The sequence below is a fragment of the Pseudophaeobacter sp. A-200-2 genome (genome assembly GCF_041008815.1).
GTDB lineage: Bacteria > Pseudomonadota > Alphaproteobacteria > Rhodobacterales > Rhodobacteraceae > Phycobacter > Phycobacter gallaeciensis_A.
On record NZ_JAXGFU010000010.1, the window covers coordinates 54051 to 166425 of the forward strand.

Here is a 112375-nt window from a genome sequence, read left to right on the forward strand (position 1 = left end):
GCGCGGAACTTCCGTGTGCCGAGCGCCACAGCGCCGATCAGCACCGCCGCAAGGGCAAACCGCGCCGCATTGAGCGCCGCCGGGGCGATTTCATTGGCAACCATGACCCCGAGCGAGAAAGACCCCGCCACCAGAGCCGAAAACAAAAGCATGGCGATGTGGCCGCGCAGCGCCGGGGTCAGGCCACCCATTCTTTCGACCTTTCCTTCAGGAACTTCAGGAAGCTCTGCACCTTGTTGGTGCGGTGCAGGTCGACATGGGTGACCAGCCACAGGCTGCCTTCCCACTCCTTCAACGGCTCCATCATCGGCACCAGATTGCTGTGCCGGGCGGCTTCCCACAGGGACATGAAACCGATCCCGGCATCGGCCAGAATGGCCTCCTGCATCGCGACACCGTCCGTGCAGCGGAACATGATCGTCTCGGGCGTCGTGTGATCCCGCAGCCACCTGTTAAAGGGCGCCCGGCTGTCTGCGTTGTCGCTGCCGACGAAACGGTGGTTCGGCAGATCCTCGACACCTTTCAGCATGCCGTGCTTATCCACGTAACTTTGGGTGGCGAACAGCCCCACTCGCTGGCTCAGGAAGGGTTGTACCACGTTGTCGGGCTGATCGGGGGCATTGCCTGCCCGCAGCGCCACATGCGCCTCACCGTACTCCAGCCGAAACAGGCGCTCACCGGTCAGATAGCGGATGATCAATCCAGGATGCATCTGCTGGAACTCGGTCAGCACCGGCACCAGAAGATGCGACAGGGACGACAGAGAAGTCACCACCAGTTCACCCGTGACTTCATCCCCCTGCCCTTTGAGCCGCCCGGCCAGCTGGCTGAACTGATCATCCGTGGTCTGCGCCACCCGCAGCAGATCCTGCCCCGCTTCGGTCGGGGTATAGCCGCGCGCGTGACGCTGGAACAGTTTCACCCCCATCCGGGCTTCGATTGCGTCGATATGGCGGATGACCGTGGCGTGGTGGACCCCCAGAACCTCTGCCGCGCCGCTGACCGTTCCCATGCGAGCCACCTGATAGGCCGTACGCACCTCATCCCAGTTTTCCATTCCGGTCTCCGTCTGCAAATTACCCAGTTGCGCACGCACGCACACGAGCTGTGATTTATCAGCGATTGTGTTCAGTTTTGCAATCGTACATCTCAATAGCAGAGCTTCACTCGTGAACAGGAAAAAGACAATGACCAAGACCGTATTGCATATCGACTCCTCGGCCCGCCGCGAAGGTTCGGTGTCCCGTGACCTCAGCGCCAAGATCGTTGACCGCCTGGCAGCAGACACAGTTGTCCGCCGCGATCTGGCCACGCCGCTGCCGATGCTGAGCGAGGACTGGATCAATGCCAACTTCACCCCGGCCGATCAGCGCAGCGACGAGCAGAAACAGCTTCTGGCCCAGTCCGATGCCTTGGTGGAAGAACTGAAAGCCGCTGACACATTGGTCATCGGCGCGCCGATCTACAACTTTGCCGTTGCTTCCAGCCTCAAGGCCTGGATCGATCTGGTTGCCCGCGTCGGCGTGACCTTCAAATACACCGATCAAGGCCCGGTTGGCCTGCTGGAGGGCAAGCGCGCGATCATCGCCCTCGCCTCCGGCGGCACCGAAATCGGCTCCTCCATCGACTTTGCCTCCGGGTACCTGCGCTACATGCTGGGCTTCATGGGCATCACCGACGTCGAAATCGTGGCAGCTGACACGCTGGCCGTCGATGCGGATGCAGCCCTGGCGCGCGCCAACACCCAGATCGAGTCGCTGGCGGCCTGATCCCCGGCCCTTCTCGGGACACACAAAAAACAAAAGAGCCCTCGCATCGGGGGCTCTTTGCGTTTAAAATGCTGCCTGAATGGCAACAGGCCGGGCGATCAGGCCTCGATCTCTTTGATCATGTCGACGCGTGTTGCGTGGCGGCCACCTTCGAATTCGGCAGACAGAAAAGCGTCAGCGATCTCCAGCGCCAGACCTTCACCCACCACGCGGGCACCGATCGACAGGATATTGGCATCGTTGTGTTCGCGGATCATCCGGGCCGAAAACGGGTCAGAGCAAACGCCGCAGCGGATGCCTTTGACTTTGTTCGCGGCCATCATGATGCCCTGCCCGGTGCCACACAGGATGATGCCCAGGTCGCAATCGCCCGAAGCCACTTTCTGCGCCGCTGCTTCGCCGTGCTTGGGGTAATGGGTGCTTTCCGGCGAGGTCGGGCCGATGTCAACCACCTCCCAGCCCTGTGCCTCGATATGCTTGGCGATGGCCTGCCGCATGTCGATCGCGGCATGATCGCTGGAAAGAACGATACGTTTGGTGTCTGCCATGATGAAGGTGTTCCCTTGATGATGTTGCGGATCAGACGGCGGCTGTGCCTCAGATCCAGTTTACCGCAACCCCGATGCGGTCGAAGAATGCCAGAAGATCGCCGCGCGGCATGACCACGGTGCGGTCGTTGACCAGCGGATGCATGTTGATCACATCCACGTCCTGCGCGGCGCGATCCAGATAGAATGTCACATTCTTTTCGACGCCGGTGATCATCGCCAGCGGGCTGACAGCGCCGGGCCGGATGCCCAGATGCTCCATCAACCGGTCTGCCGATCCAAAGCTGAGCCCGGGCGCGCCGATCTCCTTGCCCAGTGCCTTGAGGTCAACCTCGCGGTCCTGCTCGACCGAGATCAGATAATTCCGCTTCTTGCGGTCACGCAAATAGAGGTTCTTGATCTTCAGCGCCGAGACACCCGGCTCGGCCATGTCGGCCTCGACCGTTTTGGCCTCTTCCACGGTCCGGAGCGGCACATGTTCATGCAGCCTGTAGGTCAGCCCCCAATCCTCCAGCCGCGCCAAGAGCGCGTCCGAGGAAACAGGCATGTCATCATGTTGATCGACTGTGGCGTCCACTTTCGCTTCCATAGGCTCGCATTCCGCTCTATCTGAACTGTCCAGTTGGCCCCTCTATTGCCGCAAATCGGCCGCAGGCACAATGCGGCCCCATCGCAGGCGCGCTCTGCACCGGTCTGCTCTGGTCCGCGCGGTTGACTCCTGCCCCCATCCGGCGTATCGACAGCCAACTTTCCGGAAGATCGCCCGAGTCTTCCGGTCCCCGTGAATTTGCCGGGGATCGCCCTCCACCAGCGTGTTACGCCCGTGGGGGCATTTGTGCATGGGCGTCATCGTCCCTACATACGGGGGCAGGAAACCGTAACCGGCTCAGGAGGCCGCAAGGCATGTTTGAAAATCTATCCGAACGCCTTTCCGGTGTTTTCGACCGGCTGACGAAACAGGGCGCCCTGTCCGAGGAAGACGTCAAGACCGCCCTGCGCGAGGTGCGCGTCGCGCTGCTGGAGGCGGACGTATCGCTGCCGGTCGCCCGCGAATTCGTCAAGAAGGTGCAAAACCAGGCCACCGGTCAGGCCGTGACCAAATCGGTCACCCCCGGCCAGCAGGTCGTCAAGATCGTGCACGATGCGCTGGTCGAGACTCTGCAGGGCGAAGGCGATCCCGGCGCGCTAAAAATCGACAACCCGCCCGCACCGATCCTGATGGTCGGTCTGCAGGGCTCGGGTAAGACCACCACCACCGGTAAGCTGGCCAAACGGCTGAAGGAAAAAGACGGCAAGAAGGTCCTGATGGCCTCGCTCGACGTCTATCGCCCGGCGGCGATGGATCAGCTGGCCGTTCTCGGCACCCAGATCGGCGTCGACACCCTGCCCATCGTACCGGGCCAGAAACCCGTCGACATCGCCAAGCGCGCCAAACAGCAGGCGGCGCTGGGTGGTTATGACGTCTATATGCTGGATACCGCCGGTCGCTTGCAGATCGACGAAGTCCTCATGCAGGAAGTCGAAGACGTGCGCGATGTCGTCTCGCCGCGTGAAACCCTGCTGGTTGTCGACGGTCTGACCGGTCAGGTCGCAGTCGAAGTCGCCGAGGAGTTCGACGCCAAGATCGGCATCTCCGGCGTGGTCCTCACGCGGATGGACGGCGACGGACGCGGCGGTGCGGCGCTTTCTATGCGCGCCGTCACCGGCAAGCCGATCCGCTTTGTCGGCCTGGGCGAAAAGATGGACGCCATCGAGACCTTTGAGCCGGACCGGATCGCGGGCCGGATTTTGGGCATGGGCGATATCGTTGCGCTAGTCGAAAAGGCCCAGGAAACCATCGAGGCCGAACAGGCCGAGCGTATGATGAAGCGCATGATGAAGGGTCATTTCAATATGAATGACCTGAAGATGCAGCTGGAACAGATGCTCCAGATGGGCGGCATGCAGGGCATGATGCAGATGATGCCCGGCATGGCAAAGATGGCCAAACAGGTCGAGGATTCCGGCATGGACGACAAGGTGCTGAAGCGCCAGATCGCCATGATCCAGTCGATGACCAAGAAAGAACGTGCCAACCCTGCCTTGTTGCAGGCCTCGCGCAAGAAACGCATCGCGGCCGGCTCCGGCATGGAGGTCTCCGACCTCAACAAGCTTCTGAAGATGCACCGCCAAATGGCGGATGTGATGAAGAAGATGGGCAAGATGGGCAAAGGCAAGATGCTGAAACAGGCCATGAAGGGCATGTTTGGCAAAGGCGGCGGTATGCCCGATATGGCAGGTGGTCTGCCCGGCGGCATGGATCCCAGCCAGATGGACCCCAAGGCGCTCGAAGCCGCAGCCAAGGCGATGGGCGGCAAGGGTGGCCTGCCCGGCGGTCTCTCCGGTTTTGGCAAGAAGAAGTAACAGCTCATGACCGTGACTATTCCTACCATCGAAACCGAACGCCTGATCCTGCGCGCGCCTGACATGTCGGATTTCGACGTGATGTGCGAATTCTACGCCTCCGAACGCGCCACCTACGTCGGTGGCCAGATGAAGCCCGAGCAGGTCTGGCGCCACCTCGCCTGCGAGATCGGTCACTGGCATATGCTGGGCTATGGCCGCTGGATGGTGGACGAGAAATCCACCGGCAAGGTTGCGGGCAACATTGGCCTCTGGAACCCGCACGGCTGGCCCGAGCCGGAAATCGGCTGGGACCTGTTCGAAGGTTTCGGCGGCAAGGGATACGCCACCGAGGCAGCCACCGCAGCGCGCTCTTTTGCTTATGACGTTCTGGGTTGGGACACCGTGATCAGCCTGGTGAACCCGGAAAACCACGCCTCGCGGGCGGTGGCGAAACGGCTTGGTGCGCGCCGCGATGGTGATTACACTCATCCGCGCCTTGGCACGCTGGAGCTTTGGCGTCACCTGTCCCCGGCAGAGGTCACCGACGGCGGCATGGAGGCGTATGCCTGATGCCAGCCTCCATCCCGACCATTGAAACCAAGCGTTTGATCCTCCGCGGCCCCGAGCCCGAGGATTATCCAAACTTTAAGGCGACATTTTCGTCTTATCGCGCGCGTTTCATGGGCGGGCCGCTGAACCCGTATGAATCCTGGATGCTTTATGCCGCTGAAATCGGCCACTGGCAGATCCGCGGCTTTGGCATGTGGATGATCCACGACAAGGTCACGGACGAGACCTACGGCATGGCGGGCGGCTGGAAACCCGCAGGCTGGCCCGAGCGTGAAATCGCCTGGATCATCTGGCCCGAAAAGGCTGGAAAAGGCTACGCGCTGGAGGCGACCAGCGCCGCGCGGAGATATTTCTACGACACCTTGGGCTGGAATGGGGCGGTCAGCTACATCGACCCCAAGAACCTCGATTCCATTCGCCTGGCCGAACGCCTTGGCGCCAAGAAGGACAATGACGCCGAGACCATCGACGGCAGCGACGCGGTCTACCGGCATCCGTCGCCCGAGGCGCTGAAGGGCAGCCAGATAGCCCATGGCATCGAGATGGAAATCAGCCACTACGCCGACCCGCTGTTCAAACCGAAAGGATGGGCCATTGACTGACATGAGCAATGATCCTGTTGCACGCGCCGCCGAAATCCTGAAAGGGCACCGCGAAAGCATCGACCGGCTGGACGCGATCCTTGTCTATACCCTCGGCGAACGCTTCAAGCACACCCAGGCAGTGGGCAAGCTGAAAGCTGAACACGACCTTCCCCCGTCCGATCCGGCCCGCGAGGCAAAGCAGATCGCACGGCTTGAAGACCTGGCAACTCAGGCGGACCTCGACCCTGAATTTGCCAAGGCGTTCCTGAACTTCATCATCGATGAGGTCATTCGCCACCACAAGAAACACCAAGAATAAGCGGGATCGAACCGAATACCGGAAATCCCGTTCAACGCCATCAAAGGAGAATGAAACCATGGCAATGAAAATTCGTCTGGCCCGCGGCGGCTCTAAAAAGCGTCCCTTCTACCGCATCGTGGCTGCTGACAGCCGCATGCCCCGTGACGGTCGCTTCATCGAGAAGCTCGGCACCTACAACCCGCTGCTGCCCAAAGACAGCGAAGAGCGCGTGAAAATGGACATGGAGCGTGTTCAGGCATGGCTCGACAAGGGCGCCCAGCCCACCGACCGTATCGCCCGGATGCTGGAAGCTGCCGGTGTGCGCGCCAAGACCGAGCGCAGCAACCCCAAGAAAGCTGTTCCCGGCAAGAAAGCGCAAGAGCGCGCAGAAGAGAAAGCCGCCAAGGCCGCCGAAGCTGCTGAAGCCGCTGAAGCACCCGCAGACGCGGAATAAGACCATGACGCTGCGAAAGACCCGTGATCAGGGCGCCTTCCCTGAGGGCTTTCGCAGCGAATTGGACCGGTTGATGCGGCTTCGGCGCGATGTGCGCCGTTTCCGCAGGGACCCTGTGGACGAGGCAGTGCTTGCGCGCTGCCTCTCTGCATTTCTGCTGGCGCCTTCGGTGGGGCTCAGCGAACCCTGGCGCATCCTGCGGATCGAAAGCGATACCGCCCGCGCCGCAGCTCTGAAGAATTTCGAAGCCGCCAACGCCGAAGCTTTGCAAGGCTACTCTGGCGCGCAGGCCAAACACTATGCCGGGCTGAAACTCTCAGGCATGCAGGAGGCCCCGGTGCAACTGGCGATCTATTGCGACGATGCCACCAGCAAGGGGCACGGTCTGGGCGCAGGCAGCATGCCGGAAATGCGGCGTTATTCCGTTGTCTGCGCCATCACCCTGTTCTGGCTGTCGCTGCGCGCCGAAGGGTTGGGCCTTGGCTGGGTCTCGGTGCTGGATCCCGAGCAGCTGAACCGCGATCTAAAGGCCCCGGAAGGTTGGCAGCTGATCGGCTATTTCTGCATTGGCCACCCCGAAGTCACCGAGGACGAGACCCCGGAACTGGAACAGCAAGGCTGGGAAAGCCGCCGGGACGGCCTGCCGGTCGAAACCCGCTGATCCGCAAGACGGCATCTGCCGACCTCTGGGAGGCGGCCAGCGAAACTTCGCCTTGTCATGAACACCCCAATGGCTCAGATAGGGTTGGATGAAACCGGTCTGCGATCAACAGTTACACAGGATACAGCCATGAGCGATCTGATTTGCATCGGCGCGGTGGCCGGCGCCTTCGGGGTACGGGGTGAAGTCCGCCTGAAAAGCTTTTGCGCCAATCCCGAGGACATCGAAACCTATGGCCCGCTCAGTTCTGAGGACGGCAGCCAGAGCTATACCGTGTCCCTAACATCGGTGGTCAAGAACGGCTTTGCCGCTCGGCTGGGCGGGGTGGAGACCAAGGAACAGGCCGATGCGTTGAAGGGGCTGCGCCTGTTTGCTCCGCGCGACCGTCTGCCGAGCCTACCCGATGATGAGTATTATCATGCCGACCTGATCGGTCTTGATGTCTATGATACCGGCGGCACCCTGCTGGGGCAGGTGAAATCGGTACAGAACCACGGCGCTGCCGATCTGTTGGAACTGCACGGCCCGGGGATGAAGAACACGGTTCTGCTGCCCTTTACCCTTGCGGCGGTCCCGACAGTGGATCTGGAACAGGGCCGGATCATCGCCGACCCGCCCGAAGGGCTGTTCTGAGCAACTGCAGCGCCTGCCAATCCTTACTGTTCAGTCGGTATGGTTTCTTTGAAACCAGTCAAAAACCGTCTCGACCCCACTCAGAAGGGTTATGTCCCGCTCCTGCAGCTCAGCCCCCGGTGCGGGTAGGCGCAGCCATGAGCGGTAGAGGCGATGCAGAAACAGGAACCGGAAAACCGGATCTTGCGTCACGGCCTGCCCGTAGCCTTGCTCAAAGGCGGCCCAGTCGCTGCACGCGACGCCGCCAAATCCAACCGCCTGCCCCTGCGCCCCGTCCCCTGTGGCCAAATGGTCAGGCAGGTTCGCCAGCCAGAGGTTGGCAATATCCGAATGCGGCAGGGAAAATCGGGCGTTGGAAAAATCGATGAACGAGACCAGATCCTCGGTGATCAGAATGTTCCTGAAATGCAGATCCCCATGCTGCAGCGCCGCCTGATAGGGCAGCCCTCGCGCCTCCCGCGCGAAGCGGTGCAGCATCGCACAGAGACCCAGAAACCTATTTGGCCTGCGGATCTGCAAATCGCCCGCCCGCACCTTGGCAGCCCGGCCCTGCACCCGCGCCAGATGCGGTTTTGGCCAAAACCGGCGCTGCTCCACTGCTCCGGCCGCATGCAACTGCGCCACGGCACCGCCAATCCGGCGCAGCAGAACCGCCCTATTGCCCAGACCGTGATCCGCAAAGGACAGCTCGCGATAAGCCGTTTCGCCGGGCGCAAACTCAAAAAGCGCGATGGGGCGCTCCGGATCCAGCCAGATCAAGTCCGGCACATTGACGCCCGGTACATCGCGCAGCGCCTGCGCCGCCGCGCGGTGGCGTTCGTGGTGGGCGCGCAAGGCCGCCAGGTTGCCCTCAGAAAAATCCGCCCGCAGCACGAAACGACGTTCGTCCGCCGTCCGGATCCCCAGAACCGCGCGGCTGTCCTGCCGGGACGAATTCACCTGCATCATACTGAAAGCGGCCCCATCCGGCGGCAGGCCGGTTTCTGCAGCGATCTGCGGCCAAAGCGCCATCGCACGCTGCTCCACCTCTGCCACGGATGGCTTCTGGTGGAAGGCAGGCAGCCGGTTCATCATTTCATCGGGCATGGCAGGGGCAAAGCTTTCTGTTGCGACCGGCCCAGTTTCAACTAAACAACGGGATATGAGCAACCCGACAAAATCCCATGGCCGCAAGGCGATCCGCCCAACGCTGAAACCGCGTGAACTGATGACTCCGACTCCGGATCTGGCCGGGGTGTGGAAGGTCAAGATCATGACCCTGTTCCCCACCGCCTTTCCCGGTGTGCTGGGCGAAAGCCTTACCGGCAAGGCCCTGCAGGAAGGGCTGTGGCAGATGGAGACCATCGACCTGCGCCAGTTCGGCGTCGGCAAGCATCGTAACGTGGATGACACCCCCGCAGGCGGCGGCGCCGGGATGGTGCTGCGCCCCGATGTGCTGGGCGAGGCGATCGACCATGCCATGGATGGGGTGCAGGGCAACTGGCCGCTGATCTACCTGTCGCCGCGCGGGCGGCGCATGGACCAGAAGATGATGCAGAACCTTGCGCGTTGCGACAGCATGACCCTGCTGTGCGGGCGGTTCGAAGGCGTCGATGAACGGGTGCTGGAACACTATGGCATTCAGGAAGTCAGCCTCGGCGATTTCGTGATGACCGGCGGTGAAATCGCAGCGCAGGCCCTGATCGACGCCACCGTGCGACTGATCCCCGGCGTCCTGGGCAACCAGGCCTCAACCGAGGAGGAAAGCTTTTCCTCCGGGCTGCTGGAACATCCGCAATACACTCGCCCCGCCGAATGGAAGGGCCGCGAGATCCCCGAGATCCTGATGTCCGGCCATCACGGCAAGATCGCCGAATGGCGTCACCAGATGAGTGAAGAAATCACCAAGGCGCGCCGCCCGGACCTGTGGGACGCCTATTGCGAGACCAAGAAGGACTGATCCGGGGACGGGACCTATACAGCCCCCGGCCCCGCCGCGTCAGGGCGCGGCGTTGTTCTTCTTGACGGTCAGGTCCGTCCCCTTGCGGAAGGTGATGTCCCCCTTGGACTGCTTGCGCTCGGTCTCCCAGCCCAGTTGCCCCGAGGAAATGCTATCGTCGGGATAATGCGTCTTCAGTTTCCAGGCGCCGCCGCCTGCGCTGCGCTCCAGCACCACCCGGCAATGGGGGATCATCTTCACCCCGCCATCGCGTTCAATGAACTTGACGTTCAGCGCCTTGAACAGCTGGTCCATGGTCTGCGCGCCGGTTTCGAATTTCTTCAGTTCGCTCTTCACTGTGGACACATCGACAGCGTCACCATCCCGCTCGACCGCGTAGCCCCAGCCAACCGAACTGGATGGCTTGCCCAAGAGCACGGTCAGATTCTTGAACTCGGTGGTGACCGCCGTGTGGTCCGAGGTGTTGCCCTCGGCCCAATGGGTGAAATCCTTGAGCTTGTTGGCCACGTCCAGCGCCGCCTCTACCGCTTCTTTTTCCAGAACCGGCGTGGCCCACATCGACCCTTTGCCGCCGCTGTACTGGGTCCTGTCGAACTTGTTGACGATATTCTGCGCGGTATTGTCGATGTCAGCGATCACGCGTTTGCCGTCCTCTTCGGTGTAGGTGACCTTGACCTGGTTCCAGGTTTCCGTCTGCGTCACACCTTTTTCCTGACGGCTGACGCCCGAAGTATTGCCATCCTGATCCGGGGTGACGCCATCCTGCGTTGAGGCGCGCATCGCCTGGCGCTCCATCCCGGTCTGTGCGCCGTGGCGACCGGTGCCATGTCCCTCGCCACCCTCTTCGGCCTTTAGCCGCTCCTCCTGCCAGGCCTGCGCCTCGGCCTGTTTCTTGATCAGCGCCTCGATCTGGGCCCGGGCCTGATCCACCGGTACGCTGTCGAGCATCTCATCCAGCGCCGAGATGCGTGATTTGATATTGCCCAGTGCGGTGACGAATGCCTTTTCCTTCTCCAGCTTCTCGCTTTTCATCTTTTCGATGTTTTCAAGCAGCTCGCTGCGCGAGGTCTCCAGCACCTGACGCGCCTTGTCGAGCCGATCTGAACTGGCATCGACCTGACGCTGCTTGGAGGCGATGTCCTTTGGCTTGGTCAGCCCCGACAGAGTGTCCTGCAGATCCTTCAACACGCCCGCCTCACGGGTCACGGCGGCCTCCAGTTTCTTCAACTTTTCCGCTTCGGATTTGATGCGCGAGGCGAGCACCTTGGCAGCCTGTCCTGCTTCGGATTTGTCAAAGTCAGAACTGCGTTTCTCGGCGCTCTGCTCCTCAGAGGCCAGCGCCTCCTTCACATAGCCGACCATTTCCTTGTCGAGCTGCTCCAACCGTTTCTGTCCGTCGGCCCATTCACCCTTTTTGAAATGCTCGACGACGGCTGCGAAATGCTGACGCAGCGCCTTGCGCTCGTCGTCCATGATCTTGCCTTTGACCTTGTCAAAGCGAGCCGTGGTTGCCTTCAGCCGGGTCTTGGCGTTGACCTCTTCGCGCGACGCCTCCGAGCCGCCGCCGATCAGGCCAATCAGCTCTTCCATCCGGGTGTTGAGTTTGCTCAAGATCGCGGCTGCCTTGTCCACCGCGCTGTCCTTCTGCTCCTCAATCTGGCCGAACAGGATGCGCAGCTCCTTGCGTTCCTCGTCGGTGATCTTGCCCTTGATCTTGTCAAACCGCGACACCACAGCCTGCAGCCGTTTTTCGAACTTACCATCGGCGCTGTCCGCCCCGCCAGCGTCCACATCCGCGTCCACGATCTTATAGGCGAACTGCGTGCCCTTCATGACCGGCTTCAGATTCTTTTCCAGAATCTTGCCCTTGACCGGGCTCAGCTTCAGGGTGCCATCCTCAACAAAACAGCGGCCGACGGCGTGCGTCTTGGCCTTGGCTTTCAGCTCTTTCAGCAACGGCGCGGCGGTCTCTCCGACCACCAGAATAGTCTGCGGCGCGCCATTGAGCGCCACCTGATCGTAGTAATGAAACTCGCTCAGGCTCGCGTCGAGCTTTTTGAGTTCCTTCTTCAGCTCCGCCTTGTAGCTTTGTTCACTATTGAAAATATCCAGCTTTTTGAAAGGCATGGTCACTCCTCCTACCCATGAGGCACATTTAAACAGCACGGCCAGAAAGAGCCGCCGCAACAACTTGATCTATCAATTCCCCCAAACGGTAGCCCCATAAGCCCCGGCGAGCAAAACAAAAGCGTTGCGAAGAAGTGGGGTTACGGCACAATTCCCTTGAAACATTGGCGCCACAGGCCTAAAAGCCGCTCGTCTGGTACCGGATTCGGTTCCGGGCGTTTTGCCTATGTGCGCATATCCTGCCTGACTTTCTTCGGTCATCTGACAGGGCGCGGATCGGCACTCAGGAACGATCGGTGTGATCTCTGGCGGGCTGCACAAGCGGGACCCGGTGAAGACCAAGAGCTCTCATATCCGCGCAAAACTTCGTGGAACAACCACGAGCAAAATAGGAGAAGATCAGATGGACCTGATCGCACAGCTGGAGGCGGAACAAGTTGCCGCCCTGGGGAAAGAGATCCCCGATTTCAAAGCCGGTGACACCATCCGCGTCGGCTACAAAGTGACCGAAGGCTCGCGTAGCCGTGTTCAGAACTACGAAGGCGTCTGCATCAGCCGCAAGAACGGTTCTGGCATCGCCGGTTCCTTCACCGTCCGCAAGATTTCGTTTGGCGAAGGCGTGGAGCGTGTGTTCCCGCTGCATTCGACCAACATCGACAGCATCACCGTCGTGCGCCGTGGCCGCGTGCGTCGTTCCAAGCTGTACTACCTGCGTTCGCGTCGCGGCAAATCCGCCCGTATCGCTGAAGACGCAAACTACAAAGCTAAAGCGTAAGGAGTGGTATCATGAAAGCCGACACCCATCCCGACTACCACTTCATCGACGTCAAAATGACCGATGGCACCATCATCAAGATGCGTTCCACCTGGGGCAAGGACGGCGACCAGCTGTCGCTGGACATCGACCCCTCCGTGCACCCCGCATGGACCGGCGGTTCGACCCGCCTGATGGACGCCGGTGGCCGCGTGTCCAAGTTCAAAAAGAAATACGAAGGTCTGGGCTTCTAAGACCAACTATCTGTTTCGAACGAAAACCGCTCCATTCGGGGCGGTTTTTTTATTTTTGGCGCAAGCACAAATGAGATAGAGGCCATGCATAGCCCGAGCGAAAATTGTAAAATCTTTTCAAATTGACAAGCTTTTTGGGGCACAGTTTTTCGAAATCGTGGATACACTGAAACGAAAGGCCGCAGCCAATGCTCTCCCAAGCCAGCCCTTCCCGCATCAAAAACCTCCCCGAGGCTTTGGCGGGGAATCGAGGGCATGGAACCCCCGTGAGCCAATCGGAAGTCACTGCGGCGGTTACTCTTTTCCGAGAAGGCAGGATCTCAGACGCCCTGTCCACAGCACAAGCTCTGGCGAAACGCTCCCCCGACTTGGTCCCATTGCTGGACTTGCAGGGCGCGTGCCTGAAGGCCCAAGGCGACCTCCTAGGCGCTCTGGATTTCTTCAAACGCAGTCTGGAGGCTGGAGGCAATCCCGCCATCGGGCATTTCAATATCGGCGCTATACTTCTTCAAATCAATTACCTTGATCTCGCAACCGAACACCTGAGCAAGGCCGTCGTCCTAGATCCGAAAAACCCGGCGGCGAGCAGAGCACTGGCCATGTCCCTGAACGAACAAGGCCACTATGCGGAAGCCGTGCATATCATCTCAGCTCTTATCGAGAACAATCCGGTTACCGATGAATTACTCAACGTACTGGGCCTATCACTACGCCGCCTTAACCGTCTGACAGAGGCGAAGGCCTGCTATAATTCGGTGACCCCGACCTCACCAGCTGGTGGAGAAGCCCAATATCAGCTTGGCCTCATTGCATTATCCGAAAACAAAAATGACACCGCAAAGCAGCATTTCCAGAACGCTCTGGACCTAAATCCCCGGCTGACGCCCGTGCACCGCAACATGTCCCTGGTGATCACCTATGACAAGGATCATCCCCACCTGAGAGACATGCAACAACTCCTCAACGAGGGCGACCTGCAGCCCAGCGCAGAAAGCGAACTGCGTTTTGCGCTCTACAAAGCTCTGAATGATACCAGGCAGTACGACGCCGCATTTGAGCATCTGGAACAGGGCAACAGCCTCAAGAAGCAAACGATCAGATATTCGATCGAGAAGGACGAAGGCATATTTGCGTACCTGAAGCATACCTTTGCTGAACCGGCACCGGTTGCCACATCTGAGCTCGGCTTTCGGCCAATTTTCATCGTCGGGCTGCCGCGCTCAGGCACAACGGTAACGGAACGCATCCTATGCGGCTGCGAAGGTGTGACAGGCGCTGGCGAATTGCAGTATTCCACAACTGCCATGTCCAAGCTGATGCAGCAGATGGCAACAAAGAAGCAAACGAAATTCACACAAGCCGACGCACAGGCCCTGCGAGACGCAGTTGGGCAGGCCATGCAGGGTCACGCCAATGGCGCACCTGTTGTAATCGACAAGATGCCGCTCAACTTTCGTTGGGTCGGCGGCCTTCTGGCAGCTTTCCCCGAGGCGCGGATCGTCTACACCACGCGCATGCCCCGCGATCAGCTCTGGTCTCTTTATCAGGTTTGCATGGCGGGTAGTGGCAATGGGTTCAGCTATGATCTCAGCGACATTGCCCAATATCAGGCTCTAACGCGGGACCTGATGCAACACTGGATGCGGCTGTTTCCGGACCAGATCCATCAACTGGACTATCACGCGCTCACGAAAGATCCCGAAGAGCACATCCGGCCATTGGTGGATTTCTGCGGGCTGGAATGGTCCGATGACTGCCTGCATCCAGAAAACCGTGAGAGCGCCATTCAAACGGCATCGTTGCAGCAGGCGCGACAGCCCATCTATCATCGCTCGACCCCGGATTGGTTGCCCTATGAGACACATCTTGCACCGGCATTCGAGCAGTTGAACCAATTGGCGCTTTAACTGCGCCGGAACGAAGTGTGCCAATTAACACATGGCATCCTGCGGCAGTGCATCAGTTGCACTGGTGCCCCCGCCTGATGCGGCAAAAAATCAGGCTCTAATTGGGGTAGTTCAACGCTTTTCATTGATTCGGGCACTGTCTATAGTCCGCAGAAAATCGCTCCCGCGGCGCGGGGAACCAAAGGGATCATTGAATGGCGCATATCATTGTCGTCGGCAACGAAAAGGGCGGTGCGGGGAAATCCACCGTCTCCATGCATGTGGCAACCGCTCTGGCACGGCTGGGGCACAAGGTGGCGGCGCTGGATCTGGATCTGCGGCAACGCTCGCTTGGTCGGTATCTGGAGAACCGCAAGGCCTTCATGACCCAGGCCGGGCTGGAACTGCCGATTGTCGATCTGCACGAATTGCCGGACATCGATCCCGACAGTCTGCAACCGGGCGAAAACATCTATGATCACCGCCTGTCCGCTGCCGTCTCCAGCCTGGAGCCGGACAATGATTTCATCCTGATCGACTGTCCCGGCTCGCACACCCGGCTGAGCCAGGTGGCGCATTCGCTGGCCGATACGCTGATCACGCCGCTGAACGACAGTTTCGTCGATTTCGACCTGCTGGCCCATACCGATGACAAGGGCGACAAGATCACCGGCCCGTCGGTCTATTCGGAAATGGTCTGGAATGCGCGCCAGTTGCGGGCGCAGGCCGGGCTGAAACCCATCGACTGGATCGTGATCCGCAACCGCGTGGGCACCCAGCGCATGGTCAACAAGGAAAAGATGGAGCGCGCCATCAACATGCTGTCCAAACGGATCGGCTTCCGCGTCGCCCCCGGTTTTTCAGAGCGGGTGATTTTCCGCGAACTCTTCCCGCGCGGCCTGACTCTGCTGGATCTCAAGGACGTGGGCGTCAAACAGCTGAACATCTCCAACATCGCGGCCCGGCAAGAGCTGCGGGACATGATGAAAGAGCTGAACCTGCCGGGCGTCGAGATCAATATCTGAGTCCTGCCCGGCTCGCTCCCCTCTTTGGCGCCGGATCAGTCCTTACCGAGGCTGATCCGGCGTCTCGTAGATGGTGAACAATTCGATCGGCTCGGCCACGCTGCGCAGCATGTAGCGGCCGAGAGATACCAGATCGTGCCCCGCCTCTGCCCCGGCGCGCTGCACCTCCTGTGACAGGATCACGCTTTGCCCGACCGAGTGGTGCAAGCCGGAAATCCGCGCCGTCTGGTTGACGATCGGCCCGATCACGGTGAAATCCAGTCGGTTTTCCGAACCGATATTGCCATAAAGAATGTCCCCGGCGTGCAGCGCCAGGGTGAACCCCGGCGCAGGCAGTCCTGCCTCGGCCCGCTCGATATTGCGCAGGCGGATCTTCTGACGCAGCTCACTCGCCGCATCCAAAGCCGCCTTGGCGTCCTTGCTGAGCGAACCGAGGTTAAACATCGTTAGCATCCCATCGCCCATGAACTTCAGGATATTGCCCCCGTGGGACTGGATCACGGTCACGGCAATGCCGAAATAATCGTTCAGCATGTCGATCACCTCGGGGCCCGGCACCTGCTCGGCGAGGCTGGTAAAGCCTTTGAGATCGAACAGGCAGATGACCGCGTTGATCCGGTCCGACGACCCGCGCTGGATTTCGCCAGACAGCACTCGCCGCCCGGCATCGCGCCCCAGATAGACCTGCAACAGATCCTTGGCCATCTGCTGGTTTGACATCGACTTCAGCGCCAGACCCAAATGCGGCGCGATACTGCGCAGCAAGGACAAATCGCGTTCGCTGAAACCATCCGGGTGATCGCTGCTCAGAGAGATCAACACCCCTTCGGAGGGCCTGCTGGGATCCAGCGGGACCTTTTCGTCGGAAAACCGCAGGCCAAAGGCGAAATAGTCGGTCACGCCCTGCGCCCGCAGATCCCCCAGCATTGGGAAACGGACGACATGCTGATCATTCAGATCCGAGCGGAATTCCTCCAGATCCTCAGCCAGAAGATGGAACAGCGGGCTTTGCAGCCAGGCATCGCGCGGCGCCTGCCGGTGCTCGTAGCGTTCCTGAGACATCCCGCCAGTGCGGGTCCAGCTGAACCCGATCCCGCCGAACTGCGGGTGAAAGGCTCTTTGCGCCAGATGAAACCGCCACAGGGGCATGCCGAGGGCGACCATCTGCTCGCAGAACGCCTGCAGGAAACCTTCGCGCTCATGGCTGCGCAGCCCTTGCTCGGTCAGCCAGGAGATCAAGGCGGGGGCTCGGCTGTCTGTCTGATCCACGGGAAAGGGTCCTCGGTTTGCGCGGGTGTTTTGCCAGTATCCGGCACTCTCTGTGTTCGGCAGTATCTGGGGTGCCGAAGTCCGAATGTCTATTCCTCGATTCCAGCCAACTGACGCAACATGCGCCGAAGGGTCTGTTCCTCTTCTGGGCTGAACCGGGCCGCAAGCTGCTTGTCATAGCTTGCCGCCTGCCCGCGCAGGTCGCGATAGGCCGCCTCCCCCGCCGGGGTCAGCTTCAGGTGCTCCGACCGCCGGTCCGCCGTATCCCTGTTGCGGGTGATGAAGCGGCGCTCGGTTAGCTTTGCCACCGCCCGGCTGATCTTGGTCTTGTGGATCTTGGCGCGCTGACCGATCTCCTTGGCCGTCATGGTGCCATAAGTGCCAAGGTGGAACAGTACCCGCCATTCGTTGCGCAGCATCCCATAACGGTTCTTGTAATAGGACTGAAAGGCAAGCGAGCTTTCCTCGGCCGCACGGTTCAGCAGGAACGGCAGGAAATCCTGCAAAGCGAAATCATCTTTTTCGGTCATTTGCCCCTCCAACCCTTGTTAGTTACAAAATCAACTATTACCCCGGCAAGCGGAAAAGGAGGAACGCGCCATGAATCGACCCACAAATCCCTATGAGATGGTCCAGGCCCCTTCGCTTGCTGGCCCGCACGAGGGCTATATGCCCGGCTTTGGCAACGACTATGAAACCGAGGCTCTGCCCGGCGCCCTGCCCCAGGGCATGAACAGCCCGCAGAAATGCAATTACGGTCTTTACGGCGAGCAGCTGAGCGGCACCGCTTTCACCGCCGAGCGTGTTGAGCGCACCTGGTGCTACCGCATCCGCCCTTCGGTGAAGCACTCGCACCGGTATGAAAAGATCGACCTGCCCTATTGGAAATCCGCGCCCTGCGTCGATCCCGATGTGACCTCGCTCGGTCAGTATCGCTGGGATCCGGTGGCCCACGGCGGCGAGCCGCTAACTTGGCTGACCGGCATGCGCACCATGACCACCGCAGGCGATGTGAACACCCAGGTCGGCATGGCCAGCCATGTCTATCTTATCACCGAATCCATGAAGGACAGCTATTTCTTCTCGGCTGACAGTGAGCTCCTGGTCGTCCCGCAGGAGGGCCGCCTGCGCTTCTGTACAGAACTCGGCATCATCGATCTGGAGCCGAAGGAAATCGCCATCCTGCCGCGCGGCCTGCTGTATCGGGTCGAAGTTCTGGAAGGCCCCGCACGCGGTTTCGTCTGCGAAAACTACGGTCAGAAGTTCGAACTGCCGGGCCGTGGCCCGATCGGCGCCAACTGCATGGCCAACCCGCGCGACTTCAAGGCGCCCGTGGCGGCGTTTGAGGACCGCGAGGTGCCCTCGACCGTGACCATAAAATGGTGTGGCCAGTTCCACGAGACCAAGATCGGCCATTCGCCGCTGGATGTGGTCGCCTGGCACGGCAACTATGCGCCGGTGAAGTACGATCTGCGCACCTATTGCCCGGTCGGCGCGGTCCTGTTCGATCACCCCGATCCCTCGATCTTCACCGTGCTGACCGCGCCTTCGGGCCAGCCGGGCACCGCGAATATCGACTTCGTGCTGTTCCGCGAACGCTGGATGGTGGCGGAAAACACCTTCCGCCCGCCCTGGTATCACAAGAACATCATGTCCGAGCTGATGGGCAATATCTATGGCCAGTATGACGCGAAACCCCAGGGCTTCATCCCCGGCGGCATGTCTTTGCACAACATGATGCTGCCGCATGGGCCGGACAAGAACGCATTCGAAGGCGCGTCGAACTCGAACCTCGGGCCGGAGAAGCTGGAAAACACCATGTCCTTCATGTTCGAAACCCGCTTCCCGCAGCACCTGACCGAATTCGCCGCCAAGGAAGCGCCGCTTCAGGACGATTACATCGACTGCTGGGCCGACATCGAAAAGAAATTCGACGGCACGCCGGGCCTGAAGTAAGCCTGTAGCCATAGCCGTTTTCAGCGCCGGGGTGATCCCGGCGCCCGCACATAACACTTGGGAGACACCATGCCCCTTTTGAAATCCTGGGTCGCCTCGGCCAATTCCGCCGACACGCCCTTTCCGCTGAACAACCTGCCCTATGGCGTTTTCTCCGTCGGTGAGGAAGATCCCCGCTGCGGCGTCGCCATTGGCGATATGATCCTCGACATGCAGGCCGCCGAAGAGGCGGGTCTCATCGACCTGACCGACTACGCCCTCTTCGAAGTGCCCTTCTGGAACGACCTGATGGAGGAAGGCCCCGCCGTCTGGGCCGCCCTGCGCGAGCGCCTGATGGCACTTCTCTCCGAAGGTGCTGCCGAACAGGCCAAGGTCGAGCCGCTCCTGGTGCCGATGAAGGACGCCGAGCTGCACATGCCGATGATGGTCAGCGAATACACCGATTTCTATGCAGGCAAGAACCACGCCGTCAACGTCGGCACCATGTTCCGCGGCCCGGAAAACGCCCTGCCGCCGAACTGGCTGCACATTCCGATCGGCTACAATGGCCGCGCGTCGTCCGTTGTGGTGTCCGGCACCGATGTGCGCCGCCCCTGGGGTCAGCTGAAAGGGCCGAATGACGACGCCCCCCGCTGGGCACCCTGCGCGCGCTTTGATATCGAACTGGAAATGGGCGCCATCGTCGGCACCCCCTCCGAAGGGCCGATCACCGTGGCCGAGGCCGACGCCAATATCTTTGGCTACGTGCTGCTGAATGACTGGTCCGCGCGTGATATCCAGGCCTGGGAATACCAGCCGCTTGGCCCCTTCCAGGCCAAGGCGACCGCTACCACCATCAGCCCCTGGATCGTGACAAAGACAGCCCTTGAACCCTTCCGCTGCGACACGCCCCCCCGCGAGGTCGAGCTTCTGGACCACATCAAGGACTGCGGGCCGATGCTTTATGACATCGACCTTGAGGTCACCATGGCGCCCGAAGGCAAACCAGCCACCACCATCGCGCGCACCAACTACAAAGAGATGTACTATTCCGCCGCGCAGCAGCTGGCGCATCACACCACCTCGGGCTGCCCGATGAATGCCGGTGATCTCTTGGGTTCTGGCACTATCTCGGGCGAGACCAAGGAAAGCCGCGGCTCGCTTCTGGAACTCAGCTGGGGCGGCAAGGAGCCTCTGACGCTGGAGACCGGCGACGAGCGTTCCTTCATCGTTGATGGCGACACGCTGACCCTGAAGGGTGCGGCCAAGGGCGACGGCTACATGATCGGCTTTGGTGACTGTGTGGGCAAAGTGCTGCCCGCGCTGGACGACCCTTACAAGCGCTGATCCGTGATATCCCTCGACCATATCCAGATTGCCATCCCCAAGGATGGAGAGATCAAGGCCCGCGCCTTTTGGTGTGAAGGCCTTGGTCTAGCCGAGATCGAAAAGCCCGAAGCGCTGAAAGCGCGCGGCGGCCTGTGGCTGTCACTGGCCGGATCCGAGCTGCATCTGGGCGTGGAAGAGGGTTTCACCCCCGCACGCAAGGCCCATCCGGGTTTTGCGGTAGACGACATCGACACGATCGCAGCGCGGATCGCGGCCACTGGCCAGTCGCCGCGCTGGGACGACACCATCAAGAACCGCCGCCGGTTCTTTGCCGAAGATCCCTTCGGCAACCGGCTTGAGTTTCTGCAAAAGGACTGAACACATGGCAAAGGCATTCGCGTCGCAAGGCGACATGACGGAAAAGAAGATCAGCTTCACCGAGGTGGGCGAAGGGCTTTACGCCTTCACCGCCGAGGGCGATCCGAACTCGGGCGTGATCATCGGCGATGATAGCGTGATGATCGTCGAGGCGCAGGCCACCCCGCGTCTGGCAAACAAGGTGATCGAATGCGTGCGCTCGGTCACCGACAAGCCGATCACCCATGTGGCGCTGACCCACTACCACGCGGTGCGGGTTCTGGGCGCCTCCGCCTTTGGCGCGCAGCAGATCATCATGGGCGACACCGCCCGCGCCATGGTCGTGGAACGCGGCCAGGAGGACTGGGACAGCGAGTTCCAGCGCTTCCCGCGCCTGTTCGAAGGCCACGAAAGCATTCCGGGCCTCACCTACCCCACCACCACGTTTTCCGACGATATGACCATCTATCTTGGCAACCGCCGGGTTGACCTGATGCACCTGGGCCGCGCCCACACCGCGGGCGACATCGTGATCCACGTGCCGGATCAGAACGTCATGTTCACTGGCGATATCGTGGAATACCACTCGGCCTGCTATTGCGGCGACGGTCACTTCAGCGACTGGGGCGACACGCTGGACGCCATCAAATCCTTTGACGTGGATGCCATCGCGCCGGGCCGTGGCGACGCGCTCGTCGGCAAGGAGATGGTCAACGCCGCCATCGAGAACACCCGTGATTTCGTCGAAAGCACCTACCGCCCCGCCGCCCGCGTGGCTGCCCGCAACGGCACCCTGAAAGAGGCCTGGGACGCGGTGCGCGAAGAGTGCGATCCCAAGTTCAAAGACTACGCGATCTACGAACACTGCCTGCCCTTCAACGTTGCCCGCGCCTATGACGAAGCCCGCGGTATCGACACCCCCCGCATCTGGACTGCCCAGCGCGATCTGGAAATGTGGGACGCCCTGCAGGGGTGAGCGGCGTTCCGCAATCGCTCCAGTGGAGCGATTGGGCCGCGAACGGGCGGTGCCCCGGGTTCCATCCAACCTGTGGGGCGGTTTGATCCAGATCGTACCGCCCCGCACAAAGACATGAGACGATGACAACAGCCTCCCGGCCAACCCCATGGCCGGGAACCGGAGAAGCTGTGCCAAGCGGCACCCTTTGGGAGGACACCAGATGAACAAGATCTTTGAAGTGCCCCTGTACCCGTATGAACGCCATGCGGATCAGGACGCCCCGGCGCCGGTGCGGCGCAAGGTGGTGATCATTGGCGCAGGCCCGGTCGGCCTTGCCGCAGCCATCGACCTGGCCCAGCAGGGCATCGAGGCGGTGATCCTGGATGACAACGACAAGGTCAGCTTCGGCTCCCGCGCGATCTGTTTCGCCAAACGCCCGCTGGAGATCCTTGACCGCCTTGGCTGCGGTCAGCCGATGGTGGACAAGGGCGTGCAGTGGAACATCGGCAAGGTCTTCTTCGATGATCGTCAGGTCTATGAATTCAACCTGCTGCCGGAGGAAGGCCACAAACGTCCGGCCTTCATCAACCTGCAACAGTATTACTTCGAAGAGTACCTGGTGAACCGGGTCAAGGAATTGCAGGCCGAAGGCGCCCCGATCGAGATCCGCGGCCGCAACAAGGTCTCCGCTATCGGCACCCACCCCGATCACGTGACGCTGGAAATCGACACGCCCGAAGGGTCTTACAATATCGAGGCAGACTGGCTGATCGCCTGCGATGGCGCCGGCTCTCCGACCCGGCAGATGCTGGGGCTCGATTTCGTGGGCCGCGTGTTCGAGGACAACTTCCTTATCGCCGATGTGGTGATGGAGGCCGACTTCCCCACCGAACGCTGGTTCTGGTTCGATCCGCCCTTCAACAAAGGCCAGTCGGCGCTGTTGCACAAACAGCCTGATGGCGTCTGGCGCATCGACCTGCAGCTGGGCTGGGACATCGACAAGGAGCGCGAGAAACGCCCCGAGAACGTCATTCCCCGCCTCAAGGAAATGCTGGGCGAGGATGTGAAATTCGAACTGGAATGGGTGTCGATCTACACCTTCCAGTGCCGCCGCATGGAAAACTTCCGCCATGGCCGCGTGTTGTTTGCGGGCGATGCGGCCCATCAGGTCTCTCCCTTCGGGGCGCGCGGTGCGAACTCGGGTCTGCAGGACACCGATAACCTGTGCTGGAAGCTGAAACTGGTGATGGAGGGCAAGGCCCCCGAAAGCCTGCTCGACAGCTACGATCAGGAACGGGTCTATGGCGCCGACGAGAATATCCTGAATTCCAGCCGCTCCACCGATTTCATCACCCCGAAATCGGAAATGTCGCGCGTGCTGCGTGATGCGGTTCTGGACCTCAGCGAACATTTCGAATTCGCCCGCCCGCTGGTGAACTCGGGCCGCTTGTCGGTGCCTTGCACCTATGACGGATCGCACCTGAATTCCGCCGATGCGCTGCCCAATGGGCCGGAGCGCACCCGCCCCGGATCGCCCTGCCCCGATGCGCCGCTTGGCGATGACTTCCTGCTGCCGAAACTGGCGGACAAGTTCACTCTGCTGACCATCGACGCCGAGGCCCCCGATATGATCGAGGAAGACGGTATCGAAGTCACCCGGCTGGCGCTGTCGGTCAAGGACGACCGCACCCTCGCCCTGAAGGAACGTTACCTCGGCGACAATGCCAGCGGCGTTTACCTGATCCGCCCGGATCAGCACGTGGCCGCCCGCCGCCCCTCCTATGACGACAACCAGTTCCGCGCCGCCATCCGCCGCGCCGTGGGCAAGGAGTAACACGGATGTCCGACCAACTGATCCTGACCCCGAACATCGACGGCGCAGACGATTTCTACGCCGATCTTCTGGCCGCACACGAAGGCCTTTCCAAGGCCGACAGCGACGCGCTCAATGCGCGGCTGGTGCTGGTCCTGTCCAACCACATTGGGAAACGCGCGATCCTGAAACAGGCGCTGGCTGCCGCCGCGCTTCAGCCTTCGGAGGAGAGCAAGTGAAAATCGAGAAAATCCACCACGTCGCCTATCGGTGCAAGGACGCCAAGGAAACGGTGGAGTGGTACAACAAGATGCTGAAGATGGACTTTGTCCTGGCCATTGCCGAGGATCACGTCCCGTCCACACATGAACCCGACCCTTACATGCATGTCTTCATGGATGCGGGCGACGGCAATGTCCTGGCGTTCTTCGAACTGCCCACCAAGCCCGAGATGGGCCGCGATCCGAACACCCCGGAATGGGTGCAGCACATCGCCTTCAAGGTGAAGGACCGCGACACGCTGATCGAATTCAAGGACCATCTTGAGGCCAACGGTGTCGAGGTGCTGGGTGTGACGGATCATTCGATCTTCCACTCGATCTATTTCTTCGACCCGAACGGCCACCGGGTGGAACTGGCCTGCCCAGATCCCAAGGAAGAGGCGCTGCTGGAAAAACTGGACGCCGTGAAATGGGAGATGCTGGAGGAATGGTCAAAGACCAAGAAGGCGCCCAAACACGCAGACTGGCTGCACGCCAAGGAACTGAGTAACGTCTGAACAACAGACCGAAACACAAAGACCGCATCCGGGGATCCCGGGTGCGGTTTCATATCAGGCAGGCACAAGAGGGAGAGACTGATGACGGATGTGGTGCTTTTTGATTACTGGCGGTCGTCGGCCAGCTACCGGCTGCGCATCGCGCTGAACCTTGCCGGGATCGAATACCAGTCCATCCCCGTCGATCTGGTAAAGGGAGAGCAGCGCAGCCCCGAACATCTCGCGCGCAACCCGCAGGGCTTTGTGCCGGTGCTGGAGATCGACGGGCTGCGGCTGACGCAATCCTTGGCGATCCTGGATTATCTGGACCAGACCCGCGAGTTGAACCTCCTCCCCAAAGCCCCGGCAGTGCGTGCCAAGGCACAGGCGCTGGCGCAATCCATCGCGGTGGACCTGCATCCGGTGTGCAACCTCGCCGTTGCCCGCCATGCCACGCAGCTCAGCGGCGGGCACGAGGATATGCCCAAGGCCTGGATGCAGCATTTCATCCGCCCCGGATTGCAGGCGTTCGAGGCGCTGCTGGCGGGGTTTGAACAGGCCCCCTATTGCACTGGTGATGCGCCGGGGCTGGCTGATATCTGCCTGATGCCGCAGATCTACAACGCCCGCCGCTGGGAAGCGGATATCTCGGACATGCCGCGCCTTCTGGCGGTTGAGGAAGCCTGCGCCCAGCATCCGGCCTTTGCTGCTGCCCATCCGGACGCGGTGCAACCCGGCGCTTGACCCCGCCCCGCCGCTTCCCCTTACTGGCAGCACTGACAGCGGGGAGCGCGGCATGAGCAAACATGGATATGACAGCGGGCGGCTGAACCTGCCCTTCGTCGGCATCTGCACCTTTGGGAAATATCCTTACGTGGAGGACTGGGACGCCATCGATGCGGATGCGGCCCTTCTGGGGGCGCCGTTCGATTTCGGTGCCCAGTGGCGGTCGGGCGCACGCATGGGGCCGCGCGCCATCCGAGAAGCCTCGACCCTGTTCAGCTTTGGTCATGCGGGCGCCTATGATTTCGAGGATGACGTCACCTATCTGGACCCGGCCAAGGTGACCATCGTAGACATTGGCGATGCGGATATCATCCATACCGATACCCTGCAGAGCCACGCCAATATCGAATACGGCGTGCGTAAGATCCTGAAGGCCGGTGCCCTGCCGGTGGTGCTGGGCGGCGATCACTCGGTGAATATCCCCTGCATCAACGCCTTTGACGATCAGGAGCCGATCCACGTGGTGCAGATCGACGCGCATCTCGACTTCGTCGACGAGCGTCACGGGGTACGCTATGGCCATGGCAACCCGATGCGCCGCGCCGCTGAAAAACCCTATGTCACCGGGCTGACCCAGATCGGCATCCGCAACGTCTCCTCCACCGCCAAGGACGGCTATGATGCCGCCCGCTCCATGGGGTCGGACATCCAGTCGGTCCGCCATGTACGCAAGATGGGCACCGAGGCACTGATCAATCGGATCCCGCAAGGTGAGCGGTACTATCTGACTGTGGATATCGACGCCTTCGACCCCTCAATCGCACCGGGCACCGGCACTCCCAGCCACGGCGGGTTTCTCTATTACGAGGTGTTGGAGATCATCGACGCGCTGGCGCAGCGGGGCGATATCGTCGGGCTTGATCTGGTGGAGGTGGCGCCGGATTATGATACCACCGGCTGCACATCCATTTTGGCAGCGCAACTGCTGATGAACACCATCGGGCGCATCCTGCACCACCGCGATTGAACCTGCCGCGGCGGCTTTATTCCGCCGCGCTTTTGAGGCTGGCCATCAGAGTGTGGAACTTCTCGCCCTGCACCGCGACGTGATCGCGCAGGGCGTTGGCAGCGGCTTCGCCGTCGCCCCGGACCAGCGCCTGCACCACGGCCTTGTGTTCATCCATGGACTGCGCCAGACGCCCGCGAAACCGCAGCTGCTGGCGGCGAAAGGGCTTCAGGCGTTTGTGCAACTTGCAGGCTTCCTGCTCCAGAAACCCATTGCCGGATTCGCGGTAGAGGATGCGGTGGAAACGCTCGTTCTCCACGTAATAGGCATCCGAATCCTGTGCATCGACCGCTGCCTGGCATTTGGCATTGGCATCGTTCAGCTCATCCAGCGCCTGATCCGAAATCCGCTTGGCTGCCAGCCGTCCGCAGACCGCTTCCAGCTCGGCCATGACTTCGAACATTTCCATCAGTTCGACCGGGCCGGGCTGACGTACAAAGGCGCCGCGTCGCGGGATCAGCTGTACCAGACCAGAAAGGGCAAGCCGCTGAAATGCCTCACGAAGCGGCGTGCGTGAAACGCCGAACTGTTCGGCCAGGCGCACCTCGTCCAAGCGGTCGCCATCCGCAAATGTGCCGTCAAAGATCAGCTCTTCCAGCTCTTCAGCGATACTATCTGCACGACGTTGCCCCATGGATTTTCAGTAGCACTCCGGTTTTGAAAATTCAACATGACTATTCTTGTATACAAAAATATTGACTTGAAAAACACCTGATGTTTACGTTCGGGCATCTCCAGCCATCAAAGGTTGGAATTTCTGGGAGGAAAAAATGAAAACCATGCTGAAAGCTGCGGTCGCTGCCGCGGCGCTCTTGTCGTCGGCCGCGCTGGCCAATGCCACCGAACTGCGCCTGTCGCACCAGTGGTCGAACAAGGACATCCGCCACAAGGTCGCGCAGATCGTCGCCGATGAGGTGGCCGCCGCCGATGTCGATCTGGACATCAAGATCTTCGGCTCCAAATCGCTGTTCAAACCGCGCGAGCAGTATAAACCGCTCAGCCGCGGCCAGCTGGACATGACCGTTCTACCGCTCAGCTATGCTGGCGGCCAGCAGCCCGCCTATAACCTGACGCTGATGCCCGGCCTGGTGAAGAACCACGACCACGCCGCGCGGCTCAGCAACTCGCCCTTCATGGAAGCGCTTGAGGCCAAGATGGCCGACGACGACGTGATGGTTCTGGTGCACGGCTATCTGGCCGGCGGTTTCGCAGGCAAGGACAAGTGCATCACCAAGCCCTCCGACATCGAAGGACTGCAGACCCGCGCGGCCGGCAAAGCCTTCGAACAGATGTTGGCGGGCGCCGGTGCCTCCATCGCCTCGATGGCGTCCTCGGAAATCTACAACGCCATGCAAACCGGCGTTCTGCAGGCTGCTAATACCTCGTCATCGTCCTTCGTGTCCTACCGGATCTACGAACAGGTCAGCTGCTACACCCCGGCGGGCGACGTAGCCCTGTGGTTCATGTACCAGCCTCTGTTGATGAACAAGAGCACCTTTGAGGGTCTGAGCGCAGCACAGCAAAACGCGCTGCTGGCCGCTGCCGAAAAGGCCGAAGCCTATTACCTGGAAGAAGCCAAGAAACAGGACGCCGCCTCGGCCAAGGTCTTTGCCGACGCCGGTGTGGAAATCGCCCAGATGAGCGCCGCTGACTTCGACGCATGGCGCAAGCTGGCCATGGAAACCTCCTACAAGAAATTCGTGGATGAGGTTTCGGACGGTCAGGCGCTTCTCGATTTGGCGCTCGCAGTCGAGTGATAACACCCGGCGGGGTGGCCTGAAGCTGCCCCGCCTTTTTTGAATATCTCAGAACTTCAGGAGGCGGGAATGGCAGGACAAAGCGCGGCCACGATCGCAAAAACCGGGAACAATCCGTTCCTGCGGGCCGTTGCGGGCCTGTCCACACTTGCCGGCTGGTGCGCGGCTGCCATGATCATGGCAGCGGTTGCGATTACCTGCCAGATGATCGTGATCCGGTTTGTGCTGAACGGATCCACCGTCTGGCAGACCGAGGCGGTGATCTATCTGGTCATCTCGGCCACCCTGATCGGCCTGCCCTATGTGCAGCGGCTGCGCGGCCATGTGAACGTCGATCTGATCCCGATTTCGTTGCCGCCGCGCGCGCGGTTTGGGCTGGCGGTTCTGACCTCACTCCTGTCGATCAGCATCATGGCGATAATGCTGTGGTACGGGTTCGAGTACTGGCATTTCGCCTGGGATCGCGGCTGGCGCTCGGACACCGTATGGGGCGTGCGCCTGTGGATCCCCTATCTGGCCATTCCCGTCGGGTTTGCGCTGTTTCTGCTGCAACTGATTGCTGACTTCGTGGCGCTTCTGACCGGCGCCGACAAACCCTTTGGCCTGGATCTCTGACCTATGGACCCACTTGTTCTTGGGGGCATTGTTGCCCTTTCCACCATCCTCGTGCTGTTTTCCGGCGTCTCGGTCGCCCTGGGGCTGCTGATCGTTTCGGCCGGTTTCCTGATGATCTTTGACGGGATGCGCAGCCTTGAGCTAATGCCGGAAATCCTGTTCGGCAAACTGGATAATTTCGCCCTGTTGTCGATCCCGATGTTCATCATCATGGGATCCTCTATCGCCTCGACCCGCGCCGGAGCGGATCTTTATGAGGCGCTGGAACGCTGGCTGACCCGCATTCCCGGCGGGCTGGTGATTTCGAACCTTGGCGCCTGCGCGCTGTTTGCTGCCATGTCGGGATCCTCGCCTGCAACCTGCGCTGCTATTGGAAAGATGGGCATCCCCGAGATGCGCAAACGCGGCTACCCGGATGGTGTGGCGGCAGGCTCCATCGCAGCCGGTGGCACGCTGGGTATCCTGATTCCGCCTTCAGTCACCATGATCGTCTATGGCATCGCCACCGAAACCTCGATCGGACGGCTGTTCCTTGCAGGGGTCATTCCCGGTTTCATGCTGGTAGGGCTCTTCATGGCCTGGTCGCTTTACTCCACCTGGCGGTCCGGCAACACCCAGCGCCTCAGCTCGGGTAGCTACACCTGGGCCGAGCGGTTCGAGATCCTGCCCCGCGTGGTGCCGTTCCTGCTGATCATCCTTGGCGTTCTTTATGCCATGTATGGCGGCATCGCGACGCCTTCGGAAACCGCCGCCGTCGGAGCGCTGTTGTGTCTGCTGATTGCGATGGTGATCTACAAGCTGTGGAACCCGCGCGATCTCTGGGTGGTGCTGCGCGACAGCACCAAGGAATCGGTGATGATTCTCTTCATCATCGCCGCCGCCGGCGTGTTTTCCTACATGCTCAGCTCCCTCTTTATCACCCAGTCGATTGCCGAATGGATCGGTACGCTGGATGTGAACCGCTGGGTGCTGATGGGGGCGGTCAACGTCTTCCTGCTGATCGCGGGTTTCTTCCTGCCGCCCGTCGCGGTGATCCTGATGGCGGCACCGATCCTGCTACCGATCATTACCACCGCCGGTTTCGATCCGATCTGGTTTGCCGTGGTGCTGACCATCAATATGGAGATCGGGCTGATCTCTCCGCCGGTGGGTCTGAACCTTTACGTCATCAACGGCATCGCACCGGACATTTCGCTGAAGACCATCCTCACCGGCTCGCTGCCCTTCGTGGCCTGCATGGTGCTGGCAATCGTGCTTCTGTGTCTGTTCCCGGGTCTGGCGACCTGGCTGCCCAACCTCGTGATGGGAGGTGCAATGTGACCCTTCTCGCAGATCTTCTTTCCACCGTCTTTGAACGCCGCTACCGCTGGTCGGGCGCGGCGGGACAGGACAACCGGCCCATCGCCGAACTGGCCGAGGATCTGGTTGGATCGGCAGGCGAGACGTCTGAGCTGATGCTGGCGCGCGAGGTGATTTCGGGGTTCGAGCAGCTGGAGGACGCGGACAAACTGGCGTTCTTCACCCATATCGCGACCAAGCTGAACATTGATCCCGAGGCGGTGCGCAATGGGCTGGATGCCTATGAGCAAAGCCCGTCAAAGGCGACCTACCGCGCCTTCATGGCGGCCGTCGAACCCCGGCGGCAGGAGCTGATCCGCCGCCTGAACCGGGTCCCGGGCGCCACCGGCGCGCTGGTGCGGATGAGGTCGGATCTTTTGCGCCTTGGCCGGGGTATTCCGGAACTGGAGGCGCTGGATCAGGATTTCCGGCATCTCTTTGCCTCCTGGTTCAACCGGGGCTTTCTGGTGCTGCGCCCGATCAACTGGCAAAGCCCGGCGAATATCCTGGAAAAGATCATCGCCTACGAGGCCGTGCACGCCATTCACAGCTGGGACGATCTGCGCCGCAGGCTGCAACCGGCGGACCGGCGCTGTTTCGCCTTTTTCCACCCCGCGATGCCGGATGAGCCGCTGATCTTTGTCGAGGTGGCACTGACCAAGGGCACACCGGGATCCATTCAGGCGCTTCTGGCCGAAGACCGTACCCCGATGACCGCGGACGAGGCCGATACGGCGGTGTTCTACTCGATCTCCAACTGCCAGTCGGGTCTGGCCAGCATTTCCTTTGGCAATTCATTGATCAAGCAGGTGGCCGCCGATCTGGCGGCGGAACTGGCGGGGCTCAAAACCTTTGTTACCCTCTCCCCCATTCCGGGGCTTGCGGGCTGGATCGAGCAGGAGGGTCTGGATTGGGCTCCCTCCGACCCGGACCGGATGAAATCGGACGCGGCCCATTATCTGCTCAACGCCAAAGGGCGCGGTGGCCTGCCCTTTGATCCCGTCGCACGGTTTCATCTGGGCAACGGCGCCATTGTCCATGCGGTGCACGCCGATGCGGATACCTCGGACAAGGGGCGTGCCCAGTCCGGCGGCGCGATGGTCAACTACCTGTATGACCTGAAGAAAGTTGCCCAGAACCACGAACAATTCGCCACCACCCAAAAGGTGGCCGCAACGGCAGAGGTGCGCGCCCTCGCCGCCGCATCAAAGCTGCAAAAAACAGAAGAAAGTTAGCCCATGGCAAATCCTCTTTATGACGGGCTGTTTGGTGCCCATGCCGGAAAATCCACCCCGTTTCTGTATTTGCCCGACGGGCAGGTGGTCAGCCATCAGGCATTTCTTGAGATGGCCGCGCAGATCGCCCATGTCCTGACCGGCAAAGGGCTGCAACCCGGCGACCGCGTTGCCGTTCAGGTGGAAAAATCCCCCGAGGCGCTGGCCCTATATGCGGCCTGTGCGCAGGCCGGTCTGGTGTTCCTGCCGCTCAACACGGCTTATACGGCGGATGAGCTGTCCTATTTCATCGAAAACAGCGGCGCCTCGGTCGTGGTCTGCGATGCCGGGAAGGAGGCGACCGTCGCCCCCATCACCGAACCTCTTGGCGCTGCGCTGGAGACGCTGAACGCAGATGGCTCTGGCACCCTGATGGACCAGGCGGCGGCGATGCGGACCTCCTATGACACGGTCGACCGGGAAGGCGAGGATCTGGCGGCCTTCCTTTATACCTCTGGCACCACGGGGCGTTCCAAAGGGGCGATGCTGACGCAGAACAACCTGTTGTCGAACGCGGAAACGCTGGCGGCCGAGTGGCGGTTCACGGCGGATGATGTGCTGCTGCACGCGCTGCCGATCTTTCATACCCACGGGCTGTTTGTCGCCAGCAATGTGACGCTGCTGGCGGGGGGCGCGATGATCTTCCTCCCGAAATTCGACCTTGATGCGGTGATCGAGAACCTCCCGCGGGCCACGACGATGATGGGCGTGCCGACCTTCTATACCCGGCTTCTGGGAGATGCGCGGTTCACCGGAGATCTGACCCGGCATATGCGGCTGTTCGTGTCCGGCTCCGCGCCCTTGCTGGCGGAGACCCACGTGCAATTCGAAGAACGCACCGGCCACCGTATTCTTGAACGCTATGGCATGACAGAAACCAATATGAACACCTCCAACCCCTATGAAGGCGAGCGCCGCGCGGGCACCGTCGGCTTCCCGCTGCCGGGGGTGGAGCTGAAGATCACCGATCCGGCGTCGGGCGACACCCTGCCCGCAGGCGAGGTCGGCCAGATCGAGGTGCGCGGTCCCAACGTCTTCAAGGGCTACTGGCAGATGCCAGAGAAGACAGCAGCCGAATTGCGCAGCGATGGGTTCTTTATCACCGGAGATCTCGGGATGGTGGACGCGGATGGCTATGTCCATATCGTCGGCCGCAACAAGGACCTGATCATTTCCGGCGGATACAACATCTACCCCAAGGAAATCGAACTGGTGCTGGATGAACAGCCCGGCGTGCTGGAAAGCGCGGTGATCGGCGTACCGCACCCGGATTTTGGCGAAACCGTGCTGGGCGTTCTGGTTCCGGCGCCGGGTGCAACACCGGATCCGGACGCGATCATGGATGCCGTGCGCGATGTTCTGGCCCGTTTCAAACACCCGCGCAAGCTGGTGATACTGGATGAGCTGCCCCGAAACACCATGGGCAAGGTGCAGAAAAATATCCTGAGAGAGCAGTACCAGGACGCCTTCAAGGCTTCCTGACGCCACGGAAGATGACCCGGATATGCGCCCCAATCTTGCGGGGTTGTCGGGCAGAATCAGATCTTCGGCAACGCACCCCGGCCGCCCCAACGGCGCCGGGGTGTTGTTCTTTTTGACGATCTCAGATGGCGTTTTTCAACAGAAAATAACGGCTCCCGGGCCTGCTCACGACATCGTCAGCCCTGCCTCAGCCGCGGATTTTGGTACATAAAATTCTAAAAACTTCAATCATATACCACCGCCGCAAGGCCGGTTGGCAGTGAAAGATTATTAATTGGGCAGACTATGTCCGCCTTGACGAAATGTTCACCTGAACGCAAAGTGAATTCATATGAGCGTTACAAAGACAGAATAATGCGCCTCATGTGAGTGATTGAACTCATACGGAATCAATAACGGGGAATTGCTGCGGACAGGACTGATCTGCCGTGGCCTCAGGAGATGAACATGAAACTCAAATCCATTCTTTCGGCGACCACCGCATTTGCCATGGTCGGCACCACCGCATTCGCCGAGAAGGCCGAAGTGCAGTTCTGGCACGCCATGGGCGGTCAGCTGGGCGAGATCGTCGACAAATTCGCATCCGAATACAACGCCGGTTCGGACAGCTGCCACATCAACGCTGTCTACAAAGGCAACTACACCGAGAACATGACCGCCGCCATCGCCGCCTTCCGCGCCGGTGAGCAGCCGCACGTTGTGCAGGTCTTCGAGGTTGGCACCGCCACCATGATGGCCGCCGGTGACAAGGGCGCGATCTACCCGGTCTACAAGCTGATGGAAGACGCAGGCGTCGATTTTGATCCCTCTGCCTACCTGCCTGCCGTGATCTCCTACTATACCGACACCGACAACAACCTGCTGTCGCTGCCGTTTAACTCCTCCACCCCGGTTCTGTGGTACAACAAGACAGCGCTGGACGCTGCCGGTGTTGACGTTCCCACCACCTGGGACGAAGTCGAAGAAGCCGCCCGCGCCCTGAAGGCAAACGGCGTTGAAAAGCCCTTCTCCTTTGGCTGGCAGTCCTGGTCGAACATCGAAAACTACTCGGCATGGCACAACCTGCCCATGGGCACCGAGGAAAACGGCTTTGCCTCGTTGAAAACCGAGTTCAGCTTCAACAACGACGCGGTTGTGAACCACATCCAGCGTATCGCCGACATGGGCAAAGAAGGCCTGTTCGCATACGGCGGCCGTCGCGGTGACAGCCGTGGTCAGTTCGTGAACGGCGAAACTGCGCTGTGGATCAACTCCTCGGCCTATTACGGTGGCTTCAAGAAAGACATCACCGATTTCGAATTCGGCCAGACCATGCTGCCGGTTGACACCGCAGTGGCGGACAAGCCGCAGAACTCGATCATCGGCGGTGCGACCCTGTGGGTTCTGAACGGTCACGAGCAGGCGGAATACAGCTGTGTCGCCGACTTCTTCCAGTTCGTTTCTGCCCCCGAGCAGCAGGCCTACTGGCACCAGAACACCGGTTATGTTCCGATCACCACCGCGGCCTACGATCTGTCCAAGGAACAGGGTTTCTATGAATCCGATCCGCTGACCGACACCGCGATCAAGCAGCTGTCCCTGAACGCACCGACACCGGCCTCCAAAGGCGTCCGTTTCGGTAACTTCGTGCAGGTGCGTGACATCATCAACGAAGAGCTGGAAGCCGTATGGGCAGGCGACAAAGACGCCAAGACCGCCCTGGACGAAGCTGTAGAGCGCGGCAATGCCCTGCTGCGCAAGTTTGAAAAAGCCAACGACTGATCATCCCCACATGTTGGCTTTAGGGAGGTCCCTGACGGGGCCTCCCCTTTTTGAAAAAGACCACCCCAAAGGTTCCTGCCCGTGCAAAAGCGTGTCGTCTTCCGCTCCCGGTTGCTGCCATACCTGCTGGTACTGCCGCAAATCGCGATCACCATCGCCTTCTTCTTCTGGCCCTCCTATCAGGCGCTTGAAAGTTCGTTCTTCATCGAAGACGCCTTTGGGTTTTCCCGTGAATGGGTCTGGCTGGACAACTATTACGAACTGTTCAGCGATCCCGGCTATCTGAAGTCCTTCCGCACGACGCTGCTGTTCGGTTTCTCGGTTGCCTTCCTCGCCATGGCCATCTCGCTGATCCTGGCGGTTGCCGCCAACCGCGTGATCAAGGCCGCGACCGGATACCGGACCCTGCTGATCTGGCCCTATGCCGTCGCGCCCGCCCTTGCCGGTGTGATCTGGTACTTCCTGATGAACCCCTCGCTTGGCATCGTTGCCTACTGGCTGAAAGGGCTCGGGATCGAATGGAACCACTATGTGAACGGTGATCAGGCCCTGTTGCTCGTCGTGGTGGCCGCCGCCTGGAAACAGGTCAGCTACAACTTCCTGTTCTTCCTTGCCGGGCTGCAAAGCATTCCCAAGTCCCTGATCGAGGCAGCCGCCATCGACCGGGCCGGGCCGGTGCGCCGCTTCTGGTCGATCACCTTCCCGCTTTTGACGCCCACCACCTTCTTCCTGCTGGTCGTCAACCTCGTCTATGCCTTCTTTGACACCTTCGCCCTGATCCACGCCACCACCGAAGGTGGCCCTGCAGACGCCACCTCGATCCTGGTGTTCCGCGTCTACAACACTGGCTTTATTGGTCAGGACTACGGCTCCTCGGCTGCTCAGTCGGTGATCCTGATGGGCATGGTGATCCTGATGACCTTCATCCAATTCCGTTATGTCGAGCGCAAGGTGCAATACTGATGGTCGAAAATCGCCCCATTCTGACGTTCTTTACCCATGCCATCCTGATCGCCGGCGTCCTGTTCCTGTGCTTTCCGGTCTGGATGGCGCTGGTCGCCTCGACCCACGGTCCCGGCGCACTGTCGCAATCGCCGATCCCGCTGTGGTTCGGAGATCAGGCCTGGGAAAACTATTCCCAGCTTCTGGCCGGTGGCCTGCCCGAGGCCGGCGGTGTGCCGATCGGCATGATGATGTTCAACAGCCTGATCATGGCGCTGGTCATCACCTTCGGTAAGATCTTCATCTCGATCCTGTCGGCCTATGCCATCGTCTATTTCCGCTTCCCCTTCCGCATGGGCTTTTTCTGGATGATCTTCGTCACCCTGATGCTGCCCGTCGAAGTGCGGATCCTGCCCACATTCGATGTAGTGGTGAAGATGGGGCTTCTGAACACCTATGCAGGTCTGACCGTGCCGCTGATTGCCTCGGCCACGGCAACCTTCCTGTTCCGCCAGTTCTTCCTGACCATCCCGGATGAGCTGGTCGAGGCCGCCCGCATCGACCGCGCAGGTCCGATCCGTTTCTTCAAGGACATCCTGCTGCCGCTGTCGCGCACCAATATCGCGGCGCTCTTCATCATTCTCTTCATCTACGGCTGGAACCAGTATCTCTGGCCGCTTCTGATCACCACCGACGAAAGCCTCTACACCGTCGTCATGGGCATCCAGCGCATGGTCAACTCGGGCGAGTCGCTGCCGGTCTGGCACTACATCATGGGCACCGCCGTCCTTGCCATGATCCCTCCGGTTCTGGTCGTCGTTCTAATGCAAAAGCTCTTTGTCAAAGGGCTGGTCGAAAGCGAGAAATAAATGGCTACTCTCAACATCAAATCCCTGGGCAAGACCTATCCCGGCGGCGTCACTGCCGTATCCGATGTGAACGCGGATATTGCCGACGGAGAGTTCATCGTGTTGGTCGGCCCGTCGGGCTGCGGCAAGTCCACCATCCTGCGGATGATTGCGGGCCTGGAAAGCATCACCGCCGGTGATCTGAGCATCGGTGAGCGCCGTGTGAACGATCTGGAACCGGGTGAACGTGACATCGCCATGGTGTTCCAGAACTACGCGCTTTATCCGCATATGTCGGTGCGCGGCAACATGGAGTACGGCCTCAAGAACGAAGGCCTGCCGAAGGACCAGATCGCCGAGCGCATCGCCGAGGCCGCCCGCACCCTGCGGCTTGAGGAATACCTCGACCGCAAACCGGCGCAGCTTTCGGGTGGTCAGCGTCAGCGTGTCGCCATGGGCCGCGCCATCGTGCGCGATCCCAAGGTGTTCCTGTTCGACGAACCGCTGTCGAACCTCGATGCCAAGCTGCGCACCCAGCTGCGCGCCGAGCTGAAGGCCCTGCACCAGCGCCTTGGCGCCACCTTCATCTACGTGACCCACGATCAGGTCGAAGCCATGAGCCTTGCGGACCGGATCATCATCATGAACGCGGGCAAGGTGGAGCAGATCGGCACGCCGATGGATCTCTACCTGCGTCCTGCCAGCCGGTTTGTTGCCGATTTCATCGGCAGTCCCGCGATGAACGTGGTCGAAGGCACCGTCACCGAGGATCGCCGCAGCCTGCTGGTTGATGGCAGCCGCGACATCCGCTTTGCCGATGAGATCCCCACAATGGCAGGCGCCAAGATCGCCATGGGCATCCGCCCCGAGCATCTGTCGCTTGATGCCTCGGGCGCAGCGCAGTTCCATCTGGAAGTCGATTTCGTCGAACAGCTGGGCGCCGATACCGTGGTCCACGGCAAGGTCTCCGGCACCTCGGTCCCGCTGGCCGTGCGCCTGCCCGGCGTGCAGCAGCATGACAGCGGCGAGACGCTGGAACTGGGCTGTGGCGCCGATCAGCTACACCTGTTCGATCTGGCCTCTGGCAAACGACTGGCCTGAGGACGGATCATGCAGTTGCCCAAGATATTCGGACATCGCGGCGCCCCGGATGTTCTCCCCGAGAACTCTCTGGACGGGTTCGCGCATACCATCGCCTCCGGCGCGGATGGGATTGAGCTGGATGTGCTGTTGACCAGCGACGGCGTGCCCGTCGTCACCCACAATCACCGTCTTCTGGCCGACACCACCCGCGACAGCGCGGGTACGTTTCTGGCAGAGGAAGGCCCTGCCATCGGCGCGCTGACCTACGAGGAGCTCTGCGCCTTTGACGTGGGCGGTATTCGTCCGGGTTCGGACTACGCGAAGAAGCACCCGCAGCAGCAGGACCTGCCCGGCGCCCGTGTGCCGCGCCTGTCCGAGGTGCTGGATCTGGTGGCCAAGGCCGACCGTCCCGTCGATGTTCTGGTCGAGCTGAAGCACGACCCCGAAGACGCCGCAGAGCCCGCGCCCGAGGATTTCGTGCGCGCTGCGGTCGATGTGATCACCGCCACGGGAACCCAGGATCACTGCCTGATCCATGCGTTTGACTGGCAGATCCTGTCGGCGGCTAAACGCGTAGCACCGCAGTTCCGCCGCTCGCACCTGTCGATGAGCCGCGAAATCCACGCCTCAGGCAACCTCTACGACGGCTCGCCCTGGCTGGACGGCGCCCCTGCCGATCCAGAGGCGATGCTGCGCCATCTTGCCGACACCGGCGCGACTGTCTGGAGCCCGCTGTTCTGGGAATTGACGCCTGCCCATCGGGAGCTGGCCCGGAACCTTGGCCTGCAGGTCATGGTCTGGACCATGCGCGGCGAAGAGGCGATCCGCAAAGGTCTGTTGGCGGATGTGGACGGGGTGATAACCGATGATCCCGCGCTGGCCGTGCGGCTACGCGACGAACTCCTTGCAGCAGAGGCCACGACAGCATGACCCCCGAAGCCGCCTTTGCCAGATACGAGGAAATCCGCGCCCATCTGCCCGTCAGCAATCACAAGGGAAAGGCGCTGCCGGTATCGGGCATTGACCAGGTGATGGATCAGACCGACGCCTTCGTCTTTGACGCCTATGGGGTGCTCAACGTTGGCGACAGCCCAATCCCCGGCGCGCACGAACGCGTGCAGCAGCTGCGCGATGCGGGCAAGGCGCTCTTGGTTCTGACCAATGCAGCCAGCTTTACCCGCGCCCAGACCGAAGAGAAATTTGCCCGCCTCGGCTTTGACTTTGCCGCGGAAGAGATCATCTCAAGCCGCGAGGTCTGCGAGACCTGCCTAACCGACATCGCCCCGGACGGCACCTGGGGCGTGATGGCGCCAGCCGGGTTTGAAGCTTCCGAGCTGCCGGTGGCCGCCGTGGCGCTGGGGAATACGTCCGACACATACGATGCCGCAGATGCCTTCCTGCTGCTCAGCACCTCGGACTGGACCGAGGCGCAACAGGGCATGCTGCACGACAGCCTGGCGCGCAATCCCCGCCCGCTTGTGGTGGCAAACCCGGATCTGGTCGCCCCGCGCGAAACCGGGCTGACGCTGGAGCCGGGGTTCTACGCCGTCGCCCTGCGCGATCAGCTGGGCATTTCGCCGGTATTTCATGGCAAGCCTTTCCCGTCGGTCTATGCCGCAGCGCAGGCCCGGCTTGGTGACATAGCGCCGCAGAGGATCACCATGGTTGGCGACACCCTGCACACCGATGTGTTAGGGGCGCAGGCGCAGGGCTGGAACACCGCCCTGATCACAGCGCACGGGCTGTTCGCCGGTCACGATGTCACCGGCTACATCGAGCGCAGCGGAATTGTCCCGGACTGGATCGCGCCGTCGATCTGATCCAACAGTGGAAGACCTCGGACGGCGGCAACAGGAACGGAAGCCCGGATGAGCGACCTCAACGACCGTCAACGTCAGATCATGGAACAGCTGCGCGCTTCGGGGCAGCAATCCATCAATGAGCTGGCTGCTGAATTCGGTGTCGCCACCCAGACCATCCGCCGCGATATCAACGATCTGTGCGATCAGGGGCTGGCGCGGCGGGTGCATGGCGGCGTGGCGCCGCCGTCCAATCCGCTGAACCTCAACTTTCACGCCCGCGCCACGCTGAACGAGGACCGCAAACGCGCCATCGCCAATGCGGCGGCGGCGCTGATCCCCGAAGGCTCGACCGTTCTTCTAGGCATTGGCACCACGGTTCAATACGTCGCCGAGGCGCTGACCCAGACCCCCGACATCACCATCGTCACCAACAATCTGGAAGTCGCCCGGCTGATGTGCAACGCGCCCTCCTGCGATGTGCATGTGGTAGCCGGGCAGCTGCGCCCTGAGGACCGCGATCTGGTAGGAGCGCAGGCGTTGGAAGGCTACCGGAAGTTCGTCGCGGATTTCGGCGTGATCGGCGCCGGGGCGCTGGATCCCGAATACGGTATCCTCGATTTCAAACACTTCGACGCCGAGGTCAGCAACGCGATCCGCGCCAGCGCGCGGCGGATGCTGCTGGTGGCCGACCATACGAAATGGAGCCGCTCTGCCGCCCACCGCGTTGCGGGGTTCGATGCGATGGATCATTTCATCACCGACCGCCTGCCCGAGAACGTCGATTGGTCCGGCCCGCCCGTGACGCTGACCAGCGGGACGGGTCACAGCCGGACTGGCTGACCAAAAACGGACAACGACAAGCCTGAGAGGCAGCCCGGCGAACATGCAGGGCCGTTTTACCGGGAGCACAGGCTTCAGAACGGGTTCAGAGCATCGGGCCAGCGCCGGGGATGTTCGGTAATCAACAGCAGCACGTCCGCCCCCGTCAGCGTCTTGCGCGCATCCTCGATCATGCGCAGGTTCAGCTTGTCGATGTCAGATGCTGACATAGGACGGCGAGGATCGTAGTAGACAGTCACCAGGAACGTGCGCCCCAGTTTGGTCACCGACATGTCCTGCAATTCGCCGCCATCCTCGGCGATCGCGGACCGCAGGCTGCGCCGGGCGGTTGCGACATACTCCGGCCGCGCGCTCGCGCCGGCCAATTCGCCCAGCCCACCCCGGAATTCACGCACATAGGAACCGATGGCCAGCAGACAGAGCAAGAGTACAATTACTGAATCGCCAACCGGCGCGACCGGCGCCAGCGGGCCATCCCGGAACATATAGATGGCGCCCAGACCGGCACCCGCAGCAGCCGTGATCAGCCCGTCAAACATCGCGGCCTTTGCCTCAAGCCGCAGGATCGCGCTGCGCTTCCCCGTTCGACGCCAGGTAAAATGATGGAACCCCCACAGGATCGCGCAGACCAGCCCGATCCCTGCAAAGTAGATGATCATGGGGGCAAAATTCAGCGGCTCAGGCGTCATGCCACTGAGGTAGTTGTAAACGTTCTTGATCGCATTCGTGATGGCGAACAGGACCAGTCCCAGAAGGGACAGCGACCGGAAGGTGGAGAAGATCGCCTCGTCCGCAGCATAGCCATAGGGGCGCGCCTTGTCGGGGCCTGCATCAATGCGGCGGCTGATCCGCCGTCCAAGAAGCGCGGAACCGAATCCGATCAGGGAGAACAGACCGTCCATCATGATCGCGTTGGAGTTCGATAGCACACCCGCCACCAACCCTGCTGCGGCCATGAACAGGTTGCCCCACATGGCCACGCCCAGCGAACGGCTTTCAAGGCGCTTTGTGTTGTCGCCGTTCTGCGTAGCCATATCGCGCTTTCCCAATGTGACACCCGTTTCGCTGCATCCCTATCCTGCCATCAAATGTCTGCCAACACCCGCAAGGCATGCCAGCCTTCCGCACAACCATAGAAAAAGGCGGCCCCTTAGAGCCGCCTTTTCATTTTCGCTTCAGACCAAATTCAGTCGCCACTGCCCTCGCCGCTCAGCGTGCTCGGAGCAAAGACATTGCCAAAGCCGGAGTTGTTGCTGTCCTCCGCCGCGGGCGCCTTGCTTTCTTCCTCCTCGGTCTCGCCATCCCCGGTCAGGGTGTTGGGGCTGAAGACCCCGCCAAAGCCGGAGTTGTTGCCAGAGGGCGCTGCCTGAGGTTTCGGCGCGGTTTCGGCCTCTTCCGCCGCCTTGCGGGCCGCTTCCTCGGCGCGGCGCTGGCGTAGTTCCTGGATGCGCAGCTCGGTCTCGATGCGCTTTTGCTCCTGCACATCGGCAATACATTGCGCGGGGCTGTAGACCGTGGCGGTGCCGACAACGACAACCGTAGCGCAGGCCAGAACCACCAGTACCACCGCCGCCCAGTTCGAGCTGAGGAAGCCCGGAACGCGGAACTTGCCGCTTTCCAGCTCTTCGACCGTAGCGTCCTTGCGGGCCGTGGCCACCAGTTCCTTGCGGCGGATGTTCGCCTCGTTGAACAGCGCGGCAAAGACGGTCAGCACCACGATGATAAAGGCCAAGGCCGAGATCGCGGGCGTGATGCCATAACGGACCTTTTGGGCCAGTTCGATGGTCAGCGTCGGATATTCGCCAAAGGTGAAGGTGGTGGTGTTGTAGTTCTCGAAACTGGCGAGAAAGGCCAGAACCGCCGCCGAGGCAATCGCCGGCTTCATGAACGGGAGCAGTACCTTGCGGAAGGCCTGCGCATGGGTGGCTCCAAGGTCCAGCGCCGCCTCGGTCAGGGCCACGTCATAGCGTTGCAAGCGTGCCACCAGCACCAGCATGCAATAGCTGGCGATAAAGGTGGACTGACCGATCACCGTCAGGAACAGCCCGTTTGACAGGAAGCTGTCGGCGCCAAGACCCACCATGCGGTTGATCCGGTCCCAGAACACCAGCGTCGAAATACCGATGACAACGCCGGGAATCAGGATCGGCGCGATGATGATGGTGTAGTATGTGGCGCGCAGCTTGGGCCAGATCTGGGTCAGCATCAGTGCCCCGGCGAGCCCCATCGCCACCGACAGTACCACCGTGCCCGCCCCCACCAGGATCGAGTTCTTGATCCCGTTGAGGATACGCTCGTCCTGAAACAGGGCCGAGAACCATTCGAAGGTCAGGCATTCCCAGGGCGTGGCCCGCGGGAATTCGGGGCTGTTGAAGGCGGTGACCGACATGATCACCAAGGGGCCCAGCAGATAGGCAAAGAAGATCGCCAGATAGATCCAGAGGCTGGCGCGCATCAAGGAGAAGGACTTCATTTGCCGATATCCCCCATGTTGACCTTGAACAGGCGCATGATCGCCAACACCAGCAGGATACAGGTCACCAGCAGCACCACCGCATAGGCCGCGCCCTGTGGCCAGTCACTGTTGTCATTGAACTGTTGATAGATCAGCTGCGTAAACCAGAGCGACGATGGGCCACCCAGGATTTGCGGCGCCGCCAGCGCCCCTGCCGACAGCATAAAGACCATGGTGCAGCCCGAGGAAATGCCCGGTTTGGCATAGGGGATGACCACGCGGCGGTGGATCATCGGCCAGCTGGCCCCCATGTCCCGCGCCGCCTCGATCTGGTTGCGGTCAAGGCTTTCGATCACGTTGTAGATCGGAAAGATCATCAACAGGATGTAGGCATAGCCAAGCCCGGCATAGAGCGCGATATCGTTGCGAATGAAATCAAAGGGTGTGTCGAAAATTCCCAGCCCCACCAAAGCGTTATTCAGAACCCCGGTTTCGCCAAAGATGATGCGCAGGGCAAAGGCGCGCAGGATCTCATTGATCCAGTAGGGAATGATCAGCATCAGCGCAAAGATGCGGATGTGGTTGCCCTTGGTCTGCGCCAAATAATAGGCAATCGGATAGCACAGGATCAGGTTGAACAGGGTCACGAATACGGCTGCAATCAGGGTCCGGTAGAACACCCGCAGATCGACGGCGTTATAGTCCTGACTGCCGCCCTCGGGGCCGTAGATCAGGTATTTGTAGTTCTCGACAGTATAGACATCCTTAGGTCCGCCGATTTCCGGCGGTGGCAGGTTGGGCCGGAACGAGAAGTCGAGCATCGACAGCTGCGGCAGGATGATGAGGCCCACGGTCCAGAACAGGACCAGACCCAGCATCAAAGACCCCATGCCGACGCCGTTTCGGTTGAAGAATTCCCTCAGAAAACGAGGCATCACGATCGCCTCCTATTCCGTGGCCAGTTCGCCAGCAGGCAAAGCCACGGCGTTCTGGACATCATATTGCAGGGTCATTGCCTCGCCCTTGTGGCTGTCAAAGGACTGGCCAAGGTTGGGCAGGGAGACCTTCAACTCCTTGCCGCCGTCGCCTTCCATGAAGATGTTGAAGACGTTGCCTTCGAATTCCTCGTTGGTGACGGTGGCGGTGACAAAGTGATCGCCAGAGGCGCCCGCAGGCGCGAGGGCAAAGGCTTCGGGGCGGATGAACAGCATGGCATCGTCACCCGGCTGCATCTTGCCGTGATTGGCGGTGGAGATGCGGGCCAGCAGATCGCCGGAGCGGTTGGTGCTGATCAGGGCCGTCTCGCCCGAGACCTGTTTCACCTTGCCGCGAAAGACATTGTTTTCCCCGACAAAGGAGGCGGCAAAGGCAGTGGCGGGGTCGTTGTAAACCGATTTCCCATCGCCGATCTGGTCGATAACGCCAGCGCGCATCACCGCGATATTGTCGGACATGGTCAGGGCCTCGCCCTGATCGTGGGTGATGTAGATGAAGGTGATGCCGACCCGCTTCTGGATCTCGCGCAGCTCGGTGCGCATGTGCTGGCGCAGTTTCAGGTCCAGCGCCGACAGCGGTTCATCGAGCAGCAGCACGTCCGGTTCCGCACAGAGCGCGCGGGCAATGGCGACCCGCTGGCGCTGACCGCCGGACAGTTCCGAGGGCAGCTTATCCCCCTGCCCCGGCAGCGCGATCATGTCCAATAATTCATCGGCGCGCTTGCGACGCTCGCGGGCGGAGGCGCCCTTAATCTCCATGGAGAAGGTGATGTTTTCCCAGACCTTCATCAGCGGAAAAAGCGCCAGATTCTGAAAGATCAGCGCGGTGGGGCGTTTGTTGGGGCCGATCCCCTTCATGTCCTTGCCACCGATCAGCACCCGGCCATCGCTGGGCTCCAAGAAGCCCGAGACCGCCCGCAGAATGGTGGTCTTGCCGCATCCCGACGGTCCGAGGAAGGAGAAGAAATCGCCCCCGTTGATGTTCACATTCGCGTCGCGCACCGCGACGAAATCCCCAAATCGGATCCAGAGGTTCTCAAGATCTACACCGACCCCAGCACTCATATGGCCTCTCCTCAGATTGCACCCCTCCGGTCCGGTGGCAGACCACCGGTCGGCGCAGGATGCACCCGTTCAATTGTCATTGCGTCTTGCGCCATCTGGCGCGCGGCTGGCCCCCCGGATGCACCGGAAGGCCAGTTTTATCAGGCGCGGATCAGGCGCTCTTGAACTTGTTGACGAACTCGGTGCGCACGTCGGCGTACCAGGGCGCCTCGGCCGGCCAGGGGTTCAGATTGGCCAGGCTGTCGCCGGGATAGGCTTCGGCGAAGTTCTTCTTGTAGGTGTCGCCCGAATAGGCATCTGCGCCCAGAACCGGCGAGTTGTAACCATGGCTGTCGATGGCCACGCCTGCGGGTTCCTTGCGGTAGGCGAACTCGATGAAGGCATAGATCTGTTCGATGTTCTGCGCGCCAACCGGCATCGACATGCCATCGACCCATGCCATCGCACCTTCGACCGGCGCCTGGTAATGCACCGGTTCGCCCGCGGATTTCAGCGCCAGCGGCGGGCCATCCCAGGTCTGACCAACCACGACGCCTTCGTTCAGCAGACCGTTCTTCTGGGTATCGGCATCGTTCCAGATCAGTTTGATCCGGTCCTTGCGCGCCACACACCAGTCGGTGATCTGGCCCCAGACCTTGCGCATGGTCTCTTCGTCTTCGTAGGCGGCCCAGACAGAACCCGGCTCCATCTCACCCGAAGCTTCCATGTACAGACCGGCGCCCAGCATCATCGAATGCGCGCGGCCCATGGTCTTGCCGGCGTTCTCTTCGCTCCAGACATCGCCATAGGAGGGCGCATCGCCCGCAGGCAGCCATTTGTCGGTACGGTAGGCAATGCCTTCGGTGCCCCAGATATGCGGCAGCCAGTGCGACCCCTTGCCGTCAAAGTTCCAGGCGTCGGTGCCGATCTTGGCCATCGCCGGGTTCACCGCATCGATGTTCACCTTGCTCATGTCAAAAGGTTGCAGCAGCTCCAGCGGCCCCCACTGCAGCGAGCGGTTGTTGGTCGGGGAGACGATGTCGAAACCCTGACCCTTGGTCGCCTTCATCTTGTTGATGATTTCCTCGTTCGAGCCGATACCGGTGTAATTCACCTTGATACCGGTTTCCGCCTCAAAGGCTTCGAGGAAGGAAGGCGGCAGATAATCCGACCACATCAGAATGTTGACTTCACCCGAAGAGGCCAGCGCGCTCTTGGAATAAAGCGGTGCGGCCAGCGCGGCTGCGCCTGCTGTCTTCAGCACGGAACGCCGGGTGACGGTGTGTTTTGCAGTCATTGTTTGGATACTCCCTATTGGATTATTGGTCGTGTTTTTATTTTCGTTGTCTCAAGTAACAAAAGCTTGCGGTTGGCCTGTCTCAGTCGACAGTGACAGTTTCAAAAATTGATAAGGCCAGAATGTCGCAGCGCGACGCCCAAATGGGTCCAGATTCGCCCAAAAGCCCCTGTTTATCTTGATCTTAATGCGCCGCATTGGAAATGTGGCCGCTAACACTTTGCGCGCCGCCCGGCGTTGCGTCAACGCCCATGCCCGAAGATTGAGCAGTCGGCGCGGCTTGATGCCCATCACAAAGACGTTCCGATCAGTGCAACGCCCCCCGCCATCAGAACAGCCGCTCCCAGACGGCGGATCCAGTTGCCCTCTTTCAGGAAAACGAATCCGATCAGCGCGGCAAAGATGACCGAGGTTTCACGCAGCGCCGAGACCGCCCCGAGGGGGGCAAAATTCTTGGCATAAAGAACCAGACCATAGGCTGTCATCGACACCAGTCCGCCGCCGATCCCGATGATCCAGGTGCGCGGGCGCAGGGCTGCCAGAGTGTTCCGCTTGCGCAGCCCGATGAAACCGGCAACGAAGAGATGCAGAAAGGCGCCCCAGGCCCAGTAGCTGAGCGTATTGCCAGACAGGCGCACCCCCAGACCATCGGTCAGCGAATAGGCAGAAATGCAAAACCCGGTACCAACGGCATAGCCAAGCGCCGCCCTCCCCACGCCGCTTTCGACACCCGAGCGCAGCGCCTGCCAGCTGCTGAGCTGGATGCCCAGGGCGATCAGCGCAATACCGCCCCAGGCCTGCAGCGGCAGCACCTCCCCAGCAAAGATCATCGCCCAAAGCGCCACCAGCGCCGGAACAATGCCCCGGGCGATGGGATAGACGACGCTCAGATCGCCATGGGCATAGGCCCGCCCAAGCATGTAGAAATAGCCAAAATGTATCAGCGTGGAGGCCAGCACGTAGGGCATGCTTTCCGGCGCGGGCAAGGGCAGGAGCACCACCATCGCCGCGCCGGGGATCACATGGCCCAGCGCCACAAGCCCGAGCATGGTCGTCCGGTCCGCTGCGGTTTTTACAATTGCGTTCCAGACCGCGTGCAGCATGGCGGCAGACAGGATGATCGATACGACGAATAGGGTCACGGCCGCAGGGCACCTTTCATGACAGGAGAGTTCAGGGCATTTCCGGCGGCGATCACGGTCAGCCCGCCGGTTCCGGTGTCATGTCCTCGATCAGACGCGTCTCCAGCAGCTGCCCGTTGCGATAGAGCACCGGATAGGACACCGCCGCGATATGACTGTTGAACTCCCGCAGCGCCCGCAGCGTCTCCAGATGGATGTCCGAGGATTCAAAACTATCAGCCACTCCGCGTTGCAGGCGCTTCAGGTGCCGTTTGCGGCTGTCGCGTTCCATCCGCTTGACCTCGGTCTTTTCCAGATTGAGCAGCCGCGCGCTTTCCAGATCGTCTGAGATCAGCACGTTCGAGGCAAGCCGCAGATTGGCCATGATGGCTTCGTGCATGCGCGTGATTTCGCTCCAACCGTCGCTGGAGAACCGTAGGCCCTTACGGTTCAGATCCCCGGCCAGCGCTGCCAGCCGCGCGGCAGCAACATCACCGGCTGTTTCCAGACGGATCGCGTATTCGACCATCTCCCGTGCGGTTTTCAGCTCGGCCCGGTCAAAGCTGTCCTCGGGGATGCCCGCCACATAGGAGCGGATCCCGGACAGGCAGGCGTTGACCTCATGATCGAGCGCCTGAACTGCCTTGATCTGCGCGGCGTCACCACTGCGGTACAGTTCGGGCAGCGGGCGGAACATCGCTTCGATCAGGCCAGACATGCGCAGCAACTCGCGCTTGAGGTCGGCCACCGCCTGTGCCGGGGAAGCATAATCGCCCGGCACCAAGGCGCTGACCGGACGGCCCGGCACCACGCCCTCGGGCGCGGCAGGTTCGGGCAGCAGCCGGATCATCAAGCCCTGCATGGGACGGCACAGCGGCAAGGCCACGCAGAGGAGTGATGCGTTGAAGGCGAGATGCGCATATACCAGCGTCTGCCCGCCCTGCAGATCGCCCAACAGCCCCTCGCGCAGGGCTTCGTTGGCGGCCACAAGGCAGATCACCGCCCAGCTGCCGCGCAGCCCGAGATTGGCAAAGGGGATCCGCCGGGCCTTGATCGCCATGCCCCGGCTCAGCCAGATCGGAATGAAGGCCGAGCCGAAATTCGCCCCCAGCACCAGCGACAGACCGGCAGCAAAGGGCAGCGCTCCGATCTGCACCAGCGTGACGCACATCAGGATGGCCGCGACCGAGGAATGCATCACAAAGGCCAGCGCCCCGCCCACAAGGAAGGCAGTGATGTAATCGCGCGCCAGATAGCCCGCGATGGCAGGCAGAAAGGCGCTATCGCGGATCGGATCCATCGCCTCGCGCAGGAAACGCAGAGAGATCAAGATAAAGGCAACCCCCAGCAGGATCCGCCCCAACTGGCGGGGTTTCTTGGCTTCAGTCTTCACGAACAGGTAGCCACCGATGGCCAGCAGCACCGGCACCAGCCAATCCAGCCGGAACGACAGGATCTGAATGATCAGCGCCGAACCGAGATCGCCGCCCAACACGATGGCCAGACCCGCCGGAAAGGCGAGATAACCACTGGCGGCAAATCCCGTCACGAGGAGCGCCACCGCAGCCGAGCTTTGCAGCACCAGCGCCAAACCGATCCCGGACAGCCCGGCCTGCACCTGACTGTCGGCGCCGGTCAGCAGCCGCTGAAAAGAAGCGCCATAGCTGCGCTCGATGCCGGTGCGCACCATGCGCACGGCAAACAACAGCAGCATCGTCGCCCCGGCCAGGCTGATCAGAAAGGTCAGTATCGCCATGTCTGTCTTCGTACCTCAGTCTTCTTTTTCATTATCTGCCTGCTCAGCGATGACGGCGCTGATCCCCCAGTCCGCCAGCGCCTTTGTCAATTTCTTCCCCGGCGGCAGGTCGGTCACGAGAAGGTCCAGTTCCTCCGGCGCCGGGCCGCGATGGGGGGCCGTCTTGCCGAATTTGGGATGCGCCAGCACCACGATCACCCGTTCAGCACCCTCTGCGGCCACCTGAACCAGCCGTGCCTCGGGGGCGTTCTGGTACAGAACTCCGTGTTTGGCCGATAGGGCATCCGCCGACAGAACCGCCACATCGAACGCGAACCGACCGGCCTGCTGCTCTGTCACCGGGCCGAAGGTGCCCCGTTCATCGCCCTGCATTTCACCGCCCAGAACATGCACCCGGTTGCCATTGTGGTTGGACAGGACCTGCGCCACGCCGATGGAATTGGTGACCACCGTCAGCCCCACCTTCTGCCGCAACGCCTCCGCGACAAATGCGGTGGTGGATCCCACATCCAGAAACACCGTCATGCCATCACCGATTTCGGCCGCCGCGGCCTCAGCGATGCGGAGCTTTTCCTCCGGGTTTTCACCGATGCGGCGAAAGAAGCTGGCGCCTGCCTGCGCGCCTGTCAGATGCGCCCCGCCATGCACCCGTCCGATCAACCCAGCCTTGGCCAGCGCCTTGATCGTGCGACGCACGGTTTCTTCCGACACATCCAGCACGCGTGCCAGTTCAGCGTTACGCCCCGATCCGCCCAGATGGCGCAGAGCGTCCATCAGTTCGGCTTCGCGGCGTGATAAAGTCGGAGCAGTCGGCATGCTGGTCGGCCTCAATACCCAAGATGGAGCGCGTTTTAGACCTCAAAATGGCCAAAACCACAAGTTAAATCCACACAATTCCACAAATACCGGTCAATAATCACATGATTGTGTGGTGCAGAAAAGGCTTTCCAAACCCCGAAGGGCGGGATTATCTGGCAAAAGACAGCCTGAAAAGAGACGCGCCATGGCCCAACCGGATCAACCCCGGAAGAATGTTCTGTTCATCCTCATCGACCAGCTGCGGGCCGATTGCCTGACCGGCGCCCTGGCCGAGCATGTGGAACTGCCGAACCTGCGCACCTTCATGGAAACCGCCGTCACCTTCGAGCGCAATTACACAGTGGTGAACCCCTGCGGCCCTTCGCGCGCCTCGATCCTTACCGGGCAATACGCGATGAACCACCGCTCGGTCCGCAATGGCACGCCGCTGCGCCACGATGCGCCGACGCTGGCCGGAGAAATGCGCAAGGCAGGCTATCTGCCGATGCTGTTCGGCTATACCGACACCTCCCGCGATCCTCGGGTGCATCACCCGAACGACCCGGCGGTACAGACCTATGAATACCACATGGCCGATTTCCACGAGATGTTGGAGATGCGGCTCGAAATGTCCTACCCGTGGCGCTCCCACCTGATGAACAGGGGCTACACCTTTGACGACTACTGGGATCTCTACAAACCCGTCTCGCCCACTGGCGGCGCGCCCCGCCTCAACGATCCGGCCCCCTACCGGGCCGAAGACAGCGACACTGCCTTTCTGACCGACCGGTTTCTGGCCACCATGCCCGCCTATGGCGATCAAAGCTGGTTCGCGCATCTGACCTATATCCGTCCGCACCCGCCGCTGGTGGCGCCTGCGCCCTATAACGATATGTACGATCCCGCCGCGCTGCCCCTGCCCAGCCGGCTGGCCGATGCAGAGGCCGAGCACGCCTTGCATCCGTTTTTCGGCCCTGCCATCGATGCGGTGACGCCCGCCTCCACCGTGCTGGGCTTTCCCGATCTGGGCACCGATGACGACGTGGTACAGACACTGCGCGCGATCTACCTAGGGCTGGCAAGCGAGGTGGACGCCCAAATCGGACGGGTTCTGCAGTTCCTGAAGGACAGCGGCCAGGAGGACAACACCCTTGTCATCATAAGCGCCGATCATGGCGAGATGCTGGGCGACCACCACAGTTGGGGCAAGTTCTCGGTCTATGACGCAGCCTACCAGACTCCGCTGATCGTGCGCCTACCGGGCAATGGCGCGCGCGCTGGGAGCAGAGTGCAGGAGATCACCGAGTCGATCGACCTGACCCCCACCATTCTGGACTGGGTCGGACAGGAGATCCCGAATGCGATGGACGGCACCTCCCTGTTGCCGCTGCTGCGGGGTGAGGCACCCACGGACTGGCGCCGCTATTCCTATTCCGAACTGGACTTCGCAGACCCCGCCACCACCGGCGCAGGCGCCTTTGGCATCCGGCCATCGGAGGCCTCTCTCGCGATCCTGCGCGATGAGCGGTTCACCCTGGTCGAGTTCGCAGCCGACCTGCCGCCCATCCTGTTTGATCACCAGGGCGCAGGGGAAATGGAAAATGTCGCCGGGGATCCCGCCCTGCAGGCAGATCTGGCGCGGCTGACCCGCACCATGCTGCGCCACCGGATGAGAAACGCCGACCACACGCTATCGCTGCACGAGATCACCACCGACGGACCGCGCGCGCACCGGCGCCAGCGCCCCGGCGGTTGACGCTGCCCGCATCTATCGGGCAGAAGATTTTGCGAATTTAGCGATAACATCCCGGCGCCGCCCGGATGCCGTGATCTGACAGGGATGATGCCCATGACCGACCTCCGTGACACCGCCCTGAAACTGTTCTCTGCCGCCGTGGAACGCGCCGATCCAGCGCTCGCCCTACGCCGTCAGATCACCGCGCATCCGCTGCCGCCCTGCCCCGAGGGCGGGCGCACCCTGATCCTCGCCGTGGGCAAGGCCGCTATCCCGATGATGCGCGAGGCGCTGGAGCATATTCCGCAGCCCCGGGCGGCGCTTGTGGTGACCAACCCGGAAAACATCTGCGATCTGCCCGGGGCGCGCGTGCTGGCGGGCAGCCATCCCGTCCCGGATGAGGCCAGCGCCACAGCGGGCCGCGCGGTGATCGACTTTCTTGCAGGCACCACCCCACAGGATCGGGTGATTGCCCTCATGTCGGGCGGCGGCTCCGCCCTGATGGTGGCGCCTGCACCCGGGCTGACCCTCGCGGACAAGGCAGAGGTCGGGCGTCTGCTGCTTGCCTCGGGGCTTGAGATCAACGAGATGAACCTGGTCCGCCAGCAGCTGTCAGACCTGAAGGGCGGCGGGCTATTGCGCCATGCGGCACCCGCCCCGGTCACGGCCTACTTACTGTCGGATGTTATTGGCGACGACCTGCGCGCCATTGCATCCGGTCCGACTGTCTCCCCCATCGGCACCCGGAGCGACGCTCGCGCGGTGCTGGAACGGGCGGGCATCTGGACGGATTGCCCTGCAGCGGTACAGGCGCATCTGTCTGCTCCCGAAGCGCCTGCCAACCTGCCGGAGGCTGAGAATATCCTGATCGGATCGAACCGGCATAGCCTAGCTGCCATGAAACAGGCGGCAGAGGGATGTCAGGCAGAGATCGTCAGCGATCACCTCACCGGAGACGTGGCGGAAGCCGCCGAAACCGTGATCGCGGCCGCTCAAATGGCGGCAACTGACCTGCCCGTCGCGCTGATCTTTGGCGGGGAAACCACAGTGCGGCTAGCCGGTGACGGCCTGGGCGGGCGCAACCAAGAACTCGCGCTGCGGGTGGCGCAGCTGGGCGCCGCGCAGCTCACTGGCAACTGGCTGTTCCTCTCGGGCGGCACCGATGGGCGCGATGGACCGACCGATGCAGCCGGCGGCCTTGTTGGCCCCGGCACCTGGCAGGCCATCCGGGACGCTGGGCAGGACCCTGAGGCGCTTCTGGCCAATAACGACAGCTACGCCGCGCTCAAATCCGCAGATGCATTGCTGATGACCGGCGGCACCGGCACCAATGTCGCCGATGTCCAGGTCTTCCTGCGCCTGCCCGATTAAGCCTCGGCCCAAAGGCCTAACGACGCCCTAGAGGTCGATCTTGTCCAGATCGTTCAGCAAGTCGAGCAGTGCCTCATAACGCTCCTCACCCATTTTGTTCCGGGTCCGGGCGGCCAGTTCCATGCTGGCACCGATATTGTCATCGATGATCTGCTCTCCTGCTGCGGTGATCGTGATCACCTGACGGCGCCGGTCGCTCTCGTCGCGGCTGCGGCTGATCAGCTGTTTTTCCTCAAGCTTTTGCAGAATGCGGGTCAGGCTAGGCAGCAGCAGGCAGGCCTCTTCCGAAATCTGGGTCGGGTCTGTAGGCCCGCTTTCCTGCACCACGCGCAGCACCCGCCACTGCTGTTCAGTGAGGTTCACGTCGCTCAGGAGCGCTCGAATCGGGCCCATGACCCGCTCACGCGCCCGCAACAAGGCAATCGGCAGCGAACGGTCGGTGGATGGCAGTGCTTTTGTCATGTGCGTTTATCACCTCAAAATCAGGCAAAACGCAATTGGAATGGACGATATCCCGCACAGTTGACCACCGGCACGGATTTTGTTACACATGTTAATGATCTAGGAAGGAGCACGGATCAATGCCCCATATCACGGTGGACTATTCCCCGAATGTCGCAGGCTATGCGGATATTGCCGGTCTGTGCAACCGGCTGCGCCTTGCGGCGGCGGACACCGGTGTGCTGCCCCTGGCCGGGATCCGGGTGCGCGCCTTTGCCGCGACCCATGTCTCGATTGCCGATGGCGATCCGCAGCACGGGTATGTGGACATTGCAGTCCGCCTGCGCGGCGGCCGCGATCTGGACACCCGTAAACGCGCCACGGCTGAAATCTTCGAGGCTGCACGGCACTATCTGGAGCCCGCGATGCAGGCCCACTCTCTCGCGCTGTCGTTCGAGATGCGCGACATCGACCCCGATCTTTCCCCCAAATGCGGCACCATCCGCGACCATATGAAGAAGGCAAAGCAGTGATGAGCGATCTGGCCAGCAATATCGAGAAACTCAGCGGCTTTCTGGCGCGATTCAAGGACACCGGCATCCAGAACCGCATTGCCGGGCAGGATATCGCCGGATCCGGCGGTGTGTTCCAGTCGACCTCCCCGGTGGACAAGAGCGTGATCTGCGATGTGGCGCGCGGCTCTGAGGCCGACGTTGACCAAGCCGCTGCCGCTGCCAAGGCGGCTTTCCCCGCCTGGCGCGACACGCCCGCCACCGAGCGGCGCAAGATCCTCTTGCGCATTGCCGATGCAATCGAGGCCCGCGCCGAGGAAATTGCGCTCTGCGAATGCTGGGACACCGGCCAGGCCCTGCGGTTCATGTCCAAGGCCGCCCTGCGCGGCGCCGAGAACTTTCGCTATTTCGCCGATCAGGTGGTGCAGGCCCGCGATGGCCAGCACCTGAAATCACCCACCCTGATGAATATCACCACCCGTGTGCCGATTGGCCCGGTGGGGGTGATCACGCCATGGAACACGCCCTTCATGCTGTCCACCTGGAAGATCGCGCCTGCCTTGGCGGCGGGCTGCACCGTGGTCCACAAACCGGCCGAGGATTCGCCGCTCACCGCGCGCCTTCTGGTCGAGATCGCCGAGGAGGCAGGCCTGCCGCCGGGTGTCCTCAACACCGTCAACGGCTATGGCGAAGACGCGGGCAAGCGGCTGACCGAACATCCCGACATCAAGGCCATCGCCTTTGTTGGCGAAAGCCGCACCGGGAGCCTCATCACCAAACAGGGTGCCGACACGCTGAAGCGGGTGCATCTGGAGCTGGGCGGCAAGAACCCGGTCATCGTCTTTGACGACGCCGATCTGGACCGCGCGCTGGATGCGGTGATCTTCATGATCTATTCGATCAACGGCGAACGCTGCACCTCTTCCTCGCGCCTGTTGGTGCAGGACAGCATCCGCGCCGAATTCGAGGCCAAGCTGGTGGAGCGCGTCAATCGCATCAAGGTCGGCCATCCGCTCGATCCCACAACCGAAATCGGCCCGCTGATCAGCAAGGAGCATTTCGACAAGGTGACCTCCTATTTCGACATCGCTCGCGCAGATGGCGCAACCGTCGCCGCCGGTGGTGAGACGGTGGGTGACGAGGGCTATTTCGTGCGCCCCACCCTGTTCACCGGCGCCGACAACCAGATGCGCATCGCGCGCGAGGAGATCTTTGGCCCGGTGCTGACCTCAATCCCTTTCAGCACCGAGGAAGAGGGGCTCGAGATCGCCAATGACACGCCCTACGGGCTGACCGGCTATGTCTGGACCAACGATCTCACCCGCGCGCTGCGTTTTACCGACCGGCTCGAAGCTGGGATGATCTGGGTGAACAGCGAAAACGTCCGCCACCTGCCCACCCCCTTTGGCGGGGTCAAGGCATCGGGCATTGGCCGCGACGGCGGCGACTGGAGCTTTGAGTTCTATATGGAGCAGAAACACATCGGTTTCGCCACCGGCCAGCACAAGATCGCGCGCCTCGGCGCCTAATCACCCTTTCGGAAACGCGCGCAACCTTTCGGGAGGAGACCCATGGGAGAGATCGTTCTTGCCGCCAAGATGACCCACGTGCCCACCATGCTCATGTCCGAGCAGGAGGGCCCCATCAAAGGCACCCGCCAGCCCGCCATCGACGGGCACCGTGAGATCGCCCGCCGGGCCAAGGCGCTTGGCGCTGATACGGTGGTGATCTGCGACACCCATTGGGTGATCAATGCGGGCTTTCACATCAACGCCAACGCACGTTTCGAGGGGCTTTTTACCTCGAACGAGTTCCCGCAGTTCATTCAGGATCTGCCTTATGGCTATGATGGCAACCCGGAGCTGGGCGACGCCATCGCCAAGGCAGCCTCGGACCGGGGCGCCTATACGCTGGCGCATCATCTGGACAGTCTGGAGCTGGAATACGGAACCCTGGTGCCGATGCGTTTCATGAGCCGCGAGCACGACATGAAGGTCGTCTCCGTCGCGGCCTGGGCCACGGTACATGGCCATGACGAAAGCCGTATCGTGGGCGAAGCCATCCGCGCCGCCGTTGAAGCCTCAAACAGTAAGGTGCTGTTGGTTGCCTCCGGGTCTTTGTCCCACAAGATCTGGGCCAATAAGGACTACGCCGCCAACAATGGCACCTTCACCATCAGTTCGGAGTTCAACCGCCAGATGGATCTGCATGTGCTGGAGATGTGGAAGAATGGCGATCACGCGACCTTCCTGAAAATGCTGAGCGAATATGCGCAATTCTGCTGCGGCGAAGGCTCGATGCATGACACGGCGATGCTCTATGGCGCGCTGGGATGGGATGCCTATGATGGCAAATGCGAGGTGGTGACGCCCTATTTCCCCAGCTCCGGCACCGGCCAGACAAACGTGATTTTCCCGGTCTGAACGCCGGATCAACAAGGAGGCACAGATGCCCGTTCCCGCCCCCGTACTCTATCCGCCCTTCAACATTGTCCGCCTCAGCCATGTGGAATATGCGGTGACGGATCTGGCCGCCAGCCGCGCCTTTTACGTGGACACGCTGGGCCTTCAGGTGACGCATGAGGATGACGCCCGCATCTACCTGCGCGCGATGGAGGAACGCGGCCACCACTGCATCGTTCTGGTGCAGGCGGACGCGCCGTCGGTGGCGGTTCTGGGGTTCAAGCTGTTTGACGAGCCCGATCTCGACAAGGCCGCCGATTTTTTTGCCGCCAAGGGGCTGCCAGTCGAATGGGTGGAACGCCCGCATATGGGCCGCACGTTGCGCACCCGCGATCCCTGGGGCATCCCGCTGGAGTTCTACGTCAAGATGGACCGGCTGGAGCCGATCCACCAGAAATACAGGCTCTATAACGGGGTAAAACCGCTCCGCATCGACCATTTCAACATGTTCTCGGCCGATGTCGACGCCAGCGTCGCCTTCTATAACGAGATCGGATTCCGCGTCACCGAATACACCGAAGATGACGACAGCGGGAAGGTCTGGGCCGCCTGGATGCACCGCAAGGGCGGCGTGCATGACGTGGCCTTTACCAATGGTCTTGGCCCGCGCCTGCATCACACCGCCTTTTGGGTGCCGAACCCGCTGGCCATCATTGATCTGTTGGATCTGATGGCGACCACCGGTTACGTGGACAATATCGAGCGCGGCCCCGGACGGCACGGGATCTCCAATGCGTTTTTCCTTTATGTGCGCGACCCGGACGGGCACCGGATCGAGATCTATTGCTCGGATTACCAGACTTGCGATCCCGACCTTGAACCGATCAAATGGTCGCTCACGGATCCGCAGCGCCAGACCCTTTGGGGGGCGCCAGCGCCGCGCAGCTGGTTCGAGGAAGGGTCAAGTTTTGAAGGGGTAGAGCCACAACCCAGCGCCCTGACCGCGCAGCCGATCATTGCACCGTAGAACAACATCAGGACAGCGTCTGACCTTGGGGAGGCGAGAGGCGCCTTCCCAGGGGGAAGGTCAGGCGCGGTCCGGGCCAAGGCCCGTATATTGGAGCTTAACTTATGAAATGGGATGAATTCTCAGACTGGGGCCGCAAGGTCGCCGACTGGGCACAGGACTATCACCTGACCGTGGGCGAAAAACCCGTGCGCGCCCGCACGGAACCTGGAGAGGTTCTGAACGCCCTGCCAAGCCACCCGCCCGAGGCTGGGATCGGCATGGAAAAAATCTTTGCCGACTTCGAAGAGATCGTGATGCCCGGCATCACCCATTGGCAGCACCCGCGCTTTTTTGCCTATTTCACCTCGAATGCCGCGGCGCCCTCGGTGCTGGCGGAATTCCTGGTCTCGGCCATCGCACCGCAATGCATGCTGTGGCAGACCTCTCCGGCGGCGACCGAGATGGAAACCCGGATGATGGATTGGCTGCGTCAGGCGCTGGACCTGCCAGAGCCGTATCAAGGCGTCATTCAGGACAGCGCCTCTTCGGCCACCCTGGCGGCGGTGCTAACCATGCGGGAAAAGGCGCTGAACTGGAAAGGCAACGAAGAAGGTCTGTTCAACCAGAAACCGCTGCGCGTCTATTGCTCCTCCGAGGTGCATACCTCGATCGACCGCGCGATCTGGGTCGCGGGCATCGGCCAGCAGAACCTGGTGCGGGTGCCGATCAAGGGTGATTGGCGCGGTATGGATCCCGCGGCGCTGGAGGCGGCGATCGAGGCGGACATCGCGGCAGGACTGCAGCCCGCAGGGGTGATCCTCTGCGTCGGCAGCACCGGCACCGGCGCCACCGATCCCGTGGACAAGGTGATGGATGTGGCCGGGAAATATGGCCTTTATACCCATGTGGATGCGGCCTGGGCCGGGTCGGCGATGATCTGCCCCGAGTACCGCCACTACTGGCCCGGCATTGATCGCGCCGACAGCATCGTCTTCAACCCGCACAAATGGCTTGGTGCACAGTTCGACTGCTCGGCCCATTTCCTGAAGAACCCCGACGATCTGGTGCAGACGCTGGCAATCAGCCCCGAGTATCTGAAGACCCACGGCAAGGACGGCATCATCAACTATTCCGAATGGTCAGTTCCACTCGGCCGCCGCTTCCGGGCGCTGAAGATCTGGTTCCTGATCCGCACCTATGGGTTGGAAGGGCTGCGCAACCGCCTGCGCAACCACGTCAACTGGTCGAACCAGCTGCATGACAAGCTCGCCGCGACCCCGGATTTCGAGATCGTGACCCCGCCCATGTGGTCGCTCTGGACCTTCCGCTATGCGCCCAAAGGCGCCACGGATCTGGATGCGCTGAACCTCGCGCTGGTCAACGCCATCAATGATGACGGGCGGATTTACCTGACGCAGACCCGCGTCGACGGTGATCTGGTGATCCGCTTCCAGGCGGGTCAGTTTGAAACCACGGAAGGTGACGTGATGATGGCCCATGATGTCATCACCGAGATCGCCGCCAGCCTGACAGAAGGAGCCGATTGATGCGATTTGCCACCTATAGCGCCAATGGCGAGACTTATTACGGCGCCGTCACGGACGAGGGCATGGCCGCCCTGTCGCCCGGCTTTCCCCATTGGCCGACCCTGCGCGATGTGATCGCTGCCGATGGGCTGCATGATCTGGCAGTGGCTGCCAAAGGTCACCCGGTGACCCACTCGAATGGCACATTCACCTACCAGATCCCCGTGCCCAACCCGGAGAAAATCATTTGCGTCGGGGTGAACTTCCCTGACCGCAATGCCGAATACAAGGACGGCCAGGAAGCGCCGCCCAACATGTCGCTGTTCATCCGCTTCCCGCGCTCTTTCAGCGGGCAAGGCCAGCCGCTGATCCGTCCGCCGGAGACGCCGCAGCTGGACTATGAAGGCGAGATCGCGATTGTCATCGGCAAGGGTGGCCGCCGCATCAAGGCCGAGGATGCCTATGACCACATCGCCGCCGTAACCCTTTGCAACGAGGGCACCCTGCGCGACTGGGTGCGCCATGCGAAATTCAACGTGACCCAAGGCAAGAACTGGGACAATTCCGGCGCCATGGGGCCGTGGTTGGTGCCCTTTACCTCGGCCGCGCAACTGGATGATGTACGTCTCACCACCCATGTGAATGGGGAGTTGCGCCAGGATGACCGCACCAGCCGGATGCTGTTCCCGATCCGCCGCCAGATCGAATATATCTCCACCTTCACCACGCTGGTGCCCGGCGATGTGATCGTGACCGGCACCCCCACCGGCGCGGGCGCGCGGTACGATCCGCCCCGGTTCCTCAAACCCGGCGATGAGATCAGGGTCGAGGCCGAAGGCATCGGCACGCTCACCAACACGGTAGAGGACGAAGCATGACCCCCGACCAGCACGCAGAGGCCGCCGCAACCCTGCTGAAGGCTGAGGAGAGTGGCCAGCAATGCGGGCTCTTGTCCCTCGCCTATCCCGGCATGACGCTGGAAGATGCCTACGCCGTGCAAAAGGCGCTGGTGGCGCAAAAGCTGGCGCAGGGGCGCAGGAAAATCGGCTGGAAGATCGGCCTCACCAGCCGCGCCATGCAGCAGGCGCTGAACATCACCACCCCCGACAGCGGCGTACTGCTGGATGACATGGCCTTTGAGACAGGCAGCACCGTTCCCGCCGGACGGTTCATCCAGCCCCGCGTCGAGGCCGAGATCGCCTTTGTGATGAAGGAACCATTGGCGGGCGCCGACTGCACCCGCGAGGACGTGATTGCTGCAACGGACTATGTGGCGCCCTCGCTGGAGATCCTCGACACGCGCATCCTGCGCGCCGATCCCGCCACCGGGCACGCCCGCATCATCACCGACACCATCAGCGACAATGCCGCCAATGCGGGCGTCGTAATGGGCAACCAGCGCCACGCCATCGACGCGCATGATCTGCGCTGGGTCGGTGCTATCGCCACCCGCAACGGCACGGTCGAGGAGACAGGTCTGGGCGCCGGCGTGCTGAACGATCCCGTCACCTCGGTCCTGTGGCTGGCGCGCCGCATGGCGGAATATGGACAACAGATCGAAGCCGGGGATATCGTCCTCTCGGGGTCGTTCATCCGGCCCATCGAATGCCCGCCGGGCAGCGAGATCACCGCCGATTTTGGCCCCTTTGGCCAAGTCGCCATTTCATTCGCCTGACCGCCTTACCTGACCGCCCCAATTTGACCAAAGAGGTTTTCCATGCCCGCACCCAAGAACAGCTTCAAACAGGCCCTCGCCGAGGGCAAACGCCAGATCGGCTGCTGGATGAGCTTTGCCGAACCCTCCGTGGCCGAGATCATGGGCACCTGCGGCTTTGACTGGCTGGTGGTGGATGGCGAACACGCGCCCAACGACATCCGCTCGATCCGTGATCAGCTGATGGCGCTTGAAGCCTCAGACAGCCATCCGGTGGTGCGCGTCCCGATTGGCGAGACCTGGATCATCAAACAGGTGTTGGATGCGGGCGCCCAAACCGTTCTGGTGCCCATCGTCGAAAGCGCCGAACAGGCCGAGGAATTGGTGCGCGCTTGCAAGTACCCGCCCCATGGCACACGCGGTGTCGGCGCGGCGGGGGCACGGGCCAGCCGTTTTGGGTCGGTCAGCGAGTATATCCAGACCGCAGATCAGGAGATCTGCCTGCTGGTGCAGGTGGAAAACCGCGCCGGGATTGCCGCGCTGGATGACATCCTGCAAGTCGAAGGTATCGACGGTGTCTTTATCGGTCCGGCAGATCTGTCGACCGACATGGGCCACCAGGGCAATGCCGCCCACCCCGAAGTGCGCGCGGTGATCGCGGGCGCGCTGGAACATATCCGCGCTGCAGGCAAGGCGCCCGGCATCCTTGGCGTCACCGAAGAGGCGACACAGGCCTATTTCGATATGGGCGCACAGTTCCTTGCGGTGGGTCTGGATGTGTTGATCCTGGCCCAGAACGCCCGCAAGCTGGCCGCCGACTGGAAGGCGCGCTAAGCCTCAATTGCCTCCCTGTCAGCCCCATTGGCGCAGAGGTTCTTCATTCGCAGGCCCGCAGTGGTTTCCCCGCTGCGGGCCTGCTACGTATTTCCCTGCAATTGACCGGTTTTACCTTCCGCCAGTAGCCTGCAATCACAGGAGCGAGAGCGCGCCAGGACCAAGGGAGCACCCCGAAAGAGACCGGCGCGACATCAGGGAGGACAACTATGAAACGCGCTATTCTTGCGGGTATGGTGTCGGCGCTTGCCTTGGCTTCGGCCGCAGCAGCAGACATCAAGATCGCCCATATCTACGGCAAAACCGGCCCTTATGAGGCCTACGCCAAACAGTCCCATGACGGGCTGATGCTGGGGCTGGAATACGCCACCGGCGGCACCATGGAGATCAACGGCGAAAAGATCGTCGTGATCGAAAAGGACACCCAGCTGAAGCCGGAAAACGGCAAGGCCCTCCTGGAAGAGGCCTATGGCGATGACGAAGTCGATCTGGCCATCGGTCCGGTCAGCTCGGGCGTGGCATTGGCCATGCTGCCGGTTGCCGAGGAATACGAAAAGCTGTTGATCGTGGAACCCGCCGTGGCCGACAGCATCACTGGCGCCAACTGGAACCGCTATATCTTCCGCACCGGGCGTAACTCGTCGCAGGACGCGGTCTCCAACGCCATCGCACTGGCCGGTGAAGACACCCATATCGCCACGCTGGCGCAGGACTATGCCTTTGGCCGCGATGGCATCGCCGCTTTCAAGGAAGCGCTGGAAAGCGTCGGCAGCGACGTTGCGCACGAAGAATACGTGCCCACCGACACCACCGACTTCACTGCAGCCGCCGAGCGGATCTTCAACGCGATGAAGGATCTGGACGGCAAGAAGAAGCTGTTCGTGATCTGGGCCGGTGGCGGCAACCCGATGAGCAAGATCAACGCCATGGACCCCAGCCGGTTCGGCATTGAAATGGCAACGGGCGGCAACATTCTGGCGGCGATGAAGGCCTACAAGGAATTCCCCGGCATGGAAGGCGCCACCTACTACTACTATGAAATCCCGCAGAACCCGGTGAACGACTGGCTGGTGAAAGAGCACGAAGCCCGCTTTGGCGCGCCGCCGGATTTCTTCACCGCAGGTGGCATGACCGCCGGTATCGCCGCGGTCGAGGCCATCAAGAAGGCCGGTTCGACCGACACCGAAGAGCTGATCACCGCGATGGAAGGCATGGAATGGGAAACCCCCAAGGGCACCATGATGTTCCGCGCCGAAGATCACCAGGCTCTGCAGCCCATGTATCACTTCAAGATCAAGGTCGAAGACGGCGTTGAATGGGCGGTCCCGGAACTGGTGCGCGAGCTGAGCATCGACGAGCTGCCGATCCCAATCCGCAACCAGTAACCCTTCAGAACCAGCGGTCCGGGGCGCCATGCCCCGGACCGCCCTTTGTCCGGCCTGGCCATCGCATGGCCCATTTCCGCAGTCCCGGGGCCCGTTGTTTCAGGCACCCCGGCGCGGGCAGACCAGAGACTGACATGACTTCCTCTCCCATATTGAGTACCCGTGATCTGACGGTCCGATTTGGCGGCCACGTGGCTGTCGACGCGGTGACCTGCGATTTTCATCCCGGTCAGCTGACTGCGATTGTCGGCCCCAACGGCGCGGGCAAGACGACCTATTTCAACCTGATTTCAGGCCAGATCCCTGCCAGCGCCGGGCGCGTCTTCCTGCATGACCGCGATATCAGCGGCCAGTCGGTCTCTGCCCGCACCCGCGCCGGGATCGGCCGGGCCTTTCAGCTGACCAACCTGTTTCCCAACCTGTCGGTTCTGGAAAACGTGCGTCTGGTGGTGCAAGCCAAATCGGGGCGCAGCTTCAACCTCTGGTCCATGGTCTCGCGCCACGGCGATCTGACCGCCGAGGCCGAGGCGATCCTGCAGCGCGTGCGCCTGCTGGAGCAGCGCGAACAGGTGGTGTCAGAGCTGTCCCACGGCAATCAGCGTAAACTCGAAGTCGCCCTGCTGATCGCGCTCGATCCCGCTGTCTATATGTTCGATGAACCCACCGCAGGGATGAGCGTTGATGAGGCTCCGGTGGTGCTGGACCTGATCGAGGAACTGAAAGACCAGAGGAACCGCACGATCCTTCTGGTGGAGCATAAGATGGACGTGATCCGCACCCTCGCCGACCGCATCATCGTGCTGCACAACGGCGCCCTCGCCGCTGATGGTCCCCCGGCCGAGGTCATGGCCTCGGATGTGGTGCAGGAGGCCTATATGGGCCGCGGTCTCGAAGGAGTACTGGCCGATGTCTGATCCGATCCTGCAACTCGAAGGCGTCTATACCAACATCGCGCAATATCACATCCTGCAAGGGGTGGATCTGCAGGTGCCGCGCGCGGCCGTGACCATGCTTCTGGGCCGCAACGGCGTCGGTAAGACCACCACCCTGCGCACCGTGATCGGCCACTGGCGCGCCCATCAGGGCCGCATCCTGTTCGATGGCGAGGACATCACCAAACTGCCCACCCCGGCGATTGCCCGCATGGGACTGGGCTTCGTGCCCGAGGACATGGGCATCTTCGCCGATCTCACGGTCGAGGAAAACATGGTGCTGGCCGCCGTCTCCGGTCCGATCAACTCGGCCCGGCTCGACTGGATCTTTGCCGCCTTCCCGCCGCTCAAGACCTTCTGGAAATCCGAGGCCGGAAACCTGTCGGGCGGGCAGAAACAGATGCTGTCGATTGCCCGCGCCATGGTCGAGGAACGCAAGCTTTACCTCATCGACGAGCCGACCAAGGGTCTGGCGCCCGCCATCATCTCGACCATGGCGCGCGCCCTGAAGGACCTGAAGGATCAAGGCTCCTCGGTGCTGCTGGTGGAACAGAACTTTGCCGTCGCCAAGGCGCTGGGAGACAGTGCCAATGTGATGGACGACGGGCGGATGACCTGGTCCGGCGAAATGCAGGAGCTGGCAACCGATGCGGCCCTGCAGGAACGCCTGATGGGCCTCAGTCTGGAGGCACATTGATGACTGTCCTGACGCCAATTCGCCCTGAACAGCAGATAAACCTATTGGGAGGCCAGCCATGAGCGCCGCACCTGAACACGCCCCCAAGATGGCCGACGTTTCACTGCGCGACCGTATCGCACCGCATATGCCGGTGCTGCTGGTGCCGCTGATCGCCATCGCTGGGTTCCTCGCCATCCAGAACCCCTCAAGCTGGCTGACACTGACGGTGTCGGGCCTTGCAATGGGGATGATGATCTTCATCATGGCCTCGGGACTGACGCTGGTCTTTGGCCTGATGGATGTGATCAATTTCGGTCACGGCGCCTTTGTCTCGGTCGGAGCCTTTGTCGGCATTTCGGTGCTGCTGCTCCTTGGGCACATGACCGAGGCGCCCTCGCTGCTCCTGAACCTTGCGGCGCTGCTGGTGGCGGTGCTGGGGGCGATGATTGCCACCGGTCTCATGGGCTGGGCCTTTGAAAAGGTGATCGTGGAGCCGGTCTATGGCCACCACCTGAAGCAGATCCTGGTGACCATGGGCGGGCTGATCGTGGTGGAACAGCTGATCGTCGTGCTCTGGGGCCCCGAGGAAATCTACATCCTGCGTCCCGAAGCACTGAAAGGTGCCATCACCTTTGCCGGGGCCGCGATCGAGAAATACCGTCTGGTGGCAGTTGGCGTCGGCCTTGCGGTGTTCCTCGCGATGCGCTGGGTGCTGCGACGGACAAAGATCGGCCTGATCGTGCGGGCCGGGGTTGAGAACGGTGAGATGGTACAGGCGCTCGGCTATCGGCTGCGGCTGGTGTTCGTCGGTGTCTTCATCGCCGGGTCCGCGCTCGCGGGTCTGGGCGGCGTGATGTGGGGCCTCTACCAGGAGGTCGTCACCGCCCATATGGGTAATCAGGCGATGATCCTGATCTTCATCGTGGTGATCATCGGCGGGCTTGGCTCGGTCGAGGGCTGTTTCATCGGCGCCCTGCTGGTCGGGCTTTTGCAGAATTACATCGCCTTCATCGAACCCAAGGCGGCGCTGATTTCCAATATCGCCCTGATGGTCACCATCCTGATGTGGCGCCCGATGGGCATGATCCCGGTGGTAAAAGCAAAATGATACGTACCCTTCTTTCGGGCGATATGCCCCGCTCCGTGCCGCTGGCGCTGATTCTTGGTGTGATCCTTGTCTGCCTGGCGCTGGCGCCCTTCCTCTTTCCCGGCGTGCGCACGGTGGATACGGCAGCACGCATCTGCATCTTCATCGTGCTGGTCGCCAGCTATGATCTGCTGCTTGGCTATGGCGGTATCGTCAGCTTCGCCCATACGATGTTCTTTGGTATCGGCGCCTACGGGGTAGCGCTGGCCTCGACCCATCTCGGGCGCGGCTTTGACTCCATCGCCATCGGCGCCATCGCCGGAGCAGGCGTTGCAGCGCTTCTGGCGCTGGTGATCGGCCTGTTCTCCCTGCGGGTGCGGGCGATCTTCTTTGCCATGATCACGCTGGCGGTGGCTTCGGCTGTCGCGGTGCTGGTCAGCCAGCTCTCGGGCCTGACCGGCGGCGAGGACGGTCTGACCTTCAAGACCCCGCGCGAACTTGGCCCGGCCTTCAAATTCGGCAAGGAAGCCTTTGACGGCCAGCTGTTCGGGGTGAAACTGAACGGCAAGCTCCTGGCCTATTACTTCGTTTTCATTGGCGCGCTGGTGCTGTTCCTCGGGCTGCTGCGGGTGGTGAACTCGCCCTTTGGCCGTGTCCTGCAGGCAATCCGCGAAAACGATTTCCGGGCCGAGGCAATCGGCTACAAGGTGGTTTACTACCGGGTAGCGGCCACCTGCCTCTCGGCAGCGGCAGCTGCCCTCGCTGGCGCGCTCTACGCCGTCTGGCTGCGCTACGTTGGGCCGGACACCTCACTGTCGATGGAGATCATGATCGATATCCTGCTGATGGTAGTGATCGGCGGCATGGGAACCATGTATGGCGCAGTCGTTGGCGCAACGCTCTTCGTGCTGGCGCAGAACTATCTGCAAAACCTGATGGGCGCCGCGTCCGAGCTGACCAGCGCCCTGCCTCTGCTACCGGACCTGCTTAATGCGGACCGCTGGCTGTTGTGGCTGGGCGTCCTGTTCATCCTCAGCGTCTATTTCTTCCCGACCGGTATCGTAGGCCGCCTGCGCAACAGCGGATAGGGTCCCCGGGTCAAGGGCGGCGCAGCCGCCGCACCACAGGTGCGGTTCACCCTTGACGCGGATACATACCCAATAATCGATCTGGCGCCTTGAGAGGCAGAATTGCCCCTCAAGGCGCCTCTCAGCAAATCCCTGCGCCGCGCAAGCGGCGCCAGACCCAACCAACAGAGACGGATCTTCGATCCGGCAATGGTGGGCGGGAGCCCACCTGACCTCAGGCACCGCTATCGAGACATTCGGGGCTAGACAGCCAAACAGGGCGCCGAGAGAGAGCGGCACCCTGTTCAAAACTACACAAATATCAGCCCGGCACCGTCAACGCCGCCAACCACCAATCCCAAGGTAGGGATGCAATGTCCGACCACTGCCAAAGGGGGGGGCAGGATGGCGGGCCGGACGGGACTGGTTGTCAGCGACGTCAGGGACAGTGCAGGATCTCAAGACCCCGCGGGAATAAGTAAACTTTACCGTATTTCGGAGGCTGCGCCTATCTGCCCGAAGGGGCAAACAGCCGGGCCATTTTTGCGTTAACCTAGCCAAAAGGATAGATATTGCTGCTGGTACGCGGCAACGCGCTGGGGGCTGATACGTTGCGGGCCGATCCGCCTCTCACCACAGCCACCACAGGAAGCACCCCCTCCGGACAGCCGCTCTCTCTCGGCGCCGCTCAGAATGCGCTAGTTGCGCACCGGCAGTTTGCGCACTGCGCGGGTCGGGGCGGTTTTCTTGAAACGCTGCTCCAGCTCTTCGACAGGGTAGCCGAGGAAGCTGCAGGTGCAGATCTGCACGTGGCTGTGACCATCATAAAGATGCATGTGGCCTTTGGCACGCTTCATGTAGAATCCCTTGGCCTGCAGGGCGCTGCGCAGCTCGGACCAGCTGGTCGCATCATCGAAAATCGGACACAGCGATATACGCAGCTGGATCATCATCTCGGTGTCCAGGCGGCTTTGATCGCAGGCGCTGGACCAGGCAGTCTGGGCCATGGCTGCATCGCCGGTCGTCACGGTTTCACGTTCAAAATCATGGGAGTACATGGCAGCGTTCCTCGTTTTCTCTGGCCCTTACCAGCATGGTCTTGTTTGTGACCACAATGGGGCGGCTGCCGGATGCAAATGGGGCCACTTCTTGCGAAATGGCCCCAGTTTTATTTGGTTTTTAGAGCAAGTTGCGCTGCAACTCAGCCCTTTTTCAGAACCTCACGGCCCAGGAGTTCGGCAATCTGCACCGCGTTCAGCGCTGCGCCTTTGCGCAGGTTGTCACTGACGCACCACAGGTTCAGACCATTGTCGATGGTGCTGTCCTGACGGATCCGGCTGATGAAGGTGGCATAGTCGCCAACACATTCGACCGGGGTCACGTAGCCACCGTCTTCGCGCTTGTCGATCACCATGATGCCCGGCGCTTCGCGCAGGATGTCGCGCGCTTCGTCTTCGTCCAGATGGTCTTCGAACTCGACGTTCAGCGCTTCGGAGTGCCCAACAAAGACCGGCACGCGCACACAGGTCGCGGTGACCTTGATGGCGGGATCGACGATCTTCTTGGTCTCGGCGACCATCTTCCATTCTTCCTTGGTCGACCCGTCTTCCATGAAGACGTCGATATGCGGAATGACGTTAAAAGCGATCTGCTTGGGGTAGACCTTGGGCGGCACATCCTGAGTCGGATTGTAGACGGCCTTGGTCTGGTCCCACAGCTCATCAATCGCTTCCTTGCCCGAACCGGACACCGACTGATAGGTGCTGACGATCACGCGCTTGATCTTGGCGCGGTCGTGCAGCGGCTTCAGTGCGACGACCATCTGCGCGGTCGAACAGTTCGGGTTGGCGATGATGTTTTTCTTGGAATAGCCGTGCACCGCCTCGGGATTCACCTCGGGCACGATCAGCGGGATGTCCGGATCGTAACGGTACAACGAGGAGTTATCGATCACCACGCAACCGGAAGCCGCCGCCTTGGGCGCATACTTCTTGGTCGCGTCCGAGCCGATGGCGAACAGCGCCATGTCCCAGCCGGTGAAATCGAAGGTGTCCAGATCCTGGGTAGTGAGGGTCTTGTCGCCAAATGTCACTTCGGTTCCCAGGGATTTGCGGCTTGCCAGAACGGCAACCTCATCCACCGGAAACTGGCGCTCGGCCAGAATGTTCAGCATTTCGCGGCCCACGTTACCCGTGGCGCCCGCGATAACGACGCGATAACCCATATTAGTTTCTCCAGTTTTGCCCGGCCTCGTGGCCGGCTGCGGTGTCATATAGGGATTGCGCCAGAATTTAAAGGGCCACCATCACACCATCACCATCAATCCAGGCTATCACGGCTGAACAGATAGATCACACAGCCAAGGAGCAGGGAGGCCGCGAAAAACCCAAACAGGGCAATGTACGGCGCAGCAGGATCGCTCCCTTGCGCCATCTCTGCGTGAATGCGGCCGCTGGCAAATTGCATCAGCCCAACGCCACCGATGCCGAAAAAGTTCAAGAGCGTGACACCGCGCCCCACCAGATGCGCAGGCACGAAGGCCCGGCCATGGGCGATCACCACCGGGAAGGAGGCGCCGAAGAAGCCGATCCCCGCCATCAGTGCGACTGGCACCCAGACCGGCGCGCCGGTCAGCACAATCAGGGCCACAAGGCCAAGAACCACCGCCATGCTGCCGCCCCAGATCACCCATTTGCGCGTGCTCAGCATCCGGTCCAATGGCCCGTAGACAAAGGTGCCGAGGATCATCGCCACACCCATGATCAGGGTGATCAGCCCGATCTGACCGGTCTCCATCCCGTAGACATCGGAAAAATAGGGACCGATCCACAATCCCCGGATCGCAGCGACCGGTGCGTAACTGACCAGCATGATGGGAAAAATCGCCCAGAGCACCGGCATTTTCAAAAGGTCGAGAACGGAGCCTTTGACCTCTGTATGGCTCTTTGGCGGGTCCTTGACCGTCAGCCAGATCCCCGCTGCCACGCTGGCGGAAACGGCGGCCAGCCCGACCAGCGTCGCGCGCCAGCCGACCAGCTCTACTGCCAGCGCCGTGGGATAAGAGGCCACCAGATTGCCAACTGATCCAACCCCAAGCATCAGCGCCGCCAGAGTCGCAAACCGCACCGGCGGATAGGTCTGTGCAAAGATGAAATAGGAGGCCATCAGAACTGGCGAACAGCCGATCCCGATCAGGAACATCGCGACCGCAATGTGAAACGGCCCGCTTGCCAGGGCGAACACAAGCGCGCCGCCCCCACCACCCAGCAACAGCAAAACCGCTGCGCTACGTCTGGGGCCGATATGGTCCAGCGCCCAGCCGACGGGCAACTGCATCGCCGCAAAGGCCAGGAACCACATCCCCGACGCAGAGGCGAGATCGTCCGGCTTCACCCCAAGATCAGTGCCCAGTACCCCTGTGAGAACCGCCAGAAAAGCTCGGAAAAACTGGCTCAGCACATATGCCAGGCACAGCAGAATCAATCCCGCCTGCATTCATATCCCCCCGATGCTTCTGTTGCGCGGATCATTCCCGTCGCAAGAGGAGCATTAAATCACGCTGGTGTAACTTGCATGTTTGCCAGATCACTACAATTCCTTTGGAGACCGATATCCCTCGGAACGATTGGAACGGCCAAGGATGCGATGACACGGCAGGACAGGTTTTATGAACAGCTCCCCAAACACGGAGCCTTCTCGGCCCTGGCCCGTCCAGAGGTCTTTGTCCCGCTACCGCAGCACTGGGTGGTATGCTGCACCGACATCGTAGCCTCTACCGACCTGATTGCCGCCGGGGAATACAAGACCGTCAACATGGTGGGCGCCTCGGTCATTGCCGCCATGATGAACACACTCGGCGATACCGCCTTTCCCTATAGTTTCGGTGGCGACGGGGCATCCTTTGCGGTCGCTCCTGAGCACGCGGGCACCGCGCGCGAAACTCTGGCGCGGCTGCGGGATTGGGTCAGAGATGAATTCGGCATCACCCTGCGGGCGGCACAGATGCCGATCGAACGGATCCGCGCCGAGGGGTTGAACGTGACCGTTGCCCGCTATGCAGTGTCCGAGGATGCAGATTACGCGATGTTCTCGGGCGGGGGTCTGGCCTGGGCCGAACAGCAGATGAAGGCGGGTGCCTACAGCATCGGCGCGGCAGAGACGGAGGAACCTCCGGACCTGACCGGCCTTTCCTGCCGCTGGAGCAATACGCCCGCCCGCAACGGGCTGATTATGTCGCTGGTTGTCCTGCCCGTTGCAGGCACCGGACCGCATCAGTTTTCACAGATTGCATCCGAACTGCTGGAGCTGACGGCACAACTGGACCGCAGCGGACACCCGGTCCCGGTCAGCGGCCCCGCTCTGAAGTTTCCGCCGCCCGGGCTGATGATCGAAGCGCGTCTTTCGCGGGGCTATATCCCGCTGTCCTTGCGCGCCCTGTGGCTGACCGCAGGGTCCGCCATTGCAAGGTTTCTGTTCGGGCGTGGCAAACCAACCGGCAGTTTTGATCCCGATCACTATCTGTCCGTGCTCAGCGCCAACTCTGACTTCCGAAAATTCGATGACGGGCTGAAGATGACCGTCGATTGTAGCCCTGCCGTGCGGGACCGGGTTCTGGACCTGTTGGAGAGAACACAACAGGCCGGGCAGATTCGCTTCGGCCTGCACGAACAGGACGCAGCCATGGTGACCTGTATCGTGCCCTCTGCCATGCGTGATGATCATGTGCATTTCGTCGATGGGGCTTCGGGCGGCTACACCCAAGCCGCCGCTGACCTGCAACGCCGGACCCAGTCCTGAACCGGCTCTGGCCTGAGCTTACCCCCCATGTGAGTCCCGTTCAGACCTGTTGGAATGCTCCAGTTTTGGGATCATAGCATTCCAGACCACCTTCACCGATGTCCGTCCACAGACCATGAAGGCTGAGCGAGCCTTCGGAGACCGCGTCTTCGATGAAGGGAAAGGTCATCAGATTCTCAAGCGATGCGACAACCGCCTGACGCTCGAACTGGCGCGCCTGATTCTCTGCATCGTCGATGTCTTCGACCAAAGTGAACTTCGGCTTCAGGATGTCCATCCAGCGACCGACGAAACTTTCCTTCGCCTCCAACCCGGGCGCGTGGCCCTTACACATATCGATACAGCCTTGCACGCCTCCGCATTGGGAATGACCCAGCACGATCAGATGCGCCACCTTCAGTACCGTAACCGCGTATTCGATCGTGGCACTGGTGCCGTGGTGGTCGCCATCGGGTGCATAGGGCGGCACCAGATTCGCGATATTGCGATGAATAAAGAACTCACCCTGGTCCGCGCCAAAGATCGAGGTGACGTGAACGCGGCTGTCGCAGCAGGAAATCACCATCGCGCGCGGGCGCTGCCCTTCGGAAGCCAGACGCCGGTACCAGCCCTGGTTTTCCTGATAAGCCGTCGCTTTCCAGCCGTGGTAACGCGTCACGAGATAGCTCGGCAGAGGCTTGGCGTATTGCATATGGTGCATTCCCTGATTTGAACCCTGACAGGGGTGATAGCCTGCATTGTCAGCAAATTCGAGAGATTCCAGCATCAGCCTGGAAACCTTTTGACAACTCTTGAGGGTCAAATTGGTCATCGTGCCGTGGGGGCATAGTGAACTGGGGTGAATGTGGTGACCAATATACTCACTGTCATGCATAAGGAAAACGTGCGTCTGGATCCGGGAAAACTTTCCGAGCTGTATTCACAGTTGGGCGAAACCGGAGCCGAGGACGTCGTTTGCCGTGCAATTGAAGAACTGGCGGTCCGCCTTTCGCATTGCGAACGCTTGTGGCGTCAGAATGATATGGAAAATCTGCGCAAGAACGCGCGCTCACTGATCGCGATTTCGGATCAGATCGGCATGACCGCGATGGCGGCCATCGCCGGCGATGTGACCGACGCCGTCGACAGCAAGGATTCGCCGGCCATTGCGGCAACGGTGTTCCGCCTGCTGCGCGTTGGCGAAAGATCCCTGACCGCAGTCTGGGAACAGCAGGACCTCTCTATCTGAACCCGACACGACCAGAACCCAAATCCAAAATCCGACCCACAGGCTGTATTCACGCAGGGCTTGCAGGCAACGCGGTGACGGATACTCTGACGGCTGAATAAGCCCCCATGACCGGAGTATCCCGATGACCCCCGTTTTTGCCGCACCCTGCGATAATGCTATTGTGCTTTATGTTATTGATCAGGCGTCCTGCGAAACCTGGCTGCAAACCCAGCCAGATCAGGTCGCAGGATGGGCGCGGGCAAATGGGTTCAAGGGAGCGATCGGTCAGGTGCTTCTGGTTCCGGCCTCCGATGGAAACGGCCCGGCAATGGCGCTGGCCGGATACGGCAACGCAGCACAGCGTGCGCGTCAGCGGTTTACGCTGGCGGCGGCAGCCGAAAAGCTGCCCGAAGGGATCTATACACTTGCAAGCGGGGGCGGTGGCGGCAACGCAATTCCCGAGACTGCTCTGGAACAGGAATGTTTCGGCTGGCTGATGACGCAGTATCGCTTTGATCGCTACAAGGAGGCCAAGGCGCCCGGCGCTGCTCTGGTTGCACCCGAAGGTGTCGATGCGAAAGCCGTCGAATCGCTGGTGGCCGCCGAATGCCTGACCCGCGATCTGATCAATACACCCGCCGCCGATATGGGCCCTGACCAGCTGCAGGCCGCAGCCGAAGATCTGGCCCGCGAATTCGGCGCCACGGCACAGGTGACGCTGGATCAGGACCTTCTGGAACTGAACCTGCCAATGATTCACGCGGTTGGCCGGGCCGCCACGGCGCGCCCCCGCCTCATTGACCTGCGCTGGGGCGACAGCGGACCAAAGCTGACCCTGGTGGGCAAGGGCGTCTGTTTCGACACCGGCGGGCTCAACCTCAAACCCGGCAGCAGCATGGGGTTGATGAAAAAGGACATGGGCGGCTCTGCCACCGTGCTGGGGCTGGCGCGGATGATCATGGCCGCAGGGCTGCCAGTGCAGCTGCGCGTGCTGATCCCCGCGGTGGAAAATGCGGTTTCCGGCAATGCCTTCCGGCCCGGCGATGTACTGACCTCCCGCAAGGGGCTGACGGTCGAGATCAACAACACCGACGCCGAGGGCCGTCTGGTGCTGGCCGATGCCCTGACGCTGGCAGATGAGGATACGCCTGACCTGCTGATCTCCATGGCGACGCTGACCGGCGCCGCGCGGGTGGCTGTGGGGCCGGATCTGGCGCCCTTTTACGCCAGCGCCGATGCGGATGCCGCTACCATTGCGGGCACGGCGAGGCAGATGGCCGATCCAGTCTGGCGCATGCCCTTCCATGACCCCTATGAGACGATGATCGAACCCGGTATTGCCGATCTCGACAATGCGCCTGCGGGTGGCTTTGCTGGGTCGATCACCGCTGCCCTTTTCCTGCGCCGCTTTGCGGGCAACAGCCGCTACATGCATTTCGACATCTACGGCTGGACGCCCAGCACCGCCCCTGCCCGCCCCAAGGGCGGTGTCGGTCAGGGCGCGCGGGCGATCTTTGCCGCGCTGCCGGAGATGTTGAACCTATGAGCGGCCCCGTGATGGAGAGCTCTGCGCAGGAGCGCGCGCGAACCGCCCTTCCGGTTGTCGATGTTCTGCGACGTCCCGATGGCCCGCGCGACCGGCAGTTTCTTTATGGGGCGCCGGTCTTGGTTCTCAGCTCACAGGATGGCTGGGCGCAGATCCGGGCCGAGAAGGATGGATATACCGGCTATGTCCCGGTGGCGGCCCTGACCGCGCCGCTGGAAGCAAGCCATTGGGTCAGCGCCCCGGCGACCCATGCCTATGCGAAACCCGATTTCAAATCGGCGGACCAATGCAGCCTCAGCTTTGGCAGCCTGCTGCGGGTCAGCGAAACCTCCGGGCGTTTCGTGGCAACTGAACTGGGGCATGTCCCCGCGACGCATCTGATGCCCATCGGCAGCCTGATGCAAGATCCGATCACCGTGGCCGAAGGGTTCCTTGGCACGCCCTACCTCTGGGGCGGCGACAGCCGCTTTGGCATCGACTGTTCCGGGCTGGTGCAAGCCGCGCTGTTGGCCTGCGGCATTGCCTGTCCCGGCGACAGCGGCCCGCAAGAGCGGGATCTGGGCCGCGCCCTGCCCGAAGGCAGCACCTATATGCGCGGGGATCTGTTGTTCTGGAAAGGCCATGTTGCCCTGGTGCGCGACGGTGAAAGCATCATCCACGCCAATGCCCATGACATGGCGGTGGCTATCGAACCCCTGCAGGCCGCGATCACCCGGATCGCCGAACAGGGCGATGGCCCCGTCACTGCGCATAAACGTTTATCCTGACAGAGGGGCTCCTTGGCCTAAGGGACTTACGAAAGGCTCAGTCGACGGCGCGGATCAGCTTGCGCTCTAGCACCCGCAGCACGGTTTTCAGATCGTGCCCGCGCTTCAGGATCTGGCCGTCGATGCCCACCACCGAATACTGCCCTTGACGGTTGCGCAGCTTGGGGCGTTTTTCGATCCGGTAGAGCGGGTGTTCAGCGGTGCGCCGGAACACCGAAAAGACGGCGCATTCCCGCAGCGAGGAAATCCCGTAGTCCCGCCACTCCCCCGCAGCGACCATGCGACCGTAAAGGGAAAGGATCACCGACAGTTCCTTGCGGTCGAATGAAACCTGCTCTGGGATGCCTGCCCCGGGGAATGACGCCGTGTTTTGAAAGCTCATGATATCAGGTTCGCGTCAATCCGGGCGGGAATCAAGCGGTTTCGGCGCGCACGCCCCCATCGCTGCGATGCACATCGGGCACCCAATCCGCATCCGCCCGGTTCCAGAACCGGTTGGGATTGCCTTCGTCTTGTCCCCGGATATGCAGGGTGCGGCTGGCCGCAAGCAGCTGGATCACCGGCTCTTCATAGGGATGAACGTAATAGATCGCCCTCAACAGCGGATCGAGATCAGCGCCAGTTTGCGGCACAAAGACCTGCACTTCGACGCAAGGCACCTCTACCGCCGCTTCGCTGGCCCGGTTGACCCCGCCCGGAAGCGAGCGGAACTGCTGCACCCCCGTCGCGGTGGTGAACCCCACCTGATCATAATCGCCCCAGCGCAGCGGATCACAGGCGACAATCGCATCCATCACCTTGGCGGCGTCACCCTTTGGCACCTGCACCAGCAGCCGGGTTCCGGTCTGAACGGTGTAGCGGTCATCTTGTGTGTCGGTTCTGATCTCAGACATGGGGTCCTCCCTCACTCAGTTCCGTCGCACTCCCGGACAGCTCCAGCCCCAGGAGCTGTTGCAGCGCCCTGCGGCCCGGCGCGGTGAGGGTCAGCCCCCTTTTGTGGTGGCGGCGCAGCATCCAGCCGCGCTCCAGCGCATGAGACAGCAGTTGCCGCCCCAGCGGTCCCGCCACATGCAGCCGCCGTTCGGTCCAGTCGAGACAGGGCCGGGCAAAGGGCTGGCGCACGTTGCGTTTCGGATCCGGCAGGGTAACCCCAAGCGGCGCCCACAGATCGGATGGGACCGTATCGAACCCGCCGTCCCGTTCTGCCAGCATCCCCCGGCGCAAAAAGGCCTGCGCCATCGCCACCGCCAGCGGCCCGGCCAGATGATCATAGCAGCTGCGCACCTCGGCCAGTCCACCCGCCTTGCGGCGCTGCGCCAGATACAGACTGTCAGCAGGGGCAATCGCGGCCAGCTGCTCCAGCGCCTGGGCAACCTCGGCCCCGGACAGCCGGTGATAAACACAGCGACCCCGTTTCTCCGCCACCACCAGCCCGGCCTCCTGCAACATCCGCAAATGCGCGGTCGCCGTCTGCGGCATGATCCCGGCGGCTGCGGCAAGTTCCTTGTTGGTATAGGCCCGCCCCTCCATCAGCTCACACAGCATCCGGGTGCGGCTGGCATCGCCGATGGCCTGCCCCAGAATGTCAAAGCGCGGGGTCTGCGGGGACTTATGCGGGTCTGGTTTGCTCATGTCATAACCCTAGGCGCTGCTGCCCCCGGCCCCAAGGACAAAGACTTCGGCGCAGAGCGAAGGATCACCCCTGCGGGCGGGGGCACCCTCAGGCAAAGCTGCCCTGACAGAACCACCCCCGCGACAGCGCCGCCCCATGGGCAAAGAACACCCACAACCGGGCCCCGCAGGTGGTCACCACGACCCAGTAATCGCGCACTCCGGTTCGCCAGTTCGGATCCTCCAACCACCATTCCGGGGCGATGCGCTCGGGGCCTTCGGCGGTGGCCAGCTCCCAGTCGCGCCCGCGCCAACGGAACCGTTCGGGCACCTGGGGCACATCCGGGGCCATCACCAGTTCCGGGCGCCACAGCAACAAGGGGCGCGCATGGAGCGAAGCGGGCCAGTCCTGCGCAGGCTCTGACCAGGCGGCGGCCAGCACCTTGGCTGTTTTTTCCGGGATATGCGTCTCGACCGGGTGGCGCCGGGTGATCGCCTCCAGCCCGACCCGCGCGCCGATACGGCCGATCAGATCTTCCAGCGCCACGGTCTGCCCACCCGCCTGCCGGGTTCTGGCGGCGGCAGTGGCCTCCAGATGACCGGCCTGGGTGCGGGCATGGATGGGCTCGGCCTGCATGGCCTCAAGACGCAGTATCTCGATGCCAAACCCCGCGTCGATCTGCTCCAGCTTCATCGCCAGCAGCGGCCGGATGCGGTCCGGGTCCCGGCTGGGTCGTGCCAGACCGACGGTCACGATCTGGGCTGCCTGATCGACTCGGTGCGCCTCAAGCCGCAGCAGACGCGCGCCCTTGCCGCGTTCCTCAAGCAAGGCGCAAAGCCGGGGCAGCATCCGATCGATCCCTGCCTGAAGATCCTCCACCAGGCCGATCGGCTCGGGCAGGGTCAGGCGCACCGCAAAACTGTCAGGCACCCCCGCCGGGGAGACCGGTTCCGGGGTGCTGCCCATGGCCTGATCAAGGCGCAGTACCAGCCCCCGGCCAAAGCGCCGCGCCAGACTGGCACGGGGCTGATCCAGGAGATCGCCGATCTGCCGCAGGCCAAGTCGGCCCAGCTGCGCCACGGCTGATGCCTCCAGCCGCAGGGCCGCCACTGGTAGGGGCGCCAGCACCCGGTGCGCCTGCCCCACCGGCGCGATCCGTTCGGGCTGCTGCGACAGCTCGACCGCCTGCGGTGCCGCACCGCCCCGGGTCCAGTGCCTGCGCCCCGCCTTGCCCGAAGGCGCCCCTTGCCCCGGCGCCGCCGGGCGTACAGATATGCGGGCCGCGCGGGCGCGGGTGGCGCGGGCCTCCTGATCGATGGCATCGCCGGACCGGTCCTCCGGCAGCCCGGCCGCCTGCCCTGCATAGCGCGCCAGCGCCCAGGCCGCGCCCAGTGTATCGGCCAGCCCCATCCGCACCGTGATCCCCATGTCCGCGCAGTCCGCATCGATCTGCGTCAGCAGGGCCGCCTCGCCATCAAAAAGATGTGAACAGCCGGTCATGTCGAGATTGATTTCATCCGGGACCTGCGGCGCAACCCAAGGGCTGAACTTGCCCGCCCAGCGCCCAAGAGCCATCAAAAAAGCCGTTTCCGCCGGAATATTGCGTTTACGAGTCAAGAGCGTAGCGCAAATGGCATGGGCATCACGCAAGGGTTGCCCAACAAAAAGCCCCTCGGCCTCGGCCGCCTCATTTAACGCAGAAATAACCTGTGTGTTGGAAAGTTCCTCCACAATGGCCAGAGGCCCGGCAAGACTGCCACGCCCCGCGCGCATCACACGCTCTGCTCCGAGACGCGGAAACCAGAGCGACAATATGCGGCGATGGGACATGACACGATCCGGTTTGATGGTCCAAAATTTTCGAAAACAAGCAGTCGGCACCGCCTATGTTCTATATTTGTTCCAATCATTCGATTCGGTCAATCCACCCCCACACACAGGAGCCGCGCTCATGACGCATCCGCTCATGCCCTCTGTCTCGCCGCGCGGCTTGCGCAGTATTCCTGTCCTTCTGGTGCTGGGTCTGGCCCTGGCAGGTGCGCAACTGGATGCAGCCGCACCGATCGCGGACAAGCACGTCAAGCGGCGGGTCGAGCTGATGGCCACCCAGAAAGCGGCCATTACCACGCTGGCTGACATGATGGCGGGGCGCACCAGCTTTAACGCCTCCAAGGCCAAGGCCGCCCGGCGCACGTTGGTGAAAACAACAGGCGACATCCGCAAGCGGTTCAAGAAACCGCGCATGGATCCCAATTCACACGCCAACCCGCTGATCTGGCAACAATGGGATGATTTCGAAACCCGGGCAGAGACCGCCAAGGATGCCGCCAAACAGCTGAACGCATATACCCTGAACGGACTGCTGCGGACGGTGCCGAGCATGGTGCAGGCTTGCCTCAGCTGCCACGAAACCTACCGGAATGCGCCCAACGATTTTATCACCCACTGAGGGAGACGTGACACAGGAGGGTCGCCCAGAGGGCGGGCCTCCATCAACGGCACTGCGCTGCGCCGGAGCAGGCGACACAGACTAAGGACAGGCTCGTCCCGGTCAGCTACCATAACGGGCCAAGAACAGCTCCACCGCCCCTGCGATCACCCGCTCGCGCTCTTCGGCCGAAAACTCGGTATCGATGTTGAAGATCAGACGCGGCACCAGATCGGCCCGGCACAATTCGGCAAACTGATCCGCGGCAAGGTCGAAATCCTCGATCTGCAATTCCCCCCGTGCAGCCGCGCCTTTCAGGTAATCGCGCAGCCGGGCCCTGACCACCATCGGCCCACTTTCATAGAACTGGCGCCCAAGATCCGGGAAGCGATCTGCCTCGGCCACGCAGATCCGGAACATGCGCAGGCCGAATTCCGACAGGCTGACCGACAGGATGTGCCGCCCGGCAGCGCAAAGCACATCACGCGGTGTGCAGCAGGCCCCGGCCAGATCCATCGGCGCATCCGCCTGACGGGCGCATTCGTTGCGGGCAACTTCCATGAACAGCAGGCGCTTGTCGGGGAAATAGCTATAGAGCGTTGCCTTGGACACACCCGCAGCACGGGCGATATCGTCGACGCTGGCGCCTTCAAAGCCATCGGCCATGAACACCTCGCGCGCGCCTTCCAGAACCTGGTCAAACTTGCGTCCGGTCCTGACAATGCTGGCTTGCTCATTCATGACCGGTCCTCGTGGCGCTGGCGGGATGACCGGATCACTTTAGCCTACCCATCCGCTGTTCAACAACTCCCCAGTCATCAACACTCCAGCAGCACCCGGAACGCCCGACGTCAAAGCACGAACAACAACGACAAATGCTGCACTCTGCCGCAGCGCGCCTCTGCCGATGGGTCTTGCGCTTTGTCCTCATGCCCATATGGTTAGAACCATTCTAAAAAGATGAGGCCCAAATGCGCTTTCTTCCACAGCGAAAACGGTTTTCGGACCTGACCGGCCAGGAGATCCTGGCGCTGGCCATTTCATCCGAAGAAGACGACGCCCGGATCTATCGCGGCTATGCCGCGCGGCTGCGGGAGGATTTTCCTGCCACCGCGAAGATGTTCGATGGCATGGCCGCCGAAGAGGATGAGCACCGCGCCCGGCTGATCGCCTTGCATGAACAGCGGTTTGGCCCGGCGATCCCGCTGATCCGGCGGGAACATGTGGCCGGTTATTACAACCGTCGCCCAATCTGGCTGATGGAGAACCTCAGCCTTGAGCGGATCCGCGAAGAAGCCAAGGCGATGGAGGCGGAGGCCGAACGCTTCTACCTCGCCGCAGCAGCCCGCACCCAAGATGCCGCCACCCGCAAATTGCTGGGCGATCTGGCGGCCGCCGAAGCGGGTCACCGCGACACCGCCGCCGAGCTAGAAGAGGCGCATCTGACGGGCGATGCGCGATCTGAGGAAGACCGCACCGCGCACCGGCAGTTCGTGCTGACCTGGGTGCAGCCGGGGCTGGCCGGGCTGATGGATGGTTCGGTCTCCACTCTGGCGCCGATCTTTGCCACCGCCTTTGCCACGCAGGACACCTGGACGACCTTCCTGGTCGGCGTTGCTGCCTCTGTGGGGGCGGGCATTTCCATGGGCTTTACCGAAGCGGCCTCGGACGATGGCGAGCTGTCGGGGCGCGGATCGCCGATGAAACGGGGCATTGCCTCGGGGGTGATGACAACGCTCGGCGGGCTTGGCCACGCCCTGCCCTATCTGATCCCCGAGTTCTGGACCGCGACGACCATCGCCTTTGTCATCGTGTTCGTGGAACTCTGGGCAATTGCCTGGATCCAGAACAAATACATGGAGACACCGTTTTGGCGCGCCACGCTGCAGGTGGTTCTGGGTGGAGCACTGGTTCTGGGCGCGGGCGCTCTGATCGGCAGCGGCTGACCTCTGAGATCCAGAGGCGGCACTCCCGCCCGTCGGAAGCGGTCCTGGGGACCGCCGCCTCCCGTTGGGCGTAGCGCCGCGCTGGCGCGCGGCGGGTTGCGCACCATCACCATCGGGGCACAGGTCGAAGCAGGCAAAACCGCAGCCAAAGCATGTCCCTGCCGCGCACCGGCGCGGCCCGGCCCAACGGGCGCCCTGCATGTTTCATGCAGAGGCGACGGGCGGGAGGGGCGCGTTCATCTCTTCCTCCCGCCTGCCCAATCAGGTCACCCACGAGCGCAATCAGGCTTTTCGTTTTGGTAAAATCAGGTTACCAGTTCAGCGATGGCTGACATATTCTTCAGAACCCTGCCCTTCTTTGCGATCATCGGCCTTGGCTACTGGGCCGGGCGCACGCGGTTCTTCACCGAAGAGGCCACGGCCTATCTGACGAAATTTGTCTTCTTCTTCCCACTTTCGGCGATGATCTTTCGCTTTGCCGCCAACCTGTCCTTTGCCGAGGTCTTCGATCCCAACCTGATCCTCGGCTATCTCGCTGGGACCGTCGCGGTCTACCTTGTCGCCACGGCGGTGGCGGCCCTCAGGGGGTTGGACATGCCTACCGCAGCGGTCGAGGCGCAATGCGCCGCCATCGGCAACGTCGGCTTCCTCGGACTGCCGATGATGGCGATCCTGTTCGGCGAAGCCTCCATCGGGCCGATGATGGTGGTGCTGAGCGTCGATCTGGTGGTGTTCTCCTCGCTCATCGTCATCCTGATCAACGCCGGGCGCGGGTCGGGTCTGGGGCCGCGCACCCTGAAACTGGTCGCAATGGGACTAGTGCGAAATCCGATGATCGTGGCCATCGTTGCCGGGCTGGCCTGGTCTGCCTCGGCGCAACCAATCCCGGCGCCGGTCAATGATTTCCTGTCGATCCTCGGCGGCGCCGCCACTCCCGGCGCGCTTTTTGCCATCGGCGCCTCGCTGGCCTCGAAATCAGCCGAGCGCATGCAGGTTGCCGTCTGGCTCAGCTTTGCCAAGCTGGTGCTGCATCCGCTCTGCGTTGCCATTGGCGTGTTGTGGCTGGTGCCGGTCGCCAGTTTCCCGGCCTCAGTGGCCATCGCGGCGGCCTCGCTGCCGGTGGCGGGCAATGTCTACATGCTGGCGCAGCATTACAACGTCGCGCCGCACCGGGTTTCAGCGGCGATTCTGATTTCCACCGCGCTGTCGATCCTGACCGTACCGCTGGCTATCGCCTGGGCGTCTGGACTTTAATCTCCATCAACCGGCCAGCATTCAGTCTTTTGCAAAGCTTCTGACGCAAAAAGGCTGCGACAGGGCGCCGCAACACTGGACCCGGCCCCCGCCGACGGGTAGCTGATAGGCACTCATTTGCAAGGAGCCTCACCATGGAAACCGTATCGGAAAACAAATGCTTTGGCGGCGTGCAGGGCGTCTACCGGCACAAAAGCACGGTCACCAACTGCGATATGACCTTTGGCCTGTTCCTGCCGGAAGAGGCAAAGGATGGTCCGGTGCCGCTCCTGTGGTTCCTGTCGGGGCTGACCTGCACCCATGAAAACGCCATGACCAAGGCGGGCGCGCAGGCCTGGTGCGCCGAGCAGGGCATCGCCATTGTTTTCCCCGACACCTCGCCGCGCGGCGACGATGTGGCTGACGATGAAAACTACGACCTGGGCAAGGGCGCGGGGTTCTACGTGAACGCAACCCAGGATCCCTGGGCGCCGCACTACCAGATGTGGGACTATATCGCCGAAGAACTGCCCGCCTTTCTGGGCGCAAATTTCTCGGTCGATCTGGAGCGGCAGGCGATCACCGGCCACTCAATGGGCGGCCATGGTGCGCTGACGCTGGCGATGAACCTGCCGGGACGGTTCCGCTCGGTCTCGGCCTTTGCGCCGATCTGCAACCCGACCGCCAGCGACTGGGGCCGCAAGCAGCTGACCGCCTATCTGGGCGCGGATGAGGCGGCATGGGCGAAACATGACGCCAGCCTGGTGATGCGCGGTACCGGTTTTGACGGGCCGGTTCTGGTCGACACTGGCACCGCCGACCAGTTCTATGAGCTGCTGCGCCCCGAAGCCCTGGCACAGGCTGTCGCCGAACGCCGCCAGCAGGCCACGCTGCGGCTGCAACCGGGCTATGACCACAGCTATTTCTTCATCTCCACCTTCATGGAAGAGCATGTCTCGTTTCACGCCGAGGCGCTGTACCGGGACTGATCCGCAAAAGGACCGAACCACATGAGCCAGTACGACTACGATCTTGTCATCATCGGCTCTGGCCCCTCGGGCCGGACTGCCGCCATTCAGGCCGGGAAACTCAAGCGGCGGGTGCTGGTCATCGACCGCAAGGACCGGCTGGGGGGCGTTTCGGTACACACCGGCACGGTGCCGTCGAAAACCCTGCGAGAAACGGTGCTGAACCTCACCGGCTGGCGCGAGCGCAGTTTCTACGGCCGCGCCTACCGGGTGAAGGATCAGATCGATGCCGAGGACCTGAAGGCGCGCCTGCACATGACGCTGGACCACGAGGTTGACGTGCTGGAGCACCAGTTCAACCGCAACCACGTGGACTGGCTGGCAGGGCTTGCGCGCTTTACCGGTCCGAACGAGATTGAAGTGGCGACAGAAGCCGGCGACACCACTCGGGTCACCGGCGAGAAATTCCTGATCGCCACCGGCACCCGCACCTATCGCCCCGATGACGTGCCCTTTAACGGCAAGACCGTGGTCGATGGCGACGAGTTCCTGGAAATGGAGGAAATCCCGCGCTCGCTGATCGTGGTCGGCGCCGGGGTCATCGGCGTGGAATATGCCACCATGTTCTCGGCGCTTGATGTGCGAGTGACCCTGATCGAGCCGCGCGAGACCTTCCTGGATTTCATCGACCGCACCATCATCGAGGACTTCACCCATCAGATCCGCGAAAACGGTGTCGACCTGCGGCTTGGCTCGGCCATCGAGAAGATCGAGGACGAAGGCAGCCATATCGAGGTCAGCATGGCCAATGGCCGCCATGTGCGCGGTGAAATGCTGCTGTTCGCGGCCGGACGCATGGGCAATACCGACAATCTTAACCTCAAGGCCGTGGGGCTGGAGACCGACCACCGAGGCCGCATCAGCGTCGAGCGCAAGACCTACCAGACCTCGGTGCCGCATGTGTATGCCACCGGCGATGTAATCGGGCACCCTTCGCTGGCCTCCACCTCGCTGCAACAGGGGCGCGTTGCCGCCTGTCACGCGTTGGAGACGCCCACCGTCCCCGAAAGCCCCTGGTTCCCCTATGGCATCTACTCGGTGCCGGAAATCTCCACCTGCGGCATGTCCGAGGAAGAGCTGCAGGAGCGCGGTGTGCCTTATGAGGTCGGCATCGCGCGGTTCCGCGAAACCTCGCGCGGGCATATCATGGGGCTGGAACACGGCATGCTGAAAATGCTGTTCTCCCTCAAAACCCGCCGGGTGCTGGGCGTGCAGATCGTCGGTGAAGGCGCGACCGAGCTTATTCACATTGCCCAGGCGGTGCTGAACCTTCAGGGCACGGTGGAATACTTCGTCCAGAACACCTTCAACTACCCGACCCTGGCCGAAGCCTACAAGATCGCGGGTCTGGATGCCTTCAACCGGATGCCCATCCCGGATGAGTTCAAGGTGAAGCAGCCGACCAAAGCGCCCGAGAAATCAGAGCCCAAAAAGGCGAAAGAGTGAGCGCGCTTTACATCGATGCCGACGCCTGCCCGGTCAAGGCAGAGGCCGAGCGGGTCGCCACCCGTCACGGGCTGAAGATGTTCGTGGTCTCCAATGGCGGCTTGCGCCCCTCGGCCAATCCGCTGGTGGAAACCGTGATCGTCTCCGAAGGCGCCGATGTGGCCGATATGTGGATCGCCGAACGCTGCGGACCGGGCGATGTGGTGGTGACCGGGGATATCCCTCTCGCCGCGAAATGCATCGAAACCGGCGCCCGGGTTCTGCGCCACAATGGCGAACGCTTCACCGAAGCCAACATCGGCCAGCTGCTGGCGATGCGCGATCTGATGGCCGACCTGCGCGCCGCCAACCCGCTTGGCGCGGGGGGCAGCGGCAAGGGCTTCACCAAAGCGGACCGCTCGCGGTTTCTGGATGCCTTGGAGCGCGAGATCCGGGCCGCCAAACAGTCCTGAACGAAAACAGTTTTCCGGCAACAAAGTCTCACCCAGAGCCTTGCGGCGGAGAAGCAACTCCGTCACTGATCAGGCAAGCGTGCAGGGGGGGCCATGAGCCAGGAAATCAAAGTCAGCGTTCTGGGGCTTCTGGCCGCCGCCGGATCGGCCATCAGTTTCTCCGTCATCGACGTGATCTTCAAATTCCTGTCCGGGGACTACCCCCTTTACCAGGTGGTCATGGTCCGCTCTGTGGTGGCGCTGTTGGTGCTGGCGGCGGTGATTATTCCCCTCGAAGGGGGATTTAACATCCTGCGCACCCGGCAGCCGAAACTGCACCTGATGCGCTGCTGCGCGGTGCTGTTTGCCAACATCTGCTTTTTCACCGGGCTGGCCATAATGCCCATCGCCGAGGCTGTCGCCATCGCCTTTGCCACGCCCTTGATCGTGACCGCCCTGTCGGTCGTCGTGCTGAAAGAACGCGTCGGTCCCTGGCGCTGGGGTGCGGTGGCGGTGGGATTCCTTGGCATTCTGATCATCATGCGGCCCAGCCCCGGCAGTTTTCAGGCCGCCGCGATCCTGCCATTCCTGGGCGCCTGCGGCTATGCCACCCTGCACGTGCTGACCCGCCGGGCGGGCGGCGCCGACAAGGCGGCGACCCTGTCGTTCTACCCCACTTTCGGCTTTCTTGTGGTCAGCGCGCTGGTCGGCCTTTTCACCGGTGACGGGCGGTTTGCGACCGGCGAAAACGCGGCGGTGGACTACATCCTGCGCGCCTGGGTCTGGCCCGCGCCTCAGGACTGGTGGCTGTTCATCGGGGTCGGACTGGCCGGATCCGTTGGCGGCTATCTGGTCAGCCAGGCCTACCGGCTGAACGAAGCAGGACTGGCCGCGCCGTTTGAGTATATCGCCATGCCGATGGCCGTGCTTTGGGGCGTTCTGGTGTTCGATGAATGGCCCGATCTGCCGGTCTGGGCCGGTTCGGCCTTGATCATCGGCGCCGGTCTTGTTTCAGTCTGGCGGGAAACGCGGCGCAGCCGCCCGGTGGCCCGCCCGCGCCCACGTTCGGCCGGGTAATGTAACGGAACAGGAAGCAGCAGATGCCCATCGACGCCGTCGTTTTCGATATTGGCCGCGTGCTGATCGAATGGAACCCCGAGGCCTTCTTTGACGCCCGCCTCGGCCCCGAGCACCGCAAGAGGCTGTTTGCCGAGGTCGATCTGCACGGGATGAATCTGGGCGTGGACCGCGGCGATGATTTCCGCGCCTCGGTCTACGGGCTGGCCGAGCGTCACCCGGAGTGGTCCGAGGAAATCCGCCACTGGCACGACAGCTGGATCGAAATGGCTTCTCCCGAGATCCCGCACTCGGTGCGACTGATGCGAGCGCTACAGGCCCGCGACATCCCAGTGTTTGCCCTGACCAATTTCGGCGTCGGCACCTTTGCGGTCGCGCGCCAGACCTATCCCTTCTTCGATGAATTCGATCGGGCCTTTGTTTCGGGCCGTCTGCGCACCATCAAGCCCGAGCCCGAGATCTACGCGCATCTGGAACGCGACACAGGCATTGCGCCGGAGCGCCTGCTGTTCACCGATGACCGCCCCGAAAACATTGAGGCCGCCGCGCAACGCGGCTGGCACACTCATCTATTCACCACACCCGACACCTGGGCCACGCGCCTGGTGGCAGAGGGGCTGTTGACCCCAGAGGAGGCAAAATGAGCATTCCATCCATCGGATTCAAAGAGGGCGAGGCCCTGCTGGACTGGGTCGGCTTCACCGAGGCGCTGGCCAAGGGGCATGATCTGCCCAAGGCGGAAATCGGCGATACTTTCCTCTACCGTGATCCCGACACGCTGCTCAGCCGCTCGGCCTGGATCGACGGCATGGGGCTGGCCGTGAAAACGGCGACGATCTTTCCCGGCAACCCCAAGGCGGGCAAGCCGATGGTCAATGGCGCGGTCTGTCTTTACTCCGATCAGGACGGTACCCTGGACGCTTTGGTGGATTTCCACCTGGTGACCAAGTGGAAGACCGCGGGCGACAGCCTGCTTGGCGCCATGCGTCTGGCCAACCCCGACAGCCGCGACATCCTGATCGTCGGAGCGGGCACCGTCGCCGGATCGCTGGTCGAGGCCTTTGGCGCCGCCTACCCTCGCGCCCAGATCCGGGTCTGGAACCGCACCCAGTCCAAGGCCGAAGACATGAAGGCCAGCTATCCGCAGATCGAGGTCGCCGCCGATCTGGAAGCCGCCGTGCGCTCGGCCGATATCATCGTCACCTCCACCATGTCATCGACCCCCGTGGTTCAGGGCGCATGGCTGAAACCCGGCCAGCACCTGAACCTGATCGGTGCCTACCGCCCCGACATGCGCGAAACCGATGACGAGGCGCTCTGCCGCGCGCGCATCTATTGCGACAGTTTCGACACCACGCTGGATCACATCGGCGAATTCAAGATCCCATTGGCCGAGGGCGTCATCCAGCGCGGCGATGTGCTGGCGGATTTCTATTCCCTCGACAGCTTCCCTGCCTATGATCCGGAGGCGATCACCCTGTTCAAGAACGGCGGCGGCGCCCATATGGACCTGATGACGAGCCGTCACATTCTGGACAAATGGCGCGCCAGGGACTGACGTGCGGTTAAAGGTCAGGGAAAGTGTCTTTCTTGAAGGTCACAATGGGCACACAGATCAATTCTTGATCTGGCCTGAGAACGTTCCCCCAGACCTGATCGACAGAATGACGCCAAACAAGGGCTATGTGCTAACGTGTAAAGTTGAGAACGAGGCCATTTCACCCTTTGTTGGTGGCATTCACGCAAAGCACCGTCAGCAATCTGGCGGAGGTGATGCGCTGGTCTTGATGTTGGAAGACATGGGCCTCGGACACTTGTCGACAAACGCAACCGTTGAGCTGGACGTGGCAGGTTTTCTTGAGGACAGCTCATAGATCCGAGCTACCGAAATGACATGGCGGGGCGAGGTTCTGGTGTTTACCTCGCCCATTCAAGCCAGGTCAGCCAGCAGCTCACCCCAAAAATGATCGCAACCAATGACCACATGACCACTGGTCGGCGTTTCAAACACTTCTGCAGCCAGTCGATCAGTTCGCCAAGGACGGTTTCCATTCACCTCACGCCGCCACGCTGCCCAGCGGCCGCTCCCTTACCGGCAGGTGAACGATGGCGCTGAAGGCACCGACGGCGACACCGATCCACCACACGAAGGTGTAATCGCCATAGGCGTCATACATCCGCCCGCCCAGCCAGACGCCGAGGAAACTGCCGAGTTGGTGACTGAAGAACACGATCCCGTAAAGCGTCCCCATATAGCGCAGCCCGTAGATATGCGCGACAAGGCCCGACGTCAGCGGCACCGTTGCCAACCACAGGGACCCCATGACGATGGAGAAGACAATCACCGACGTCGGCGTGATCGGCACCATGATAAAGGCCGCCGCCGCGATGGTCCGCCCGGTATAGATCGCCGCCAGCAGGTATTTCTTGGAGTAGCGGTTGCCCAGATATCCCGCCAGCAGGGTGCCGCCGACGTTGGCCGCCCCGATCAGCGAGATCGCAACCGCCCCGAGCGCCGAGGTCGAAGTGATCCCGAGGCTATAGAGCGCGCCGCCCGGCATGATCGGCCCGCACATCTCGGTCACGAAGGCCGGGAAATGCGCGGTCACGAAGGCCAGCTGATAGCCGCAGCTGAAAAACCCGAGGAAGATCAGCGTATAGGAGGGATCCTTGAAGGCCTTGATCAGGATGGTGCCCATGCTCTCTTCAAGCTCAGATTTGCTCGCCATCTGGGGCGCGCGCATCAGCGGCAGCGTCAGGATCAGCGCCAGCACCACGCCTGCAAAGATCAGGAACACGGTCTGCCACGTCATGAAGGACAGCATCCATTCCGCCCAGGGCGCGCCAAAGATTTGCCCGGCAGAGCCTGCCGCCGTGACAATCGCCAGCGACATCGAGCGGTTTTCATCCGAGCTGGCCCGCCCCACGACCGCCAGAACCACGCCAAAGCCGGTGCCCGCAATGCCAAAGCCCACCAGCCATTCATAGGCCTGCATCTGGAACGGCGTCACCGCGCCTGCGCTCAGCACCAGCCCCGCCGCATAAGTAAGCGCGCCAAGGATGATGGCCTTTCTGTCACCGATCTTCTCGGCCACCGCGCCAAAGATCGGCTGCCCGATCCCCCAGGCGAGGTTCTGGATCGCGATCGCCAGCGAGAATTCCGAGCGCAGCCAGCCGAACTCCTCGGCGATGGGGATCTGGAACACCCCGAACGAGGCGCGCACCGCAAAGCTGACCATGATGATCACGCAGCCCACGATCAAAACGGGGGTGAACAAGGGTGTTTTCTGTGCCGCTGCGCTGCTCATGCCGGGTCCTTTCAAATCAGAGCTGCGACGGTAGGCATTGCGGCCCCGGGGTCAATTCAAGAAATCTGCGCAGTCACATAAGGAAAATTGATGTGACCTGACTGCCTTCCAGCCAGGCGCTTGTTGCTTCATCTGCCCGCATGGCTTTTCAACCGCCTGCCTGCGCGCTATGGCTGGCGCCATGACCCAGGTTAGCGCGCTTTATCAGACCCGCAGCGAAGCAGGCCAGATCCGCCCGGATCCGGCGCAGCAAGCTGTTCTGCCGGAATTCGACCGTATTGCCGAAGGGCTGATGGCCCCGCCGGTGAAACGGGGCCTCTTCCGCAAGGCTACTCGGGAAGAGGTCAAGGGCCTCTACCTCTGGGGCGGCGTCGGGCGCGGCAAATCCATGCTGATGGATCTCTTTGTCGATAGCCTCGGCGATATCCCCGCGCGGCGGGTGCATTTTCACGCCTTCATGCAGGAAATCCACGCCAAGATGCACGAGGCGCGTCAGAACGGCGTGCAGGATGCCCTCGCGCCGGTGGCAAAGGAGGTCGCCGACTCCGTGCGCCTTCTGGCCTTTGACGAGATGCAGATTACCGATATCACCGATGCGATGATCGTGGGGCGGCTGTTTGAATCCCTCTTCGAGGCAGGCGTCACCGTGGTCACCACCTCGAACCGGGTGCCGGATGATCTTTACAAAAACGGCCTCAACCGCCAGCTCTTCCTGCCCTTCATCGATCTGATCAAGGAAAAGATGCAGGTCTGGGAAATGGTCAGCCCGGTAGATTACCGGCAGGACCGTCTCAAGGGCTCACCGGTCTATTTCTCGCCTGTGAATGCCGACTCCCGCGCCCAGCTCCGCGCCATCTGGGAGGATCTGTCGGGCGGTGATGCCCAACCCCTGACGCTTGAGGTGAAAGGCCGAGAGGTGGTGCTGCCCGGTTTCAGGAATGGCGTGGCACGGGCTAGTTTTTATGACCTTTGCGGCAAAATGCTGGGGCCGGGCGATTATCTGGCCATCGCCGAAGAGGTGAAGGTGCTGGTGCTCGAGGATATCCCGCGCCTGTCGCGCAGCAATTTCAACGAGGCAAAGCGTTTCGTCACCCTGATCGATGCACTCTACGAGGCGCAGGTGCGGCTGATCTGCACCGCCGCGGCCGAGCCGGAATATCTATACGTCGAAGGCGACGGTGCCTTCGAGTTCGAGCGCACCGCCTCGCGCCTGCGGGAAATGCAAGACAAGGATTGGGGACAGGACGGCTGAGCCTGCCCCGCGCCGCGCAAGCGGCGCCACGCCCAACGGGATGAGATCGCAAGATCGAAGACGGGCGGGAGCGCCCCTGCCCGCCTTTGCCAAATCCCTCAGCCGTTTTCGCGCAGGATATGGCCCGCCAGATAGAGCGATCCGCAGATCAGCACACGTGCGGAGGGATCGTTGGCGATGATCGCCTGCAGCGCCGACAGGGCATCTTCGGCCCGGGTTGCGGTAATGCCGACGGATTGCGCTGCTGCCTCGGTTTCCTCAGCGCTCAGCGTCGCCGCTTCGCCGGGGATCGAAATGGCCGTTAGGCTCTCCACATGGGGCGCGAGCGGTGCCATGTAGCCGGTCACATCCTTGGTGTTCAGCATGCCGCAGATCAGATGCGTTGGCCGTTTCGGCAGCCCCGCCAGCACATCCGCCAGCGCATGACCCGCCGCCGCGTTATGCCCGCCGTCCAGCCAGAGTTCGGCGCCCGCGGCAGCCTCCACCAGAGGACCGGTCTTCAGCCGCTGCATCCGGGCAGACCATTCAGCCCGCGCCATCGCCGCCTCACAAGCCACCTCATCCGCACCCAGATGGCGCAGGACGGCCAGAGCCATCCCCGCATTCTGCACCTGATGCGCACCGATCAGTGCGGGCATCGGCAGGTCCAGTAGCCCGGCTTCGTCCTGAAAAATTAGCCGCCCGCGTTCCTCGTAGACGTGCCAGTGCTGACCGTGGGCGATCAGCGGCGCGCCAAGGCGAGCGGCGACATCCTCGATCACCTCCATCGCCTCATCATCCTGTGGGCCGACGACCACCGGTACGCCGCGCTTGATGATGCCTGCCTTTTCGCCCGCGATCTTGGCCAGGGTATTGCCAAGGAACTGTTCATGATCGATCGACACAGGCGTGATCACCGACAGGGCGGGTTTTTCAATCACGTTGGTGGCATCCAGCCGCCCGCCAAGTCCGACTTCGAGCAGCGTGTAATCCGCAGGCGTGCGGGCAAATGCCAACAGGGCTGCGCAGGTGGTGATCTCGAAATAGGTGATATTCTCACCGCCATTCTTGGCATAGCACTCGTCGAGCACCTCAGTCAGATGTGCTTCGGAGATCAGTTCTCCGGCCAGACGGATCCGTTCGTGAAACCGCGCCAGATGCGGCGAGGTATAGGCATGCACCGATTTTCCGGCCCCTTCGAGGCCCGCACGGATCATCGCCTGGGTCGAACCCTTCCCATTGGTGCCTGCGATATGGATCACCGGCGGCAGCCTGTCCTGCGGGTTATCCAGCGCCGCCAGCAGCCGCCAGACCCGGTCCAGCGTCAGGTCGATGATCTTGGGGTGCAGCGCCATCATGCGATCGAGGATGGCGTCGGAACTCGCTTTGGTCATGGGTGGCTCCCGAACCGGATCTGATGAAAAAGCCCGCCCGCCGGATCAGGCAGACGGGCGCGGCAAAGCACCCAGCGCGGGCGCTTCTTTCTATGACAGGGCTATTTGCTATCGGCCTCTGCGGCTGCGGCAGATCCCGCGTCGTTTTCGACCTTTGGCGCGGGCAGCTCTTCGGCAACCGGTTCCGGCGCAGGCAGATCGCCGTGCACCTGCGGTGGCATGCTCATCAACATGCGGACAATGGTGATCAGCTCCTCACGCAGCTCGGTGCGCGGGGTCACCCGGTCCAGCATGCCGTGATCCAGCAGGTATTCCGCGCGCTGGAACCCTTCGGGCAGTTTTTCGCGGATGGTCTGCTCGATCACCCGGGGGCCTGCAAAACAAATCAGCGCATTGGGTTCGGAGATCTGCACATCGCCCAGCATCGCATAAGAGGCGGTCACACCACCGGTGGTGGGATGGGTCAGAACCACGATATAGGGCAGGCCTGCCTCTTTCAGCATCTGCACCGCCACGGTGGTGCGCGGCATCTGCATCAGCGACAGGATGCCTTCCTGCATGCGGGCACCGCCTGCGGCAGAGAACAGGATCAGCGGCCGGTGCAGCTTTACCGCTTCTTCGGCGGCGGCAATGATCGCATTTCCCACATACATGCCCATGGAGCCGCCCATGAAGGAAAAGTCCTGGGCCACCGCCACGATGGGCGTACGGCCCATTTCACCAGCAGCGACCAGCATGGCCTCTTTTTCGCCGGTTTTCTTCTGCGCCGCCTTCATGCGGTCTGGGTATTTCTTCTGGTCGCGGAACTTTAGCGGGTCTGCCAGCGGCTCGGGCACCTCGACCTCGCTGAACACACCACCGTCGAACAGGGCCGTGAACCGGTCCCGCGGGGTGATGTGCATGTGATGGCCGCAGTTGGTGCAGACGTTCAGATTGTCCTTCAACTCGCGGTGAAACAGCATGGTGCCGCACTCATCGCACTTGGTCCACAGGTTCTCTGGGACTTCGCGGCGCGAGAAGATCGAGTTGATCCGCGGCCGGACGTAGTTGGTGATCCAGTTCATATCGTGCCTCTGTAGGGGCTGTTTGGCCCCTCAGATAAGACTCATTGCGCACAAATGCAATCAGCGGCGTATCGCAAGCCGCGCCGTGAGCCATGTCACCAGCATCATGGCAAAGTCGACCGCCAGCCAGGGGCGCAGCGCAGCGCCATCGGACATTTCATAGGGCATCAGGTAGAGCGACAGTCCGTAAAGACTGGTGGGAGAGGCAAAGACCAGAAGCGCGGTGACGTTGTTGAAGAAATGCACCGCGATGGCAGGCCCCAGCGTACCCGCCCGCGCGGTCAGATCCGCCATCATGCAGCCGAACACCCCGGCCCAGAGGGTGATCAACAGCGCATTCTCTCCGGCCTCGGCCGGCAGGTAATGGCCCAGTGCGAACAGGGCCGACGGGCCAAGGATCCAGACCGCCGGGCTTTTGAAGCGCGCCGCAAGCCCCTGCTGGATATAGCCACGAAAGACGATTTCCTCTGCACTGGTCTGGATCAGCACCACCAGCAGCGACACCGGCAACAGCGACAGCCACAACCCCGGTTCCAGATTGGGCTGCAGCGGTTCCCCCATGTCATAGGGCGGCAGCAGCGACAGGGCGATGCCCAGCGCCAGAAGGTACAGGCTAACCCGGATGAACTGCCGGACCAGCGGTCTCGGATGACCGACGACCGACAGGAAGGACCGATCCTGCAGCAGCCGCGCGCACAGCGCCACGCCCACGGTGATGAACAGGAAACCGCCCAGAAGCACCAGCATCGCCCCCGGCGTGCTGCCATCGCGCAACCCCTGCAGCCAGACGCCGGGGAACAGCGCCGCCAGCAGCGGCAGCACTATCGAGGACAGGGCAAAGCTGATGAGGTAGATCAGAACCAGCCCGACCCCGAGCCGCCACAGTTGCGGTTTCCTGCGGGCGCTGCGCACCAGCGCCTCATGGGCGGTGTAATTCTGTCTACCCAGCATCCGGATTCGCATCCTTCCGAGGTCTGTCTTCACTGATCGTACCGCCCGTTTGGTGGGCAATGGACACCATTTTGTCCCGGGCAGTTGCCAGATTACCCGCCACCGTCTCTAACAAGCGCAGCGCGACGTTGATATCGCTTTCGATCACTGCGCGGTATTCCGCAGCACCGATGCGCAGGAAACGGCAATCCTCGGTGGCGCGCAGGTTCATGGTCCGCGGCTGATCCAGAATCACCGCCAGATCCCCGATCAGCCGCCCCGGTTCGATCACCGTCACCGGCGGCGCCCCGGCGGGCGCATCGGGGAAGGTCAGATCGGCCCGGCCCGACAGGCACAGGTACACTGCATCACCGCTGTCGCCGTGGGAAAAAACCATCTCCCCGGCCGGAACCTCGTGCCAGCCAGCCGAAAATGCCAGAAGACGCTGGTTGCGCGCATCCAACTGCGAGAACAGCTCGGTTGCGGCAATGATATCGAACTTGGCAGAGAAATCGGCCGCGGCGGCGCCTTCCGGGCTGCCCAGTGGGCGCCGCTCCACCCCGTCGATCCGGCCGTCGCGGATTTCGACATAAAGATCGTAGCGCTCCGGATGCTGGATGGTGTCTTCCATGAAGATCATCGTGGTCTGCGGCATCAGATCGCGCAGCTTTTCGCGTGTACGCAGCCGGTTTTCCGCCGTGTGGCTGGCCAGCACCTTGTCCAGGATCAGAATGTCCGGCCGTTTGATCGCGGCCCGGGTAAAGGCGGCCCGTTCCTGAAACACCGGCTCCAGCAGCGATCCGCCCAGTCCGGTCGGCAGATCGTAAAGGATCAACGCCAGCCGTTTGCGCAGCCCGTGGGTATCCAGCACCTCGGCCACCAGCGTTTCAACCTGCGCTGCCCGCGCCCCAGCCCGCAGCGAGATCTTGCCGAAGAGAGCATTTTCAAGAACCGTCAGCCGCGGAAAGTAGGATTTCGGATCCAGAGGTCGGAACAAGCCGCCGGTCTGGGCGATCAACTGGGCCGCATGACTCTGGCGGATTTTCAGGATACGCTCCTTGAACCCGGCCGGTAGCCCGCTGCCGATCTGCTCTTCGGTCAAAAGGAACGGCACCGTCATCAGCAGCGCCTGCTCTGCCTCGGGCAGATCATCAGCCCCCTGCGCGGCATAGCGTTCGGCAGCGCTGCAAATCCGGCGATAGAGATCTTCTTCAAGGCCAAGCCGCTGGAACAGCGGGTGATCGATATCTTCGCGTCCAAAGGTCTTGATCAGGGTTTCCACCACGCCAAGACCGATCCCCATGGTTTCCCCGGTCAGCCCTTGCTCGCGTACCAGTCGCAGCAACAGCCCGTCCGGTGCCAGCAATTCTTCGACCGGGATGTCGCGCGACGGCGCCGCAAACAAAAGGTTGCCCGCCAGTGGCATGGCAGGGTTGAACCGTTCGGGGTCGAAATGGTGGACGGCATCATCCAGACCTTCGGTCTCCAGCCGTTCACGGATCAGCGGGCGCAGGCGGATGATATGCTGCACCAGCGCCGGGTGGGTGCCATCCTGGAACCGCGCGTGCAGGGTGCGCTGGAACAACTGCTCGTCGATGCCCATTGCCTCGATCAGTTGGAACCACCAATCGCGCACATCGCCTTCGGATCCCAGCCCTGCCAATTCGGGATTGACCCAATCCGCCTCCAGAAGATCGCCACTGTTGCCTGCGCGCTTGGATTCGACCTGTTTGCGAAGGGTGGCCTGATCCCGGCTGATCTTGCCCGGGCGGCTGCGCAGCGGCATCAGCACGTTGTCGCCAAGTGATCCAGAAAACAGATAGGGATGCGAATAGGCATAGCCGACCCGGGCCGCGATCACCCCCTGATGCAGGCTGTCGAGCCGGTGCCCCGAGACCTGAATGCTGCCCTGCGACGGCAAGGTTTCACGGACCAGCAACTGGCCGAACGCCGCACGCTCTGCGTCACTGGTGCTTTTGACCGCAACGCGGGCGCCCGCCGGAATGGTCAGCGAAATATCCTGCAGGACCACCGTCCCGTCGGCATCGCGCACCGAGACATTGCGCAACTCGATATCGCCGCGCAGATGCGGGATCTCGCTCGGCTCGCCTTCGATCAGCTCGGCATCGATCATGCCGCGCGGCGCGAACCGCTCCAGCATGATTTTCCAGCGCAGACTCATGTCCTGCACCTGATTGTAATAGGTCAGCAGTTCCTTCCACGGGGCCGACAGATCCTTGTAAGCGGCCAGCGCCGCCACCAGCGCGCCCACCGTGATATCGCCCCGGATCGCCAGCACCCCGCCGGCCGAATAAAACACGAAGGGTGTCATATGGCCGATCAGGTTGTTGAGGAACTTCATGAAGTATTTTTTGGTGTAGATCCGGCGGCGGATCTCGAACAGACGCCCCAGCCGGTCCGACACTTGCGCCATCCGGTAACGCCAGCCGCCATTGGCGCGCAGATCGCTCATCCCGGCGGCGGTTTCTCCGATTTCCGAGGCCAGCATCCGCACCTCCTGGATGCGGTCCTTGTTCAACAGGTTGATCTGCCGCTGCAACATCGGGATCAGCCAGGCCTGCAGCGGGATCAGCGCGATCGAGACCAGCCCGAACCAAACACTTTGCATAAACAGGAAGGCCACGATGGTCAGCATCTGCCCCAGCTGGAACACCGGCTGCGCCACCGCATCCCCCATCAACCCGCCCATGGGTTCGCTTTCGGAAGTGATCATCGACACCAGCTCACCCTGGCTGGTGGTGCGGAAATAGGGTTTCGGGAACCGCAGCATCCGGTTGATCAGCGTGTAGCGCAGCCGCCGCAGCAGGCGTTCGGCCACGATCCCCTTCAGCGTGTTGAGCCGCATCTTCATCATGCCGCCGATCACCACCGCTGCAAGGAAGCCAAAGCACAGGATCAGCAGGTATTCCACCTGAGCGATATCTTGACCCCAGACCATGATGACAGGCGTTTCGGCCCCGATGGCGTCGTTGATGATCCGCTTGGGCAGCTCCAGCGAGGCGTAGAGAAACGGAAAGGTCAGGACCGTCAGCGCCAGCAAGACCAGCTGCTGACGGCGCGAATACGCCCAAATAAAAGAAAAGAGAGTCGCGGGCAGATCCTGCGGGCGCTTAAGCGGCCCGCTGCCCGCCCTCATGGGCGTCGGACGTTTCATCGTGATACCTGTGCCACGGCCGGGCCTGTGCCGGTCTGAAAGAATCCTGCGTAACTATGCATCTGGCTGCGCCTTGGCAAGGTACCCCTCGGGCGGGTGTTCACTCTTGTCGTAAGTGTTTCAGGCCTTTATCCCTTTTGTAAACGCAGGATAACGATAATCTGATGCCGGGGGAGCAGGGGATCTGCGCGACAAAGCAATCATGACGGCTGTCACGGGCACGATCAGGACAATGTGCTCTGCGCGGCGGGACAGTATGCCCTGCGCGCAGCGGCGCCCGCAGCCCCGTCTGGGCATTGCTGCGCTAGGTCTCTGCGCCCTGCTCAGCGCTTGCGGCCAGGTGCCCGGCGGCGGATTTTCCTTTGCGGCGCCCGGTGGCACAGGTACGCCTTCCAGGCTGACAGAGGTCCGCATGCAGGGCGCCGAGGTGGTGCTTACGGCACCGCGCGGCTATTGCTTTGACCCCAAGATGCTGCGGCGCGATGCGGCAGACGGGTTTGCCCTGCTACCGCGCTGTGACCTGCTGGGCGGGCCCGGTTTCTTTGGCAGTCGCAACGCGGGCGTTATCACCGCCACTTTTGGAGAACTTCCGGCCAAAGGCAGAGTGCCATCGGTCTCCGATCTGGCAGCCAGCACGCCCGGCGCCCATATCGTCGCCCGCCGCGAGAATGGCCCGTTGCCCCTGGTTAAATTGGATATGCCGGGACACAGCGCCGCCGGAGCCAGCCCCGAACATTGGCGCGGCGCCATGGTGCTGGAGGGTCACGTGATCGTGCTGGCGCTTTATGCCCCGGCAAAAAGCCCCCTGCTGACCGAGCGCGGCGCCGCGCTGCTGGAGCAGATGGCGGAGCTGACACGGGAAGCATCGCGACCAGAACCCGCCCCCGAGGAAGTCGTACAACGCGCCCCGGCAAATCGCAGCCCCCACCGCACCGCCTCAGGCGCATTGCGTCCCCTCGCCCGCCCTGATGCCCGGGCCAGTCATGCAGGCGCGCCCGAAGGTGACAGTGGCGGAAAACTCTCCCTAAGAAGGCGGATTGCCGGTTTATTTGACTGATGTTGCAGGGCTAGATTGGCGCAGGCACAAACCGCAATACCACCACGGCAACGATAAAGGCAGGGCAACCAAAGTCATGAGCAGGATCCTGGACAAACTGCTGCACCGCCGCGCCTTGCGCCGTTGGCGCCGGATCGTTGCAGGAGCTGGCAGCGCCCCCCTGACCGAATTGCGCCGCCAACGCACAGAGGCGCGACAACTCAAGACCGAGCTGGACCAGCTGATCCATGTTGCGGACGGACGTCTCGCCCTGCCCCAGATCGGCTCCTCCTCCTTTGCGCGCCCGCATGGCACCGATTGGTCCTGGCGCCCCGAACCCTGGCGCGGGCCGCTGCCGGTCGCTGGTCTGTCCTCGGTCCCGTCCAAGGCCAAGCTGGGCGAGGATGTGCAGATGTTCCACGATTGCAGCTATTCCGAGCTGACCCTGCGCCAGCTGCGTAACACCCGTGAAGAGGACCTCGCGCCCTTTGGCCTGCGTATGGATGTGTTCAGTTTCGATGGTTCCTTCCTGTCACTGGTGATCGCCCTGCCCAAGGACGCGGGCAGCGGGCTGACCCGGCAGCATCTGATCCGGGTCGACAGCATCATCGAAACCGAGAAGCCGCTGGAAATCTTTGCCCGGCTCAACATCAGCCATGGCCCCAACACCGAACAGATCGTGCGGGAACTGCCGCTGGGCGACCGCAAGGTGACGGTCGAGTACGATCTTGCCTATTCCAACCTCAACGAAAAGCGCATCGAGAATATCTGGCTGGACCTGATTTTCGAGGCACCGGACATGAACCAGGTGGTCTTGCGCGACCTGACTTTTGCGCGCCACCGCCGCGCCAACCTGTGAGGACCCGTGACATGAGCGACCTGACCGTCACCAAGATCCGCTTTCGCAATGGCAAATGGGAAGGCCGGATCAGCAACGCCCCCGTCACGGGAACACCGCCGAACATCCGGGTTCTGTATCTGGATCAGCCGGTTGAACAGGTCGCACTTAGCGAAGGCAGCCGCGACGGCGAATGGGAGCTGGTCATCACCGTACCTACCGAAGCCATCGCCGATGGGGTGCACAGTTTTGTCATCACCGACGCGGCGGCGGACCAGACGCTGGCGCATTTCACCCTGATCGGCGGTGATGTGGCAGCCGAGGATATGCGCTGCGAAGTGGAGCTGCTCCGGGCCGAGCTTGATATGCTGAAACACGCCTTTCGGCGTCACTGCGTGGAAACCGCCTGAGGCCGTGCACGCTTTCCAAGGTCGGCTTCGATTTCAATGAGCCGCTGTTTGCGCCACAATCCGCCGCCATAGCCAGTCAAGTTGCCATCCGCCGAAAGCACCCGGTGACAGGGCACCACCAGCGCCAGCTGGTTGCTGCCATTGGCCCGCGCTACCGCGCGGCTGGACGAAGGGCGGCCAAGCTCCTGCGCAATCTGGGAATAGCTGCGGGTCTCTCCTGCCGGAATGGCCCGCAGGTAATCCCAGACCTCGCGCTGAAAGGCGCTTCCATGCAACGCAATCGGCGTTTCAAACCGGGCGCTGTCACCGCTGAAATAGCGCTGCAGTTCTTCAGCGACCTGCTGGGTGGGCGCAGGCCGTCCAAAGCCGATGCCGCCGGGTTGCGTGGATTGCAGCCGGGCCATTTCCCGCGGCAGCGCCTTGCGGTCGGCAAATTCCAGCAGATGCAACCGGTGCGGACAGCTGACCGCGATCATCGCGCCCAGCGGCGTGTCGATCCAATCCGCCAGCAGCAGCGCGTCCTGCCGGAAGCTGCCCGGCGCCAGCCCGGTCAGCCGGGCAAAGGCCACGCGAAAGGCTGAAGGGGACTCGAACCCCGCTTCGATCTGGGCGGCAATCACCGGCTCTCCGGCCTTGAGCGTGGTAAACCCTTCGCGCAGGCGTCGCTGGCGGGCCATTTCCAGGAAGGTCATCCCGAAATGGCGCCGGAAACTGCGCCGCACGGTAGAGGGATCAAACCCCATGCGCGCCACATCCGCTTCGCGCCAACGATAGGCGGGGCGCTCCTCCAGCGCCGCCAGAAGCTTCTGAACCATCGGATCCTCCCCGGCTGCCGCCGCCAGCGGCGTGCAGCGTTTGCAGGGACGGAACCCGGCCTCGATACAGGCGCCGGGTGTGGCGTGGAACTGGCAGTTCTCACGCTTTGGTTTACGCGCCGGGCAGCTGAGGCGGCAGAAGATCCCGGTCGAGGTCACGCCCACATAGGCGCGCCCCTCATAGGTTTCATCACGCGCCAGCAGCGCCGCATAAAGCGTTTCGGAATCAGGCAGGTCGAACATCATGCCCTACCCTAACGCAGACCGGTGCCAGTTGCCGCCGGTTTCCGGGCATCTCTTCTCATCAAGTGCAAGGAAACGGAGGATACCGGCCTCTCTCCGGCATCGCGCACCTCGGGCCTAGGCACACGGAGAATCTGCCCATGATATTGAATAACAGTTGAGCGCACACTTATTTTATAGGGAGTTCGGGAATACCGACTGGATCCCCGGCAAAGCCTGTGCCTGGCCAGACGGTGAACGGCTGATGGTCATAAGATGCAGAGGCAAGACCATGCTTGCCTGCATAAGGAGGAAAGTGACATGAAACTTTTGGCGACAGCAGCGACAGCTGTTCTGATGGCATCCCAGGCATTTGCCGGTTCATACGAAACAAGATGCGAAACCCAGATGGTGCCGTATCAGGAGACCGTCAAAGGCGGCAGTCCCGAAAAGGTCATTGGCGGGGCGATTGTTGGCGGCGTGATCGGCAAGGTGGTGACCGACAAGAATGCCGGCGCTGCCGTCGGTGCGATTGTTGGCGGCGCCATCGCCAATGAAACCAGCAAGAACACCGTCACCAGATACAGAGAAGTCGAGACCTGCACCAACGTATTCATTCCGGACCGCATCACCGATGACGCGCAGCTTCAGAAGGTCTTGCTGGATCTGAACGACGGCAAACCCGTGAGCAAGGAAATAACCATGGACGCGCAATACACGATTGGCGTGGCCTACGATGGCAAATGGGGGCCGAAGTCTCAGCTGGCGGCAGAAAAATATCTGGCAAACCTTGCGCCCGACGCGCCGCTCTATTCGCTGGTGGTCAATGACGTGGTCATCGTCAGTTCAGCCGACATCAATGCAATCGATGAAATCAGGGCGGCCCTGCTTGAGGCTGGTGTTACTTCGCAGATCTTCACCGATTTGAAGTGACGCCCTGACAGCGGACGGGTTCAGCCCCCGAAACCAGACATCCGGTGTCAGGGGCCTACGCCTGCATAACAGAACCATTGAAAAAGGCCGCCCCGAATGGAGCGGCCTTTGGACAATCAGGTGGATTAAGGATCAGTCGTTCGGACCCAGCGCCGACAGACCTTTCAGGATGTCGATGGCATAGGCCAGCTGATAATCCTGTTCGCGCAGCTCGGCGGCCTTTTCGGCCTTGGCGCGATCTTCTTCGATCTGACGGATTTCATCCTCGGTCAGGCTGTCGTTGTTGAGACGCCCGCGCAGGTCCGCTTCGGAGCGGGAGCGGTTTGCAACCGAGCTTTCCTCTTCTTCCTCGCCAACACGACGGCGAGGCTGCTCGACCACGATGTCGGGGCTGACGCCCAACGCCTGGATCGACCGGCCCGACGGCGTGTAATAGCGCGCAGTGGTCAGGCGCATGGCGCCATCGCCCCGCAGCGGCATCACGGTCTGAACCGAGCCTTTACCGAAGGATTTGGTACCCACCACAATGGCGCGGCGGTGATCCTGCAAGGCACCTGCAACGATTTCCGAGGCAGAGGCAGAGCCGCCGTTGATCAGTACCACGATCGGCTTGCCACCCGAAAGATCGCCGGGCGTCGCGTTGAAGCGTTCGCCATCTTCCGGGTTGCGGCCACGGGTCGATACGATCTCTCCGGTTTCAAGGAAGCTGTCGGCCACCTGGATCGCCTCGGTCAGCAGGCCGCCCGGGTTGTTGCGCAGATCCAGAACGATGCCGTTCACATTGTCGATGCCACCGGCGGCTTCGATCTGCTCTTTCAGACCGGATTCCAGGTTCGGCGTGGTCTGACGGTTGAAGGTGGTGATCCGCATCACGACAGTGTCGCCTTCGGTGCGGGCACGCACGGCGGTCAGTTTGATGGTGTCGCGGATGATCGACACGTCAAAGGGTTCCGCCTCGCCTTCGCGCACCACGGTAATGATGATCTCGGAGCCGACCGGGCCGCGCATCATTTCCACCGCTTCGTCCAGCGACAGGCCGAGGACGCTTTCGCCATCCACATGGGTGATGAAATCGCCCGCTTCGATCCCAGCCTCATCGGCGGGGGTGCCATCGATGGGCGAGACAACCTTGACGAAGCCCTCTTCCTGGGTGACCTCGATGCCGAGACCGCCGAATTCACCGCGCGTCTGCACCTGCATATTGGCGGCGTCGTCGGGCGACAGGTAGCTGGAGTGCGGATCCAGCGAGGAGAGCATGCCGCCAATGGCAGCTTCGATCAGCTCTTTCTCATCGACCTCTTCGACATATTGGGAGCGGATCCGTTCAAAGATGTCACCGAACAGGTCCAGCTGTTCATAGACCGTCGTCTCGCGGGCGCTTTCCTGCGCCAGCAGCGGGCCTGCGACATAGGTTGTTGCAACGATCCCTGCCAGCGTGCCGCCAAATGCGGCCATCGCAAATTTTTTCATGAAACCTTCATCCACCTTTTCCGGTGCGGAACCACGTTTCCGGGTCCACCGGACTGTTGTCCATTCTGACTTCTATATAGAGCGTTTCTGTGCGGTCAGTTCCACCCCCTTCACCGCTTAGTGACAAAATCGCACCAGCCTGCGGGGTCTGACCGCCCATCAAACCCACCGGGGTGCCTTCGGGAATGACCTGACCGGCAGTGCCATAGACCTCTGCCAGCCCTGACAGGATAAACAGCGTGTCCGGCTGCGGTTCCAGAATCACCACGTTGCCCAGATCCAGCAGTGGCCCGCGATAGCGGATCGTCGCCGCCGTGGGGCTGGTCACCAATGCCCTTGGACGGGCCGCGACCAGAAGGCCCGGCCGGGCAATCCCGGCGGCATCGCGGTCGCCATAGCCGCGCAGCACCAGCCCTTCGACCGGCAGCGGCAGATCGCCGCGCAGATCGCTGATGTCAGCGCGGCTTTCGATCACCGCACCGTCGGCAATTTCCGACAGCCCGCTGGCAAAGCCGGACAGTGTCTCGGTCGAGGAGATCAGTACCGCCGTGCGCATCGGATCCTCGGTAAACCGCCGTGGCAGATCGGTGCGGTCGGCAATCGCGGTCGAAAGCGCGGTGCGCGCCTGCTGGATGCCGCTCAGCCCCTCTTCCAGCTTGCCCGCCGCCGCCTGCTGCAACAGGCGCAGGGTCTGCACCTCTTCCAGATCCGCGCGCAGCGCCTCGGCCCGCGCATTGAGCCCCGGTGCAACCTCGGCCAGCATCATCGCCGAGCGCGCCGCCCCCAAAGGCCCCGAAGGATGCAGCATCAGCACCGGCGGCGAGGAGGTTTCAATTGTCTGGATGACCCCCAGCAGCTCGGCAATCTCGCCTTCGCGCGACTGCAATTGCGCAGTGAGCTGGGTTTCCCGCCGTGCCACGCCGCGCAGCCCGTCCCGCATGGCAGCCAGACCGGCCTCATAGGCGTGGATCGTCTCGCTCAGCGCCTTGACCCGGTCGCGGGCGCCATCGGCCTGTTCCATCCGCAGCGTTGCTGCCTCCAGCTGGGCGGCGGCCTCCCGCGCGGCGCGGGCAGCTGCCGTCTCGGCGCGCAGCGGTGCGGCCATCAGCAGGCACAGGGCCAGCCCCGGGATCAGGCGAAAGGCACGGTCAATCATGCAAGCAGGCTCTCTCCGGTCATCTCATCCGGTTTCGGCAGGCCCATCAGCTCCAGCAGCGTCGGCGCCAGATCCGCCAGCCGTCCGTTGCGCAGCTTGGCGCCTTCGGGGCCGCCGACCAGCGCCAGCGGCACCAGATTGGTGGTATGAGCAGTGTGGGCGCCGCCGGTTTCCGGGTCAATCATCACTTCGCAATTGCCGTGGTCCGCAGTCACCAGCATGGCGCCGCCCGCCTTTTCCAGCGCCGCGACGACCTTGGCCAGCCCCTGATCCACCGCCTCGCAGGCCTTGATCGCCGCCGGAATATCGCCAGTGTGGCCGACCATATCCGGGTTGGCGTAATTGGTGACGATCAGGTCATAGCCCTTCTCGATCGCCTCAACGAATTTCTCGGTCACCTCGGGCGCCGACATTTCAGGCTGCAGGTCATAGGTCGCGACCTTGGGCGATTTCGGCATGTAACGGTCCTCGCCCACCTCCGGCTCTTCCTTACCGCCATTGAGGAAGAAGGTCACATGCGGGTATTTCTCGGTCTCGGCCAAGCGGAACTGGGTGAGTCCCTGTTTCGCGACCCATTCGCCCAGCGTATTGACGATGGGCGCCTTGGGATAGCAGGTGGTCATATAGGCGTTATGTCCTTCAGAATATTCCACCATTCCCAGCAGCGCGGCCCACTGCGGACGCGGGCCGGTGTCGAAATCGGCAAAGCCCGGCTCGCCGATAGCGCGCAGGATCTCGCGCGCGCGGTCGGCGCGGAAATTGAGGCAGAAGAAGCCATCCCCATCCTGTGCGCCCGTGTAGCCCGACACCACGCTGGCGCTAATGAATTCATCAGTTTCCGACTGGTTATAGCCGTGATCCACCGCGTCGTGGGCATCGCGCACCGCACGCCCCTCGCCCTTAACCATCGCGTCATAGGCTTCCTTGACGCGTTCCCAGCGGTTGTCGCGGTCCATGGCATAATAGCGCCCCGTGACCGTGGCCACGCGGGCGCCTTCGGGCATCTTTTCTTTCAGTTCCTCGAAATAACCAAAGGCCGATTTCGGGGCCACGTCACGGCCGTCGGTCACGGCATGCAGCCAGACCGGAACCCCTGCGTCGCGGATCGCTTTGATCGCCGCCAGGATATGGGTGATATGCCCGTGCACACCCCCGTCCGAGACCAGCCCCATCAAATGCGCGGCGCCGCCGGTTTTCTTCAGCTTGGCGATAAACTCCTGCAGGGCGGTATTGTCAAAGAAAGAACCGTCCTCGATCGCAAGGTCGATTTGGCCAAGATCCATTGCCACCACCCGGCCGGCGCCGATATTGGTGTGGCCGACCTCGGAGTTGCCCATCTGCCCCGAAGGCAAGCCCACATCCGGCCCATGGGTGATCAGCCGCGCGGTGGGGCCTTTTTCCATGATCGCATCAAAAGTCGGCGTCTTGGCCAGATAGGGCGCATTCGCCACCCCCGGCTCCCCGGCGCCCCAGCCATCAAGAATACAGAGTACGACGGGTTTGGGGACAACGGGTTTCGGTCTGCTCATCGGTTCATCTCCGCCATGGTCGGGCTGTGTCAGCGTTGAAAGGCCTTCTACAGGCTTGCCGCGAAATGGGAAACCGCCGTTAGCGCCAGATGTGGCAAAGGGCGCAGGTAGAGGACGACACAACAGGCCGTTCTGGTCCGGCAACGCCGGACCGCGCCCGACCCTCCCCCATGGGAGGGCGCTTTGCACCCACCCAGGGTCGGGCGCGATCCCTGGCTCGGTGCCGCTTACCCCTCTGGCGTCAGGATATGCCGCAGCAGCGCAACGGGATGGGCACGCAAAGACAGGCGCATGGCGACGTAATCCTCCACCACCTCTTCGCCCAGAGGCATCTGCGGCAGATGGGCAGTGGGTTCATCAATGGCCTCACCTTCCAACTCGCGCTCGAACAGCGGCAGGGGTTTCTTGGCGGTAATCGCCTTGGCCTGCCACAACGCCTCACGACGCGACAACCCCAGCACGGCAAAGGCATCGGCCTCGGCCAGTCGTTCGATCACCGGCGGCGGCAGGCCCGCCTTGCGCCAGACGTCCTGCACCTCAGTATAGCCATTGCCGCGCGCCGCCGTGAGCCAGCTGACATCCTCGTCGCTGAGCCCTTTGATCTGTCGGAAGCCAAGGCGCAGCGCCAGCCCGCCCTGCCCGTCCGGCTCCATTACGTTGTCCCAGTAGCTAGCGTTGATGCAGATGGGGCGCACCTCCACCCCATGGGCGCGGGCGTCCCGCACGATCTGCGCAGGCGCATAAAACCCCATCGGCTGCGAATTGAGCAGAGCGCAGGCAAAGATCCCCGGATGGTGGCATTTGATCCAGGCCGAGGCATAGACCAAGAGCGCGAAACTGGCCGCGTGACTTTCGGGAAAGCCATAGGCGCCAAAGCCTTCGATCTGGGAAAAGCAGCGCTCGGAGAACTCCGCATCATAGCCATTGCGCGCCATGCCGCGCAGGAACAGGCTGCGGAATTCCGACACATTTCCGTGCTTGTTGAAGGTCGCCAGCGAACGGCGCAACCGGTCCGCCTGTTCGGGGGTAAAGCCCGCCCCCACCATGGCGATCTGCATCGCCTGCTCCTGAAACAGCGGCACGCCCATGGTCTTGCCCAGCACCTCACCCAGCGCGTCGGAGGGGAACTCCACCGGCTCCTCGCCATTGCGGCGGCGGATATAGGGATGCACCATATCGCCCTGAATGGGGCCGGGGCGGATGATCGCCACCTCGATCACCAGATCGTAGAAATTGCGCGGCCGCATGCGGGGCAGGAAATTCATCTGCGCCCGGCTTTCGACCTGAAAGACACCAATGCTGTCGGCCCGGCACAGCATGTCGTAGACCGCCGGATCCTCGGGCGGCAGCGTCGCCAGCGCGTAATCCAACCGGTGATGCTGCCGCATCAGGTCAAAGGCCTTGCGGATGCAAGTCAGCATGCCAAGGCTCAGCACATCGACCTTGAGAATGCCCAGCGCGTCAATATCGTCCTTGTCCCAGCAAATGACCGTGCGCCCCTCCATGGTGGCGTTCTCGATCGGCACCAATTCATCCAGCCGCCCCGCGGTGATGATGAAACCGCCGACATGTTGGCTAAGGTGCCGCGGAAAGCCGATGATCTGCCCCACCAGATCCAGCGTCTGGCGCAGGCGGGGCGCGTCGGGATCTAGTCCGATCTCGCGCAGGCGGGCATCGCCGCCGCCGCTGCGGTCAAAACTGCCCCACAGCTGCGAGGACATGGCGGCAATGGTATCCTCGCTCAGCCCCATGGCGCGGCCCACCTCGCGGATCGCGCGTTTGCCTCGGTAATGGATCACCGTCGCGCAGAGCCCCGCCCGGTGGCGGCCATAGCGGTCATAGATCCACTGGATCACCTCTTCGCGGCGCTCATGCTCAAAGTCCACATCGATGTCGGGCGGCTCATCGCGGGCCTCGGAGACAAAGCGCTCAAACACCATGGTGCCGGTTTCCGGGCTGACCGAGGTGACGCCCAGGCAATAACAAACCACCGAATTCGCAGCCGAGCCACGCCCCTGGCACAGGATCCCGCGCGAACGCGCGAAATCGACGATGTCGCGCACAGTCAGGAAATAAGGCTCGTATTTCAGACGGGCGATCAGCGTCAGCTCATGCTCCAGCATGTCGCGCACCTTTGGCGGCGCGCCTGCGGGATAGCGCCAGATCAGCCCCTCTTCTGCCAGACGGCGCAGACGCGCGGACGGGGTTTCACCCTCCAGCCCCTCATCCGGGTAGTCATAGCGCAGCTCATCCAGCGAGAACGTGAGCCGCGCTGCGAGATCCTGCGCCCGGGTCAGCGCCCCCTCATGCCCGCGAAAGATCCGCTGCATCTCATGCGGTGCACGCAGGCGCTGTTCGCCATTGGCAAGGGCGGCGCGGCCCAGATCCTCGACCCGGCAGCGCAGGCGAATGGCGCTGAGCACGTCCGCAAGGCGGCGGCGCGATCCGTGGTGCATGCGCGGGGCGGCGCTGGCAATCGTGGGTAGGTTCAGCGTGTTTGCCTGTTCCTCCAGCCGGGCAAAGCGACGCCCATCCCGCCCATCATAAGCAGGTGCCATCATCAGGTGCATCCGCCCGGCAAAGCGGCGCGTCAGCGCCTTTATATGCGGCGCCCATCCGCCCGCGCCGCCCGGCAGGTGTTCCGCCGGTGGCAGGAGCAGCAGGTGCAGCCGCTCGCCCTGCTCCAGAAGGTCGGCCAATTCCAGATGACAGGCGCCTTTTTCGGCCCGCAACCGCCCAGCCGAGATCAGTCGGCACAGGCTCCCCCAGCCCATGCGGTCCTCTGGCAAGGCGATCAGCGGCGGCGCATCGGCGAACACCAGCCGCGCTGCCGGGATCAGCCGTGGCACCGCATAAATCGGAAAGGACGGCGCGGGTGACACATCCGCAGGCCGGGGCGGCCCGATGGGCGTATTGTCCCGGTCCCAGGCCTGTCGCTCTGCCACACGCCGGGCAATATCGCGGCAATGGCTGTGCGCGCGCACGATCCCCGCCACCGAATTCTCGTCCGCAATGGCCAGCGCCTCCATCCCCAGCGCCACCGCACGCTCCACGTACTCCTCCGGGTGCGACGCCCCGGTGAGAAAGGTGAAGTTGGACAGAATCGCGAATTCAACAGACATGCCTCCAGTATATATTCATGTTTTGTTCTTATTTCGAGTCACCCATTCCGCCACAAGGTGCCGCCCCGCGGATCCCGCCCGAAGGGGGATCCGCGCCACGCCCAACCGGGGAAAATCCGGCCCTGCCGGTTTTGAAACGGGCGGGAGCCTCTGCCTGCTTTCACCATCAGCCGGATGCGCAGGATCCGGGTCGCCACCGCCCTGACACTGCGGGCAATGTCGCGTCAGAACAGGAGACAGACATGCTGACAATCACCGCCCTTACAACCGACACCGCCCGCGCCCTGCAGGCCGGAGGCCTTGATGCAAACGGCCAGACACCGGAACGTAGCACATCAGGCGGAGCCGGAAATCCCTGCCGCCACTGCCTGCGCTACATCCCCGAAGGCGCCGGGATGCTGATCCTTGCCCACCGTCCCTTTCCCACCCCGCAGCCCTATGCCGAGGTCGGGCCGATTTTTCTTTGTGCAGAGGAATGCTCCCGCCACGAAGGGGACGCGATGCCCGAGGTGCTGCAAGGCTCTCCCGATTATCTGATCAAGGGTTACGGACAGGATGACCGTATCGTCTATGGCACCGGCGCGGTGGTGGAGGCGGAGCGCATGATGGGACAGGCCGAGGAGATCTTCGCCGATCCCCGCATCGCCTATATCCACATCCGATCGGCTCGCAACAACTGCTATCAGGCGCGAATTGATCGAGAGTGAATGCAAGTAGGCCAGCGCCCGACCCAGGGTGGGTGCAACGCGCCCTCCCTGGGGGAGGGTTGGGCGCTGCCCGGCCTGACGGCCGGACGAACAGGTTGGCGCCTACAGCGCTTTCCCCATGGCATAGTTATGCATGGCCACGCCCCGGCGCAGGAAATCGCGGCGCCCCTCATCGGTGAATCCTTGCCGCAGGAAGAACCGGCGGGCGGCCTCGCTGGCCTCGACGTAAAGTCCGGACAGGCCCTGTGCGAAGGCCTCCTCCTCAAGCCGAGCATAGAGCAACGCGCCTAGGCCTGTGCCCGCATGATCCGGCGCGATGTAGAAACAGTCGATATGGCCATCCGGCTCCAGCTCGATGAACCCCTGCGCCACGTCATCCTGATCCGCTGCGACCCAGATCTGTCGCCCATCCTTCGCGCGCTGCCGGATCACATCGGTCGGCGCTTCCTCCGGGCTCCAGGCCACGCATTGCGCCGGGGAATAATCCCGCGCGCCGATCCCGTGCACGGCGGCATGAAAGATGCGGCCCCAATCCGCCGCATCACGCTCCTCGAATGGACGAATGCGCATCGGGGTGCCCCTCAGGCAGATTTCGTAAGCGCGAGGAAGACATCCTCCAGATCCGCCTCTTCGGTCTTCACATCGCGAATCGAGATCCCGGCGGCGCGCACGGCGGCCAGCACATCCTCGGCGCTGGTTTTCTGGCTGTGATAGCGCAACACCACGGCGCCATCACCGCGCAGCTCGGACTCGATGCCTTCGCCTTTTGGCAGATCGCTCACCGGAGCGGCCGGATGCACCACCATGGCGCGGGCATCGAGACGGCCCAGCAGATTGGCGGTGCTGTCGCGCGCCACCACCTCGCCCTGGTTGATGATGGCGATCTCGTCGCACATCTCCTCGGCCTCTTCCAGATAATGGGTAGTGAGGATGATGGTCATGCCCTGCTGGTTCAGCTTGCGCACGTTTTCCCACAGCATCTGACGCAGCTCGATATCCACCCCGGCGGTGGGTTCGTCCAGCACCAGGATATTGGGACGGTGCACCAGCGCCTTGCCTAGCAAAAGCCGCCGCCGCATGCCGCCCGACAGGGTCCGGGCATAGGCTTCGGCCTTGTCCTCCAGCCCGATCATGCGCAGGATCTCATCGCTGTAGCGTTCGGATTTCGGCACGCCATAAAGGCCCGCCTGCACCTCCAGCGCGCCGCGCGGGGTGAAGAAGGGGTCCAGATTCAGCTCCTGCGGCATCACCCCGATCGAAGCGCGGCTCTGGCGCGGGTTTTCGTCCTGATCAAAGCCCCAGATCGTCACCTTGCCGCTGGTTTTCACCACCAGCCCCGCAAGGATGTTGATCAGGGTGGACTTGCCGGCCCCGTTGGGCCCGAGCAGCCCAAAGACCGATCCGCGCGGCACCGTCAGATCGATGCCCTTCAGCGCGTGTTTCTCGGGCTGGCCCTTGCCGCCCTTGTAGGTTTTGCGCAAGCTTTCGATCCGGATTGCATCATCAGTCATCGCGGCTCTTGCTCCCTCGGCTGTCCTGTCACATAAAGCCCCTAACCCATCAGCAAGAGGATCGCCAGCCGATGACCATCGAAGCGCCTGAAACCAAGATCGTTGACAGCTACCGTGTCGCCTGCGACGGCGGCGAAGGCGCGCTCGGACATCCGCGGGTCTACCTGCAGATCCCCGAGGATACCGGCTGGGTCGAATGCCCCTATTGCGACTGCAAGTACATCCACAAGGATTTCGAAGGTAAAGCCAACTGATCCCGCCTTTTCCGGCAGATCAGCATGCCTGAGACGACGAAAGGCGCCCACGGGAGACCGGAGGCGCCTTTTCTATATTCTATCGTCATTTGGGCCAGTCAGCTCGGAATTATCCGCTATCTGGCCCGTGGCCTCAGACCATGTCGAGTTCGTCCTCGTCCATAGCCGCCTCTTCGCTCGCGCCCGCGTCACTCTCTGCATCCGGCTCAAGGCTCAGCGCCGCCATGAGCTCCTGACCGGACTCATCGCCAGAGGCCGAGAGGCCCTCAAGCGCGTCATCATAGGCCATCAGCACCTCATCAGCATCCTGAAAGCCGCCTTCGGGTGCATCGATTCGGAACAGTTCCTCGGGTTCCCCATCCGCGCCATCGCCATAGAAGATGATGGATTCGATTGAGGTTACTTCGCCATAGACCTCGTCCGTATCGAAGTAGGACAGGTAGTTTTCAAAGGTCGGCTCGGTGCCCTCGGGCAGTGCGATGTTGTTATAGGGGTTCGGATCGGGTTCTTCGTCCAGAATATAGGTACCGCCCAAGGGCGCGCCCGTGTCAGAGAACTCCTCACCAAAGAAGATCTTGCTGTAGGTAGGGTCTTCCGGCTCCTCGGGCACCTCCGGCTCTTCGGGGTCCGTGGAAACGCCCTTGATCGATCCCGCATCAGTGGTTGTCGAGGTGGCCCGAACACCGAAAATATCAATATCTTCAAGGCTGTCGACATCCAGAGACACCGTCAGCGTATCGCCATCCGACAGATAGGTTTCCTTGTCTTCCCCCTCCGGACCAAGACCTGGATCGCTCAGCGCTGCAGCATCGTCCCACTGGATCTTATCGCCTTCAAGCCGGGTCCCGTTCATGTTGAGCGGACCATCCAGCGAGGCGCTGTCACCCGAAAAGTCGTCGTCGCCAAAATAGACGGCATTCACATCCATCGCCCCTTCGACGACCGAAATATCGGCAAAGAATTCGCCATTTTCCTCATAAAGGGAGACCGTGTAGGACAGCCCTTCTGCTTCATAATTGAAGACCTTTGCATAATCCGGCATCCGGTTCTCCTTCACTCAAACGCAAGGTTGGTGGAACAGATTTTTCCAAATTCAGCATCCCCCCAGGCTCCCACCTCGGGCACGCGCGATTGACGCTTGATACACCAGAAACTTAAAATGCCGGAGAAAAACCGCCGACACGGGGTGGAAACAGACTGTTTACCACTAGCCTGATGCCCGGTTTTCGTGCCGCCAATCTTGGTATCTCGTCAGGCCGATAGGCCGGACAGCCCCCGCCCCTCCCCGGCAAAAGGGAAGCGGGCCGTCCTTACCCATGCCCCGCAATCCTGCTGATTGCCCGGCTTTGCGGAAACTCCAATTGCCCTTGGCCATCGGATCACCGATAACCCGAAAACAGAACACGAACAGTTTCCCGGGAAGGAGCGCGACAGTCATGAGCGGTACGCAATTCGGCAAAGGCTGCCATCTTCACCTGATCGACGGCTCGGCCTTCATTTTCCGGGCCTACCACGCGCTGCCGCCACTGACGCGCAAATCGGACGGGCTGCCGATCGGCGCAGTTGCTGGCTTTTGCAACATGCTGGTGAAATACATCGAGACCAATACCGGCCCCGATGCGCCCACCCATGTGGCAGTCATCTTCGATCACTCGGGCAAGACCTTCCGCAACGATCTTTATGATCTTTACAAGGCCAACCGCCCGCCTGCGCCCGAAGACCTGCGTCCGCAGTTCCCGCTGACCCGCGACGCCACCCGTGCCTTCAACATCGCTTGCAAGGAGATCGAAGGTTTCGAGGCCGACGA

Annotated in this window: 110 protein-coding genes (2 of these 110 only partly in view); 70 read left to right on the top strand and 40 right to left on the bottom strand. The window is 62.1% G+C overall.

From position 1 onward, the window contains the following. A protein-coding gene (locus SM766_RS15755) for a DMT family transporter (protein WP_368948397.1) crosses the window boundary here: on the bottom strand, positions 1 to 191 show its beginning. The gene continues 721 nt to the left of window position 1, outside the view; only the first 191 of its 912 coding nucleotides appear in the window; it begins with the start codon at positions 189 to 191; its stop codon lies beyond the left edge, outside the window. Continuing rightward, positions 179 to 1057: a LysR family transcriptional regulator gene (locus SM766_RS15760; RefSeq protein ID WP_368948398.1), complete on the bottom strand. Its 879-nt coding sequence runs from the start codon at positions 1055 to 1057 to the stop codon at positions 179 to 181. The genes SM766_RS15755 and SM766_RS15760 overlap by 13 nt, the downstream gene beginning before the upstream one ends. A 130-nt stretch (positions 1058 to 1187) precedes the next feature. Here SM766_RS15760 and SM766_RS15765 point away from each other — a divergent pair, with 130 nt between their 5' ends. Further along, positions 1188 to 1769 carry an FMN-dependent NADH-azoreductase gene (locus SM766_RS15765; protein WP_065271562.1) on the top strand — a complete coding sequence of 194 codons (582 nt, stop codon included), beginning with the start codon at positions 1188 to 1190 and terminating at the stop codon, positions 1767 to 1769. Between the two features lie 98 nt (positions 1770 to 1867). On the opposite strand, the gene rpiB is transcribed toward SM766_RS15765, so the two are convergent. After that, positions 1868 to 2317: a ribose 5-phosphate isomerase B gene (gene rpiB, locus SM766_RS15770; protein ID WP_368948399.1), complete on the bottom strand. Its 450-nt coding sequence runs from the start codon at positions 2315 to 2317 to the stop codon at positions 1868 to 1870. 49 nt (positions 2318 to 2366) lie between these two features. Further along, positions 2367 to 2906 (bottom strand): prolyl-tRNA synthetase associated domain-containing protein, encoded by a 540-nt coding sequence (locus SM766_RS15775; RefSeq protein ID WP_274839984.1) that lies wholly within the window; start codon positions 2904 to 2906, stop codon positions 2367 to 2369. A gap of 314 nt (positions 2907 to 3220) precedes the next feature. Here SM766_RS15775 and ffh point away from each other — a divergent pair, with 314 nt between their 5' ends. The 7 genes from ffh to rimM all read left to right on the top strand — a co-directional run bounded on the left by ffh (position 3221) and on the right by rimM (position 7905). Beyond that, positions 3221 to 4720, top strand: a complete 1500-nt coding sequence (gene ffh / locus SM766_RS15780; RefSeq protein WP_368948400.1) for a signal recognition particle protein — start codon at positions 3221 to 3223, stop codon at positions 4718 to 4720. 6 nt (positions 4721 to 4726) lie between these two features. After that, a complete protein-coding gene (locus SM766_RS15785) occupies positions 4727 to 5272 on the top strand; it encodes a GNAT family N-acetyltransferase (protein WP_368948401.1) in 546 nt (181 codons plus the stop codon). Then, positions 5272 to 5874 carry a GNAT family N-acetyltransferase gene (locus SM766_RS15790; RefSeq protein WP_368948402.1) on the top strand — a complete coding sequence of 201 codons (603 nt, stop codon included), beginning with the start codon at positions 5272 to 5274 and terminating at the stop codon, positions 5872 to 5874. The genes SM766_RS15785 and SM766_RS15790 overlap by 1 nt, the downstream gene beginning before the upstream one ends. Before the next feature lies 1 nt (position 5875). Then, positions 5876 to 6175, top strand: a complete 300-nt coding sequence (locus SM766_RS15795) for a chorismate mutase (RefSeq protein ID WP_065271567.1) — start codon at positions 5876 to 5878, stop codon at positions 6173 to 6175. A gap of 58 nt (positions 6176 to 6233) precedes the next feature. Next, positions 6234 to 6611 carry a 30S ribosomal protein S16 gene (rpsP, locus tag SM766_RS15800; protein WP_274833327.1) on the top strand — a complete coding sequence of 126 codons (378 nt, stop codon included), beginning with the start codon at positions 6234 to 6236 and terminating at the stop codon, positions 6609 to 6611. A 4-nt stretch (positions 6612 to 6615) separates the two neighbouring features. Further along, entirely contained in the window at positions 6616 to 7272 is a 657-nt protein-coding gene (bluB, locus tag SM766_RS15805; protein ID WP_368948403.1) for a 5,6-dimethylbenzimidazole synthase, read from the top strand. Positions 7273 to 7401: 129 nt separating this feature from the next. Further along, on the top strand, positions 7402 to 7905 hold the full coding sequence (rimM, locus tag SM766_RS15810; RefSeq protein ID WP_274838251.1) for a ribosome maturation factor RimM: 504 nt from the start codon (positions 7402 to 7404) through the stop codon (positions 7903 to 7905). A 30-nt stretch (positions 7906 to 7935) separates the two neighbouring features. Here the strand turns inward: rimM and SM766_RS15815 are convergent, their stop codons facing one another. Next, entirely contained in the window at positions 7936 to 8991 is a 1056-nt protein-coding gene (locus SM766_RS15815; protein WP_368948404.1) for an aminoglycoside phosphotransferase family protein, read from the bottom strand. A 55-nt stretch (positions 8992 to 9046) separates the two neighbouring features. Between SM766_RS15815 and trmD the strand changes: the two genes are divergently transcribed. Further along, positions 9047 to 9844: a tRNA (guanosine(37)-N1)-methyltransferase TrmD gene (gene trmD / locus SM766_RS15820; protein ID WP_368948405.1), complete on the top strand. Its 798-nt coding sequence runs from the start codon at positions 9047 to 9049 to the stop codon at positions 9842 to 9844. 39 nt (positions 9845 to 9883) lie between these two features. Here the strand turns inward: trmD and SM766_RS15825 are convergent, their stop codons facing one another. After that, positions 9884 to 11971 carry a coiled-coil domain-containing protein gene (locus SM766_RS15825; RefSeq protein WP_368948406.1) on the bottom strand — a complete coding sequence of 696 codons (2088 nt, stop codon included), beginning with the start codon at positions 11969 to 11971 and terminating at the stop codon, positions 9884 to 9886. 403 nt (positions 11972 to 12374) lie between these two features. On the opposite strand from SM766_RS15825, the gene rplS reads away from it, so the two are divergent. From rplS to SM766_RS15845, 4 genes are all read left to right on the top strand, one after another. Next, positions 12375 to 12746: a 50S ribosomal protein L19 gene (gene rplS / locus SM766_RS15830; protein WP_065273597.1), complete on the top strand. Its 372-nt coding sequence runs from the start codon at positions 12375 to 12377 to the stop codon at positions 12744 to 12746. Positions 12747 to 12757: 11 nt separating this feature from the next. Further along, entirely contained in the window at positions 12758 to 12979 is a 222-nt protein-coding gene (gene rpmE, locus SM766_RS15835; RefSeq protein WP_368948407.1) for a 50S ribosomal protein L31, read from the top strand. 266 nt (positions 12980 to 13245) lie between these two features. Further along, positions 13246 to 14886, top strand: coding sequence for a tetratricopeptide repeat-containing sulfotransferase family protein (locus SM766_RS15840; RefSeq protein ID WP_368948408.1), 1641 nt, complete (start codon positions 13246 to 13248; stop codon positions 14884 to 14886). A 194-nt stretch (positions 14887 to 15080) separates the two neighbouring features. After that, a complete protein-coding gene (locus tag SM766_RS15845) occupies positions 15081 to 15890 on the top strand; it encodes a division plane positioning ATPase MipZ (RefSeq protein ID WP_065271575.1) in 810 nt (269 codons plus the stop codon). A gap of 42 nt (positions 15891 to 15932) precedes the next feature. Here SM766_RS15845 and SM766_RS15850 read toward each other — a convergent pair whose 3' ends face one another. After that, positions 15933 to 17159, bottom strand: a complete 1227-nt coding sequence (locus SM766_RS15850; RefSeq protein ID WP_274830327.1) for an adenylate/guanylate cyclase domain-containing protein — start codon at positions 17157 to 17159, stop codon at positions 15933 to 15935. 89 nt (positions 17160 to 17248) lie between these two features. Then, on the bottom strand, positions 17249 to 17689 hold the full coding sequence (locus SM766_RS15855; RefSeq protein ID WP_065273598.1) for a MarR family winged helix-turn-helix transcriptional regulator: 441 nt from the start codon (positions 17687 to 17689) through the stop codon (positions 17249 to 17251). A gap of 70 nt (positions 17690 to 17759) precedes the next feature. Here SM766_RS15855 and hmgA point away from each other — a divergent pair, with 70 nt between their 5' ends. The 9 genes from hmgA (at position 17760) to speB (ending at position 26061) form a co-directional block, all read left to right on the top strand. Continuing rightward, on the top strand, positions 17760 to 19115 hold the full coding sequence (hmgA, locus tag SM766_RS15860) for a homogentisate 1,2-dioxygenase (RefSeq protein WP_368948409.1): 1356 nt from the start codon (positions 17760 to 17762) through the stop codon (positions 19113 to 19115). A 69-nt stretch (positions 19116 to 19184) separates the two neighbouring features. After that, complete coding sequence (gene fahA, locus SM766_RS15865) at positions 19185 to 20441, top strand: fumarylacetoacetase (protein WP_368948410.1); 1257 nt, start codon at positions 19185 to 19187, stop codon at positions 20439 to 20441. A gap of 3 nt (positions 20442 to 20444) precedes the next feature. Further along, on the top strand, positions 20445 to 20801 hold the full coding sequence (locus SM766_RS15870; protein ID WP_368948411.1) for a VOC family protein: 357 nt from the start codon (positions 20445 to 20447) through the stop codon (positions 20799 to 20801). A gap of 4 nt (positions 20802 to 20805) precedes the next feature. Then, positions 20806 to 21756 carry an MBL fold metallo-hydrolase gene (locus tag SM766_RS15875; RefSeq protein WP_341641840.1) on the top strand — a complete coding sequence of 317 codons (951 nt, stop codon included), beginning with the start codon at positions 20806 to 20808 and terminating at the stop codon, positions 21754 to 21756. A gap of 202 nt (positions 21757 to 21958) precedes the next feature. Then, positions 21959 to 23572: an FAD-dependent oxidoreductase gene (locus tag SM766_RS15880; protein WP_368948412.1), complete on the top strand. Its 1614-nt coding sequence runs from the start codon at positions 21959 to 21961 to the stop codon at positions 23570 to 23572. A gap of 5 nt (positions 23573 to 23577) precedes the next feature. Then, positions 23578 to 23790: a DUF2783 domain-containing protein gene (locus SM766_RS15885; RefSeq protein WP_065271581.1), complete on the top strand. Its 213-nt coding sequence runs from the start codon at positions 23578 to 23580 to the stop codon at positions 23788 to 23790. Further along, positions 23787 to 24329: a VOC family protein gene (locus SM766_RS15890; RefSeq protein WP_274833316.1), complete on the top strand. Its 543-nt coding sequence runs from the start codon at positions 23787 to 23789 to the stop codon at positions 24327 to 24329. Before SM766_RS15885 ends, SM766_RS15890 begins: the two co-directional genes overlap by 4 nt. A gap of 81 nt (positions 24330 to 24410) precedes the next feature. Next, positions 24411 to 25052 (top strand): maleylacetoacetate isomerase, encoded by a 642-nt coding sequence (maiA, locus tag SM766_RS15895; RefSeq protein WP_368948414.1) that lies wholly within the window; start codon positions 24411 to 24413, stop codon positions 25050 to 25052. A 52-nt stretch (positions 25053 to 25104) separates the two neighbouring features. Beyond that, positions 25105 to 26061 carry an agmatinase gene (gene speB, locus SM766_RS15900; RefSeq protein WP_368948415.1) on the top strand — a complete coding sequence of 319 codons (957 nt, stop codon included), beginning with the start codon at positions 25105 to 25107 and terminating at the stop codon, positions 26059 to 26061. 16 nt (positions 26062 to 26077) lie between these two features. Here the strand turns inward: speB and SM766_RS15905 are convergent, their stop codons facing one another. Further along, on the bottom strand, positions 26078 to 26734 hold the full coding sequence (locus SM766_RS15905) for a GntR family transcriptional regulator (protein ID WP_065271585.1): 657 nt from the start codon (positions 26732 to 26734) through the stop codon (positions 26078 to 26080). A 136-nt stretch (positions 26735 to 26870) separates the two neighbouring features. Between SM766_RS15905 and dctP the strand changes: the two genes are divergently transcribed. The 12 genes from dctP to SM766_RS15965 all read left to right on the top strand — a co-directional run bounded on the left by dctP (position 26871) and on the right by SM766_RS15965 (position 39842). After that, positions 26871 to 27857 (top strand): TRAP transporter substrate-binding protein DctP, encoded by a 987-nt coding sequence (gene dctP, locus SM766_RS15910; protein ID WP_368948416.1) that lies wholly within the window; start codon positions 26871 to 26873, stop codon positions 27855 to 27857. A 69-nt stretch (positions 27858 to 27926) separates the two neighbouring features. Next, positions 27927 to 28472, top strand: a complete 546-nt coding sequence (locus tag SM766_RS15915) for a TRAP transporter small permease (protein WP_065271587.1) — start codon at positions 27927 to 27929, stop codon at positions 28470 to 28472. A 3-nt stretch (positions 28473 to 28475) separates the two neighbouring features. Continuing rightward, entirely contained in the window at positions 28476 to 29792 is a 1317-nt protein-coding gene (locus tag SM766_RS15920) for a TRAP transporter large permease (RefSeq protein WP_274830336.1), read from the top strand. Further along, complete coding sequence (locus SM766_RS15925; RefSeq protein WP_368948417.1) at positions 29789 to 31045, top strand: malonyl-CoA decarboxylase; 1257 nt, start codon at positions 29789 to 29791, stop codon at positions 31043 to 31045. The genes SM766_RS15920 and SM766_RS15925 overlap by 4 nt, the downstream gene beginning before the upstream one ends. A gap of 3 nt (positions 31046 to 31048) precedes the next feature. Then, positions 31049 to 32566 carry a malonate--CoA ligase gene (locus tag SM766_RS15930; protein WP_368948418.1) on the top strand — a complete coding sequence of 506 codons (1518 nt, stop codon included), beginning with the start codon at positions 31049 to 31051 and terminating at the stop codon, positions 32564 to 32566. 447 nt (positions 32567 to 33013) lie between these two features. Further along, on the top strand, positions 33014 to 34327 hold the full coding sequence (ugpB, locus tag SM766_RS15935; protein WP_065273600.1) for a sn-glycerol-3-phosphate ABC transporter substrate-binding protein UgpB: 1314 nt from the start codon (positions 33014 to 33016) through the stop codon (positions 34325 to 34327). A gap of 81 nt (positions 34328 to 34408) precedes the next feature. Then, complete coding sequence (gene ugpA, locus SM766_RS15940) at positions 34409 to 35290, top strand: sn-glycerol-3-phosphate ABC transporter permease UgpA (RefSeq protein ID WP_368948420.1); 882 nt, start codon at positions 34409 to 34411, stop codon at positions 35288 to 35290. Next, the gene (gene ugpE, locus SM766_RS15945) at positions 35290 to 36138 is read left to right on the top strand and encodes a sn-glycerol-3-phosphate ABC transporter permease UgpE (RefSeq protein ID WP_274830339.1); all 849 of its coding nucleotides are present in this window, start codon (positions 35290 to 35292) and stop codon (positions 36136 to 36138) included. The genes ugpA and ugpE overlap by 1 nt, the downstream gene beginning before the upstream one ends. Continuing rightward, positions 36139 to 37218 carry a sn-glycerol-3-phosphate import ATP-binding protein UgpC gene (locus SM766_RS15950; protein WP_065271593.1) on the top strand — a complete coding sequence of 360 codons (1080 nt, stop codon included), beginning with the start codon at positions 36139 to 36141 and terminating at the stop codon, positions 37216 to 37218. 9 nt (positions 37219 to 37227) lie between these two features. Next, a complete protein-coding gene (locus SM766_RS15955; protein ID WP_368948421.1) occupies positions 37228 to 38130 on the top strand; it encodes a glycerophosphodiester phosphodiesterase family protein in 903 nt (300 codons plus the stop codon). Continuing rightward, the gene (locus SM766_RS15960) at positions 38127 to 39020 is read left to right on the top strand and encodes an HAD-IIA family hydrolase (RefSeq protein WP_274838234.1); all 894 of its coding nucleotides are present in this window, start codon (positions 38127 to 38129) and stop codon (positions 39018 to 39020) included. The genes SM766_RS15955 and SM766_RS15960 overlap by 4 nt, the downstream gene beginning before the upstream one ends. A 48-nt stretch (positions 39021 to 39068) precedes the next feature. Continuing rightward, the gene (locus SM766_RS15965) at positions 39069 to 39842 is read left to right on the top strand and encodes a DeoR/GlpR family DNA-binding transcription regulator (RefSeq protein ID WP_368948422.1); all 774 of its coding nucleotides are present in this window, start codon (positions 39069 to 39071) and stop codon (positions 39840 to 39842) included. Positions 39843 to 39916: 74 nt separating this feature from the next. Here SM766_RS15965 and SM766_RS15970 read toward each other — a convergent pair whose 3' ends face one another. From SM766_RS15970 to SM766_RS16005, 8 genes are all read right to left on the bottom strand, one after another. Further along, positions 39917 to 40876: a cation efflux transmembrane domain-containing protein gene (locus SM766_RS15970; protein ID WP_347510190.1), complete on the bottom strand. Its 960-nt coding sequence runs from the start codon at positions 40874 to 40876 to the stop codon at positions 39917 to 39919. 152 nt (positions 40877 to 41028) lie between these two features. Further along, positions 41029 to 42315, bottom strand: coding sequence for an ABC transporter permease (locus SM766_RS15975; RefSeq protein WP_368948423.1), 1287 nt, complete (start codon positions 42313 to 42315; stop codon positions 41029 to 41031). After that, positions 42312 to 43232, bottom strand: coding sequence for an ABC transporter permease (locus tag SM766_RS15980; RefSeq protein WP_065271599.1), 921 nt, complete (start codon positions 43230 to 43232; stop codon positions 42312 to 42314). The genes SM766_RS15975 and SM766_RS15980 overlap by 4 nt, the downstream gene beginning before the upstream one ends. 12 nt (positions 43233 to 43244) lie before the next feature. Beyond that, entirely contained in the window at positions 43245 to 44357 is a 1113-nt protein-coding gene (locus SM766_RS15985; protein WP_065271600.1) for an ABC transporter ATP-binding protein, read from the bottom strand. 151 nt (positions 44358 to 44508) lie between these two features. Next, positions 44509 to 45633, bottom strand: coding sequence for an extracellular solute-binding protein (locus SM766_RS15990; protein WP_368948425.1), 1125 nt, complete (start codon positions 45631 to 45633; stop codon positions 44509 to 44511). A 290-nt stretch (positions 45634 to 45923) separates the two neighbouring features. Next, a complete protein-coding gene (locus tag SM766_RS15995) occupies positions 45924 to 46775 on the bottom strand; it encodes a DMT family transporter (RefSeq protein WP_065271602.1) in 852 nt (283 codons plus the stop codon). Positions 46776 to 46833: 58 nt separating this feature from the next. After that, positions 46834 to 48510 (bottom strand): Na/Pi cotransporter family protein, encoded by a 1677-nt coding sequence (locus SM766_RS16000; protein ID WP_368948426.1) that lies wholly within the window; start codon positions 48508 to 48510, stop codon positions 46834 to 46836. 15 nt (positions 48511 to 48525) lie between these two features. Then, positions 48526 to 49326, bottom strand: coding sequence for a DeoR/GlpR family DNA-binding transcription regulator (locus tag SM766_RS16005; RefSeq protein ID WP_065271604.1), 801 nt, complete (start codon positions 49324 to 49326; stop codon positions 48526 to 48528). Positions 49327 to 49513: 187 nt separating this feature from the next. Between SM766_RS16005 and SM766_RS16010 the strand changes: the two genes are divergently transcribed. Next, positions 49514 to 51064, top strand: a complete 1551-nt coding sequence (locus tag SM766_RS16010) for a sulfatase-like hydrolase/transferase (RefSeq protein ID WP_368948427.1) — start codon at positions 49514 to 49516, stop codon at positions 51062 to 51064. 93 nt (positions 51065 to 51157) lie between these two features. After that, entirely contained in the window at positions 51158 to 52414 is a 1257-nt protein-coding gene (locus tag SM766_RS16015; protein WP_368948428.1) for a glycerate kinase type-2 family protein, read from the top strand. 27 nt (positions 52415 to 52441) lie between these two features. Here the strand turns inward: SM766_RS16015 and hpaR are convergent, their stop codons facing one another. Next, a complete protein-coding gene (gene hpaR, locus SM766_RS16020; protein WP_065271606.1) occupies positions 52442 to 52876 on the bottom strand; it encodes a homoprotocatechuate degradation operon regulator HpaR in 435 nt (144 codons plus the stop codon). A 119-nt stretch (positions 52877 to 52995) separates the two neighbouring features. On the opposite strand from hpaR, the gene SM766_RS16025 reads away from it, so the two are divergent. The 13 genes from SM766_RS16025 (at position 52996) to SM766_RS16085 (ending at position 65963) form a co-directional block, all read left to right on the top strand. After that, positions 52996 to 53388: a 5-carboxymethyl-2-hydroxymuconate isomerase gene (locus tag SM766_RS16025; protein WP_274835542.1), complete on the top strand. Its 393-nt coding sequence runs from the start codon at positions 52996 to 52998 to the stop codon at positions 53386 to 53388. Then, complete coding sequence (gene hpaE, locus SM766_RS16030; protein ID WP_368948429.1) at positions 53388 to 54896, top strand: 5-carboxymethyl-2-hydroxymuconate semialdehyde dehydrogenase; 1509 nt, start codon at positions 53388 to 53390, stop codon at positions 54894 to 54896. Before SM766_RS16025 ends, hpaE begins: the two co-directional genes overlap by 1 nt. Positions 54897 to 54938: 42 nt before the next feature. Continuing rightward, on the top strand, positions 54939 to 55790 hold the full coding sequence (gene hpaD / locus SM766_RS16035; protein WP_368948430.1) for a 3,4-dihydroxyphenylacetate 2,3-dioxygenase: 852 nt from the start codon (positions 54939 to 54941) through the stop codon (positions 55788 to 55790). A gap of 25 nt (positions 55791 to 55815) precedes the next feature. Continuing rightward, positions 55816 to 56796, top strand: a complete 981-nt coding sequence (hpaD, locus tag SM766_RS16040) for a 3,4-dihydroxyphenylacetate 2,3-dioxygenase (RefSeq protein ID WP_368948431.1) — start codon at positions 55816 to 55818, stop codon at positions 56794 to 56796. A 104-nt stretch (positions 56797 to 56900) separates the two neighbouring features. Then, positions 56901 to 58325, top strand: a complete 1425-nt coding sequence (locus SM766_RS16045; protein WP_368948432.1) for a pyridoxal phosphate-dependent decarboxylase family protein — start codon at positions 56901 to 56903, stop codon at positions 58323 to 58325. Continuing rightward, entirely contained in the window at positions 58325 to 59182 is an 858-nt protein-coding gene (locus SM766_RS16050; RefSeq protein WP_368948433.1) for a fumarylacetoacetate hydrolase family protein, read from the top strand. The genes SM766_RS16045 and SM766_RS16050 overlap by 1 nt, the downstream gene beginning before the upstream one ends. Beyond that, on the top strand, positions 59179 to 59979 hold the full coding sequence (gene hpaH, locus SM766_RS16055) for a 2-oxo-hept-4-ene-1,7-dioate hydratase (protein ID WP_368948434.1): 801 nt from the start codon (positions 59179 to 59181) through the stop codon (positions 59977 to 59979). The genes SM766_RS16050 and hpaH overlap by 4 nt, the downstream gene beginning before the upstream one ends. Before the next feature lie 42 nt (positions 59980 to 60021). Further along, entirely contained in the window at positions 60022 to 60792 is a 771-nt protein-coding gene (locus SM766_RS16060; protein WP_065271614.1) for an HpcH/HpaI aldolase family protein, read from the top strand. A 209-nt stretch (positions 60793 to 61001) separates the two neighbouring features. Further along, on the top strand, positions 61002 to 62177 hold the full coding sequence (locus SM766_RS16065) for a substrate-binding domain-containing protein (protein ID WP_274833292.1): 1176 nt from the start codon (positions 61002 to 61004) through the stop codon (positions 62175 to 62177). 134 nt (positions 62178 to 62311) lie between these two features. Continuing rightward, a complete protein-coding gene (locus tag SM766_RS16070) occupies positions 62312 to 63091 on the top strand; it encodes an ABC transporter ATP-binding protein (protein ID WP_065271616.1) in 780 nt (259 codons plus the stop codon). Beyond that, entirely contained in the window at positions 63084 to 63806 is a 723-nt protein-coding gene (locus SM766_RS16075) for an ABC transporter ATP-binding protein (protein ID WP_368948436.1), read from the top strand. Before SM766_RS16070 ends, SM766_RS16075 begins: the two co-directional genes overlap by 8 nt. Positions 63807 to 63864: 58 nt before the next feature. Beyond that, positions 63865 to 64896, top strand: a complete 1032-nt coding sequence (locus SM766_RS16080; protein ID WP_368948437.1) for a branched-chain amino acid ABC transporter permease — start codon at positions 63865 to 63867, stop codon at positions 64894 to 64896. Further along, positions 64893 to 65963, top strand: coding sequence for a branched-chain amino acid ABC transporter permease (locus SM766_RS16085; protein WP_065271619.1), 1071 nt, complete (start codon positions 64893 to 64895; stop codon positions 65961 to 65963). Before SM766_RS16080 ends, SM766_RS16085 begins: the two co-directional genes overlap by 4 nt. A gap of 677 nt (positions 65964 to 66640) precedes the next feature. On the opposite strand, the gene SM766_RS16090 is transcribed toward SM766_RS16085, so the two are convergent. From SM766_RS16090 to SM766_RS16100, 3 genes are all read right to left on the bottom strand, one after another. Next, the gene (locus tag SM766_RS16090; protein WP_065271620.1) at positions 66641 to 67000 is read right to left on the bottom strand and encodes an aspartate-semialdehyde dehydrogenase; all 360 of its coding nucleotides are present in this window, start codon (positions 66998 to 67000) and stop codon (positions 66641 to 66643) included. 143 nt (positions 67001 to 67143) lie between these two features. Beyond that, on the bottom strand, positions 67144 to 68166 hold the full coding sequence (locus SM766_RS16095; protein WP_274830360.1) for an aspartate-semialdehyde dehydrogenase: 1023 nt from the start codon (positions 68164 to 68166) through the stop codon (positions 67144 to 67146). Between the two features lie 95 nt (positions 68167 to 68261). After that, entirely contained in the window at positions 68262 to 69437 is a 1176-nt protein-coding gene (locus SM766_RS16100) for an MFS transporter (RefSeq protein ID WP_368948438.1), read from the bottom strand. A 150-nt stretch (positions 69438 to 69587) separates the two neighbouring features. Here SM766_RS16100 and SM766_RS16105 point away from each other — a divergent pair, with 150 nt between their 5' ends. Beyond that, a complete protein-coding gene (locus SM766_RS16105) occupies positions 69588 to 70739 on the top strand; it encodes a DUF3095 domain-containing protein (protein ID WP_065271623.1) in 1152 nt (383 codons plus the stop codon). 40 nt (positions 70740 to 70779) lie between these two features. On the opposite strand, the gene SM766_RS16110 is transcribed toward SM766_RS16105, so the two are convergent. Beyond that, positions 70780 to 71430, bottom strand: coding sequence for a carbonic anhydrase (locus tag SM766_RS16110; protein WP_274830397.1), 651 nt, complete (start codon positions 71428 to 71430; stop codon positions 70780 to 70782). Positions 71431 to 71607: 177 nt separating this feature from the next. Here SM766_RS16110 and SM766_RS16115 point away from each other — a divergent pair, with 177 nt between their 5' ends. The 3 genes from SM766_RS16115 to SM766_RS16125 all read left to right on the top strand — a co-directional run bounded on the left by SM766_RS16115 (position 71608) and on the right by SM766_RS16125 (position 74262). Then, complete coding sequence (locus SM766_RS16115) at positions 71608 to 71967, top strand: hypothetical protein (protein WP_065271624.1); 360 nt, start codon at positions 71608 to 71610, stop codon at positions 71965 to 71967. 124 nt (positions 71968 to 72091) lie between these two features. Then, positions 72092 to 73495: a leucyl aminopeptidase family protein gene (locus SM766_RS16120; RefSeq protein ID WP_368948439.1), complete on the top strand. Its 1404-nt coding sequence runs from the start codon at positions 72092 to 72094 to the stop codon at positions 73493 to 73495. Further along, entirely contained in the window at positions 73492 to 74262 is a 771-nt protein-coding gene (locus tag SM766_RS16125) for a C40 family peptidase (protein WP_368948440.1), read from the top strand. Before SM766_RS16120 ends, SM766_RS16125 begins: the two co-directional genes overlap by 4 nt. Positions 74263 to 74299: 37 nt before the next feature. Here the strand turns inward: SM766_RS16125 and SM766_RS16130 are convergent, their stop codons facing one another. The 4 genes from SM766_RS16130 to SM766_RS16145 all read right to left on the bottom strand — a co-directional run bounded on the left by SM766_RS16130 (position 74300) and on the right by SM766_RS16145 (position 77704). Further along, complete coding sequence (locus SM766_RS16130) at positions 74300 to 74644, bottom strand: DUF2794 domain-containing protein (RefSeq protein ID WP_065271626.1); 345 nt, start codon at positions 74642 to 74644, stop codon at positions 74300 to 74302. Between the two features lie 31 nt (positions 74645 to 74675). Next, positions 74676 to 75155: a YqfO family protein gene (locus SM766_RS16135; RefSeq protein WP_368948441.1), complete on the bottom strand. Its 480-nt coding sequence runs from the start codon at positions 75153 to 75155 to the stop codon at positions 74676 to 74678. Next, the gene (locus SM766_RS16140) at positions 75148 to 75894 is read right to left on the bottom strand and encodes an ArsR/SmtB family transcription factor (RefSeq protein ID WP_368948442.1); all 747 of its coding nucleotides are present in this window, start codon (positions 75892 to 75894) and stop codon (positions 75148 to 75150) included. Before SM766_RS16140 ends, SM766_RS16135 begins: the two co-directional genes overlap by 8 nt. A gap of 88 nt (positions 75895 to 75982) precedes the next feature. Next, on the bottom strand, positions 75983 to 77704 hold the full coding sequence (locus SM766_RS16145) for a Y-family DNA polymerase (protein WP_368948443.1): 1722 nt from the start codon (positions 77702 to 77704) through the stop codon (positions 75983 to 75985). Positions 77705 to 77825: 121 nt separating this feature from the next. Between SM766_RS16145 and SM766_RS16150 the strand changes: the two genes are divergently transcribed. Continuing rightward, on the top strand, positions 77826 to 78323 hold the full coding sequence (locus tag SM766_RS16150; RefSeq protein ID WP_237028443.1) for a c-type cytochrome: 498 nt from the start codon (positions 77826 to 77828) through the stop codon (positions 78321 to 78323). A gap of 102 nt (positions 78324 to 78425) precedes the next feature. Here the strand turns inward: SM766_RS16150 and SM766_RS16155 are convergent, their stop codons facing one another. Then, complete coding sequence (locus SM766_RS16155; protein ID WP_368948444.1) at positions 78426 to 79043, bottom strand: TetR/AcrR family transcriptional regulator; 618 nt, start codon at positions 79041 to 79043, stop codon at positions 78426 to 78428. 230 nt (positions 79044 to 79273) lie between these two features. Here SM766_RS16155 and mbfA point away from each other — a divergent pair, with 230 nt between their 5' ends. The 8 genes from mbfA to SM766_RS16195 all read left to right on the top strand — a co-directional run bounded on the left by mbfA (position 79274) and on the right by SM766_RS16195 (position 87021). Beyond that, complete coding sequence (gene mbfA, locus SM766_RS16160) at positions 79274 to 80248, top strand: iron exporter MbfA (protein ID WP_274838215.1); 975 nt, start codon at positions 79274 to 79276, stop codon at positions 80246 to 80248. 324 nt (positions 80249 to 80572) lie between these two features. Further along, on the top strand, positions 80573 to 81502 hold the full coding sequence (locus tag SM766_RS16165; RefSeq protein ID WP_368948445.1) for an AEC family transporter: 930 nt from the start codon (positions 80573 to 80575) through the stop codon (positions 81500 to 81502). Between the two features lie 134 nt (positions 81503 to 81636). Beyond that, on the top strand, positions 81637 to 82470 hold the full coding sequence (gene fghA / locus SM766_RS16170) for an S-formylglutathione hydrolase (protein WP_368948446.1): 834 nt from the start codon (positions 81637 to 81639) through the stop codon (positions 82468 to 82470). A 21-nt stretch (positions 82471 to 82491) separates the two neighbouring features. After that, positions 82492 to 83955 (top strand): Si-specific NAD(P)(+) transhydrogenase, encoded by a 1464-nt coding sequence (gene sthA / locus SM766_RS16175; RefSeq protein WP_274838213.1) that lies wholly within the window; start codon positions 82492 to 82494, stop codon positions 83953 to 83955. Further along, a complete protein-coding gene (locus tag SM766_RS16180; RefSeq protein ID WP_368948447.1) occupies positions 83952 to 84407 on the top strand; it encodes a YaiI/YqxD family protein in 456 nt (151 codons plus the stop codon). The genes sthA and SM766_RS16180 overlap by 4 nt, the downstream gene beginning before the upstream one ends. A gap of 93 nt (positions 84408 to 84500) precedes the next feature. After that, positions 84501 to 85463, top strand: coding sequence for a DMT family transporter (locus SM766_RS16185; RefSeq protein WP_368948448.1), 963 nt, complete (start codon positions 84501 to 84503; stop codon positions 85461 to 85463). 23 nt (positions 85464 to 85486) lie between these two features. After that, positions 85487 to 86107 (top strand): HAD family hydrolase, encoded by a 621-nt coding sequence (locus tag SM766_RS16190; protein ID WP_368948449.1) that lies wholly within the window; start codon positions 85487 to 85489, stop codon positions 86105 to 86107. Next, positions 86104 to 87021 (top strand): ornithine cyclodeaminase family protein, encoded by a 918-nt coding sequence (locus SM766_RS16195; protein ID WP_368948450.1) that lies wholly within the window; start codon positions 86104 to 86106, stop codon positions 87019 to 87021. The genes SM766_RS16190 and SM766_RS16195 overlap by 4 nt, the downstream gene beginning before the upstream one ends. A gap of 499 nt (positions 87022 to 87520) precedes the next feature. On the opposite strand, the gene SM766_RS16200 is transcribed toward SM766_RS16195, so the two are convergent. Then, positions 87521 to 88771 (bottom strand): MFS transporter, encoded by a 1251-nt coding sequence (locus tag SM766_RS16200; RefSeq protein ID WP_368948451.1) that lies wholly within the window; start codon positions 88769 to 88771, stop codon positions 87521 to 87523. 181 nt (positions 88772 to 88952) lie between these two features. Here SM766_RS16200 and zapE point away from each other — a divergent pair, with 181 nt between their 5' ends. Then, the gene (gene zapE / locus SM766_RS16205) at positions 88953 to 90023 is read left to right on the top strand and encodes a cell division protein ZapE (RefSeq protein ID WP_368948452.1); all 1071 of its coding nucleotides are present in this window, start codon (positions 88953 to 88955) and stop codon (positions 90021 to 90023) included. A 98-nt stretch (positions 90024 to 90121) separates the two neighbouring features. Here the strand turns inward: zapE and SM766_RS16210 are convergent, their stop codons facing one another. From SM766_RS16210 to SM766_RS16225, 4 genes are all read right to left on the bottom strand, one after another. Next, the gene (locus SM766_RS16210; RefSeq protein WP_368948453.1) at positions 90122 to 91396 is read right to left on the bottom strand and encodes a bifunctional folylpolyglutamate synthase/dihydrofolate synthase; all 1275 of its coding nucleotides are present in this window, start codon (positions 91394 to 91396) and stop codon (positions 90122 to 90124) included. A gap of 101 nt (positions 91397 to 91497) precedes the next feature. Further along, a complete protein-coding gene (gene accD / locus SM766_RS16215; protein WP_274833271.1) occupies positions 91498 to 92460 on the bottom strand; it encodes an acetyl-CoA carboxylase, carboxyltransferase subunit beta in 963 nt (320 codons plus the stop codon). A gap of 60 nt (positions 92461 to 92520) precedes the next feature. After that, complete coding sequence (locus SM766_RS16220) at positions 92521 to 93411, bottom strand: CPBP family intramembrane glutamic endopeptidase (protein ID WP_368948454.1); 891 nt, start codon at positions 93409 to 93411, stop codon at positions 92521 to 92523. Then, positions 93401 to 96547 (bottom strand): ABC transporter transmembrane domain-containing protein, encoded by a 3147-nt coding sequence (locus tag SM766_RS16225; RefSeq protein WP_368948509.1) that lies wholly within the window; start codon positions 96545 to 96547, stop codon positions 93401 to 93403. Before SM766_RS16225 ends, SM766_RS16220 begins: the two co-directional genes overlap by 11 nt. Positions 96548 to 96821: 274 nt before the next feature. Here SM766_RS16225 and SM766_RS16230 point away from each other — a divergent pair, with 274 nt between their 5' ends. The 3 genes from SM766_RS16230 to SM766_RS16240 all read left to right on the top strand — a co-directional run bounded on the left by SM766_RS16230 (position 96822) and on the right by SM766_RS16240 (position 98849). Further along, positions 96822 to 97622 carry a hypothetical protein gene (locus SM766_RS16230; RefSeq protein ID WP_368948455.1) on the top strand — a complete coding sequence of 267 codons (801 nt, stop codon included), beginning with the start codon at positions 96822 to 96824 and terminating at the stop codon, positions 97620 to 97622. A 76-nt stretch (positions 97623 to 97698) separates the two neighbouring features. After that, complete coding sequence (locus SM766_RS16235; protein ID WP_368948456.1) at positions 97699 to 98460, top strand: DUF6478 family protein; 762 nt, start codon at positions 97699 to 97701, stop codon at positions 98458 to 98460. Between the two features lie 11 nt (positions 98461 to 98471). Further along, complete coding sequence (locus SM766_RS16240; protein ID WP_368948457.1) at positions 98472 to 98849, top strand: hypothetical protein; 378 nt, start codon at positions 98472 to 98474, stop codon at positions 98847 to 98849. On the opposite strand, the gene SM766_RS16245 is transcribed toward SM766_RS16240, so the two are convergent. Then, positions 98828 to 99910 (bottom strand): bifunctional transcriptional activator/DNA repair enzyme AdaA, encoded by a 1083-nt coding sequence (locus SM766_RS16245; protein ID WP_368948458.1) that lies wholly within the window; start codon positions 99908 to 99910, stop codon positions 98828 to 98830. The genes SM766_RS16240 and SM766_RS16245 overlap by 22 nt on opposite strands. Positions 99911 to 100207: 297 nt before the next feature. Between SM766_RS16245 and SM766_RS16250 the strand changes: the two genes are divergently transcribed. Next, positions 100208 to 100819 carry a glycine zipper 2TM domain-containing protein gene (locus SM766_RS16250; RefSeq protein ID WP_368948459.1) on the top strand — a complete coding sequence of 204 codons (612 nt, stop codon included), beginning with the start codon at positions 100208 to 100210 and terminating at the stop codon, positions 100817 to 100819. A gap of 132 nt (positions 100820 to 100951) precedes the next feature. On the opposite strand, the gene SM766_RS16255 is transcribed toward SM766_RS16250, so the two are convergent. From SM766_RS16255 to SM766_RS16270, 4 genes are all read right to left on the bottom strand, one after another. Beyond that, entirely contained in the window at positions 100952 to 102289 is a 1338-nt protein-coding gene (locus tag SM766_RS16255; protein WP_065273605.1) for a S41 family peptidase, read from the bottom strand. A 7-nt stretch (positions 102290 to 102296) separates the two neighbouring features. Continuing rightward, on the bottom strand, positions 102297 to 103445 hold the full coding sequence (locus SM766_RS16260) for a murein hydrolase activator EnvC family protein (RefSeq protein WP_274838203.1): 1149 nt from the start codon (positions 103443 to 103445) through the stop codon (positions 102297 to 102299). Further along, positions 103442 to 104974 carry a 2,3-bisphosphoglycerate-independent phosphoglycerate mutase gene (gpmI, locus tag SM766_RS16265; protein WP_368948460.1) on the bottom strand — a complete coding sequence of 511 codons (1533 nt, stop codon included), beginning with the start codon at positions 104972 to 104974 and terminating at the stop codon, positions 103442 to 103444. The genes SM766_RS16260 and gpmI overlap by 4 nt, the downstream gene beginning before the upstream one ends. 227 nt (positions 104975 to 105201) lie before the next feature. After that, the gene (locus tag SM766_RS16270; RefSeq protein WP_368948461.1) at positions 105202 to 108096 is read right to left on the bottom strand and encodes an error-prone DNA polymerase; all 2895 of its coding nucleotides are present in this window, start codon (positions 108094 to 108096) and stop codon (positions 105202 to 105204) included. A gap of 242 nt (positions 108097 to 108338) precedes the next feature. Between SM766_RS16270 and SM766_RS16275 the strand changes: the two genes are divergently transcribed. Further along, positions 108339 to 108803, top strand: coding sequence for a DUF1203 domain-containing protein (locus SM766_RS16275; RefSeq protein ID WP_274830386.1), 465 nt, complete (start codon positions 108339 to 108341; stop codon positions 108801 to 108803). 102 nt (positions 108804 to 108905) lie between these two features. On the opposite strand, the gene SM766_RS16280 is transcribed toward SM766_RS16275, so the two are convergent. Together SM766_RS16280 and SM766_RS16285 are read right to left on the bottom strand one after the other, a co-directional pair. Beyond that, positions 108906 to 109373 carry a GNAT family N-acetyltransferase gene (locus SM766_RS16280; protein ID WP_368948462.1) on the bottom strand — a complete coding sequence of 156 codons (468 nt, stop codon included), beginning with the start codon at positions 109371 to 109373 and terminating at the stop codon, positions 108906 to 108908. Positions 109374 to 109384: 11 nt separating this feature from the next. Next, positions 109385 to 110314, bottom strand: coding sequence for an ABC transporter ATP-binding protein (locus SM766_RS16285; RefSeq protein ID WP_065271656.1), 930 nt, complete (start codon positions 110312 to 110314; stop codon positions 109385 to 109387). A gap of 71 nt (positions 110315 to 110385) precedes the next feature. Here SM766_RS16285 and SM766_RS16290 point away from each other — a divergent pair, with 71 nt between their 5' ends. Next, positions 110386 to 110568: a zinc-finger domain-containing protein gene (locus tag SM766_RS16290; protein ID WP_065271657.1), complete on the top strand. Its 183-nt coding sequence runs from the start codon at positions 110386 to 110388 to the stop codon at positions 110566 to 110568. A gap of 133 nt (positions 110569 to 110701) precedes the next feature. Here SM766_RS16290 and SM766_RS16295 read toward each other — a convergent pair whose 3' ends face one another. Next, the gene (locus tag SM766_RS16295; RefSeq protein WP_368948463.1) at positions 110702 to 111610 is read right to left on the bottom strand and encodes a hypothetical protein; all 909 of its coding nucleotides are present in this window, start codon (positions 111608 to 111610) and stop codon (positions 110702 to 110704) included. A 394-nt stretch (positions 111611 to 112004) separates the two neighbouring features. On the opposite strand from SM766_RS16295, the gene polA reads away from it, so the two are divergent. Next, on the top strand, positions 112005 to 112375 hold the beginning of the coding sequence (gene polA / locus SM766_RS16300; protein ID WP_368948464.1) for a DNA polymerase I. 2467 nt of this gene lie beyond the right edge of the window; only the first 371 of its 2838 coding nucleotides appear in the window; its start codon is at positions 112005 to 112007; its stop codon lies off the right edge, out of view.

What these genes read in the sequence shown, in the direction of transcription:
- SM766_RS15760 (WP_368948398.1), bottom strand. Translation starts at nt 1,057, where the DNA reads ATGGAAAACTGGGATGAGGTGCGTACGGCCTATCAGGTGGCTCGCATG.
- SM766_RS15765 (WP_065271562.1), top strand. Translation starts at nt 1,188, where the DNA reads ATGACCAAGACCGTATTGCATATCGACTCCTCGGCCCGCCGCGAAGGT.
- rpiB (WP_368948399.1), bottom strand. Translation starts at nt 2,317, where the DNA reads ATGGCAGACACCAAACGTATCGTTCTTTCCAGCGATCATGCCGCGATC.
- SM766_RS15775 (WP_274839984.1), bottom strand. Translation starts at nt 2,906, where the DNA reads ATGGAAGCGAAAGTGGACGCCACAGTCGATCAACATGATGACATGCCT.
- ffh (WP_368948400.1), top strand. Translation starts at nt 3,221, where the DNA reads ATGTTTGAAAATCTATCCGAACGCCTTTCCGGTGTTTTCGACCGGCTG.
- SM766_RS15785 (WP_368948401.1), top strand. Translation starts at nt 4,727, where the DNA reads ATGACCGTGACTATTCCTACCATCGAAACCGAACGCCTGATCCTGCGC.
- SM766_RS15790 (WP_368948402.1), top strand. Translation starts at nt 5,272, where the DNA reads ATGCCAGCCTCCATCCCGACCATTGAAACCAAGCGTTTGATCCTCCGC.
- SM766_RS15795 (WP_065271567.1), top strand. Translation starts at nt 5,876, where the DNA reads ATGAGCAATGATCCTGTTGCACGCGCCGCCGAAATCCTGAAAGGGCAC.
- rpsP (WP_274833327.1), top strand. Translation starts at nt 6,234, where the DNA reads ATGGCAATGAAAATTCGTCTGGCCCGCGGCGGCTCTAAAAAGCGTCCC.
- bluB (WP_368948403.1), top strand. Translation starts at nt 6,616, where the DNA reads ATGACGCTGCGAAAGACCCGTGATCAGGGCGCCTTCCCTGAGGGCTTT.
- rimM (WP_274838251.1), top strand. Translation starts at nt 7,402, where the DNA reads ATGAGCGATCTGATTTGCATCGGCGCGGTGGCCGGCGCCTTCGGGGTA.
- SM766_RS15815 (WP_368948404.1), bottom strand. Translation starts at nt 8,991, where the DNA reads ATGCCCGATGAAATGATGAACCGGCTGCCTGCCTTCCACCAGAAGCCA.
- trmD (WP_368948405.1), top strand. Translation starts at nt 9,047, where the DNA reads ATGAGCAACCCGACAAAATCCCATGGCCGCAAGGCGATCCGCCCAACG.
- SM766_RS15825 (WP_368948406.1), bottom strand. Translation starts at nt 11,971, where the DNA reads ATGCCTTTCAAAAAGCTGGATATTTTCAATAGTGAACAAAGCTACAAG.
- rplS (WP_065273597.1), top strand. Translation starts at nt 12,375, where the DNA reads ATGGACCTGATCGCACAGCTGGAGGCGGAACAAGTTGCCGCCCTGGGG.
- rpmE (WP_368948407.1), top strand. Translation starts at nt 12,758, where the DNA reads ATGAAAGCCGACACCCATCCCGACTACCACTTCATCGACGTCAAAATG.
- SM766_RS15845 (WP_065271575.1), top strand. Translation starts at nt 15,081, where the DNA reads ATGGCGCATATCATTGTCGTCGGCAACGAAAAGGGCGGTGCGGGGAAA.
- SM766_RS15855 (WP_065273598.1), bottom strand. Translation starts at nt 17,689, where the DNA reads ATGACCGAAAAAGATGATTTCGCTTTGCAGGATTTCCTGCCGTTCCTG.
- hmgA (WP_368948409.1), top strand. Translation starts at nt 17,760, where the DNA reads ATGAATCGACCCACAAATCCCTATGAGATGGTCCAGGCCCCTTCGCTT.
- fahA (WP_368948410.1), top strand. Translation starts at nt 19,185, where the DNA reads ATGCCCCTTTTGAAATCCTGGGTCGCCTCGGCCAATTCCGCCGACACG.
- SM766_RS15875 (WP_341641840.1), top strand. Translation starts at nt 20,806, where the DNA reads ATGGCAAAGGCATTCGCGTCGCAAGGCGACATGACGGAAAAGAAGATC.
- SM766_RS15880 (WP_368948412.1), top strand. Translation starts at nt 21,959, where the DNA reads ATGAACAAGATCTTTGAAGTGCCCCTGTACCCGTATGAACGCCATGCG.
- SM766_RS15885 (WP_065271581.1), top strand. Translation starts at nt 23,578, where the DNA reads ATGTCCGACCAACTGATCCTGACCCCGAACATCGACGGCGCAGACGAT.
- maiA (WP_368948414.1), top strand. Translation starts at nt 24,411, where the DNA reads ATGACGGATGTGGTGCTTTTTGATTACTGGCGGTCGTCGGCCAGCTAC.
- speB (WP_368948415.1), top strand. Translation starts at nt 25,105, where the DNA reads ATGAGCAAACATGGATATGACAGCGGGCGGCTGAACCTGCCCTTCGTC.
- SM766_RS15905 (WP_065271585.1), bottom strand. Translation starts at nt 26,734, where the DNA reads ATGGGGCAACGTCGTGCAGATAGTATCGCTGAAGAGCTGGAAGAGCTG.
- dctP (WP_368948416.1), top strand. Translation starts at nt 26,871, where the DNA reads ATGAAAACCATGCTGAAAGCTGCGGTCGCTGCCGCGGCGCTCTTGTCG.
- SM766_RS15915 (WP_065271587.1), top strand. Translation starts at nt 27,927, where the DNA reads ATGGCAGGACAAAGCGCGGCCACGATCGCAAAAACCGGGAACAATCCG.
- SM766_RS15920 (WP_274830336.1), top strand. Translation starts at nt 28,476, where the DNA reads ATGGACCCACTTGTTCTTGGGGGCATTGTTGCCCTTTCCACCATCCTC.
- SM766_RS15930 (WP_368948418.1), top strand. Translation starts at nt 31,049, where the DNA reads ATGGCAAATCCTCTTTATGACGGGCTGTTTGGTGCCCATGCCGGAAAA.
- ugpB (WP_065273600.1), top strand. Translation starts at nt 33,014, where the DNA reads ATGAAACTCAAATCCATTCTTTCGGCGACCACCGCATTTGCCATGGTC.
- ugpE (WP_274830339.1), top strand. Translation starts at nt 35,290, where the DNA reads ATGGTCGAAAATCGCCCCATTCTGACGTTCTTTACCCATGCCATCCTG.
- SM766_RS15950 (WP_065271593.1), top strand. Translation starts at nt 36,139, where the DNA reads ATGGCTACTCTCAACATCAAATCCCTGGGCAAGACCTATCCCGGCGGC.
- SM766_RS15955 (WP_368948421.1), top strand. Translation starts at nt 37,228, where the DNA reads ATGCAGTTGCCCAAGATATTCGGACATCGCGGCGCCCCGGATGTTCTC.
- SM766_RS15960 (WP_274838234.1), top strand. Translation starts at nt 38,127, where the DNA reads ATGACCCCCGAAGCCGCCTTTGCCAGATACGAGGAAATCCGCGCCCAT.
- SM766_RS15965 (WP_368948422.1), top strand. Translation starts at nt 39,069, where the DNA reads ATGAGCGACCTCAACGACCGTCAACGTCAGATCATGGAACAGCTGCGC.
- SM766_RS15970 (WP_347510190.1), bottom strand. Translation starts at nt 40,876, where the DNA reads ATGGCTACGCAGAACGGCGACAACACAAAGCGCCTTGAAAGCCGTTCG.
- SM766_RS15975 (WP_368948423.1), bottom strand. Translation starts at nt 42,315, where the DNA reads ATGAAGTCCTTCTCCTTGATGCGCGCCAGCCTCTGGATCTATCTGGCG.
- SM766_RS15980 (WP_065271599.1), bottom strand. Translation starts at nt 43,232, where the DNA reads ATGCCTCGTTTTCTGAGGGAATTCTTCAACCGAAACGGCGTCGGCATG.
- SM766_RS15985 (WP_065271600.1), bottom strand. Translation starts at nt 44,357, where the DNA reads ATGAGTGCTGGGGTCGGTGTAGATCTTGAGAACCTCTGGATCCGATTT.
- SM766_RS15990 (WP_368948425.1), bottom strand. Translation starts at nt 45,633, where the DNA reads ATGACTGCAAAACACACCGTCACCCGGCGTTCCGTGCTGAAGACAGCA.
- SM766_RS16000 (WP_368948426.1), bottom strand. Translation starts at nt 48,510, where the DNA reads ATGGCGATACTGACCTTTCTGATCAGCCTGGCCGGGGCGACGATGCTG.
- SM766_RS16005 (WP_065271604.1), bottom strand. Translation starts at nt 49,326, where the DNA reads ATGCCGACTGCTCCGACTTTATCACGCCGCGAAGCCGAACTGATGGAC.
- SM766_RS16010 (WP_368948427.1), top strand. Translation starts at nt 49,514, where the DNA reads ATGGCCCAACCGGATCAACCCCGGAAGAATGTTCTGTTCATCCTCATC.
- SM766_RS16015 (WP_368948428.1), top strand. Translation starts at nt 51,158, where the DNA reads ATGACCGACCTCCGTGACACCGCCCTGAAACTGTTCTCTGCCGCCGTG.
- hpaR (WP_065271606.1), bottom strand. Translation starts at nt 52,876, where the DNA reads ATGACAAAAGCACTGCCATCCACCGACCGTTCGCTGCCGATTGCCTTG.
- SM766_RS16025 (WP_274835542.1), top strand. Translation starts at nt 52,996, where the DNA reads ATGCCCCATATCACGGTGGACTATTCCCCGAATGTCGCAGGCTATGCG.
- hpaE (WP_368948429.1), top strand. Translation starts at nt 53,388, where the DNA reads ATGAGCGATCTGGCCAGCAATATCGAGAAACTCAGCGGCTTTCTGGCG.
- hpaD (WP_368948430.1), top strand. Translation starts at nt 54,939, where the DNA reads ATGGGAGAGATCGTTCTTGCCGCCAAGATGACCCACGTGCCCACCATG.
- hpaD (WP_368948431.1), top strand. Translation starts at nt 55,816, where the DNA reads ATGCCCGTTCCCGCCCCCGTACTCTATCCGCCCTTCAACATTGTCCGC.
- SM766_RS16045 (WP_368948432.1), top strand. Translation starts at nt 56,901, where the DNA reads ATGAAATGGGATGAATTCTCAGACTGGGGCCGCAAGGTCGCCGACTGG.
- SM766_RS16050 (WP_368948433.1), top strand. Translation starts at nt 58,325, where the DNA reads ATGCGATTTGCCACCTATAGCGCCAATGGCGAGACTTATTACGGCGCC.
- hpaH (WP_368948434.1), top strand. Translation starts at nt 59,179, where the DNA reads ATGACCCCCGACCAGCACGCAGAGGCCGCCGCAACCCTGCTGAAGGCT.
- SM766_RS16060 (WP_065271614.1), top strand. Translation starts at nt 60,022, where the DNA reads ATGCCCGCACCCAAGAACAGCTTCAAACAGGCCCTCGCCGAGGGCAAA.
- SM766_RS16065 (WP_274833292.1), top strand. Translation starts at nt 61,002, where the DNA reads ATGAAACGCGCTATTCTTGCGGGTATGGTGTCGGCGCTTGCCTTGGCT.
- SM766_RS16070 (WP_065271616.1), top strand. Translation starts at nt 62,312, where the DNA reads ATGACTTCCTCTCCCATATTGAGTACCCGTGATCTGACGGTCCGATTT.
- SM766_RS16075 (WP_368948436.1), top strand. Translation starts at nt 63,084, where the DNA reads ATGTCTGATCCGATCCTGCAACTCGAAGGCGTCTATACCAACATCGCG.
- SM766_RS16080 (WP_368948437.1), top strand. Translation starts at nt 63,865, where the DNA reads ATGAGCGCCGCACCTGAACACGCCCCCAAGATGGCCGACGTTTCACTG.
- SM766_RS16085 (WP_065271619.1), top strand. Translation starts at nt 64,893, where the DNA reads ATGATACGTACCCTTCTTTCGGGCGATATGCCCCGCTCCGTGCCGCTG.
- SM766_RS16090 (WP_065271620.1), bottom strand. Translation starts at nt 67,000, where the DNA reads ATGTACTCCCATGATTTTGAACGTGAAACCGTGACGACCGGCGATGCA.
- SM766_RS16095 (WP_274830360.1), bottom strand. Translation starts at nt 68,166, where the DNA reads ATGGGTTATCGCGTCGTTATCGCGGGCGCCACGGGTAACGTGGGCCGC.
- SM766_RS16100 (WP_368948438.1), bottom strand. Translation starts at nt 69,437, where the DNA reads ATGCAGGCGGGATTGATTCTGCTGTGCCTGGCATATGTGCTGAGCCAG.
- SM766_RS16105 (WP_065271623.1), top strand. Translation starts at nt 69,588, where the DNA reads ATGACACGGCAGGACAGGTTTTATGAACAGCTCCCCAAACACGGAGCC.
- SM766_RS16110 (WP_274830397.1), bottom strand. Translation starts at nt 71,430, where the DNA reads ATGCAATACGCCAAGCCTCTGCCGAGCTATCTCGTGACGCGTTACCAC.
- SM766_RS16115 (WP_065271624.1), top strand. Translation starts at nt 71,608, where the DNA reads ATGCATAAGGAAAACGTGCGTCTGGATCCGGGAAAACTTTCCGAGCTG.
- SM766_RS16120 (WP_368948439.1), top strand. Translation starts at nt 72,092, where the DNA reads ATGACCCCCGTTTTTGCCGCACCCTGCGATAATGCTATTGTGCTTTAT.
- SM766_RS16125 (WP_368948440.1), top strand. Translation starts at nt 73,492, where the DNA reads ATGAGCGGCCCCGTGATGGAGAGCTCTGCGCAGGAGCGCGCGCGAACC.
- SM766_RS16130 (WP_065271626.1), bottom strand. Translation starts at nt 74,644, where the DNA reads ATGAGCTTTCAAAACACGGCGTCATTCCCCGGGGCAGGCATCCCAGAG.
- SM766_RS16135 (WP_368948441.1), bottom strand. Translation starts at nt 75,155, where the DNA reads ATGTCTGAGATCAGAACCGACACACAAGATGACCGCTACACCGTTCAG.
- SM766_RS16140 (WP_368948442.1), bottom strand. Translation starts at nt 75,894, where the DNA reads ATGAGCAAACCAGACCCGCATAAGTCCCCGCAGACCCCGCGCTTTGAC.
- SM766_RS16145 (WP_368948443.1), bottom strand. Translation starts at nt 77,704, where the DNA reads ATGTCCCATCGCCGCATATTGTCGCTCTGGTTTCCGCGTCTCGGAGCA.
- SM766_RS16150 (WP_237028443.1), top strand. Translation starts at nt 77,826, where the DNA reads ATGACGCATCCGCTCATGCCCTCTGTCTCGCCGCGCGGCTTGCGCAGT.
- SM766_RS16155 (WP_368948444.1), bottom strand. Translation starts at nt 79,043, where the DNA reads ATGAATGAGCAAGCCAGCATTGTCAGGACCGGACGCAAGTTTGACCAG.
- mbfA (WP_274838215.1), top strand. Translation starts at nt 79,274, where the DNA reads ATGCGCTTTCTTCCACAGCGAAAACGGTTTTCGGACCTGACCGGCCAG.
- SM766_RS16165 (WP_368948445.1), top strand. Translation starts at nt 80,573, where the DNA reads ATGGCTGACATATTCTTCAGAACCCTGCCCTTCTTTGCGATCATCGGC.
- fghA (WP_368948446.1), top strand. Translation starts at nt 81,637, where the DNA reads ATGGAAACCGTATCGGAAAACAAATGCTTTGGCGGCGTGCAGGGCGTC.
- sthA (WP_274838213.1), top strand. Translation starts at nt 82,492, where the DNA reads ATGAGCCAGTACGACTACGATCTTGTCATCATCGGCTCTGGCCCCTCG.
- SM766_RS16185 (WP_368948448.1), top strand. Translation starts at nt 84,501, where the DNA reads ATGAGCCAGGAAATCAAAGTCAGCGTTCTGGGGCTTCTGGCCGCCGCC.
- SM766_RS16190 (WP_368948449.1), top strand. Translation starts at nt 85,487, where the DNA reads ATGCCCATCGACGCCGTCGTTTTCGATATTGGCCGCGTGCTGATCGAA.
- SM766_RS16195 (WP_368948450.1), top strand. Translation starts at nt 86,104, where the DNA reads ATGAGCATTCCATCCATCGGATTCAAAGAGGGCGAGGCCCTGCTGGAC.
- SM766_RS16200 (WP_368948451.1), bottom strand. Translation starts at nt 88,771, where the DNA reads ATGAGCAGCGCAGCGGCACAGAAAACACCCTTGTTCACCCCCGTTTTG.
- zapE (WP_368948452.1), top strand. Translation starts at nt 88,953, where the DNA reads ATGACCCAGGTTAGCGCGCTTTATCAGACCCGCAGCGAAGCAGGCCAG.
- SM766_RS16210 (WP_368948453.1), bottom strand. Translation starts at nt 91,396, where the DNA reads ATGACCAAAGCGAGTTCCGACGCCATCCTCGATCGCATGATGGCGCTG.
- accD (WP_274833271.1), bottom strand. Translation starts at nt 92,460, where the DNA reads ATGAACTGGATCACCAACTACGTCCGGCCGCGGATCAACTCGATCTTC.
- SM766_RS16220 (WP_368948454.1), bottom strand. Translation starts at nt 93,411, where the DNA reads ATGCTGGGTAGACAGAATTACACCGCCCATGAGGCGCTGGTGCGCAGC.
- SM766_RS16225 (WP_368948509.1), bottom strand. Translation starts at nt 96,547, where the DNA reads ATGAGGGCGGGCAGCGGGCCGCTTAAGCGCCCGCAGGATCTGCCCGCG.
- SM766_RS16230 (WP_368948455.1), top strand. Translation starts at nt 96,822, where the DNA reads ATGCCCTGCGCGCAGCGGCGCCCGCAGCCCCGTCTGGGCATTGCTGCG.
- SM766_RS16235 (WP_368948456.1), top strand. Translation starts at nt 97,699, where the DNA reads ATGAGCAGGATCCTGGACAAACTGCTGCACCGCCGCGCCTTGCGCCGT.
- SM766_RS16240 (WP_368948457.1), top strand. Translation starts at nt 98,472, where the DNA reads ATGAGCGACCTGACCGTCACCAAGATCCGCTTTCGCAATGGCAAATGG.
- SM766_RS16245 (WP_368948458.1), bottom strand. Translation starts at nt 99,910, where the DNA reads ATGATGTTCGACCTGCCTGATTCCGAAACGCTTTATGCGGCGCTGCTG.
- SM766_RS16250 (WP_368948459.1), top strand. Translation starts at nt 100,208, where the DNA reads ATGAAACTTTTGGCGACAGCAGCGACAGCTGTTCTGATGGCATCCCAG.
- SM766_RS16255 (WP_065273605.1), bottom strand. Translation starts at nt 102,289, where the DNA reads ATGAAAAAATTTGCGATGGCCGCATTTGGCGGCACGCTGGCAGGGATC.
- SM766_RS16260 (WP_274838203.1), bottom strand. Translation starts at nt 103,445, where the DNA reads ATGATTGACCGTGCCTTTCGCCTGATCCCGGGGCTGGCCCTGTGCCTG.
- gpmI (WP_368948460.1), bottom strand. Translation starts at nt 104,974, where the DNA reads ATGAGCAGACCGAAACCCGTTGTCCCCAAACCCGTCGTACTCTGTATT.
- SM766_RS16270 (WP_368948461.1), bottom strand. Translation starts at nt 108,096, where the DNA reads ATGTCTGTTGAATTCGCGATTCTGTCCAACTTCACCTTTCTCACCGGG.
- SM766_RS16275 (WP_274830386.1), top strand. Translation starts at nt 108,339, where the DNA reads ATGCTGACAATCACCGCCCTTACAACCGACACCGCCCGCGCCCTGCAG.
- SM766_RS16280 (WP_368948462.1), bottom strand. Translation starts at nt 109,373, where the DNA reads ATGCGCATTCGTCCATTCGAGGAGCGTGATGCGGCGGATTGGGGCCGC.
- SM766_RS16285 (WP_065271656.1), bottom strand. Translation starts at nt 110,314, where the DNA reads ATGACTGATGATGCAATCCGGATCGAAAGCTTGCGCAAAACCTACAAG.
- SM766_RS16290 (WP_065271657.1), top strand. Translation starts at nt 110,386, where the DNA reads ATGACCATCGAAGCGCCTGAAACCAAGATCGTTGACAGCTACCGTGTC.
- SM766_RS16295 (WP_368948463.1), bottom strand. Translation starts at nt 111,610, where the DNA reads ATGCCGGATTATGCAAAGGTCTTCAATTATGAAGCAGAAGGGCTGTCC.